Annotated in this window: 95 protein-coding genes, 3 tRNA genes and 6 pseudogenes (2 of these 104 cut by a window edge); 22 read left to right on the top strand and 82 right to left on the bottom strand. The window is 53.7% G+C overall.

All coding sequences use genetic code 11. From position 1 onward, the window contains the following. Nucleotides 1-928, bottom strand: the beginning of a protein-coding gene (gene sltY / locus C7M51_RS21535) for a murein transglycosylase (protein WP_160623738.1). The gene continues 953 nt to the left of window position 1, outside the view; 928 of the gene's 1,881 nt are visible here — the first part of the coding sequence; its start codon is at nucleotides 926-928; its stop codon lies beyond the left edge, outside the window. 246 nt (nucleotides 929-1,174) lie between these two features. Here sltY and deoR point away from each other — a divergent pair, with 246 nt between their 5' ends. After that, on the top strand, nucleotides 1,175-1,939 hold the full coding sequence (deoR, locus tag C7M51_RS21530; RefSeq protein WP_160623489.1) for a DNA-binding transcriptional repressor DeoR: 765 nt from the start codon (nucleotides 1,175-1,177) through the stop codon (nucleotides 1,937-1,939). 142 nt (nucleotides 1,940-2,081) lie between these two features. Next, nucleotides 2,082-3,749 carry an energy-dependent translational throttle protein EttA gene (ettA, locus tag C7M51_RS21525; protein ID WP_160623488.1) on the top strand — a complete coding sequence of 556 codons (1,668 nt, stop codon included), beginning with the start codon at nucleotides 2,082-2,084 and terminating at the stop codon, nucleotides 3,747-3,749. 29 nt (nucleotides 3,750-3,778) lie between these two features. On the opposite strand, the gene C7M51_RS21520 is transcribed toward ettA, so the two are convergent. Further along, complete coding sequence (locus C7M51_RS21520; protein WP_160623487.1) at nucleotides 3,779-4,675, bottom strand: LysR family transcriptional regulator; 897 nt, start codon at nucleotides 4,673-4,675, stop codon at nucleotides 3,779-3,781. Nucleotides 4,676-4,770: 95 nt separating this feature from the next. On the opposite strand from C7M51_RS21520, the gene C7M51_RS21515 reads away from it, so the two are divergent. Then, entirely contained in the window at nucleotides 4,771-5,772 is a 1,002-nt protein-coding gene (locus C7M51_RS21515) for a zinc-binding alcohol dehydrogenase family protein (RefSeq protein WP_160623486.1), read from the top strand. A 286-nt stretch (nucleotides 5,773-6,058) separates the two neighbouring features. Here C7M51_RS21515 and C7M51_RS21510 read toward each other — a convergent pair whose 3' ends face one another. The 4 genes and pseudogenes from C7M51_RS21510 to serB all read right to left on the bottom strand — a co-directional run bounded on the left by C7M51_RS21510 (nucleotide 6,059) and on the right by serB (nucleotide 11,278). Then, nucleotides 6,059-6,967 carry a LysR family transcriptional regulator gene (locus tag C7M51_RS21510; RefSeq protein WP_160623485.1) on the bottom strand — a complete coding sequence of 303 codons (909 nt, stop codon included), beginning with the start codon at nucleotides 6,965-6,967 and terminating at the stop codon, nucleotides 6,059-6,061. Nucleotides 6,968-7,602: 635 nt separating this feature from the next. Next, nucleotides 7,603-8,836 (bottom strand): annotated as a pseudogene (gene nadR / locus C7M51_RS21505) (multifunctional transcriptional regulator/nicotinamide-nucleotide adenylyltransferase/ribosylnicotinamide kinase NadR). Between the two features lie 68 nt (nucleotides 8,837-8,904). Then, nucleotides 8,905-10,287 (bottom strand): DNA repair protein RadA, encoded by a 1,383-nt coding sequence (radA, locus tag C7M51_RS21500; RefSeq protein WP_160623484.1) that lies wholly within the window; start codon nucleotides 10,285-10,287, stop codon nucleotides 8,905-8,907. Nucleotides 10,288-10,303: 16 nt separating this feature from the next. After that, complete coding sequence (gene serB, locus C7M51_RS21495) at nucleotides 10,304-11,278, bottom strand: phosphoserine phosphatase (protein ID WP_160623483.1); 975 nt, start codon at nucleotides 11,276-11,278, stop codon at nucleotides 10,304-10,306. 180 nt (nucleotides 11,279-11,458) lie between these two features. On the opposite strand from serB, the gene C7M51_RS21490 reads away from it, so the two are divergent. Beyond that, complete coding sequence (locus C7M51_RS21490; RefSeq protein ID WP_160623482.1) at nucleotides 11,459-12,124, top strand: YtjB family periplasmic protein; 666 nt, start codon at nucleotides 11,459-11,461, stop codon at nucleotides 12,122-12,124. 70 nt (nucleotides 12,125-12,194) lie between these two features. On the opposite strand, the gene deoD is transcribed toward C7M51_RS21490, so the two are convergent. From deoD to C7M51_RS21240, 52 genes and pseudogenes are all read right to left on the bottom strand, one after another. Next, nucleotides 12,195-12,914 carry a purine-nucleoside phosphorylase gene (deoD, locus tag C7M51_RS21485; protein WP_160623481.1) on the bottom strand — a complete coding sequence of 240 codons (720 nt, stop codon included), beginning with the start codon at nucleotides 12,912-12,914 and terminating at the stop codon, nucleotides 12,195-12,197. A gap of 66 nt (nucleotides 12,915-12,980) precedes the next feature. After that, entirely contained in the window at nucleotides 12,981-14,204 is a 1,224-nt protein-coding gene (deoB, locus tag C7M51_RS21480) for a phosphopentomutase (RefSeq protein WP_160623480.1), read from the bottom strand. A 114-nt stretch (nucleotides 14,205-14,318) separates the two neighbouring features. Then, a complete protein-coding gene (deoA, locus tag C7M51_RS21475; protein WP_160623479.1) occupies nucleotides 14,319-15,641 on the bottom strand; it encodes a thymidine phosphorylase in 1,323 nt (440 codons plus the stop codon). 108 nt (nucleotides 15,642-15,749) lie between these two features. Beyond that, the gene (gene deoC, locus C7M51_RS21470) at nucleotides 15,750-16,529 is read right to left on the bottom strand and encodes a deoxyribose-phosphate aldolase (protein WP_160623478.1); all 780 of its coding nucleotides are present in this window, start codon (nucleotides 16,527-16,529) and stop codon (nucleotides 15,750-15,752) included. 356 nt (nucleotides 16,530-16,885) lie between these two features. Then, nucleotides 16,886-17,659 carry a TatD family hydrolase gene (locus C7M51_RS21465; protein WP_160623477.1) on the bottom strand — a complete coding sequence of 258 codons (774 nt, stop codon included), beginning with the start codon at nucleotides 17,657-17,659 and terminating at the stop codon, nucleotides 16,886-16,888. After that, nucleotides 17,656-18,711, bottom strand: a complete 1,056-nt coding sequence (locus C7M51_RS21460; RefSeq protein WP_160623476.1) for a patatin-like phospholipase family protein — start codon at nucleotides 18,709-18,711, stop codon at nucleotides 17,656-17,658. Before C7M51_RS21460 ends, C7M51_RS21465 begins: the two co-directional genes overlap by 4 nt. Nucleotides 18,712-18,719: 8 nt before the next feature. Then, nucleotides 18,720-18,905: a CsbD family protein gene (locus C7M51_RS21455; RefSeq protein WP_160623475.1), complete on the bottom strand. Its 186-nt coding sequence runs from the start codon at nucleotides 18,903-18,905 to the stop codon at nucleotides 18,720-18,722. Between the two features lie 55 nt (nucleotides 18,906-18,960). After that, nucleotides 18,961-19,122, bottom strand: a complete 162-nt coding sequence (locus C7M51_RS21450) for a DUF1328 domain-containing protein (protein WP_003856556.1) — start codon at nucleotides 19,120-19,122, stop codon at nucleotides 18,961-18,963. A 129-nt stretch (nucleotides 19,123-19,251) separates the two neighbouring features. Then, nucleotides 19,252-19,866 carry a molecular chaperone OsmY gene (gene osmY / locus C7M51_RS21445; RefSeq protein ID WP_160623737.1) on the bottom strand — a complete coding sequence of 205 codons (615 nt, stop codon included), beginning with the start codon at nucleotides 19,864-19,866 and terminating at the stop codon, nucleotides 19,252-19,254. A 315-nt stretch (nucleotides 19,867-20,181) separates the two neighbouring features. Beyond that, a complete protein-coding gene (gene prfC, locus C7M51_RS21440) occupies nucleotides 20,182-21,771 on the bottom strand; it encodes a peptide chain release factor 3 (protein WP_160623474.1) in 1,590 nt (529 codons plus the stop codon). Nucleotides 21,772-22,098: 327 nt separating this feature from the next. Further along, nucleotides 22,099-23,247, bottom strand: coding sequence for a hypothetical protein (locus C7M51_RS21435; protein WP_160623473.1), 1,149 nt, complete (start codon nucleotides 23,245-23,247; stop codon nucleotides 22,099-22,101). A 102-nt stretch (nucleotides 23,248-23,349) separates the two neighbouring features. Further along, the gene (locus tag C7M51_RS22625; protein WP_280116105.1) at nucleotides 23,350-23,481 is read right to left on the bottom strand and encodes a hypothetical protein; all 132 of its coding nucleotides are present in this window, start codon (nucleotides 23,479-23,481) and stop codon (nucleotides 23,350-23,352) included. Nucleotides 23,482-23,601: 120 nt separating this feature from the next. Beyond that, nucleotides 23,602-23,997: an Imm8 family immunity protein gene (locus tag C7M51_RS21430; protein ID WP_244323780.1), complete on the bottom strand. Its 396-nt coding sequence runs from the start codon at nucleotides 23,995-23,997 to the stop codon at nucleotides 23,602-23,604. A gap of 251 nt (nucleotides 23,998-24,248) precedes the next feature. Continuing rightward, nucleotides 24,249-24,389: pseudogene (locus C7M51_RS22830) on the bottom strand (RHS repeat-associated core domain-containing protein); the annotation flags it as partial. Nucleotides 24,390-24,422: 33 nt separating this feature from the next. Beyond that, entirely contained in the window at nucleotides 24,423-24,875 is a 453-nt protein-coding gene (locus tag C7M51_RS21420) for a hypothetical protein (RefSeq protein WP_160623471.1), read from the bottom strand. 792 nt (nucleotides 24,876-25,667) lie between these two features. Then, nucleotides 25,668-25,775 (bottom strand): annotated as a pseudogene (locus C7M51_RS22825) (RHS repeat-associated core domain-containing protein); the annotation flags it as partial. A 399-nt stretch (nucleotides 25,776-26,174) separates the two neighbouring features. Beyond that, nucleotides 26,175-26,546, bottom strand: a complete 372-nt coding sequence (locus C7M51_RS21410; RefSeq protein ID WP_160623470.1) for a hypothetical protein — start codon at nucleotides 26,544-26,546, stop codon at nucleotides 26,175-26,177. Then, the gene (locus tag C7M51_RS22345) at nucleotides 26,543-26,824 is read right to left on the bottom strand and encodes a hypothetical protein (protein WP_208852111.1); all 282 of its coding nucleotides are present in this window, start codon (nucleotides 26,822-26,824) and stop codon (nucleotides 26,543-26,545) included. The genes C7M51_RS21410 and C7M51_RS22345 overlap by 4 nt, the downstream gene beginning before the upstream one ends. Before the next feature lie 93 nt (nucleotides 26,825-26,917). After that, nucleotides 26,918-27,072, bottom strand: a pseudogene (locus C7M51_RS22820) (RHS repeat-associated core domain-containing protein); the annotation flags it as partial. Between the two features lie 106 nt (nucleotides 27,073-27,178). After that, nucleotides 27,179-27,745, bottom strand: a complete 567-nt coding sequence (locus C7M51_RS21400; protein ID WP_160623469.1) for a hypothetical protein — start codon at nucleotides 27,743-27,745, stop codon at nucleotides 27,179-27,181. After that, nucleotides 27,742-32,043, bottom strand: a pseudogene (locus tag C7M51_RS21395) (RHS repeat-associated core domain-containing protein). Before C7M51_RS21395 ends, C7M51_RS21400 begins: the two are co-directional and overlap by 4 nt. A 3-nt stretch (nucleotides 32,044-32,046) precedes the next feature. Further along, complete coding sequence (locus C7M51_RS21390) at nucleotides 32,047-32,487, bottom strand: DcrB-related protein (RefSeq protein WP_160623468.1); 441 nt, start codon at nucleotides 32,485-32,487, stop codon at nucleotides 32,047-32,049. Nucleotides 32,488-32,642: 155 nt separating this feature from the next. Continuing rightward, entirely contained in the window at nucleotides 32,643-33,071 is a 429-nt protein-coding gene (locus tag C7M51_RS21385) for a hypothetical protein (RefSeq protein ID WP_160623467.1), read from the bottom strand. A 163-nt stretch (nucleotides 33,072-33,234) separates the two neighbouring features. Beyond that, on the bottom strand, nucleotides 33,235-33,981 hold the full coding sequence (locus C7M51_RS21380) for a hypothetical protein (protein WP_160623466.1): 747 nt from the start codon (nucleotides 33,979-33,981) through the stop codon (nucleotides 33,235-33,237). Nucleotides 33,982-33,986: 5 nt separating this feature from the next. Then, nucleotides 33,987-36,584 (bottom strand): type VI secretion system Vgr family protein, encoded by a 2,598-nt coding sequence (locus tag C7M51_RS21375; protein WP_160623465.1) that lies wholly within the window; start codon nucleotides 36,582-36,584, stop codon nucleotides 33,987-33,989. Nucleotides 36,585-36,910: 326 nt separating this feature from the next. After that, complete coding sequence (locus tag C7M51_RS21370) at nucleotides 36,911-38,347, bottom strand: serine/threonine protein kinase (protein ID WP_160623464.1); 1,437 nt, start codon at nucleotides 38,345-38,347, stop codon at nucleotides 36,911-36,913. Nucleotides 38,348-38,374: 27 nt separating this feature from the next. Continuing rightward, nucleotides 38,375-40,987, bottom strand: coding sequence for a type VI secretion system ATPase TssH (tssH, locus tag C7M51_RS21365; RefSeq protein WP_160623463.1), 2,613 nt, complete (start codon nucleotides 40,985-40,987; stop codon nucleotides 38,375-38,377). 435 nt (nucleotides 40,988-41,422) lie between these two features. Further along, a complete protein-coding gene (gene tssG, locus C7M51_RS21360) occupies nucleotides 41,423-42,457 on the bottom strand; it encodes a type VI secretion system baseplate subunit TssG (RefSeq protein WP_160623462.1) in 1,035 nt (344 codons plus the stop codon). Next, the gene (gene tssF, locus C7M51_RS21355) at nucleotides 42,454-44,331 is read right to left on the bottom strand and encodes a type VI secretion system baseplate subunit TssF (RefSeq protein ID WP_160623461.1); all 1,878 of its coding nucleotides are present in this window, start codon (nucleotides 44,329-44,331) and stop codon (nucleotides 42,454-42,456) included. Before tssF ends, tssG begins: the two co-directional genes overlap by 4 nt. Nucleotides 44,332-44,333: 2 nt before the next feature. Further along, nucleotides 44,334-44,912, bottom strand: coding sequence for a type VI secretion system baseplate subunit TssE (gene tssE, locus C7M51_RS21350; RefSeq protein WP_160623460.1), 579 nt, complete (start codon nucleotides 44,910-44,912; stop codon nucleotides 44,334-44,336). Then, nucleotides 44,905-45,735, bottom strand: coding sequence for a type VI secretion system accessory protein TagJ (locus C7M51_RS21345; RefSeq protein ID WP_160623735.1), 831 nt, complete (start codon nucleotides 45,733-45,735; stop codon nucleotides 44,905-44,907). The genes tssE and C7M51_RS21345 overlap by 8 nt, the downstream gene beginning before the upstream one ends. A 19-nt stretch (nucleotides 45,736-45,754) precedes the next feature. After that, complete coding sequence (locus tag C7M51_RS21340) at nucleotides 45,755-46,696, bottom strand: hypothetical protein (protein WP_160623459.1); 942 nt, start codon at nucleotides 46,694-46,696, stop codon at nucleotides 45,755-45,757. Nucleotides 46,697-46,716: 20 nt separating this feature from the next. Further along, nucleotides 46,717-47,511, bottom strand: coding sequence for a PP2C family protein-serine/threonine phosphatase (locus C7M51_RS21335; protein ID WP_160623734.1), 795 nt, complete (start codon nucleotides 47,509-47,511; stop codon nucleotides 46,717-46,719). Next, nucleotides 47,511-49,649, bottom strand: a complete 2,139-nt coding sequence (gene tagH, locus C7M51_RS21330) for a type VI secretion system-associated FHA domain protein TagH (RefSeq protein ID WP_160623458.1) — start codon at nucleotides 49,647-49,649, stop codon at nucleotides 47,511-47,513. The genes C7M51_RS21335 and tagH overlap by 1 nt, the downstream gene beginning before the upstream one ends. 220 nt (nucleotides 49,650-49,869) lie before the next feature. After that, on the bottom strand, nucleotides 49,870-50,157 hold the full coding sequence (locus C7M51_RS21325; protein WP_160623457.1) for a hypothetical protein: 288 nt from the start codon (nucleotides 50,155-50,157) through the stop codon (nucleotides 49,870-49,872). 148 nt (nucleotides 50,158-50,305) lie between these two features. Next, a complete protein-coding gene (locus tag C7M51_RS21320; RefSeq protein ID WP_160623456.1) occupies nucleotides 50,306-51,121 on the bottom strand; it encodes a lysozyme inhibitor LprI family protein in 816 nt (271 codons plus the stop codon). Nucleotides 51,122-51,555: 434 nt separating this feature from the next. Next, entirely contained in the window at nucleotides 51,556-52,113 is a 558-nt protein-coding gene (locus tag C7M51_RS21315) for a hypothetical protein (protein WP_160623455.1), read from the bottom strand. A gap of 9 nt (nucleotides 52,114-52,122) precedes the next feature. Next, entirely contained in the window at nucleotides 52,123-52,974 is an 852-nt protein-coding gene (locus C7M51_RS21310) for an N-acetylmuramidase domain-containing protein (protein WP_160623454.1), read from the bottom strand. 66 nt (nucleotides 52,975-53,040) lie between these two features. Continuing rightward, complete coding sequence (locus tag C7M51_RS21305; protein ID WP_160623453.1) at nucleotides 53,041-53,523, bottom strand: Hcp family type VI secretion system effector; 483 nt, start codon at nucleotides 53,521-53,523, stop codon at nucleotides 53,041-53,043. Between the two features lie 566 nt (nucleotides 53,524-54,089). Beyond that, the gene (locus C7M51_RS21300; protein WP_160623452.1) at nucleotides 54,090-54,485 is read right to left on the bottom strand and encodes a lysozyme inhibitor LprI family protein; all 396 of its coding nucleotides are present in this window, start codon (nucleotides 54,483-54,485) and stop codon (nucleotides 54,090-54,092) included. Nucleotides 54,486-54,636: 151 nt separating this feature from the next. Beyond that, a complete protein-coding gene (tssC, locus tag C7M51_RS21295; RefSeq protein WP_160623451.1) occupies nucleotides 54,637-56,157 on the bottom strand; it encodes a type VI secretion system contractile sheath large subunit in 1,521 nt (506 codons plus the stop codon). Between the two features lie 2 nt (nucleotides 56,158-56,159). Then, nucleotides 56,160-56,687 (bottom strand): type VI secretion system contractile sheath small subunit, encoded by a 528-nt coding sequence (gene tssB / locus C7M51_RS21290; protein ID WP_160623450.1) that lies wholly within the window; start codon nucleotides 56,685-56,687, stop codon nucleotides 56,160-56,162. Nucleotides 56,688-56,769: 82 nt separating this feature from the next. Next, a complete protein-coding gene (gene tssA, locus C7M51_RS21285) occupies nucleotides 56,770-57,795 on the bottom strand; it encodes a type VI secretion system protein TssA (protein WP_160623449.1) in 1,026 nt (341 codons plus the stop codon). 17 nt (nucleotides 57,796-57,812) lie between these two features. Further along, nucleotides 57,813-58,523 carry a type VI secretion system-associated protein TagF gene (gene tagF, locus C7M51_RS21280; protein ID WP_160623448.1) on the bottom strand — a complete coding sequence of 237 codons (711 nt, stop codon included), beginning with the start codon at nucleotides 58,521-58,523 and terminating at the stop codon, nucleotides 57,813-57,815. Between the two features lie 17 nt (nucleotides 58,524-58,540). Further along, on the bottom strand, nucleotides 58,541-62,185 hold the full coding sequence (gene tssM, locus C7M51_RS21275; RefSeq protein WP_160623447.1) for a type VI secretion system membrane subunit TssM: 3,645 nt from the start codon (nucleotides 62,183-62,185) through the stop codon (nucleotides 58,541-58,543). A gap of 3 nt (nucleotides 62,186-62,188) precedes the next feature. After that, nucleotides 62,189-63,427, bottom strand: a complete 1,239-nt coding sequence (locus C7M51_RS21270; RefSeq protein WP_160623446.1) for a DotU family type VI secretion system protein — start codon at nucleotides 63,425-63,427, stop codon at nucleotides 62,189-62,191. Between the two features lie 23 nt (nucleotides 63,428-63,450). Next, nucleotides 63,451-64,794 (bottom strand): type VI secretion system baseplate subunit TssK, encoded by a 1,344-nt coding sequence (gene tssK / locus C7M51_RS21265; RefSeq protein ID WP_160623445.1) that lies wholly within the window; start codon nucleotides 64,792-64,794, stop codon nucleotides 63,451-63,453. 12 nt (nucleotides 64,795-64,806) lie between these two features. Beyond that, a complete protein-coding gene (tssJ, locus tag C7M51_RS21260; protein WP_160623444.1) occupies nucleotides 64,807-65,331 on the bottom strand; it encodes a type VI secretion system lipoprotein TssJ in 525 nt (174 codons plus the stop codon). 26 nt (nucleotides 65,332-65,357) lie between these two features. Next, nucleotides 65,358-65,861 (bottom strand): SH3 domain-containing protein, encoded by a 504-nt coding sequence (locus C7M51_RS21255; protein WP_167522397.1) that lies wholly within the window; start codon nucleotides 65,859-65,861, stop codon nucleotides 65,358-65,360. A 918-nt stretch (nucleotides 65,862-66,779) separates the two neighbouring features. Then, the gene (gene yjjG, locus C7M51_RS21250) at nucleotides 66,780-67,460 is read right to left on the bottom strand and encodes a pyrimidine 5'-nucleotidase (protein ID WP_160623442.1); all 681 of its coding nucleotides are present in this window, start codon (nucleotides 67,458-67,460) and stop codon (nucleotides 66,780-66,782) included. A gap of 45 nt (nucleotides 67,461-67,505) precedes the next feature. Further along, nucleotides 67,506-67,946, bottom strand: coding sequence for a ribosomal protein S18-alanine N-acetyltransferase (gene rimI, locus C7M51_RS21245; protein ID WP_160623441.1), 441 nt, complete (start codon nucleotides 67,944-67,946; stop codon nucleotides 67,506-67,508). Beyond that, nucleotides 67,906-68,328, bottom strand: coding sequence for a DNA polymerase III subunit psi (locus C7M51_RS21240; protein WP_160623440.1), 423 nt, complete (start codon nucleotides 68,326-68,328; stop codon nucleotides 67,906-67,908). Before C7M51_RS21240 ends, rimI begins: the two co-directional genes overlap by 41 nt. A 216-nt stretch (nucleotides 68,329-68,544) precedes the next feature. Between C7M51_RS21240 and rsmC the strand changes: the two genes are divergently transcribed. The 4 genes from rsmC (at nucleotide 68,545) to C7M51_RS21220 (ending at nucleotide 70,049) form a co-directional block, all read left to right on the top strand. Further along, nucleotides 68,545-69,576: a 16S rRNA (guanine(1207)-N(2))-methyltransferase RsmC gene (gene rsmC, locus C7M51_RS21235; protein ID WP_160623439.1), complete on the top strand. Its 1,032-nt coding sequence runs from the start codon at nucleotides 68,545-68,547 to the stop codon at nucleotides 69,574-69,576. A 152-nt stretch (nucleotides 69,577-69,728) separates the two neighbouring features. Then, a tRNA-Leu gene (locus tag C7M51_RS21230) sits at nucleotides 69,729-69,815 on the top strand. A gap of 34 nt (nucleotides 69,816-69,849) precedes the next feature. After that, nucleotides 69,850-69,936: transfer RNA gene (locus C7M51_RS21225), tRNA-Leu, on the top strand. Between the two features lie 26 nt (nucleotides 69,937-69,962). After that, a tRNA-Leu gene (locus C7M51_RS21220) sits at nucleotides 69,963-70,049 on the top strand. Between the two features lie 141 nt (nucleotides 70,050-70,190). Here the strand turns inward: C7M51_RS21220 and C7M51_RS21215 are convergent. Continuing rightward, nucleotides 70,191-70,475 (bottom strand): DUF1435 domain-containing protein, encoded by a 285-nt coding sequence (locus C7M51_RS21215; RefSeq protein ID WP_160623438.1) that lies wholly within the window; start codon nucleotides 70,473-70,475, stop codon nucleotides 70,191-70,193. 236 nt (nucleotides 70,476-70,711) lie between these two features. On the opposite strand from C7M51_RS21215, the pseudogene C7M51_RS21210 reads away from it, so the two are divergent. The 5 genes and pseudogenes from C7M51_RS21210 to C7M51_RS21190 all read left to right on the top strand — a co-directional run bounded on the left by C7M51_RS21210 (nucleotide 70,712) and on the right by C7M51_RS21190 (nucleotide 75,525). Then, nucleotides 70,712-71,811 (top strand): annotated as a pseudogene (locus C7M51_RS21210) (diguanylate cyclase). Between the two features lie 365 nt (nucleotides 71,812-72,176). Further along, complete coding sequence (gene fhuF / locus C7M51_RS21205) at nucleotides 72,177-72,971, top strand: siderophore-iron reductase FhuF (RefSeq protein WP_160623437.1); 795 nt, start codon at nucleotides 72,177-72,179, stop codon at nucleotides 72,969-72,971. 100 nt (nucleotides 72,972-73,071) lie between these two features. Continuing rightward, entirely contained in the window at nucleotides 73,072-73,530 is a 459-nt protein-coding gene (locus C7M51_RS21200) for a YbaK/EbsC family protein (protein ID WP_160623436.1), read from the top strand. A gap of 101 nt (nucleotides 73,531-73,631) precedes the next feature. After that, complete coding sequence (locus C7M51_RS21195; protein WP_244323778.1) at nucleotides 73,632-74,075, top strand: DUF2946 domain-containing protein; 444 nt, start codon at nucleotides 73,632-73,634, stop codon at nucleotides 74,073-74,075. Between the two features lie 43 nt (nucleotides 74,076-74,118). Further along, nucleotides 74,119-75,525: a PepSY-associated TM helix domain-containing protein gene (locus tag C7M51_RS21190; RefSeq protein WP_160623435.1), complete on the top strand. Its 1,407-nt coding sequence runs from the start codon at nucleotides 74,119-74,121 to the stop codon at nucleotides 75,523-75,525. Between the two features lie 107 nt (nucleotides 75,526-75,632). Here C7M51_RS21190 and C7M51_RS21185 read toward each other — a convergent pair whose 3' ends face one another. Further along, a complete protein-coding gene (locus tag C7M51_RS21185; protein ID WP_160623434.1) occupies nucleotides 75,633-77,177 on the bottom strand; it encodes a methyl-accepting chemotaxis protein in 1,545 nt (514 codons plus the stop codon). 132 nt (nucleotides 77,178-77,309) lie between these two features. Next, nucleotides 77,310-78,245, bottom strand: a complete 936-nt coding sequence (locus C7M51_RS21180) for a LysR family transcriptional regulator (protein WP_160623732.1) — start codon at nucleotides 78,243-78,245, stop codon at nucleotides 77,310-77,312. 112 nt (nucleotides 78,246-78,357) lie between these two features. Here C7M51_RS21180 and C7M51_RS21175 point away from each other — a divergent pair, with 112 nt between their 5' ends. The 6 genes from C7M51_RS21175 (at nucleotide 78,358) to C7M51_RS21150 (ending at nucleotide 87,867) form a co-directional block, all read left to right on the top strand. After that, nucleotides 78,358-78,747: a tautomerase family protein gene (locus C7M51_RS21175; RefSeq protein ID WP_160623433.1), complete on the top strand. Its 390-nt coding sequence runs from the start codon at nucleotides 78,358-78,360 to the stop codon at nucleotides 78,745-78,747. A 156-nt stretch (nucleotides 78,748-78,903) separates the two neighbouring features. Then, entirely contained in the window at nucleotides 78,904-80,682 is a 1,779-nt protein-coding gene (locus C7M51_RS21170; protein ID WP_244323777.1) for a glycerol-3-phosphate dehydrogenase/oxidase, read from the top strand. After that, nucleotides 80,666-81,505: a class I fructose-bisphosphate aldolase gene (locus tag C7M51_RS21165; protein WP_160623432.1), complete on the top strand. Its 840-nt coding sequence runs from the start codon at nucleotides 80,666-80,668 to the stop codon at nucleotides 81,503-81,505. The genes C7M51_RS21170 and C7M51_RS21165 overlap by 17 nt, the downstream gene beginning before the upstream one ends. A 55-nt stretch (nucleotides 81,506-81,560) precedes the next feature. Next, nucleotides 81,561-83,060, top strand: coding sequence for an FGGY-family carbohydrate kinase (locus tag C7M51_RS21160; protein WP_160623431.1), 1,500 nt, complete (start codon nucleotides 81,561-81,563; stop codon nucleotides 83,058-83,060). A 146-nt stretch (nucleotides 83,061-83,206) separates the two neighbouring features. Then, a complete protein-coding gene (gene opgB / locus C7M51_RS21155) occupies nucleotides 83,207-85,498 on the top strand; it encodes a phosphatidylglycerol--membrane-oligosaccharide glycerophosphotransferase (RefSeq protein ID WP_160623430.1) in 2,292 nt (763 codons plus the stop codon). 611 nt (nucleotides 85,499-86,109) lie between these two features. Next, nucleotides 86,110-87,867, top strand: a complete 1,758-nt coding sequence (locus C7M51_RS21150; RefSeq protein WP_160623429.1) for an FAD-binding protein — start codon at nucleotides 86,110-86,112, stop codon at nucleotides 87,865-87,867. Between the two features lie 75 nt (nucleotides 87,868-87,942). Here C7M51_RS21150 and C7M51_RS21145 read toward each other — a convergent pair whose 3' ends face one another. Beyond that, complete coding sequence (locus C7M51_RS21145; protein ID WP_244323776.1) at nucleotides 87,943-88,383, bottom strand: RcnB family protein; 441 nt, start codon at nucleotides 88,381-88,383, stop codon at nucleotides 87,943-87,945. A 250-nt stretch (nucleotides 88,384-88,633) separates the two neighbouring features. Here C7M51_RS21145 and C7M51_RS21140 point away from each other — a divergent pair, with 250 nt between their 5' ends. Next, nucleotides 88,634-89,068, top strand: a complete 435-nt coding sequence (locus C7M51_RS21140; RefSeq protein ID WP_160623428.1) for a DcrB-related protein — start codon at nucleotides 88,634-88,636, stop codon at nucleotides 89,066-89,068. 101 nt (nucleotides 89,069-89,169) lie between these two features. On the opposite strand, the gene C7M51_RS21135 is transcribed toward C7M51_RS21140, so the two are convergent. From C7M51_RS21135 to ascF, 14 genes are all read right to left on the bottom strand, one after another. Beyond that, nucleotides 89,170-89,937 carry a class I SAM-dependent methyltransferase gene (locus C7M51_RS21135; protein ID WP_160623427.1) on the bottom strand — a complete coding sequence of 256 codons (768 nt, stop codon included), beginning with the start codon at nucleotides 89,935-89,937 and terminating at the stop codon, nucleotides 89,170-89,172. A 103-nt stretch (nucleotides 89,938-90,040) separates the two neighbouring features. Continuing rightward, entirely contained in the window at nucleotides 90,041-91,051 is a 1,011-nt protein-coding gene (locus tag C7M51_RS21130) for an SIS domain-containing protein (protein WP_160623426.1), read from the bottom strand. An 18-nt stretch (nucleotides 91,052-91,069) separates the two neighbouring features. Beyond that, nucleotides 91,070-92,131 (bottom strand): SIS domain-containing protein, encoded by a 1,062-nt coding sequence (locus tag C7M51_RS21125; protein WP_160623425.1) that lies wholly within the window; start codon nucleotides 92,129-92,131, stop codon nucleotides 91,070-91,072. Nucleotides 92,132-92,141: 10 nt separating this feature from the next. Beyond that, a complete protein-coding gene (locus tag C7M51_RS21120; RefSeq protein WP_425280987.1) occupies nucleotides 92,142-92,978 on the bottom strand; it encodes a PTS system mannose/fructose/sorbose family transporter subunit IID in 837 nt (278 codons plus the stop codon). Continuing rightward, nucleotides 92,959-93,735: a PTS mannose/fructose/sorbose/N-acetylgalactosamine transporter subunit IIC gene (locus C7M51_RS21115; RefSeq protein WP_160623424.1), complete on the bottom strand. Its 777-nt coding sequence runs from the start codon at nucleotides 93,733-93,735 to the stop codon at nucleotides 92,959-92,961. The genes C7M51_RS21120 and C7M51_RS21115 overlap by 20 nt, the downstream gene beginning before the upstream one ends. A 16-nt stretch (nucleotides 93,736-93,751) precedes the next feature. Next, nucleotides 93,752-94,222 (bottom strand): PTS sugar transporter subunit IIB, encoded by a 471-nt coding sequence (locus C7M51_RS21110; RefSeq protein WP_160623423.1) that lies wholly within the window; start codon nucleotides 94,220-94,222, stop codon nucleotides 93,752-93,754. Nucleotides 94,223-94,237: 15 nt separating this feature from the next. Beyond that, nucleotides 94,238-94,660, bottom strand: a complete 423-nt coding sequence (locus C7M51_RS21105) for a PTS sugar transporter subunit IIA (RefSeq protein WP_160623422.1) — start codon at nucleotides 94,658-94,660, stop codon at nucleotides 94,238-94,240. Between the two features lie 90 nt (nucleotides 94,661-94,750). Then, nucleotides 94,751-97,516 (bottom strand): sigma-54-dependent transcriptional regulator, encoded by a 2,766-nt coding sequence (locus C7M51_RS21100; RefSeq protein ID WP_160623421.1) that lies wholly within the window; start codon nucleotides 97,514-97,516, stop codon nucleotides 94,751-94,753. Between the two features lie 74 nt (nucleotides 97,517-97,590). Beyond that, entirely contained in the window at nucleotides 97,591-97,986 is a 396-nt protein-coding gene (locus tag C7M51_RS21095; protein WP_160623420.1) for a hypothetical protein, read from the bottom strand. A 56-nt stretch (nucleotides 97,987-98,042) separates the two neighbouring features. Continuing rightward, a complete protein-coding gene (locus C7M51_RS21090) occupies nucleotides 98,043-98,750 on the bottom strand; it encodes a hypothetical protein (RefSeq protein WP_160623419.1) in 708 nt (235 codons plus the stop codon). A gap of 440 nt (nucleotides 98,751-99,190) precedes the next feature. Next, nucleotides 99,191-99,859, bottom strand: coding sequence for a hypothetical protein (locus C7M51_RS21085; RefSeq protein ID WP_160623418.1), 669 nt, complete (start codon nucleotides 99,857-99,859; stop codon nucleotides 99,191-99,193). Between the two features lie 199 nt (nucleotides 99,860-100,058). Continuing rightward, nucleotides 100,059-103,097, bottom strand: a complete 3,039-nt coding sequence (locus tag C7M51_RS21080; RefSeq protein WP_244323857.1) for an autotransporter outer membrane beta-barrel domain-containing protein — start codon at nucleotides 103,095-103,097, stop codon at nucleotides 100,059-100,061. Between the two features lie 533 nt (nucleotides 103,098-103,630). Beyond that, nucleotides 103,631-105,058: a 6-phospho-beta-glucosidase gene (locus tag C7M51_RS21075; RefSeq protein WP_160623416.1), complete on the bottom strand. Its 1,428-nt coding sequence runs from the start codon at nucleotides 105,056-105,058 to the stop codon at nucleotides 103,631-103,633. A 12-nt stretch (nucleotides 105,059-105,070) separates the two neighbouring features. Then, nucleotides 105,071-106,522, bottom strand: coding sequence for a PTS cellobiose/arbutin/salicin transporter subunit IIBC (gene ascF, locus C7M51_RS21070; RefSeq protein ID WP_160623415.1), 1,452 nt, complete (start codon nucleotides 106,520-106,522; stop codon nucleotides 105,071-105,073). A 720-nt stretch (nucleotides 106,523-107,242) separates the two neighbouring features. On the opposite strand from ascF, the gene C7M51_RS21065 reads away from it, so the two are divergent. Both C7M51_RS21065 and C7M51_RS21060 read left to right on the top strand, forming a co-directional pair. Beyond that, nucleotides 107,243-108,262, top strand: a complete 1,020-nt coding sequence (locus C7M51_RS21065) for a LacI family DNA-binding transcriptional regulator (RefSeq protein WP_160623414.1) — start codon at nucleotides 107,243-107,245, stop codon at nucleotides 108,260-108,262. A 176-nt stretch (nucleotides 108,263-108,438) separates the two neighbouring features. Further along, nucleotides 108,439-109,011: a sterol desaturase family protein gene (locus C7M51_RS21060; RefSeq protein WP_160623413.1), complete on the top strand. Its 573-nt coding sequence runs from the start codon at nucleotides 108,439-108,441 to the stop codon at nucleotides 109,009-109,011. On the opposite strand, the gene crtB is transcribed toward C7M51_RS21060, so the two are convergent. The 6 genes in view from crtB to C7M51_RS21030 are tightly spaced (each overlapping or abutting the next) and all read right to left on the bottom strand, a layout consistent with a single transcriptional unit that may run on beyond the window. Further along, nucleotides 108,920-109,876: a 15-cis-phytoene synthase CrtB gene (gene crtB / locus C7M51_RS21055; protein WP_160623412.1), complete on the bottom strand. Its 957-nt coding sequence runs from the start codon at nucleotides 109,874-109,876 to the stop codon at nucleotides 108,920-108,922. The two genes, C7M51_RS21060 and crtB, sit on opposite strands and share 92 nt — an antisense overlap. After that, nucleotides 109,873-111,354: a phytoene desaturase gene (locus C7M51_RS21050; RefSeq protein ID WP_160623411.1), complete on the bottom strand. Its 1,482-nt coding sequence runs from the start codon at nucleotides 111,352-111,354 to the stop codon at nucleotides 109,873-109,875. The genes crtB and C7M51_RS21050 overlap by 4 nt, the downstream gene beginning before the upstream one ends. Next, complete coding sequence (crtY, locus tag C7M51_RS21045; RefSeq protein WP_160623728.1) at nucleotides 111,347-112,525, bottom strand: lycopene beta-cyclase CrtY; 1,179 nt, start codon at nucleotides 112,523-112,525, stop codon at nucleotides 111,347-111,349. The genes C7M51_RS21050 and crtY overlap by 8 nt, the downstream gene beginning before the upstream one ends. Next, nucleotides 112,525-113,793 (bottom strand): glycosyltransferase, encoded by a 1,269-nt coding sequence (locus tag C7M51_RS21040; protein ID WP_160623410.1) that lies wholly within the window; start codon nucleotides 113,791-113,793, stop codon nucleotides 112,525-112,527. The genes crtY and C7M51_RS21040 overlap by 1 nt, the downstream gene beginning before the upstream one ends. Further along, nucleotides 113,790-114,827, bottom strand: a complete 1,038-nt coding sequence (fni, locus tag C7M51_RS21035) for a type 2 isopentenyl-diphosphate Delta-isomerase (RefSeq protein ID WP_160623409.1) — start codon at nucleotides 114,825-114,827, stop codon at nucleotides 113,790-113,792. The genes C7M51_RS21040 and fni overlap by 4 nt, the downstream gene beginning before the upstream one ends. Next, nucleotides 114,828-115,343, bottom strand: the 3' portion of a protein-coding gene (locus C7M51_RS21030; protein ID WP_160623727.1) for a polyprenyl synthetase family protein. The gene runs 432 nt beyond the window's last position; only the last 516 of its 948 coding nucleotides appear in the window; its start codon lies beyond the right edge, outside the window — the gene reads right to left on this strand; it ends in the stop codon at nucleotides 114,828-114,830.

Here is a 115,343-nt window from a genome sequence, read left to right as displayed (position 1 = left end):
GGTCGTGATTACTGAGCGCCAGACGCACACGGCGTTCAATCAGTGAGGTCGAGCCGCTTTTCATTACCACGCTATCACGCCAGCGCGCCTGTTCGCTGGTCACCTCGTTCCCCATCAGTCGCCAGGCAACCGCTTCACGCAGCTCCTGTGCTTCCTGCTCACTCATCTGTTGCAGGCGCACCAGCGTTGGGATCATGGCGCGGGCGCTTTCTGCATCGCCTCGTGCAACGCGGGCAAAGGCCAGCGAGGTAGCCTGGCGAGTAAAGTCGGTTGGCCCCACGCTACGGGCAAAAGCTTCCACCGTTCCCGGATCGTTTTGCAGCGCCGTAACCGCATCCGCCATGGTTTTATAATCAGAGGGCAGCTGTTTAGCGAGGAAATTCACCAGGCTGCCGTTACCGGCCACCATTGCAAGACGAATACGCTCCAGCGTGGTAATCGGTGACTGTTCTCCCGCCGCCTGCCACACGGCAAACAGCTTGTCACAGCTGGCTGGCAACGAACTGCCGCGCAGCCAGATTTTTTTCGCCCCTTCCCAGGCTACCTGCTGCTGCCCGGTAGCCCATTTGGCGTAGTACCAGTTACAGCGCGCGGCAACCGGCTGCGGTTCTTCAGGGCTGAACACCAGCAGACCGCGCCAGTCTTCACGTCGCGCCAGCTCATTAACAAAGCGCGAGGCGAGCGAATGCACCGGCGGCAGCGTGGGGTAGCGCTGTATAAAATTATTAATGGCCAGGCCGGTTTCCTGATCGAGATGCTCAGAAAGCTCGCGGTATTCCAGATAGGGGTAAAGCGGATAATCTTTCAGCGTCGGCATCAGCTGCGCCACCACATCCATCTGCTTATTATCCCAGGCCTGTTTAATTTGCTGGTAGCGATTGCGCTGCTCGTCCAGCGAATCGGCCATTACGCTGCCGCTAACGGCCATCAGGCAGATGCTGGCCAGCCAGTAACGCCATCTCTCCTTCCTGTGAGTCACTCCTCGCTCTCCTCTCTGTTAACCGGTTTGGCGATATGCCAGATTTCTTTCATGCTAACCAGGCCACAGACGTCGTGCCATGTTCTTCACAAAATTTACTTTTTGATGCAGAAGATTGCACCGTGGTTTGTGACGGCTGACGCTCTGGATTTTTAGGGTTAACATAAAAGAAACAGACAAACAGGGAATGCGATAATGGAAACCCGGCGCGAAGAGCGGATTAATAAACTGGCGCAGGCGCTCAGGCGCATCGATAAAATTCATCTGAAAGAAGCGGCCCGTCTGTTGGGCGTTTCAGAGATGACCATCCGGCGCGACCTTAACGAACAGGTCTCCTGTCTGGTACTGCTGGGTGGCTATATTGTCAGCGATCCCAAAAGCGCGCAGGCGCACTACTTTGTGTCCGATCAGCAATCGCATAACGTTAACAAGAAGCAGCGGCTGGCGAAGCTGGCGGCCAGCCTGATAAACGCTAACGATACCGTTTTCTTTGACTGCGGCACCACCACACCCTGGGTGATCGATGCGATAGATGATGAGCTGCCCTTTACCGCAGTCTGTTACGCCATCAACACTTTCCTGGCACTGAAGGAAAAAAAGCGCTGCCGCGTTATTCTTAGCGGCGGTGAATTTCATCCCGATAATGCAGTCTTTTCCCCGCACGGCAACCTCTCTCTTCTTGATGAGATCTGCCCTACGCTGGCTTTTATTTCAGCGGCGGGACTCGACGCTGAGCAAGGCGCTACCTGTTACAACTTCAATGAGCTGCCGATGAAGCAGCAGGCGATGGCGCGGGCGCAGCGTACCCTGCTGCTGGCAGACAGCAGCAAATATCATAAGGTATTACCGGCCCGGATTGGCGATTTAACCCGTTTTGATACCATCATCAGCGACGGTGCGCCGCCAGAGCCACTGGCGGCTTACCTGCAACGTCATAATATCCCGCTGATGCTACCGTAAAAATCTTCCGCGGTGCGGTAGCGAAAAGCAAACAATCAGCGGTGTGACGGCTGTGATTAAGCAGGGAAAACCGCTAAACTTGCCGTTCTGAACGGGCGATGATGCCCCGATTACAACACAGACCATAAGAGGCTCATTTCACGTGGCTCAATTCGTCTACAGTATGCATCGCGTCGGCAAAGTCGTTCCGCCGAAGCGTCACATTCTTAAGAACATCTCTCTTAGCTTCTTCCCCGGTGCCAAAATCGGCGTGCTGGGTTTGAACGGTGCAGGTAAATCCACTCTGTTGCGCATTATGGCGGGCATTGATAAAGATATCGAAGGCGAAGCGCGTCCGCAGCCGGGTATTAAAATCGGCTATCTGCCGCAGGAACCGCAGCTGAATCCAGAGCACACCGTGCGCGAATCGGTGGAAGAAGCCGTTGCTGAAGTGGTTGGCGCGTTGAAGCGTCTGGATGAAGTTTATGCGCTGTATGCCGAGCCGGATGCCGATTTTGACAAGCTGGCTGCTGAACAGGGCAAGCTGGAAGAAATTATCCAGGCGCACGACGGGCACAACCTGAATGTCCAGCTGGAACGCGCCGCTGACGCCCTGCGTCTGCCGGACTGGGAGGCAAAAGTCGCCAACCTCTCCGGTGGTGAACGCCGTCGCGTTGCGCTGTGCCGTCTGCTGCTGGAAAAACCAGACATGCTGCTGCTGGATGAACCAACCAACCACCTGGATGCAGAATCCGTGGCCTGGCTGGAACGCTTCCTGCACGACTTTGAAGGCACCGTTGTGGCAATTACCCACGACCGTTACTTCCTCGATAACGTTGCCGGCTGGATTCTGGAGCTGGATCGCGGTGAAGGCATTCCGTGGGAAGGCAACTACTCCTCCTGGCTGGAGCAGAAAGATCAGCGTCTGGCACAGGAAGCCTCTCAGGAAGCGGCTCGTCGTAAATCTATTGAGAAAGAACTGGAATGGGTGCGTCAGGGCACTAAAGGGCGTCAGTCTAAAGGTAAAGCTCGTCTGGCACGCTTTGAAGAGCTGAACAACACCGAATACCAGAAACGTAACGAAACCAATGAACTCTTTATTCCACCTGGACCGCGCTTGGGCGATAAAGTGGTGGAAGTCAGCAACCTGCGTAAATCTTACGGCGATCGCGTACTGATTGATGATCTTTCGTTCTCAGTACCAAAAGGTGCAATCGTCGGTATCATCGGCCCGAACGGCGCAGGTAAATCGACGCTGTTCCGCATGATGTCAGGCCAGGAGCAGCCGGACAGCGGCACCATTACGCTGGGTGAAACCGTGAAGCTGGCATCGGTCGATCAGTTCCGTGACAGCATGGATAATTCCAAAACCGTCTGGGAAGAAGTTTCCGGCGGCCTGGATATCATGAAAATCGGCAACACCGAAATGCCCAGCCGCGCCTACGTTGGTCGCTTCAACTTTAAAGGCGTCGATCAGGGCAAACGCGTTGGCGAACTCTCCGGTGGTGAGCGTGGGCGTCTGCATCTGGCGAAACTGTTGCAGGTTGGCGGCAACATGCTGCTGCTCGATGAACCCACCAACGACCTGGATATCGAAACCCTGCGTGCGTTAGAAAACGCCCTGCTGGAGTTCCCAGGCTGTGCGATGGTTATTTCGCATGACCGCTGGTTCCTTGACCGTATCGCTACCCATATCCTCGACTATCAGGACGAGGGCAAGGTGGAGTTCTTTGAAGGTAACTTTACCGAATACGAAGAGTATAAGAAGCGTACCCTCGGCGCAGAGGCGCTGGAGCCGAAACGCATCAAATACAAACGTATCGCCAAATAACAGCAAAAGCGGCCTGCGGGCCGCTTTTTTTACCGGTAAAACTGGCGAAACACCGGGCTTTGCAAAGCGAAGTCGATAAAACGCGCCAGCGCAGGCGAGTTCAGTTTGCGTCCCGGATAAACCAGCCACAGCTCATTTCCTTCCGTCTCCCACTCAGGCAGTACCGGTATCAGTTCACCACGCGCCACCGGTTCCTCAGTAAGAAAGCGCGGCAGCAGCGTGATACCAGCATGATTAAGCGCACACTCGCGCGCATAAATAAGATTATCGGTTAAGTGCGCTGATGGCAGCAGCCAGCGGTAATGCTCCTCGCCGCGTCGCAGCAGCCATTCCGCCCAGGCGCGATGAGCGATACAGCGCTGCGCGGCCAGCTGCTGAGGGTGATTGATTAACGTATTGCTCGCCAGATAGTTAGCGCTTGCTACCAGCAAACGCTGACAGATGCCAACGCGCCGTCCAATCAGCGATGAATCCTGCGGTTTACCGGTACGCAACGCAACATCAAAACCCTCCTGTACCAGATCGCGGATATCATCTGAAACCGATACCTCCAGCGTCACATCCGGGTAGCGCTGCTGGAACTCAACGTTGCAGCGCGCCAGCAACGTAGCGCCAATACCAGCAGGGCTGGTGATACGTAATCGCCCACTCGGATTATCGCGCAGGCGTTTAATTGCCAGATCCGCACGCTCGCTGGCCTGCATCATCTCCTGGCAGTGAATCAAATAGCGTTCACCGGCAAACGTCAGGTTAAGCTGGCGCGTCGTACGATTCAGCAGGCGCAGCCCCAGCGCCTGTTCAAGCTGACTAATGCGCTGACTTACGCTCGATTTTGGTAAACCAGCGCGCTGCGCGGCGGCAGTAAAGCTCCCGCTCTCGGCAACCAGCGCAAACAGCGCCATATCGTGTAACCGTTTCAATTCCATTGTTCACCTGAGACGAACACTCTGTGAGTTATTGTCCATCTTATCATCGTTTCCTCCGCCTTCTACACTTATCCCATTCACTAAGGAGAAATGAGATGACCATGAGAGCCGTAGCCGTTAATCCGCAGCATCCAGAGCAGTTTATTGAGATTGAGCAAGAGAAACCCACGCCTGGCGAATACGACCTGCTGGTGGAAGTGAAAGCCGTATCGGTGAACCCGGTCGATACCAAAGTTCATAAAGGCGTACAGAAAAGTGGGCTGCAACAGCCGCGTATTTTAGGTTGGGACGCCAGCGGCGTGGTGGTAGAAACCGGCAGCAAGGTAACCGATTTTAAAGTGGGTGATGAGGTTTACTACGCAGGCGATATCACCCGTCCCGGCAGCAACAGCACATTGCAACGGGTAGATGCGCGCATCGTTGGTCACAAGCCTAAAAGCCTCGATTTTGGTGCAGCGGCAGCGATTCCGCTCACCGCCTTAACCGCATGGGAAGGCCTGTTCGAGCGACTGAGAATAGCAGACGCCAGCGAAACGCAAACCTTACTGATTATCGGTGGCGCAGGCGGCGTTGGCTCACTGGCGATCCCCTTCACCAAACTGCACAGCAAGGTAAAGGTTATCGCCACCGCTTCTCGTCCCGACTCGGTACAATGGTGTAAAGATCGCGGTGCAGATCTGGTTATCAACTACAAGAATATGCCGGAGGAGCTGGCACAGCATGGCATTCAGCAGGTAGATTATATCTTCTGCCTGAACGACACCGACGGTCACTGGGATACCATCGGTAAGCTGATTGCGCCGCAGGGACAGATTTGTACCATCGTTGAAAATGCTCATCCGCTGGATATGGAGCAGTTAAAGCTGAAGAGCGCGGCGCTGCACTGGGAGTTTATGTTTACCCGCAGCATGTATTCCACGCCGGATATGGCGCGCCAGGGAGAAATTCTGGACGAAGTGGCCCGGTTGCTGGATGCAGGTAAGCTAACCACTACCTTAAATGAAACGCTGCAAGGGCTGAGCGTGGATAGCCTCAGACAAGCGCATGAGAAGGTGCTGGAAGGCCATATGCGTGGCAAAGCCGTCATCGTTTATTAAGTTACCTACAGCAAAACGCCCCGAAATCGGGGCGTTAATAACAATTGGACCGTTGCTTTTATTTTAAGCGGCTTTTTTATTTATTGAGGCAATTTTTATAATTTTATCATCGCCGCCTTCTCCCCTCTCGCTCAGGCAAAATGGCAGAACATTTTTTAAACAGCAAACCGCAACAACAGAGCATCAATGGCTAATAATAAGCGATAGCGAAAATGAAGCTCACAAAAGGGCGCATCAAACCGTCTCAATACACCTTCCCTGTTCCTTAATAGTTTGCTACTGGCCCTTAAAACTCTAACAAATCTTTTGAGATATCACGTAACCACTTATGCGAGGAGCAGTTGTGGTAGCGTGGGTGCCAGGCCTGAATAATGCGCACCTTCGGCAGTTCAAACTGAGGCTTAAAGAATTCCACTTCAAGGTTCATTCTTTGCAGGCCATCAACCACATACATAGGCACGATACCCAGGCTGTTGGTCTGGATCACGTTCTCGATCATCGGCAGATATCCGGCGCTGACACCGTGGATTTTTCTTTTGTAGCCACGTTCGCGATACAGGCTTTCCATCTCTTCTTTGAGCTTATTTTTTGAGACGATCAGCATGTACTCTTTCAGCACCTTAAGCGACTTTTCCATCTGTAGTACCGGGTGATCTTTCTTGGCAATGAAGACGCAGTCGCTATGGCCGATAGTACGAATTTTCACTTCCGGGCTTAATGTCTTATCTTCGCCGATATAGAGATCGATATCTTCACTACGCAGCATGCAGGTAGACGCGTTGTCATAGTTGAAGTTAAACACGTGGTTGGTGTTTTCCTGGATGCTTTTCTTCATCAGCTTATAGCTGAGTTTCGACATCAGAATATCGTTAGTGACAATATTGAAAGAGCGCGGCAGCTCGCTGCCATTCATTTCAATGTTTTGGTGCAGCACGTTTTGTATATTATCCAGCAGCTCTCTGAGCTGTGGTTTCAGACGCACGGCCAGCGGGGTAAGCTCAAGGCTCATACCAGAACGGACTAAAAGCTGATCCTGAAAAGTATCTCTGATTTTATTCAACGATTTACTAATAGCAGGCGGCGTAACATTTAACCTGTCCGCTGTTTTGCTGACGCTTTTTTCATTCAGCAGCGTATCGAGTATAGGCAGCAGGTTTAAGTCCATTCTTACCAAATGATTAATATCTTTATACATAATTATTACACTCCCTTGATTCTTTCCGGTTATAGCCTCTCTACGCACCATCAGATGAGTAGGATGATATTGCCTGGAATAATGTATAGATGCCGTTTTGCGCGTATAGCTTCAAAGCCCCTGAAGCAATAGATGCATTAACTCTTTTTGCCTGGGTTAGAGTAAAATCCGTTTACTTTTATAATAGTCAGCTAATTAATCGAAAGTTAACTATATATTTACCACAGTTTAAGTAGTCAAAGGCAGAATAAAAATACACGCCAAAGATAGTTAATATAGTCCTGACAATATATAAGCTATGTCTCAAGTTAACGTTACTCCGTAATTCTCCCCGCTTAAAGAAAAAAGTTAATCCCGTCGATCATAAAATTCAACTTATAAATTAAAGCCGCTACGATAGCAAAAAGAATAGCATTTTAACGCTTTGATTTATAGTGCTAAGCCTTATAAATCAATAAGTAACAACTTTAAGCACAGCGAGCAATAACCTAAAGCCGTAAAGCGATAGTTGGGGTGGATCTGTTTTAATTAGTGAAACATTAGGCTGATTCAGTTAGGATGGATTATCAATGAGAACATTCCGAATCAAAAAAGCAAACTGACAGTATCGGAGCACGGACAGCTTGCTTGATCTATTACTTACCGTTTTCCAGCATATTCCTGACCAGCTCTACGCAACGCAAAAAGCGCTCATCGTAACTTTCTTCGCTTTATATATTCATATTTAATCTGATTTTCATTCAACTTTGTTATCAATAAGTCCTGGAACTCTTTTCGATCGTTCGCACTGCCCAGGCTACGTAAGCCGTCGGCCACCCAGGGCACATTATTTTCAAGCAGGATAACCAGATCAAAACGATACTCATCGATCAGCGCCTGTACGAAGGGATGTTCACGACCCTCATATTTTTTGCAAAAAGCTTGAGTCGTGACGAAGTCGGTATCAATGAAGGTAACCTTATTAGCGTACTTAACGGCAAAATCGATATATTGCGCATGACCCAATGCAATCTTGTCATAATCGGAGTACTGCAGCGCCATTTCATCGCCACCAAGATGCGAAAAGACGTAGTCACGCCCATATTCCCATGCGCTGGAGGTATTAAAAATATTGGCGAGCTTGTTGACCAGGATCGACTTGCCGCTGGATTCTCCCCCCAGGATAGCGACGGTGCGCACGAAGAACGGCTTCACTTCGGTAGGTATATACTCCCAGTAGCGAAAAGGATTCTGGCGTATCTGCGCACCGCTGATATTCATAAAGGAGCGTTGAGGATCGATTACCACGGTTTCAATGCCCAGGTGCTGACGATATTGCGGTGCATCCAGCTCCTCACTGGTATAAACGCAGCCCGGCTCAATCCCCTTTTCCGCCATAAACGCGCTAATCCCCCGGCTCCAGACATCCCAGCCGTGCGGATAAGGCTCCATCCCCTCTTCGTTGAAGGCGTGAATACGAATATTCTTCTGATATTTAAACGTCTGCAAAAGCCAGCGTAGCCGATCGCTCACGGTCGGCTGCTGAGACATGGCGCTGTTTTCAAACAGCTGCCGATCGCGTGGCTCATCGTGTCCCATAATAATGTGCAGCTCATCAACCTGGCTACAGGCACGCTGAATAAGATAAATATGACCGGTATGCAGAGGATAGAACTTGCCAAACACTACGCCGACGGTTTTCTCCCGGCGAGGAAAGGCCAGTCCCAGAAAGCGATGCAGCGCTTCCAGCTTTTGCGCGCTGGGGCTTTTGATTTTGGCGTTTAGCAGCTGGCTGAGATAACCTTTGGTCATGCCGCTGGCGTCGGCAACCTGCTGTAAGGTATGTCCTTGCTGGCGAATGGCGGTTTTCAGATATTCAAATGTTGACATAATGCCTCCTGCAAAAAGGGGTGAGCACAGGCTCACCCCAACGACAGGTTAATTCCCGCGATGAGAAATTATAACTCATCCAGAATCGCCAGCGCGTCAGCCAGCTTCTTCACCGGGTAAACCTTCATATTTTCCGGTACTTTTTTCGGCGCGTTCGCTGCCGGTACGATGGCGCGGCGGAAGCCATGCTTGGACGCTTCAGAAATACGCTCCTGCCCGCTCGGCACCGGACGAATTTCACCCGCCAGCCCCACTTCGCCAAAGATCACCAGATCCTGCGGCAACGGGCGATCGCGCAAACTGGAAACCATTGCCAGCATCAGCGCCAGATCCGCACTGGTTTCGGTAACCTTTACCCCGCCGACCACATTGACGAACACATCCTGATCGGCCATCTGTAATCCACCGTGACGATGCAACACCGCCAGTAAAATCGCCAGGCGGTTCTGTTCCAGCCCGACCGCAACACGTCGTGGATTAGCCATCATGGAGTGATCCACCAGAGCCTGAATCTCCACCAGTAGCGGACGAGTCCCTTCCCAGACCACCATCACCGAGCTACCGGCGGTCACCTCATCACCGCGCGAGAGGAAAATCGCTGACGGGTTGCTGACTTCGCGCATCCCCTGCTCGGTCATGGCAAACACGCCCAGTTCATTCACCGCACCGAAGCGGTTTTTATGGCTGCGCAGTGTGCGGAAGCGCGAATCGGCATCGCCATCCAGCAGAACAGAGCAGTCGATGCAGTGCTCCAGCACTTTCGGCCCCGCCAGCGAGCCATCTTTGGTTACGTGACCAACCATAACGATCGCCACGCCGCGCGTCTTGGCGAAGCGCGTTAAATAGGCGGCGGTTTCACGTACCTGCGCCACGCTGCCCGGTGAAGATTGGATCTCCGCCATATGCATCACCTGGATGGAGTCGATAACCATCAGCTTCGGCTGTTCCTGCTCGGCAATCAGACAGATCTGCTCGATGCTGGTTTCCGACAGCATATTAAGATTTTCCGTCGGCAATCCCAAACGGTGCGCGCGCATCGCCACCTGCTGTAGCGATTCTTCGCCGGTGACATACAGCGTTTTCATTTCCACCGACAGTTTGCACAGCGTTTGCAGCAGTAAGGTACTCTTCCCTGCACCGGGGTTACCGCCAATCAGGATAGCACTGCCCGGCACCACGCCGCCGCCGAGCACGCGATCAAACTCTTTGAAACCGGTAGAAAAACGCGGCAGCGCTTCCAGACTGATTTCAGATAGCTTCTGCACGCGGCTGGCTCCGGCTGTACCCGCATAGCCGGAAAGCCGCTCGTTGCGCGCCGCCGCAGGCGAGGCCGCCAGCCTCACTTCGGTGATAGTGTTCCAGGCATGGCAGGCGCTACATTGCCCCTGCCAGCGCGGGTAGTCTGCGCCACATTCATTGCAGACGAAGGCACGTTTTACCGCTTTGGCCAATTCAGTTCCTCAATTATTAAGACTCATGATTCAGGCTGCCGCTGAGGATACAAAATACGCCCATCAGATCGGCATGACGAATCGTCACTTCAGTTTGTTCGTTAACTTTCGGCTTGGCGTGATAAGCGATGCCTAAGCCAGAGGCTTTAATCATCAGCAGATCGTTCGCGCCATCGCCAATCGCTACCGTTTGCTCTACAGGGATTTCATAACGCTGCGCCAGTTTAGCCAGCATTTCAGCTTTATATTGCGCATCCACTATCGGGCCGATGACGTCGCCAGTGAAAGTTCCGTCGCGAATTTCCAACTCGTTGGCGGCAATCGCATCCAGATGGAGCCGATCGCGCAGGTACTCTGCGAAAAAGGTAAAGCCGCCGGAGGCGATTGCCACGCGCCAGCCCAGCGCCTGTAGCTTCTGCACCAGCGTGCAAAGCCCCGGCGTCAGCGGCAGCGCATCGCGCACCTGCTGCAAAATATTGGCATCGGCCCCTTTTAGCGTCGCCACGCGCTGTCGCAGGCTGGCGGTAAAATCAAGCTCGCCACGCATCGCCCGTTCGGTCACTTCAGCCACCTGCTCGCCGCATCCGGCGAGGCGGGCTATTTCATCAATACATTCGATCTGAATCGCTGTGGAATCCATATCCATTACCAGCAGCCCCGGCGTTTTCAGATGCGGAATCTTGCCCAGCGGCGCTACGTCCAGCCCGGCTTCGTGGGCCAGACGTGTCGCGCGCGGCGTTAATGAACCGGCCAGACGAATCACCTGATAATCATCAATGCACCAGGCACTAACGATCACCATCGCCGCACCCAACTGACGTTGATATGCCGTCAGGCGCTCCTTATCAAGCTGGTGCCCATAGAGCAGCCAGCCGGTACGCCCGGCGCGATAATCCAGCGGCATCACTTCATCGCCGCTCAGTGAAAGCGGCAAGCCAGGCCAAAAAGAAACATCGGAAGGCAGGTCGCACCAGGTCAAACGATTAGGCATTACAACTCCTGTGGGGAAGATGATCGGCTGTCGCCATCAAAGGACGTTCTGTTTGACATCCGGGCCGGGCCACAGCCTGTAGAGAAAACCTCGCAAGAGGCTACCCTGACAGCCGCGCTTCTGGCAACATAAAGTCGCAAAAACAGACTCCCCGCTGTTGATTATGATTTAAGGTTGGAAATGGCTAAAACCCGGCTCAAATTTCGTCTGCACCGCACGGTCATTGTGCTGATTTCTCTTACGCTGCTGGTCGTGCTGATGCAGGGCGCGTCATGGTTCAGTCTGGGCCACCAGATGGCGCGCTCCGAGCAGGTTGAGGATCTGGCGCGCGCATTGACGCGTCAGGTAGCCTTTACCCTGACGCCGCTGATGGATAACCCGGATGAAAACCGCGCGCAAATCACCGCCATTTTACAACAAATGACGGAAAACAGCCGCATCCTTGACGCTTCCGTTTATGACAGTGAAGGTTCGCTGGTGGCGCGTAGCGGCGAAAGTATCAGCGTTCGCGATCGGCTGGCGCTGGATGGCAAGCGTGCGGGCAGCTATTTTAACCATCAGCTGGTGCAGCCGATGGATAACAGCGACGGGCCACAAGGATTTCTGCGCGTTACCCTGGATACGCATGTGCTGGTTACCGAGGCCAAACAGGTGGATAACACCACCAACATTCTACGGCTGATGATGCTGCTGGCGCTGGCGATCGGTATTATTCTGACTCGTACCCTGCTGCGCGATCGTCGCACCCGCTGGCAGCAGTCACCGTTCCTGCTGACCGCCAGCACGCCGGTAAAAGAAGACAATGACGAGCAGGACGGGAAGGTAACCGACGCGGAGAAACATTAAGCGGTTGCGGATAGCGTAAAAGCGGCAGGAACAAAAACCGGACGAGGCGCAATGCCCGCCCGGTCAGATTTTAAGCTTTGTCGCCCAGCAACACGGACTCCAGCGCAATTTTAATCATATCGCTGAAGGTGGTCTGGCGTTCAGCCGCGGTGGTCTCTTCGCGGGTGCGGAGATGGTCAGAAACGGTACAGATGGCCAGCGCTTTCGCCCCGAACTCCGCCGCCACGCCATAAATGCCTGCCGCCTCCATCTCAATACCGAGAATGCCATATTTTTCCATTACGTCGAACATTTGCGGGTCCGGCGTATAGAAAAGATCGGCAGAGAACAGGTTACCTACTCGCGCTTCAATACCCAGCGCTTTTGCCGCGTCTGCCGCATTACGCACCATATCGAAATCGGCAATGGCAGCGAAATCGTGATCTTTAAAGCGCATACGGTTCACTTTAGAGTCGGTGCACGCGCCCATGCCGATAACCACATCACGCAGTTTCACATCAGGACGCACCGCGCCGCAGGAACCGACGCGAATGATTTTTTTCACACCAAACTCAGTGATTAGCTCTTTGGTATAGATGGAGCAGGAAGGGATACCCATGCCGTGGCCCATCACCGAAATGCGACGACCTTTATAGGTCCCGGTATAGCCCAGCATGCCGCGCACGTTGTTCACTTCCACCGCATCTTCCAGGAAAGTTTCTGCGATATGTTTAGCGCGTAGCGGATCGCCCGGCATCAGTACCACGTCCGCGAAATCACCCATTTCTGCATTAATATGAGGTGTTGCCATTGTCTGTATTCCTTTAAAAAATAAATGACGCCAGCGCACAGGCTGGCGCTAAAAGAAAGCCGCGTATTACAGCATGCTTTTGCCATAGTCCATGTCGGAAAGGCCGAAGTATTTCGCTACCGTCTGACCGATATCCGCGAAGGTTTCACGATGGCCGAGGAAGCCCGGTTTGATGCCCGGTCCATACATCAGTACCGGAATATGCTCGCGGGTATGCTCGGTGCCGCGCCAGGTAGGATCGCAACCGTGGTCGGCGGTGAGGATCAGGATATCGCCCTCTTTCACCAGCGCCATCAGTTCCGGCAGACGACGGTCAAACAGCTCCAGGCCGCCCGCGTAGCCCGCCACGTCGCGACGGTGACCCCAGGTAGAATCGAAATCCACGAAGTTGGTAAAGACAATAGAATTGTCCGGCGCTTCGGCCATCTCTTTTATCGTGGCGTCGAACAGCGCATCCAGCCCGGTCGCCTTCACTTTTTTCGTGATGCCGACGTGCGCATAGATATCCGCGATTTTCCCGACGGAAACCACTTCGCCCTGTTTCTCTTCCACCAGCTTTTTCAGAATGGTGGGAGATGGCGGCTCAACGGCCAGATCGTGGCGGTTACCGGTACGCTGGAAATTCCCCGCCTTATCACCGACAAACGGACGCGCAATTACGCGGCCAATGTTGTAATTCCCTTTGTCCAGCTCTTCGCGGGCGATCTCGCACAGGTCATACAGGCGTTGCAGGCCAAACGTCTCTTCGTGGCAGGCGATCTGGAACACCGAGTCAGCAGAGGTATAGAAAATCGGCTTGCCGGTTTTCATATGCTCTTCGCCCAGCTTATCGAGAATCACCGTACCGGAGGCATGGCAGTTACCGAGATAGCCCGGTAGCCCGGCGCGCTCTACCAGCTTATCCAGCAGCTCCGGCGGGAAGCTGTTTTCAGTATCGCTAAAGTAGCCCCAGTCAAACAGCACCGGCACACCGGCAATTTCCCAGTGGCCTGACGGCGTATCTTTACCAGAAGAGAGTTCGCTGGCGTAGGCGTAAGCGCCAATGATGTCTGCATTCGGGTCCAGCCCCAGCGGGAAGGTGCCGGTTGAGGCTTCCGCCGCTTTTCCCAGCCCTAACGCGGTCAGGTTTGGCAGATGCAGCGGCCCTTTGCGCCCCACGTCCGCTTCGCCGTTAAAGCAGGCCTGCGCGATATGGCCCAACGTATCAGAACCGGTATCACCGAATTTATCAGCGTCTTTACTGGCACCGATCCCGAAGGAATCCAGCACCATGATAAATACACGTTTCATGTGACTCTCCTGCGCCTTAGCGCGATGAGAAAAAATAAAAAAGCGATCAGAACAGTATGACCGTTAACCCGGCCACACTTCAAGTCGCAGGTGCGCTGACCGCATCTTCAGGCATTACGCGCTGATTCGACGATAGACAACCGGCGTTTCCGCTGGCTTATCTGCGCCCAGCGTAATAGCCGCTTTTACCGCCTGCGCCGCTTCCTGCCAGCGCGCTTCGCTGTCGGCGTGGATAATTGCCAGCGGACGCTGGTTATCCACCTGCTCGCCCAGCTGCACCATGTCGCTGAAGCCTACGCTGTAATCAATAGTATCGCTGGCACGTCGGCGTCCGCCGCCCAGCGCCACCACCGCCATACCGAGCGCGCGCGTATCCATTGCGTTAACGATGCCGGGCGCATCGGCATAAACCGCTTTGCTCAGCATCGGCGCGGGCAGATAGCGATCCATCTTGTCAATAAAGTCAGCCGGGCCTTTTTGTGCCGCGACCATACGCGCAAAGACTTCCGCGGCGCTGCCGTTATCCAGCACCTTTTGTAGCTGTGCACGAGCGGCTGTCTCATCTGCCGCCAGTCCACCGGAAATCAACATTTCACTGCACAGCGCCAGCGTCACCTCGAGCAGACGTGGATTGCGATAGCTGCCGGTCAGGAACTGCACCGCTTCGCGCACTTCCAGCGCATTACCGGCGCTGGAGGCCAGCACCTGATTCATATCGGTCAGCAGCGCAGTCGTTTTACACCCTGCGCCATTTGCCACGCCGACAATCGCCTGCGCCAGCTGTGCGGAAAGCTCGAAGGTCGGCATAAAGGCACCGGAACCGACTTTGACATCCATCACCAGCGCATCCAGCCCTTCCGCCAGCTTTTTCGCCAGAATCGAAGCGGTAATCAGCGGGATGGAATCTACGGTGGCGGTGATATCGCGCGTGGCGTAGAAACGTTTATCCGCCGGGGCCAGGGAGTTGGTCTGGCCGATGATCGCCACCCCGTTCTGCTTAATCATCTCGCGAAAACGCGCATCATCAGGGAAGATATCGAAACCGGGAATCGCCTCCAGCTTATCGAGGGTGCCGCCGGTATGTCCCAGCCCGCGCCCGGAGATCATCGGTACATAGCCGCCGCAGGCTGCTACCATCGGCCCCAGCATCAGTGACGTCACATCGCCGACGCCGCCGGTGGAATGCTTATCCACGACCGGGCCGTTCAGATTCAATGCGCGCCAGTCCAGTACGGTGCCTGAATCACGCATCGCCATCGTCAGCGCGACGCGCTCCGGCAATGTCATATCATGGAAGAAAATGGTCATCGCCAGCGCGGCGATCTGCCCTTCCGAAACGGAGTTATCGCGCACGCCGTTAATAAAGAAGCGGATTTCTTCTTCACTCAGCGCGTGTCCATCACGTTTTTTTCGAATAATTTCTTGAGTCAGAAACAAGGTAACCCCCCTGTTTAGCGGATCGGTCATTCAGGCCTGGTGCGTCCCCAACCGTACGGAAGGGTAAGGTTTAGCGGGCGCTTATCGCCCGCCGTTTTGAAAGGAAAATTAATAGCTGCTGGTGCTGCGCGCACTCTGGTAGCCCGCTGCATTTAACAGGCTGGCCAGCAGGCTGGAAGCGCCAAAACGGAAATGACGCGCATCGGCCCAGTCGCTGCCGAGGATCTCATCGGCCATTTGCAGATAGAGCGCAGCGTCTTCCGCAGTGCGTACGCCACCGGCAGGCTTGAAGCCTACGCGATCTTTAACGCCTTTATCGCGGATCACTTCCATCATGATCTTCGCCACTTCCGGCGTAGCGTTGACCGGAACTTTACCGGTTGAGGTTTTAATGAAATCGGCACCGGCATCAATAGCGATTTCAGAAGCCTGACGGATCAGCGCCTCTTCTTTCAGCTCACCGGTTTCAATAATCACCTTCAGCAGCACGTTAGCAGCTGCACAGGCATCTTTACAGGCTTTCACCAGCTTAAAGCCGGTTTCCGTGTCGCCTGCAATCAGGGTGCGGTAAGGGAATACAACATCGACTTCGTCCGCACCGTAAGCAATCGCCGCACGAGTTTCCGCCAGCGCGATCTCGATGTCGTCGTTGCCGTGTGGGAAGTTGGTCACGGTAGCGATACGAATATCGGGCGTACCCTGCTCGCGCAGCGCTTTACGCGCCACCGGGATAAAACGGGGATAGATACAGATAGCTGCGGTATTGCCCGCCGGAGATTTCGCCTGCTGGCACAGCGCGATCACTTTCGCATCTGTGTCATCATCGTTAAGGGTCGTCAGATCCATCAGTTTCAGCGCACGCAGCGCGGCAGCGGTTACATCAGTCATAATGCTCTCCAGACAAATTGAGTGAGCTTCCGCAAGTGGAAGGCTCAACACGAGGTCTTGGTTCCTTGAAGAGGGGTGAGATCCATCTCGCCTTGCCAGCGATGCTGTTTCGCTTTGATGTTACGATTTTAACACCGCAGGCAGATTCATTGTTGTGCTTAAGCTCACAGTTAATTAAGAAACGTCACCATTCATTTTACATTTAAAGTGACTAATCTCATATAAAAAGCGCAACAGGCCGCAACCGGAACCGCTTCCCTTCGCCATAATAGCGCAGAAGGGCAAATGTGAAAATTATCACATCCACCCTTTTTTTACCGGCTTAACAGCCAGAAATGCGGTTTGAACTGCGATCTTTAGCGTAGCTGAAATAGTCGCATGCTGTTATCAGCAATGGTGGCGGCAATTTCTTCTGGCGGCTCTTTACGTAACTCGCACAGGGTTTGCCATATGTTAACCACGCGCTCTGGCCGATTCGGTTCACCCTGAAAGCCGTTAAGCGGCATATCAGGCGCATCGGTTTCCAACAGCAGCGAGGAAAGCGGAAGCTGCGCAATCGTCTGACGCGTTTTACTGGCGCGCGGATAGGTGATGGTGCCGCCAACGCCGATAGCGTAACCAGCGGCAATAAAAGCCTGCGCCTGTTGCAGACTACCGGCGAAACCGTGCACCACGCCACGCCGCGGCACCTCGATACGACGCAGATGCATGGCCAGTTTGTCATGGGTGCGGCGTGAATGCAGAATCACCGGCAGATCGTAATCGCGTGCCAGCCGCAGCTGGGCATCAAGAAAATATTGCTGACGATCGAAACGGGGATCGTCCATATAAAGATCGAGTCCGATCTCGCCGATCGCTACCAGCTTTGCTGGTCGCTGCCGTACATACTGTTCCAGCGCGGCGAGTGCGGCATCACTGTGCTGCTGAATAACAACAGGATGCAGGCCTAACGCGGCATAAAGTGCCGGGTAACGCTGCGTCAGCGCCAGAATATTATCGAAGCGTGTGGCATCAATCGCCGGGACGATAATCTGTCCAACGCCCGACTCTGCCGCCAGTGCCAGGCTCTCCTGTTGACAATCGCTAAAAGGAGGGAAATCGAAATGGCAGTGAGTATCAATAAACCTCACGCCAGCGATCCTTTGTCATAGTCAGCATCGTTTTCTGCATTTTTCTTTACTACCTCATTGAGGTTTACTGAGATCATTGCCGGTTCATTGGCTACCGGCGCTGGCGGTGTAATCACCACCGGCGTCTCCAGCGACACCTTCTGATTAAGCCAGCGTCCCAGCGTAGCAAGAAAATAACGTCCACAGCGACGTCCTAAATGATAATCCTGATTAAGAGCACTAAGACGGCTACCCAGCGCGTTACTGGCCAGCGGACGCGATGGATAAATCTCAATAATATTCAAATCACCGGGCGGATGTTCAATAAACTGTTGGATCTCATAATAGCTTTTTTCATGCTGCTGTAGCAGCGTCACCCAGGGGCTACCGGCAAACCAACGCTCCATACGTTTCAACCAGTGGGGCGTATAAAACATCTGTGAGGGGACGGTACGGATAACGATAATGGTTTTGGCTCCACGCCGCGCCGCCTCGCGTACCGGTATCGCATCGGTAATGCCGCCATCAAGATAGTGGATATCGTCGAGTAAAATACCGCTGCGGTAAAAGCCAGGAATGGCGCTGGACGCTTTAATAAGATCGAGCCAGTTGGCGCTGGTCGGCGCAAAATAGCGGGCGGAATAGTCATCGCTGCGGCAGGCGCACATATAAAATTCCCTGCCTTCGGCAAGCAGTTTTTCCGCTTGCGCCATTGCCAGCGGCAACTCCTGGCTGGTGATACTTGTCAGCCAGTCAAGATCGATAAGATGCCCACCGCGCGCAAAGCGCAAAGGATCAAAAAAGAGTTTATTGGTCGTATAGCGTGTGATCACCCGGCGGGCATAGCCCCGTTGACCACAGACAAAAGCGGAAAGGTTTTGTGCTCCGGCGGAAGTGCCGAGATAGAGCTGAAAAGGATTAAAATTTGCACGTTGAAACTCGTCCAGCACGCCCGCAGTAAAAATACCGCGTTGCCCTCCCCCTTCACAAACCAGCGCCATTTTTCCGGAGGTAAAAGGGCGTTGTGCTAACGCCGCTATATGGCCTGGCGTTATCGGAATATGTATTCCCACAATGCTATTTAACGTGTCCGCTTATCGGAATTATTTTGGTTTTGCTCCCTGCCATAATCTTCCTGCAAAATTCCGGAGAGCCAGTCATTGTTTCCTGACATCCAGGCGTCGTCGCTATCAAACCACTCCGCCCATATTAGCGCCATTTGACCTTTCCATTGTTTCCATTTGCCTACAACAATGTCGCTATTCATGACTGGCCTCCGCTAATTTCACTGAATCTCTTTGTTCAGCGTTGAGACTGCCTACCTATGGACGTCTGCGACCGGTAAACAGGCTGACGAGGAACAGGATAATACCAACAACGAAAACGATTTTAGCGGCCCATGCTGCCGTACCGGCCAAACCACCAAAGCCCAACGCTGCTGCAATCAAAGCGATTACCAGAAATATAATACCCCAACGAAACATAAGCCTCTCCTTTACCATAGTGAAAATCGAACTGCTTACTCAGCTAATTCAGGGGAATACACCCCATGAACGTTCTTTTTTTACGGGTCCACACATCGGCGCGACAGTTTCAGCCGCGCCGCTAAAGCGTTAAGGTTTTACCGTCAGGTCATTTTTAACGCTTTTCACGCCTTCAATAGCTTTGGCGATACTTTCAGCACGATCTGACTGTGCTTTATTCTCTACCGCGCCAGAGAGCTGAACGACACCGTTGGTGGTTTCAACTTTTACTTTCCGGGACGGTACAATGTCATCCGCTAACAATTTAGCTTTGATTTCGCTGGTGGTAGCGGCATCGCCGGCATAGCCACTTACTGATTGTTTTTCGCTGTCTTTAACGTGTAGTTTGTCACTGACGGATTTCACACCCTCAACCTTCTTCACCAGCGCCACGGCTTTTTCAGCCTGATCCTGAGAAGAAACAAAACCGCTTAGCGTCACCACGCCTTTATCGGTTTCTACTGAGATATCCGTACTTTTAATGGTTTCATCATCTACCAGTGCGGCTTTTGCTTTGGCAGTGATGGCGCTGTCATCCATAAAGCCATCAACTTTTTTCATAGAGCTATCGATTTTTGACCCTGCGCTATCCGCTGCATTCTCTGTTTTCTGCGAGACGGATTCATCTGCCAGCACGGAACCGCTCAGCAGAGCAGAACCCACCATCACAGCCATCAGAGTCTTGGTAATCTTAGTCTTGCTCATCGATATCTTCCTTCTATCCGTTATTCCACTCACAATCGTAAGCGTGGCGACAACAAACCGCGATGCCGCCGAAAAGGACGCCGGGGCTGCTACGCCACCGCTTTTTGCGTCCGACAAGGTAAGCATAGACAAGGATCGGCATTCGTCTCGTTTTTCTGGTTAAAAAACAGGTAAGAAGGCGATTTGTGGGCTTTTTTAAGAGGAGTCTGTAAGCTGGAAGGAATAATCTGCGGTGGTACTAAAAAGGGACATCGCGAAGCGCAGTGCTGGCTCCGCGATGTTTGCAGAACGCGCCGCAAAAGGGCGCGTTACCGATTAATGTTCGCGCGTTTTGCGGAACGTTACCTCAGGATAGCGTTCCTGCGTCAGGTTGAGGTTAACCATGGTCGGTGCGATATAAGTCAGATTATCGCCGCCGTCCAGCGCCAGGTTAATTTCATTCTTACGCTGAAACTCATCAAATTTCTTCGCGTCGCTGCATTCTACCCAGCGAGCGGTCGACACGTTAACCGATTCATAGATCGCTTCCACGTTGTACTCGCTTTTCAGGCGCGCCACGACCACATCAAACTGCAGGACACCGACGGCACCAACGATCAGATCGTTATTAGCGATGGGGCGGAACACCTGTACCGCGCCCTCTTCTGACAGCTGCACCAGCCCCTTCAGCAATTGTTTCTGCTTCAGCGGATCGCGCAGGCGAATACGGCGGAACAGCTCTGGCGCAAAGTTCGGGATACCGGTGAACTTCATGTTTTCGCCCTGGGTAAAAGTATCGCCAATCTGGATAGTACCGTGATTGTGCAGGCCGATAATATCGCCCGGATAGGCTTCTTCAACGTGCGCGCGATCGCCCGCCATAAAGGTTAACGCATCGGAGATCACCACATCTTTACCGATACGTACCTGACGCAGTTTCATACCTTTTTCATATTTACCCGATACTACGCGCATAAAGGCCACGCGGTCACGGTGTTTTGGATCCATATTTGCCTGAATCTTAAAGACGAAACCGGAAAATTTCTCTTCGCTGGCCTCGACGATGCGCGTATCGCTCTGGCGCGGCATCGGCGCGGGCGCCCAGGAAACCAGACCATCAAGCATATGATCGACACCAAAGTTACCCAGCGCCGTACCGAAGAAGACCGGCGTCAGTTCACCTTCCAGGAACGCTTCTTGCTCAAACTCGTGAGATGCGCCTTTCACCAGCTCCAGCTCATCGCGCAGCTGCGCCGCCAGATCTTCGCCCACCGCTTTATCCAGCTCAGGGTTATCCAGCCCTTTAACGATGCGCACTTCCTGGATGGTATGGCCCTTGCCGCTTTGATAGAGGTAGGTTTCATCCTTATAAAGATGATAAACACCTTTGAACAGCTTGCCGCAGCCGATTGGCCAGGTAACAGGCGCACAGGCGATCTTCAGCTCGTTCTCAACCTCATCCAGCAGTTCCATCGGATCGCGGATATCACGGTCCAGCTTGTTCATAAAGGTCAGGATCGGCGTATCGCGCAGACGGGTAACTTCCATCAGCTTGCGGGTACGATCCTCAACGCCTTTCGCCGCATCGATCACCATCAGGCAGCAGTCAACGGCGGTCAGAGTACGATAGGTATCTTCAGAGAAGTCCTCGTGCCCTGGGGTATCCAGCAGGTTCACCAGGCTATCGCGATAGGGGAACTGCATTACCGAGGTAGTAATGGAGATCCCACGCTGTTTTTCCATCTCCATCCAGTCCGATTTAGCGTGCTGGCTGGAGCCACGGCCTTTTACCGTACCGGCGGTCTGAATCGCCTGTCCGAACAGCAGGACTTTTTCGGTAATGGTCGTTTTACCGGCGTCGGGGTGAGAGATTATGGCAAAGGTGCGCCGACGCGACACTTCTTGCAAAAATGCAGCATTAGACATCGATAAGTTCTTCTGTTGATGCTGTGACGCGGCGACAAAGGGGCGACACAGCCGTTAATTCATAGGGGCCTGCGATATTGCCGGGCCCGAAGCCGGAACCATGCAGTTTACCTGACGAGCCTGTTGCACGAAGATAAAAGCTGCCGAAAAGCATCGCGGTCTACATGGGTGCCAGCCTCGTGTAACAATGTTGAAAAGTCAGGTAATGAGGCCGCATAGCTTACCCTAAGTACATAAAAAAAGCAGGCTGAAATCGCTTCGTCCCGCCTATTTCCTTCAGTGCAAAGCGTCGTCTGAGAAGGGCTTTTTCAGTCAACTGGCAGGATGTTAATGGTGAGCTTCCGGGCGCTGCTGAAGCTGACTCAGAACAATTTGACTAACCAGGCCATCACTGAGACGAACAGAAAGCGTTTTCTCCCCCAGATGCCAGCTAAGCCACTGTTCTCCATCACGCTCCGTGGGCTCGCCCGGCCCGTAGCTGCGCACGATCTCCGCTGCTGAAGCGCCAATATGGATACCGCGATGCGTCGTCAACGAACCATCAACCAGGGTAATTTGCATAATGTAGCGATCGTCGGCGCTACGCTGTAGCCGCTCCCAGTTTTCATTGGAAGCGATCAGCAGCAGCGCGTCATAGCGATGCTGAAAATAACGGTACGAGGTTTCTGCATTTTGCTCACTCGCTAACGCCTGGCGTGCCCGCTCCGGCGGCAGGCTCATCATGACATCCTCATTCCATGGTTGCCCCAGCGTTAGCGTGACGCCATTTACCTGAACGGCAAAATCTTCCATTGTCAGAGCGGCGGCTGGTTGTTCTTCCAGCGGATAAAAATCTTCAGGCTCAACGCCCGCGTCGGTTTGCAATACGCCGTCTGTTTTATGTGCCCTGAAGAAAAACAGATGCGGAGTGGTTTCCGGATCGCCGCCGCATGCGGGATGATTACGATTTTCCCGCACATCGATCAGATACCAGGCCGGATCGTCATTATCATCAACAATGCTCATACTCAGGCATTCGCTGGGCAGCGGAGTAAGCTGACGCTGACGAACCGTTGTCCAGACCCTGGCGATAATTTCGTTCTGCCTGCTATCTTCATCTTCCAACTGTTGCGATGACGGCTGCGCAGCGGCATGGTTCTCCAACGGCGGCACGACGGTATCGTTTGTTTCCGTTGAGATACCGATCATATTGGGGCGGGATTCTGCGGGCGCGACGTTAATATCTGCGGTATCAGCGTCTGCTGAGGTTACATTCACTGAGGGGACAACCTCTTTCGCCGACTCAGCCTCTTTATCCGCTAACGTGCCGTCAGCTTCTTCATCCAAAGGATTATTAACCGGTGATAAAACCGTAAATTCTTCTGCGGGAGGCGTTAAAGGCGCACGATAAATATCGGGCAGTTCGACAGCTTTCGCGTAGCTGCAACCTGCCAATGCCGTGATGAACAGCAGACGCGTTAAAAGTGAGAAAAACATAGCTGAGCTCGTCAAAATAGTAGCGCACAGGCGCAAAAGCTAAAGTTATCGTTGTTATGGCGGCAAACCAGCGAGGATTTAACACCGAGTCGCAGGAAGGAGTCAAAGGGGATTCGTCTCAAGAGGCAGCGTACCGTCCTGCTCCAGCAGGCGAACGACGCCATCGTAGCGCCAGCTGTGGCTGCTGAAGGGATTGTCGTTATGTTCCGTCCGGCTGGTCAACGCCCTTTGCAAAATTCATTGCCGTCTAAAGTCGGCTAAGTGGACTTAACGAGGGGAGATAATAAAAATCCGGGAAGAGTTAATTTCTTTCCCGGCTTTTTATTACTATTTACCTTTAAAAAAATTAACCATCTATTTTTCATACTCATAATCTTCATATTCCCATGAAAAATAGCGTTGTAATACAAAACAAGATTCATCCCAATTTTCTCTTGTACATTTTTTTAGAATATTTTCAATTACCTTTCTAAGCAAATAATAATCAAAGTAATCAATTACAATAACCCTGTTTTCAGATATGAGAAAATCCTTTGAACGCTTTCTCAATGCTTCTGGGGTGGCAATTTTTACATAGAAATAGTTGCTTCCTTTTTCACCATCATTCATCCCAATGCATAAATCAACAGCTACATAAGTATCTTCAAGAGAAGCAGGCTCCCACCCACTAAGCGGATCGAACTTTGTTGAAGACATATCGTATAAAATAAGTTGTGGTTTGTTTTTTTCATGGCCGAAAATTGTCCACATCTAAATGAACATTGGCAATAACATCACCATCCACATTTTTGGTTTCAAAATTGACTTGTTTTCCAGTCTTCGACCATGGACGACCGTTAACACGACCGAATCCCCTTTTATCAGCAGGGAATCTGAATGTTCTCAAACCATCTTCTGACACAAGCCCTTATTTATCCATCCTCTAATCCATGATGGTTATTTAGGGTCATTTGCTAATTATCTAAGCCTTGCTTGCCAAAACGCCCGCAGTTCAGACCCTACGGATCGCCCCACCCCAGCGCATTCGGCGCATATTGATAAAGGTTTATTCCACCCGCCAACCCTATCGGATTGGGGTACGTAAATCGCCCGCTGTCCGGATCATAATACCTGAACAGGTTTCCCATTTCACGGTCAAGATACTACTTCTACAACCGCACTTTTTTATTATAAAATCATTGAATTATATCAGCATAAAAGAATTCGTCCTCATAGGAATAAATCATCTTTTTCGTGTTTGCGATTAAAATAATACTTGTTTCATCACCAGGATAAAAAAAGTCACTCCATGATTTTACAAAAATCTCCACAGGCACGATAGCACTTGATTTTCTCCCCCAAAAGAAAAAAATCAATGAGACGTCTTTTAATTTGTTTTTAAAAAACGAAGATGATTGTTCAGGGCAGTCGAATTCAAGTGCATTTTTTTCTATTACAGAACAAAACGCCCTCCCCATCCTCATTAAATGATTAAAAGGAAAAGATATATCCCAAAGAATTTCTGATTCCTTTTCATCAAGGAGAACAATTTTTCGTTTTTCATCAAAGGTCAAACCACAATCTTTAGAATTAAACCTCCATGAAATAGGATATTTCTTCTCATCTAAAATAAACATGTTTTCACTCATAGAATATATGTCCTGCACCACCATCTTTTTTATCTAAGCTCCAATCCTTCCATTTGATACGTGGAATATTGTTCTCTGGAGCATTCATTGTATTTAACTCACTTGGATGATACTCATAACCTTTTTGTACGGCATTTAAAAATAAGTAGGATAGTTATCTATCTATTCCTTAAGCCTCAACGATACAATAAATCTCCTATCATAAGTAGTTCCAATGTCAGTTCTGTTTCCTACCTTAAGACTCTTTGGCAAATAATCATCATCAATACAACAGCCACATTTATTGCAAAATATACTATCAGGTGCATTTTCAAAGAAATAGGCATGATTTCCGATAGCTCTCAAATCAATAACCAATAATTAATTTTTTACTCATCATTTAGTCCCGGATGCTTTAAAAAATACTTAACCGCATTTTTATGCTTTGCACCCACCCTTTATAGAACTCAGCTAAATATTCTAACCTTTCTTGCCTCGTAAAGTTGGCTTGTATCTTAGCACCACTATTTCTACGCTAAGCACACATGTGAACCTTTTCTCCTTTTGTATTAACACTTGTTTTATTTACCAAGAAAGCGTTTAAATCCTTATGAAGCTGGCGATAATCAACTGCATAAAGGATTGTTAATTTCTTATTTCTTTTTCCGCTCATGAAGTTAGGATCGTGAGGGTGTCCATGGCATTTAAGGCCTAACGGTTTGATTTAACTGAGACAATATGACCAATATAATATACTTTTTTAGCTCTGATGCCATAAAGCCCTTTTTTCTTTAAAGGTGTAACAGCCCGTCTTAACGGGTCAATCCACCCCAGCGCATTCGGCGCATACTGATAAAGATTCAGTCCACCTGCCAGCCCGATCGGGTCCGGCTGCATGAACCAGCCTACCTCTGGGTCATACTACCTATTTGGATTGTAATGGGTCAGTGATTTTGCATCGTAGTTCATACACTACCTCCATACCGTGATAGTTTTATTCGCACAAAATTATTGTAAATCAATTGGTAATGAAAATATAAGCTGATTAGCTTGCGAGGTGTTCATGCGATGAAGATGTGGAGTGATCACGATAACCCCAGCGGGTCTATCCATGAGAGAGAATTCGGCGCATACTAATGTTCGCCGCACAGTGAAGCCAATAGATCTCCGGCTCCGTCACCCGGTCGATGCGCGCCAGCGGCTCGTGGCTCTTCTGATCACTAAAACTCAGGTCAAGTAGATAAAAATCAGGGCTAATTGAGATAGCCTCTCTGATTAGTCTAAATTGCCATACTTTCTACATATTATGAGATTTATTTTTTATGCCGAGAACTTCTTGCCCCCAACGTAATTCTTCCTCGTTTTTTTTCTTAACTTAATAATTATATAACCTAAGTTCTTTTTTAGTAAAAGATCAAAATAAAATTTAAAAAAATAATTATCATTTCTTACATTGATTAAATATACATTACTTTCATGAAAATCAGTAAGCTCTGCAATTAAACTATTTATACCAATGACTTGCAGCCCTGACTGTTTTACATTTTCATAGTGAATTTTCATTATGCGTAGTTCATTATCTTTATCACTTTTAAAACCTGCAATTTTATTAACACCGTTTAAGTTTAAATAACCCTCATAATCTTTCGAAATGTATTTACTTACCAGCTCGTATAATTCTTGATTCGTCATGGCAAAAATACCTCAACATCTCCAAATCGGATTCCTTTAAGTAATATTTCTCTCTCCATCCACTCGTCAAACGAATATTCCCATGACCATGCATCTCCAGCTTTAGGAGCCCCAGTTTTAACCCTAAGTATAACACCATCAGGACCCGCAAACCGGCTAGCAACCACAGGATCATCTGTCCACGAAGTAAAGGGGCTATTTGCAGATACACCACCAAAGTTATGATCATCAGCCGAAATTTTAGAATTCACATTGCCCGGAACAACCTTTCCCTTCAAAGCGTTGTTCCATTCCGGATGTCCTTTATGTATACCTCTAAAATTATATTTCCCAGGTTCAGAGTTGGGTAATCGTTTTGTTGGTTTACAAGGAGTTAACCCCCACGGATCGATCCACCCCAGCGCATTCGACGCATACTGGTAAAGATTCAGCCCGCCCGCCCTATCGGATCTGGCTGCGTAAAACGCCCGCTGTCCGGGTCATAGTACCTGAACAGGTTATAATGCAGCCCCGTCTCACGGTCAAGGTCAGGCTAAGCAGATGGTTAAGGGGCAAAAATGTGCTTGCTTAGTAGATTGAACAGATATCAATGATAAAATCCAAGAATATGTAATCTACTTTCCAACTTTTACTCAGTCAACATTAATAGTTATTTTACTGATATCAGCACCTCTGAACTTATAAGTTTTTACTGCATTATTAATAATTTTTGCAGTTTCTACTCCCAATATAATTGAAGGCGATTTTTCTTTACCGCTACCAAAAGAAGTTGATGTAAAAAATATTCCTTTTTCTAGTACCCTACCGGTTTCATCATAAAAAGTAGGATCAGGCATAACCTGGTCAAAATATTGATGACACTCGTCGCAATAGTTTCCTTTTTTGTATGCGGCATAGCTAATTATATTTTTAGGTCTCATTAAAAATAAAATTTTATTCTTATCCACTGGTAAAAAATCAACATTTAGCCCAAGTCCATCTATATATTCCTTAAACCTCAACGATACAATAAATCTTCTATCATAAGTAGTTCCAATGTCAGTTCTGTTTCCTACCTTAAGATCCTTTGGCAAATAATCATCATCAATACAACAGCCACATTTATTGCAAAATATACTATCAGGTGCATTTTCAAAGAAATAAGCATGATTTCCGACAGCACTCAAATCATAACCAATAATTAATTTTTTACTCATCATTTTAGCCCCGGATGTTGTTTAAAGAAATCCTCAACCGCATTTTTATACTTTGCACCCGCCCCTTTATAGAACTCAGCTAAAGCCTTTAACCTTTCTTGCCTTGTAAAGTTGGCTTGTATTTTAGCCCCACTATTTCCACGCTGAGGACGCATGTGAACCTTTTCTCCTTTTGCATTGACGCCTGTTTTATTTACCAAGAATGCGCTTAAATCCTTATGAAGCTGGCGATGATCAACCTCATCAAGGATTGTTAATTTCTGGTTTTTCTTTCCGCCCATAAATTTAGGATCGGAATGGTGACCATGACATTTAAGACCTAACGGATCAATCCAAGTGAGAGGGTTCGGTGCGTATTGATATAAATTCAATCCGCCCGCCAGCCCTATCGGGTCCGGCTGCGTGAACCGCCCGCTGTCCGGGTCATAGTACCTGAACAGGTTATAATGCAGCCCCGTCTCACGGTCAAGGTACTGCCCCTGCATCCGCAGGTTCTGCGCAAAACCCGTCCCCCTCAGCGGCGTTTCATACTCCAGCCTGCCCCACGCGCTGTTTCGCCCTTCCCAGCGCAGCTCTCCTTCCGCATCCGTCAGTCGCTCCGGCGTGCCGTTCGCCGCGCAGTGAAACCAGTAAACCTCCGGCGCGATGATGCCGTCGATGCGCGCCAGAGGCTCATAGCTCTCCGCGTCGCTGTAAACATAGGTCAGCGGCACCTCATCATGAATTTCCTGTAACAGCCGCAGGCCATCCCACACGAAACGCGTTGTCACCGTGCCACCGTACGGTTTCCCGCCCAGCGTCTGCCGCCGCGTTTTGCTGACGCGCCGCCCCAGCGGGTCGTAGCGGAAGCTCACCTCCGTCTGCGGCCTGTTACGGTTCTTCGGCTGGCTGATAACCTCCGTCAGGCGATGCTCCCCGTCCCAGCGGTAAAGCTAGCGCGTCCCGGCGCTCTCCTTTTCCGTGGTACGACCGTGCACGTCATATTTCCAGCGGATGCCGTTCAGCTCCGTCACCCGGTTATGCCGCTGCGGCTGATGCTGACCGCCATCCAGCGGATTGCCCGCCGCATCCCAGCGCCACTGCTCCCGCCCCGGCAGCGTACCGTCCTGCTCCAGCAGGCGACCGACGCCATCGTAGCGCCAGCTGTGGTTGCTGAAAGGATTGTCGTTATGCTCCTCGCGTATCAGGTTATCACACAGATCATAACTCCGGCGGCAGGACCAGCGGCGCGGGGCCGGACGCTGCGCATGGCCGCTGAAAACGTCACGTTGCCGGATACGCCCTAAACGATCCCATGCCGTCCGGCTGGTCAGCGCTCCCTGAGTACGGCTCACCTCCCGGTGCAGTTCATCACGGGTAAATTCACTGATCGTCAGGCCGTCAAGCGCGATACCCAGCAGATGTCCGCTGCCGTAATAATGCTGCTTCAGCCAGCGCCCGTCCGGAAGATGTACGGCAGTACAGTTACCCGTCGCATCGTAACGCCAGCCCAGCGTGCCGTTCTCGCCCCGTTCCGCAACGGGACGCCCCAGCGCATCATAGTCAAACGCCAGCGTCTGCTCCGCCTCCCGGCTCCGGTGCCCTTCCCCCTGCGCCACGTGCTGCGTGACACGCACCGGTAACCCGGATGGCCCGTAATGCCAGCGCGTTTGTCCCTCCGGCGTGGTGCGCGTCAGTAGCTGCCCGCCGGCGCTCCAGGTAAACGTATGGGTTATCGCTTCCGCCCGCCCGGCGGCGAAGGTTCGTGAGATGATGCGCCCGCAGGCGTCATAGTCACAGGCGGTAACCACGCCATCCAGACCGGTTTCCTCCAGCAGCAGCGAATCTGCGCCCCAGAGAAAGCGATAAGCCTCGCCGTTTTCATTATGCAGTGCCGTCAGCCTGCCACGGCTGTCCCGGCTGCGGCGGATTTCGCCCCCTGCCGCATCGCGCATGCCCACCACAAAACCCGTGTCGTCATAGCTGAACTCGCTGCGTCTGCCGTCAGCCGCTTCGTAAACCTGCAACAGGCCACGATGGTTCCAGCTCAGTGATTCCTGCCAGCCTTCCGCACGTTCAGCCTGTAGCAGACGCCCGGCGGCATCATAACGCCAGCGCGTCTCTTCGCCGTCAGGCGTTATCATCACTTCAGGCCAGCCAAGCGGATGGTAGCGCCAGCGCGTGGTGCGTCCGGAACAGTCGGTCTCGCGAATCACCTGCCCCGCATCGTTATATTCATAACGACGCACGTTACCCGCTTCATCAACTTCTTCCGTCACCAGCCCGCAGGCATCGCGGCGGTAAAGCCTGCTCTGCCCCAGCGCATCAACAACCCGTGCCAGGCCGTGGTGCTCATCATAATAAAAATGGGTGGCCGCACCGTCCGGCCCGGTTACCGCTGCCGGCAGCGCACGGTGCTCCAGCCAGCGGGTTGTCTGCCTGTTGCCGTCCGCGTCCGTTTCCGCTATCCGGTTGCCCGCTTCGTCATAAATAAAGCTGACGGAATTGCCGAGTGGATCGGTACGCCGCGTCAGTTGTTCATTCTCATCCCACTCGTAGCGCCAGCTTCCACCACGTTCGTCCACGAAACGGGTAATCAGCCCCTGCGCGTTCCAGTAATGCTGGCGCACCTGACCATCATACTGCGTGACGGTGGTCAGGCCCGCCGGAATGTCATAGGCAATATGGCAGCCGTCGCCGCTGCTGGTACGGTTTTCCACCACGCGCCAGTGGTCAAATTTTTGCCAGCGATATTCGCTTTCCAGCCCACCAGGCAGACGATGCCAGACCATCAGGCCATCATCGTTATAGCGATATTCACGGGTGGTGATGCCAGCAGCGTCGGTGGCAGAAGCCAGCTGACCGCGCTCATCGTAGCGCCAGTTCATCAGCGTCCAGTGCTGGCTACCATCAAAATGAGTGGCAGCGGTAACGCGATCGGGAAAACGCGCATCGTCGTACGAAAGGTTAATATCAATAGCCTGCGGCTCGTCATGGATGCGCACCAGTCGCCCAAGCTCATCCCAGCCGGTTTGCAGGCCGTTGCCGTACTCATCGCTCAGCGAGGCCAGCCGCAGAACCGCAGGATTAGCGCGTGTAGGCTTAAACAGCCGCCACGTTGCGCCTTCCTCATCAGCAATAGCTACGTCACCGTTTTCATTGCGGCGCACAATAACGCCTTCGCTGATATTGAAAAAAACTTGATTGATTGGCGGCAGCGTAAAACGGAGCTCGCGGCCCGTGTCATCGAACCACGTCGCGTCGTCTCCGTCCAGCGCCAGCCAACTGTCGAAAACGGTGGCCCATCCCTTACCAAACAGGCCGACACGCGTAGTCAGGCTGTTATAGCTACGCTGCCAGCGCAGCGGAAAACAGCCGGGCAGGGAGAAATCCAGCTCGTCATCATCGTTTAACACCTTAACGCCAGTGGCGGCATGAACCGGACGGAAAGCGGCAAAAACAGCGTTTATCGCCATATCGGCCAGCATACCGCCGCCTGCCGCCGCCAGCGCACAGGGCATATTCTTCAGGATCTTACCGGGGCGTCCACGCACCAGTGATAACGCAATCATTGCCACCGCAAGACCTGCCAGCTTGCCGCTTTTAATATCCCGAACGGTTAGCGTCTTTCCACCAATAATCACGTCAGGTGAGACAGAGTCCGAAATAGTCGCGCCGCAGGTAGTACGATCTTTTGCCCGCGCCGCTGGCTGCCCGTTAATAAATACACTGTCCGAGCCTTCCGCCAGGTATTGCGGCGGACCATGCTTACGGCAGGCGACAACATCCTCTTCCAGCGGCGAAGTGCCTTCCGCCGCCGTGGCGATGGTGGGTTGCCACATCTCGCTGCCAAACTGCTTTGCCATTGAAAGTAATATGCCGCCATAGTCCGCAAAGCTGCCGGGAGGCTGCTTTACCGGTGGTGGCGTATCGGCTGGCGTCAACATGCCCGCAGCACGCGCCGCAGGTAACAGATTAATCAGCACATCGCTGGCACCGGTAGCGATAATACCGGCTGGTGAAGGCGGAAAAAGGAAATTACCAATACCTTCAGCAACAGCCGAGATATCATCGGTAATACCGGCAGCGTTAGCTAACACGCCACCAACGATACCGCTCAGGACGCAGCTTGAGCCTATCGCTGCCACTCCCGCAGCGGCCATACCTGCACCGAGAAAAGGTGCCGCAGCCGTAGCGGCCACGCCAACAGCCGCCCCGATTACCGCATAGGCTGCCCCTTCTGCAACAATGCTGACAATATCAGCGAAAACGCTGGTGTGGATGATCTCATCCGTCTTGCGGGCTGCGTTACTGTCGCTCATATTTCACCCATTTCGCTGGTTATTTAGCGTCAGGCTCTGCTTAATACTTTCCCAGCGCCGATCGTCTTCTTCCCTGAAAGGGCGCATAGCCGAGAACGTAATAACCATCAGCACGGGTTGATACGGTATCTGCACCGCCAGCTGCTTTTGCCACAGCGCCTGTCCGTTGCGGTTAAAGTTGGTTTCCACTTCTACCCCTCGTATTGCGCGCTCCGGCCCAACGCTGACGCGAGTAAAGCTGCTTTGATTAATTTCTCCTGTTTGCGTACGCAACGTTTCCCATTGGCGATGAAATTCTTCTTCGAAATCGCTCTCTTCAGGAACAGGGCCACGGCTAATAACCAGTGAAAGGCCGCTCTCCTCATCGCGCAGAATATTCATACTGGCATCCTGCCATTCCGCAGGAAATAAAGTTAAAGAGCCTTCAGGAAGAAGATATTTCATGAAAAATCCTTTTTAATAACCTATGGGCGAATACAGCAGCGGTGGAAAGTAATTCATTGCCACTGTCGTTTAATCCAATATTAGGTTTATAGCTGACCGGACAGATAGTGAAAGAGGGCATTCTTACGCGCAGCGCTAATAGATGATAAAGCCGGTCACCTTCCGCGAATAACCACCCGGCTCAGGCAATCAGGCTTGCCTGCTTTAAAACTAAACGTGATAGTTTGTCTGTCTTTATCCGCTGGCGTGGTATAGCTGGTCATCTCGTTTTCAGAGCGCCCACGCGGCACGCCGGTTAAGGTAAGCTGCGGATAATGTTGTTTAATGTCGCCAAGAGAAACGCACTTTCCCTGCCATGAAAAACTCAGAAAGGGTTTCGTTCCTTCAGGTTCCTTGCTTAAACGCAGATCGAAACTCTCGATTTTTTCTCTGTCGTTCAGGTTAAGCGCGTTAGCCTGATAAAAATTAACAGAAGGGTTCTCTTTTACCAGCTTAAATTCCAGGGGGCTTTGCATGACATTATTAACGGTCATCTGTTTAACCGATGCGCTGATATCGTTAATAAAGTTCCATAGCGTTGGCACTTTCGTATCCGCTTCACATTCTATTGCCAGAAATAAAAAAACAGCACTAAAATAAGAAAATTTATTACTTACATACATAATTCCCCCAATGCTCTACTGCTGTGATTAAAAGCAATAGAAACTTAAAAAACAGAAAAAAATAACTTTGATAGATAAACTTTTATCAATTAGACCAAATCCCTTTCTCATTCACTATTACTTTGGTATCGTCTATCACCATCAGGCTATCATCTATTTTACTAATCATATAACGGACCTTTCCATTATTGAAAGTAAATGCAATTACAGGGCATTCACTTTTATCACAGGATGTACGTATAACCTTACCTTTTAACGTTAATGCAGCGCCATCATTTTTACGCTTTCCGATATAAGTTGCGTTATTACATTCTTTATCATCACATTCCGTAATCAGTTTGATGCTAAACTTATCCGTATCAAAAAATTCCACTCTGGTTTTATTCCCTGCACCCTGCGATATATTAAACTTCATATTAGCAAATTTTTTACTCCAGTTTAAAATATCAGACTGAATGTTTTTTTCACCCTGTACATTAGTTTTGTAGTGAATGACATCAGATTCAGGAACAACCCATGCTGCATAAAGCCTTCCATCTGGATAAATAACAAATGCAGAAGAGTTTTCCAGCTGCAAATCCCTTAGCCACCCCTCAATTAATATCCCGCCATCTGATATTTTTTGGCGCTCACCAATCACATCAAAGTTCCCAACGAATGTATCATAATCGCTTCCGGTGACCTGCTTAAGCGCAGAAGTAATTGATACATCATCAAAAACCTGAGAGACACCATGTGGATCATCATAACGACTGAGATCGAGGTCCTTTGCCAATAGTGTGCATGGGAGCAATGCAAGTACGGTTATAAAAGCAAATAATTTCTTTTTCATATCAATTACTCTTGTGATAGTTTTAAAAATTCACTAGCTTCACGCACATATCTTTTCTGCAAGCCGTTACCATACCTTCCCCACCAATTATACCGTTTACCTCCCTGAGTAGTTATAGTATTTCCGTATATTTTCTTATCGTATGCGACTCTGGCTTTAACTAAATTTTTTTGAAATTCTTCAGGAGACATCGTCTCCAGCTTTTCTATCACCGATAATTTTAGTGTATCAGATTTAATAATATCGCCGGTAACCATTGAATTTAATACCGCCTGAGCACCACCACTTCCCCTCATGTGTGCTAACGATGTGATAGCAGCTTGCTTACCCGGATCGGTGAAATTAAGCGCCCCGGCATTTTTTGCCGACTGTGACAGAGCATCGGATACTGCATTAAACTCTTGCTGGCTACCAATACCGTATTTATTTCTTGCCGCAAGTATATTGTCATAATTTTTACCATTCCCTTTCCTGAAACCATATAATTCAGGACGTCCTCCCTGCTCACCCGTGGCGCCTTCGGAAGCCATAACGGAACGTACCACGCGGTCGTCAATTCTTTCCGATTTTGACGCTGTTTTTTCAGCTTTTGTTGAAGGTGAAGGTGAAGGTGAAGGTGAAGGTGAAGGTGCATCAGAAGAAGATGCTTTCTTTAAAGCAACGTCTTTATCCTTCTTTTCCGGCGCAAACTGTGCCTTCACCGCCTGTTGAATATCATTTTTATGACTTGATCCCGGCGCGGTGGTGCCAGCGCTGCTGCCTGCGCTATTTAGATTCAGCTTGCCGCCGCTGGTAGTGATATGACCATCGCCTTCGACAAACAGATTAAAACCTTTACCGACGATATTAATCTGTCCGTTGGCATTCAGCTCAAGAGCGCTCTCCCCGCATATCAGCCGCAGCTGCGTGCCGGAAGCCAGAACGTAAGGTTCGACTACCGCATCTGATTTTCCTTTACCCGTCAGGATCTCATAACCGCCTTTTACCGCCTGAAGCCGTCCGGCTTCTACCCGATGCAGTTCGTTTTTACGCACATAGTGGCTGTGATGGCTGCCGATGCTGCATGAAGCATCGTTCTTCACATTCACATCCATGTTGCGTTCCGCCTGTAACCACACCTGCTCCGCACCCGCCTTGTCCTCAAAGCGCAGCGCGTTGGCATTGGCCGGCGTGCCATCTTTCGACCGGCTCAGAAAGCCCATCTGCGTCGCCGCGCCCGGCAGCGACCACGGCGGCATGCTGCCCTCGTTGTATACCCGCCCTGTGACTATCGGGCGATCCGGATCGCCGTTGATGAAATCGATCACCACCTCATCGTTCACGCGTGGTATCTGTACCCCGCCGTAGCCCTGGCCTGCCCACGCGCTCGATACCCGCACCCAGCACGAACTGGTTTCGTCACCCTTCGCCAGCCGGTCCCAGTGGAACTTTACCTTGATGCGCCCGTAGCGGTCGGTATGGATGGATTCGCCTTTCGGCCCCACCACCCGCGCCGTCTGCGGCCCGTGCGTTTTCGGCCACTCCGTTACCGGTTCCGGGCGGAACACCACCTCTGCCGGCAACACCCGAAACGTTATTTCATGCACCGTGTTGCCTTCTCCACCGCTGGCGTAGCGGTTCTCCTCCAGCCGGTAGTCCGCGCTCAGCGTCAGATATTGTCCGTTGTCGCCGATATGCGGGGCGTTGCGCAGCGTGAAGGTGTACCCCGGCGCGATACCCAGCGCCGTGCCCTTTCCGCTTATCTGCCGGTGCGCCGCCTGCCATTCCTCCTGGCGCACCCGCACGTACTTCTCACCCTGCGCGTGCTCCACGAAGCGCCCCGGCCACTCAAACACCTCGGTCTGCCCCGGCTGCGGTGCCGCCGGGTTCTGCCGCGCCTGTAGCAGCCACGCATGCGGCTTGCGGAAATCATAGTCATCGATGCTGTACAGCCCCGGCGTCACCCGGTCCTCCAGCGCCCAGTGGCTGACGCCCTGTTCGCCGGTGACCCCGCCGCTACCGGTCAGGTGATAAGCAATGCTTTCATAGCCGGGGAAAGGTTCATGTGCCTCCGGCGCGTCCGACAGCACCATGATGTGCCGATCCGCCTCGTGACGGAACCAGTAATAAATCCCCTCCAGCTCCATCAGGCGGCTGATAAAGTCGAAGCTGCTCTCCTGATACTGCACGCAGTATTCCCATACGCGGTAGCTGCCGGTAAGCCGGTCTTCCACCTGTACGTTATATTCCGCCAGCAGTTGTTGGATAATCTGTACCGCCGTCTGCTCCTGGAAGATGCGCGAGTTTTTATCACGTTTCATTGGCCACAGGTCCGGCTCGATGGACAGTTCATAGACGGCATAACGCGTACCGCCCAGCTCCTCACTGTGCACCGCCACGCGGGTAATTTTGCCGTTAAGGTAGCGCACGCCGCCGGAAAGCAGCAGGCCGGTGGGGATGGCAAGCGCCAGCGGCTGGCCCAGCAGCGCGTGGCGCTCAACGCGTGCATCGCTGCCAAGCAGGGTGACGTTCAGGGAGAAGGGCTGCGATAAGGCTTCGCTGCCTTTCAGCTTCCAGAAAAGTAGTCCTTCCACAGGCAGCGTGGCGGTAATACGATTAAACATAAGCGGATTCCATTGGCAGCAGAGCCTTGCCGGAAGTATCGAAAAGGCTCGCAGGAGACAGAATGATCTTTTACAAGATTAAGCAGGCCCAGAGTGATCGGGGCCTGAGCAGGAAAAAAATGAAGATGTATTAATTTAACAAGCGCTTACCATCACAGAGAATGTAAGCCAGCACTGCGAAAGCCGCCGTAGCGTATTCATATGCGGCGATAATAGTGCAGACCGATCCGTAGCAATTAACTCTTTGAGTGCCTGACGCGAAAGATGAATAACGCCGGTCATACCTATAACGCACCGCTGTGTCGCTGCGGCCCTCGTTATATTTTTTAGCCCTGAGGATTAATCAGCCATACTCCTTTCCGCTCAATCCTGATTTTTTGCTGGCGAATCTGTCCATTATTGCTGATAGCAAAATCATATTCTCCCGGCGGCAGCTGAAGTGATGCAAAGCCATTTGGCGCGGGTTCCAGCACCTGCGGGCTGCCATTGAGCGCGACATCCTCTCCGTGCTGAAGCTTGATATAGATCTGCGCAACAGGTTCCGGTGCCGGTGCGGTTCTTTGTGGTGCCGGGGGTTTCGGTGGCGTTACATTGATCTCCGCCGCCTGTACTGGCGGAACGACGGTCGCCAGCGTCTGATCGGTGATCGGTGGTCCGGACGTCGTAGCAACGGGCGGCGCATCGCTGCCGCTGCCGAGCAATACGCCGACAATGATGCCCAGCACCACGCCAGCGGCAGCCAGCCCCGGCCACATATAGCGCTTCAGCAGCGCGGTAACCGTCGTTGCGCTCTCCTCCGGCTCAACCGCCACCAGCATGGTGCCCGGTTTTTCGCTCTCGGCGTTCAGGATATCGTTCAGCTCAGCAGCCGACAGCTCCATCAGCGCGGCGAATGCATCTATCGACTGCGGACGATCGACCGGATTCAGCGCCAGCGCCTTGTCGATAGCGTGCAATAGCGGCAACGAGAATCCCGCCGGACGCAGCTCCGACAGCGGCCTGTAATTGTCCTCAATACTGCGCACTACGCTCACCGGCGGCGGCGAGCCAACGATCAGCGTATGCAGCACCGCGCCCAGCGCATAGATATCGGTCCAGGGCCCCTGCTCGCTTTCGTTATTGTCGCTGTACTGCTCGATCGGCGCAAAACCGGGGCGCAGCATGGTTTCCGACTCATCAGAGAGGTTACCAATCGTCTGACGCGCCGAACCAAAATCAAGCAGCACCGGCACCCAGTTATCCTGAAGCTGGATATTATCCAGCGAGATATCACGATGCAGATATCCTTCCCGGTGGATGGTATTAATCGCGCCAAACAGCGGCGGCAGCAGGCGACGAATCCAGGCCTCATTAATCAGGTCAGGACGCGCGGCGGCAAGGCGTGACAGCGTGGTGCCGCTGTAAAACACCGTTCCCATGTAGGCGGTATCGTTTTGCACCCAGAAACGCAGGACGTGCAGCAAATTTGGATGATTAAAACGCGCCAGCAGGCGCGCCTCCTGAATAAAGCTATTAAGTCCGGCATGAAACGTCTTGCTAAAGCGCTCGCTGCGCAGCACCAGATTCAGATCGGCACCGCGTACTGCCAGTGACGCAGGCATAAACTCTTTAATGGCGATGGTGCGTTCAAGCTGATGATCCCAGGCGCGATAAACGATGCCAAAACCACCGCCGCCAATAACATCTTTAATTTCAAATTCATTAAAACGGTATCCAGGCGGCAATGCGTTGGGCACCGTCCGGTTGTTATCGTGTTCCGACATAATAGACAACTCTCTGATTGCTAAAGCTTACGCCTCGAACTGACACTGAAACTCACCCTGGTCAAAGCTGACACGCAGGTGACGATAACGCTGATCGCGAGCGCTGGCCGTAAGCAGCATCTGACTCATTTGCGGCAGCAGGGTATTGGTCAGGATGGCATCAACCATACGTCCGCCCGATTCGACTTCGGTACAACGCTGCACAACCTGGCTAATCACGCTGTCATCGATTTGCGACACGATACCGTGATTTTCTTCAAGCCGACGCTGGATGCGCTTGAGCTGCAGGCGAACAATTTCAGCCAGCATCGCATCGCTTAACGGGTAATACGGCACCACCAGCAGACGCCCAAGCAGGGCAGGCGGGAACACTTCCAGCAGCGGCCCGCGCAGCGCGGTAGCCAGCGCGTCCGGTTCCGGCAGCAGCTCAGGATCGGCGCACATTGCGCTAATTAACTGTGTCCCAACGTTTGAGGTCAGGATAATAATGGTATTGCGGAAATCGATACGGCGTCCTTCGCCATCCTCCATCCAGCCTTTATCAAACACCTGGAAGAAAATCTCATGCACGTCCGGATGCGCTTTCTCAATTTCATCCAGCAGCACCACGCTGTAGGGACGACGGCGTACCGCTTCGGTCAATACCCCTCCTTCGCCGTAGCCGACATAGCCTGGAGGTGCGCCTTTCAGCGTGGAAACAGTATGTGCCTCCTGGAACTCACTCATATTGATGGTGATAATATTCTGCTCGCCGCCGTAGAGCGACTCGGCCAGCGCCAGCGCGGTTTCGGTTTTACCGATCCCGGAAGGACCGCACAGCATAAAGACACCGACCGGCTTATTGGGATCGTCGAGCCGCGCACGTGAGGTCCGTACCCGCTTCGCAATCAGATCCAGGCCGTGCCGCTGGCCGATAACGCGCTCGTTTAACGTATCAGCCAGCTTCAGCACCGCATCAATCTCATTTTTCACCATGCGGCCCAGCGGAATGCCGGTCCAGTCTGAAACTACCGCCGCCACCACATTGCTGTCCACGGCGGCAAACAGCAGCGGCATATCGCCCTGTAGCTCGTGCAGCATCTGTTGCTTTTCTGCCAGCGCCTGCTGCAACGCCGCCAGATCCGCCTCCTCTCCGGCATACAGCTGAGCGCGCAGGTCGATAATGGCATCAACCAGTTCGCGTTCCTGCACCCAGCGCGCCTCCAGCGCCTCACGCTCGACGGCAAGCTGCGCCAATTGTGCATCCAGCTGAGCAAGGCGTTCACTCTCGCCAGCGGTCAGCTTCGCCTCACGACCGGCAATTTCGCGCTCAATTTCCAGCGCGGCAATGCGATGAAGACAATCCTCCAGCTGCGGCGGCTGCGCGCCCTGGCTGACGGCTACGCGGGCGCAGGCGGTATCCAGCAGCGCCACCGCCTTATCGGGCAGCTGGCGTGCCGGAATATAACGATGGGAGAGTTTAACCGCCGCGCTAACCGCCTCATCCAGCAGCAGCACGCGGTGATGACTTTCCAGCGTGCTGACGGTGCTGCGCAGCATCAGCAATGCTTTTTCTTCATCCGGCTCGTGCACCTGTACCGTCTGGAAACGACGGGTCAGCGCCGGATCTTTCTCGATATACTTTTTATACTCCGCCCAGGTGGTGGCCCCAATGGTACGCAGCTGACCACGCGCCAGCGCCGGTTTCAGCAGGTTGGCGGCGTCGCCGGTGCCTTGCTGACCGCCCGCGCCAACCAGCGTATGAATTTCATCAATAAACAGCACGATGGGCGTCGGGCTCGACTGCACTTCGTTGATCAGCGCCTGCAAACGCGCCTCAAATTCGCCTTTCATGCCGGCTCCCGCCTGCAACATGCCGATATCAAGCAGCCAGAGCTGAACATCCTGCAACGGTGGCGGCACCTCGCCTGCGGCAATGCGCAGCGCCAGCCCCTCCACCACTGCGGTTTTACCCACGCCCGCCTCGCCGGTTAACAGCGGATTGTTCTGACGGCGGCGCATCAATATATCCACCATTTGCCGGATTTCTTCATCACGTCCGGCAACGGGATCGATTTTTCCTTCACGCGCACGCGCCGTCAGATCCTGCGCATACTGCGCCAGCGTGCTCTTTTGCTGCGGCGCAGCGTTCAGATTTTCCGTCTGAGCGGCGGCCTGCTGCGCCTCTTTACTGTTGGCGAAAATCGTTTCGAACTCTTCAACCAGCAGATCGGCGCTCAGACGGCTAAACTGCGACGAAATACTTTTCAGCACGTTAGCGAGGTTGAACGTTTTCAGGATGCCGATCAGTAGATGACCGCCGCGAATCTGCGTTACGCCAAACTTCAGCGATCCATAAACCCAGGCGCGTTCTACCGCGTTATCGATATGTTCGGAAAGATCGGAAACCGCGCTGGCACCACGCGGCAGACGATCGAGCGCGGCAACAATATCGCGCGTCAGCGTATCTTCATCCAGTGAATAGTGACGAATCAGCTGCTGTAAATCACCGTCCTGATGCTGCATAAGCTGATGCAGCCAGTGAACCAGTTCCACATAAGGGTTACCACGCAGCTTACAAAAAGCCGTCGCGCTCTCCAGCGAAGCAAAAAGTAATGGGTTTAGTTTGCCGAATAATACGGCGCGGCTTATTTCTGACATAATGTCCTCTGAGAAAATTAATTGTATGGAATTCCTTAAATAAGCGAAATGCTGCGTAGTTAAAGTTTCTGTCTTTAACTTTATTTAATTTTTAAAAGGCAAACAGTAACAGCATAAACATCAACATATAAACGCGAACTGTCCGGCGGCCCTGAATTTAAAAACCACCGTCGATCTACGCCCGGTTGAAAATAAATCAACAGATTGCATCCGGCATAAAAATAAAAAAACAATAACTTTACCGACAACATCAGGATGCAAATTATCTAATTTAATTATTATTAAAATGGTTATTATTAAAAATGAAAAAGTATAGTTCAAAGCGGTTATGAAATTAGAGGGCGTTACGCAATTGGCCGCTTATTTTCCCGGATAATATTTAACATCATTAATCTGGCGATATCATCCTTACGCGTATAAATAGTATTTTTTCTGCTAATTTTCGGGATTAAACACCAGATCGCCACGCGGCTGCGGCGTCGGCTGATAACCGATCCAGCTACTGTACCCCAGGCGCGCCTCTCCGCCCAGCGTAGCGCCGCTGACCTCCGCGCTTGCCAGCACCAAACGTGCTTCCCAGACATATTCCACGCCCAGATACTGACGCACCCAGTCACGCAGCGCTTTGGCATGTCGCTCGCCGGGCAGAAACGCGTTGTAACGTTCCAGCGACAGCGGGCCAATATTGATACGCAGCTTATGCTGCACGTCGCGTACCGCTATGCCAAGAAAGGTGGTTTCACCGAGGCGCGGCATCTGACGCCCGGTAGCCAGACGTGCACGCTCGCGCGCGTCGAGCGTCAGCCACTGCGCGACATTCTGCTCAATGCGCACCGGTACGCCAAAATAGTGCTGGAGCACCTTCTCCAGCCCTTCTGCGTCCCGTCCGTGTCGGCTGAGGTGGCCCGCCATCATCAGGCGGGCATGTTCACTCAGACAGCCTTTGGTTCGCTGGGCGGGCTGTCCCATCCCGATCAGACAAGCAAGGTAACGGTCGAAACGCTGCCCGTCGGCGCGGTCGAGCGATACCGTCGGCTGCGCATCGGCCCAGGCGCGATAAAACAGCAGCGTCAGCCGATGATGGAACAGATCGGCGAAGGCCGTCAGGCTGGAATCCTGATAGTGATACACCCGCTCGCGCGCGTACTCGGTCATATGGATCGGCAGCGGACCGTTCGGGCCAAACAGACCGAAACTCAGAATCGATACATCGTGCAGCGGGCTACCTTCCCGTGCGCTAACCGCCGAAAGCGTAGACGGCGCGAAGGCCAGAGAAGGCGTCTGGCCGATACGCAGCGGCTCATGGCGCGGCTGCGGTGCGCGTCCCAGCGGATATTTTTCGCCACCCTGAGCATCAATACGCCGCAGCAGCTGAAAGAGATCGTAGCGCCAGGGGGTCTGTATCAGCCCGTCCCAAAAGCCATCCGGCAGGCGCTGTAAAATTCGCACCCGTTCGTTAGCCTGACTCATATCAACGCCCTTTTACCCATGCGCGGCGGCCAGTATCCGACCTCGCCGCGTTGCTGGCTGGTCAGCGTCATTTCGGTAAAGCTGTTGATGGCAACCAGCCGCGAAAAGAGCCGCTCCAGTACGCTGCCGAACAGCCACGGGCTGCTGCCAGAAAAAGCCTGCTCGTCAACCTGTAGCTCGATGCCGATGCCACGCGCAAAAACAATCGGACCGGGTTCCGGCACGCGACGATGCACCGGACGGAGCTGGCAGTGCCGAATCCCGTCAATCTGTCGCGCAATAGAGGCTTCCGCCAGGTTGGCATACAGCCCCAGCATCTGACGCAGCGCGGCGGCCCCTTCGCCATCATCGCTGTCCATCAGGCTGAGGTAATTCATCTGTAGATGGCTGATTAAGCGCCAGGTCGTCAGCCCTTCCGCCAGCGCCGGACGCGGCGGCGTCGGCCCTTTACGCATCGTCAAGCCGGAGGCGGGCACCGAATCGGGCAGTTTAAAGCCATGACGATCCTGCTGAAGCAGCATCAGCGGTAGATCGCGGCTGGTACAGAGCACTTCCGCCGTGATATAGCGCAGCTCCTCATGCCAGGGCGAATGCAGTTCATCCACCAGCGACAGAAAAACCTCGGAGCCGATATAGCCGGTACGTGCGCCGTAGCGCTGCGCATGTTCCGACAGCGTGCGCTGCTCGCGCCGCAGAGAGAAGTAAGCGCCGTAATCGCCGCTGTCATGGCTGTAGGTGCTCCAGAACGGGCGGAAGACCTGCTCTTCGCGCTGCCCTTCGCCAGAACCATACAGTTTTTGCACCGAGTAAACTTCATAGTCGAGCGGACGAATATTATCGACCACCAGATGATATTCATGATTGCTTTCGCTGAGCTTCTGGCGCTCCGCCACGCGTGGAAACAGGTTGATCACCGGCGTGCAGTGCAGCGCCAGGTGGCTGCTGTCTACCACGCGCTCCAGCGCGGCATCGGCTTTATCCAGCAGCAGCACGATTTCAAACTCGCGATCGCCCTCTTCCACCAGACGCAGCAGCGGGCGCAGCTGACCAATGCTGATAAACTGGAAGCGCGCCGGGAAAGCGAAATACTCATGCAGCAGACGATAGCCGTCAAAGTTACGCAAATCGTTTGGCAGCAGCGCCTGCTCCGGCTCGAAGCCCTCCTGCCTCAGGGCATCATCATGCAACAGCTGGCGGCGCGGCGATTTGCCCACCGTCTGACAGAAAATGCCGACGGTATGCTGCATAATCAGCTCCAGCAGCTTAAGCGCCTCAATATCAGGGCCGCTGAGGAAAAAGACCAGCCGATCGAAATCAAGGTTATCGAGCGCGGTGGTACTTTCACAGCGCAGCCGTATGCGCAGCGCGCTAACCGCACCGCGCTGGCTCAGCCCCATCTGCCCCAGCGGAATATCCGCCGGTACACCGCCCAGCTCTACCTGGGCAATATTCAGCGGCAGCAGTGTGACCTCATGCGCCGTCGCGTAGCTACAAACCACGCCGTTTTTCTTCAGCAGCTGGCTATCCAGCATGGTGCCACGCGCCACGCGAAAACCGCGATTGATATCCCCTTTACTGCTGTCAGGATGCAGCTCAGCAATCGCCATCGATGGCGTAGGTGCCAGATAACCGGGTGCGATCATCTCCAGTAAACGCTGAGAAAAACGCGGAAACTCGGCATCCATTTTTAGCTGAACGCGTGAGGTAAGAAAGGCAAAGCCCTCCATCATACGTTCAACGTACGGATCGGTTACCTCAATGCCCTGCATGCCAAGACGCCCGGCCACTTTTGGGTAGCGCTCTGCAAATTCCGCTCCCAGCTCTCGCAGATACGCCAGTTCGCGGTTGTAGTATTCGAGCAGTTTACTTTCCATGCTTAACCTACATCTTTCAGCTCAAAATAGCCGTTTTCCAGATCCACATCGGTGCGGAACAGAAACTCCAGCGGATAAGGCACGCACCACAGACGGCCTTTAATTTCAATCGACAGAACGTTGTGCAGGTCGAGGGATTTGGTATCGGAGATACAGCGCACCTGTAAGCCCTGCGGTAAAATACGCGGCTCAAAATTAACGATCGCCTCGGTCAGCTTGCTCTGGACATCGTTCCATTCAATATCTGACATACGTTGTCCCGCCAGCGGCGAAACGCCGAAGTTCAGCACCGAGCGGCGTACTTCGGCAAACGCGTCCAGATCGTGCTGCGCTTCGTTGTTAATGGTGTTGAACAGCCATTGCAGATCGCGCAGCACATGACGCCGAAGCGTACTGTGCGAAATCAGCCGCTGGCTGGCGCTCTCCTGACGCTTAGCAGGCTCAAGATCCGTCAGACGATCCAGCAGCGACGGCTGTAGCTTATCGCGCACGTTGAGGCTGCTTTGATCCTTGCGATGACGATAGCCGCCACGCAGCAGCTCGCCACTGTCGCCGTGCTGGCGTTTGTCGTCGTTACGCATCGACCATATCGCTGGCAGCGAAAGTCAGCGTCTCCAGGCTTAACAGCGAAAACTCATCTTTATCATTGAGAAACACTTTTTGCCCCTGGCCAATATAGTGCTGCTGCCCATCGTCCAGCGGCTGCCATTCGGTCAGGCACGCCAGCCGCAGCGCATCTTTCGTCTCTGCGGTGAAGGGATAGCGCACCGGCACCTGACACACCTGCTCGTTTCCATCCACCAGCCGCACCAGCGTATGCCGCCACACCAGATCGGTTACGCTAACCGGTGCCTGAAAGCGCATCTCGACGATGGCGCTGAACGGCACCCAGAAATAATTGCCATTCACCACCATTTCGCAGATCGGGCCAAGACGGCTATCTCCATCCGCCAGCCAGCCGAAAGGCTGCGCCTGTTCCTCATCCCGCATCAACGCGCTGCCTGGGTTTAACGCCGCTTCCTCCAGCGCGGCGTTGCGCAACGCTTCAGCCCGCTCCCGTTCGCCGTGAAGATCGGCCTGCAACGCGGCGAGCAGCTGTTCCGCCCAGCGCCAGGCATCGCCCGGCATACGTGGCTGCGCCTGTCCGGCAAAAACCGCCGCGCGTTGTAGCTCACCGCAGATCGCCTGCTCCAGCAGCGTAACGGTTGGCTGTGCCTGCGGCTTCAGCGCCAGCCAGGGCTTAAGCTGCGTCTGCGCACGCGTCCAGTTCCCCGCCAGGCAGAGTAGCTGTACAAAAGCGGCTCGCAGATCGGCATCACCCGGCGCGGCCTTAATTTGCGCCTCGACATGCGTCAGCGTTTCATCCAGCGACCTTCCCGCCAGCAGTTGATTTAAAGAATTCATCACGCTCTCTCCCGGTAAGTTATTTGATAGTGCGCCAGGCTCCAGCAGCCGGATCTTTCAGCTGTGGATGCAGTTCATCCACCAGCAACAGCGTTAACGGCGCGTCGCTGAGATAGCCGATCCAGACCTTACGCACCTCGCTCAGGCGCGCCTTTAGCGCGCTTTCATCGTTTTCTTCTTCCGGGCTGATCTGCACCGCTACCGCACCGGTTGCCTGCCAGCTGTTAAGGCTGGAGGACCAGGGCAGAATCATCCAACTCTGCGGCGAACGCTCATCCGCCAGCACCATTCGCTCGTTGTTAACGGTGGTGATTTGCAACGCATGTTTGTCGCTGTTCGCCACCAGTCCAATAACCGGGAAGCCGTCAAGAAAGGTGACGGGCTGTTGCTTTTCCTCGCCGTGTTCGAGGCGCACCAGCTGGCTTTGCCCGCTCAGCCAACCATCTGCGTTACAGGTTAATTCTTCCGTTTCCGGGATAAACAGGGCGGCGGTACGATCCTCTTCGCGCCACCAGGTACGGAAATAGCAACCATCAAGCAGGCTGAACTGTAGCCAGGGCGTGGTATCCGCTAACGGCGAAAGCGCTTCCGGTCGAATCACAGGCGTTTCCGCAACGACCTTGACTCTCCAGCCACTGGCTTTTTCCGCTGTCCCTGTCGCCAGCTTTCTGCCCAGCGCATCTTCCGTTTGCCAGTTCAGTGTTTTTAGCTTGCTACAGTCACGCACCATCAGCGCGCCGACTTTCGGCAGAAAATCATTCAACACGGTAGGCGATTTATCGCCTTTTAATACGATGCGCAGCGGCACCTGACGCGCGCACCAGTCCTGCGCGTCCTGCCCTCTGACGTTATCGATCCACACATCGAGATTTTTGGTACGGGAAGAGGCAATGTTGTAGTTTTGCGCCCAGGTGCTGGAGGCCATCAGCAGTGTTAACACGCCGGTTAACCAATATTTCATAACGTTCCTTTGTCTAATTATTAATCGCGAAGAGGGATAAACTGCGCCGCTTCAGAGAGGGAATGCAGCAGCGTAGTGTCCTGTGGCGATCCGATCCAAACGGCCAGAGCACTGTAGTTGTCCTGCTCTCCTTCCTGCTGTTCTTCATTATTTTTTATCGCCTGATGCATCAGCGTCAGCCACTCTTCCGGGGTTTTGACCATATGCAGCGACTGCTGCATCTGCTGCTGTGAAACGCCGTGCCAGAAGCCATCAGTACAGAGCAAAAACGCATCGCCATCTTCAAGCGGTACGATATCGCTGTAGCTGGCATCGCGTTCCTCATCGCCCATGCCCAGCGCGAAATAGAGCAAATTGCTGTTAATTCCTTCGGTTTGATGCCCGGCATCCTTCATTTGCTGGATCAGGCTGTGATCGGTGGTGACGTAATAGAGATAGCCGCGTCGGAAGAGATAGAGGCGGCTGTCGCCCGCGTGCGCCCAGCAGGCCAGCTGATAATCGCGATCGATAAACAGGCTGACCAGCGTGGTGCCCATACGGCTGTAGTCGCGTTCTTTTTTCTGCTGCTGACGAATTGCCCGATTGGCATTGTTAACGTACAGCCGAATCTGCTGCGCATCGAGATGCTCCGCGCCGTCAAACTGCTCAATAATGGTGTTACGCGCCAGCTTCGCAGCCAGGTCGCCACCGGGAAAACCGGCAACGCCGTCGCAGACGACAAAACAGGCTGAGCGATCGCCCACGATATCGCCGGTCTGATCCTGGTTGCTCTCGCGCGATCCCTGATTCGACATTGAGGCAAGGGTGATATTCATCATTCGTCCGTGGAGGTCTGTGAATCTTTATACTGGTTAACTTCCATGTCGTAAGCGTGCAAAAAGGCTTCGCCGAACAGCGTGTGGAAGTCATCTTCAATTTCGCCAGCCGTTTCGTTATAGCGACGGGTAAAATATTCCCACAGCGCCGCCTTACGGCTGCCGCGCAGCGACAGGCGTGAGGTGACGCCTTCCTGACGGGCCTCCTCTTCCAGCTGCTGCGGATTAAACGATTGCAGCATCGCCGCAATAATCGCGCGGATACCGGCGATCATGCCCAGCTGGTGCGCCTGCAAGTCGACCAGCGCATCGCGCACCGCCTGCTTTGGCGGCATAAAGCCTGGCATACGGCTACCGAACATCTGCATCAGCACGGTTTTTCCCGATGGCAACAGCTTGAACGGGTTATTCGCATCATCAAGAATGACGGTCATATCTGCCTTAACGCCGCGCTTAAGGATCGATCGCGACGACAGCAGCGCTACCGTCCCCTGCGAGAACATGCCGAGCATCTGCCCCAGCTGTTGCATATTTTCCCCATCAAAATGCGGCGTGGGCTGCATATCGTTCAGCCCCATGCCATCCAGCAGCGCCTGTAACAGTTCGCCCTGGAGCGTTTCACCGCTGGCGGAAGTTGGCTGTGGCTGTTTGCTGGAGGTAGAAACCGGATCGATACGCAAGCGCCCTTTCGGCGGCGGCGCGGCACTGCGCTGTACCGCCTGCGGCGTCGGCAATGTAATACCGCTGTAGTCCGGGGCTTCAGGCGCTGGTGGCGCAGAGGGCTCGAAATCCGTTTCTGTCTGTGCCGCCACAGAAGGCGCATACGGCGACACGTCCGGCTGCGGTTTATTCATCGCACCAGCGTCTTTGGCTGCGGGCGGTGGCTCATCAAGAAACAGCGGCGAACCGCTGATATCACCCAGACCGCTGAACAAATCCGTTTCAGGCGCGGAAGTGACCGGCGCGGCGACCGGTGTTTCCTCCGGTGGCGGCATATAGATGACCGACGGTGCCGCGTTCATTTCCGGGGAGGCGGCTGACGGCTCGTCATCAGGATGTGACAGCGGCACCGCACCGCTCATCATCAGGCCAAGCGGATCGTCACTGTCTAGCTGAGACGAGGCGGCAGCGCCAGCACCAAACAGCGCCAGCGGATCGCTATCCTCCGTTTTGCTTTCCGGCTGCGGCATTTTTTCAGCCGGGGACTGCATTAAGGTGCTGGGCGTGCTGTCATTAAAAATGCTGTCTGATTGAAACAGCTCATCTTTTTCGAACAGTGAATCAGGCGTTTTATCACGACGATCGAGGCTAAGGGATTCCATGGCCTCAAACTGCGCCAGCGGATTTTCCGGATTACGATTTTCCGCCTGTGGTGCAGTCAGTGGATGCGCGCCATCCAATGCCGCGACTCCGTCAGCGGGACTGGCGGAGATGCTGTCAGATATAGAGAACTCTTTTGCCAGGCTATCCCAGATTTCGCTGGGCACTGCTGCCGTGTTGCCAACAGGCTCCGCTGGCGCAGCTTCAGGCTGAGGCATAACCGATGCCGTCGGTGCCGGATTCGGTTCTGGTGCGATCGCCTCGTCTGCCAGGTACGCTAACGGATCGGCAATTTGCGCTGCGGGAGCAACTGTCGGTTCAGTTGCCTGCGCTATTGGACGAGCCGTCTGAGCTGCCGGACGAGCTAAAGGATCGGCAACCTGTGCCGCTGGACGGGGTGCCTGTTCAGTGGCTTGCGCTATTGGACGAGCCTGCGGCGCTGCGGCCTGTGCCACAGGGCGGGCTATGGGTGCAGCGCCCTGAGCGGTAGGTTGCCTCGCAGCGGCAGGATCGCTAACCAGGAGACGATATTCATCAATGCCGAGAATATCGCCATCCTGTAATTCAACCTCACGACCGCGCTCCAGCGGAATATCATTCAGCTCAACGCGCGTCACGTTGCCACGGTTGGTAATTCGGCATTCGCCAGCGGCACTGACATGCACAATCGCCTGCAAACGCGATATTGTGCGGTCGTTATCGGGCAGCACCAGGTTGTTATCTACCCCACGGCCAATCGTGCCGCCGGGCGGTGAAAAATCACAGCTACTTTGCGGCGGCTGGTGCCCCGGTTTAATCGTTATAATCGTAAAGCGCATAACCGTTTCCTGCGTTTGAGATATTGGCGTTCAAACCGCGCGGGTCTTAATAAAACCAGCGAGGTTTGAATAGCGATATGAAAATCACGGTATTGTCGTTAGAAATGGCACAAAGAGTAATGTACAAAAAAGCAAAGTTTATTTAGTAAAGCAGCGCCAGTTTTTAGGCATAGTTTTTATCTAAAAAAACGCTGCCCGGCAGACATCTAAATTTAATACACTAAAAAAGTGCATAAACCATTATGGCTATAAAAACCAGTAAAAAAGAAACAGTTCGCCACTTACGTCTTTTCTCAAAAATAAAGAGTATTAACTGGGATAACATCAAGACTAAAAACAACAGAAAATTAATAACTTTGCTATTTTTTGAGTTATCTATTATTGAGCCAGAAACCACAGAAGGATCTATCTCACTCATCCATGAGTATTTATCTACAGATAACAAACAAAGAGCTACCAGGCCAATCACATAGAAAAGCAATAAAAATATCTTATAACGACCTTTCATCTTAGCCTTCTGGTATTCAAAATTAACTTTAGAAGAAAATATAAATAATTGTCAGTCTTCATAAAATTTTAAATCTTTAATTAAAGTTCTTTTACCAGCGTAAAACGTTGACAGGTAGCTCAACCTAAAAATAAAAAACCGTCATCTGCTAATTGGCTTGTGCCATTAAATTACTGACGCGAGCAACCATCTTCCCTTCAATACAGCGTCGATCATCTTTGCATTGATTTCTCTCAGCAAGCCACTCTCGCTGTTCTTTGTTAAGAGCTGATAATGATTCAGTAACGTCAACACCGATATTTTTTATCTGGAATTCCACTATCTCATAGGCAGCAGCAACGCTACGATCCCAGGCAGCTAAATCAAAGGATTTACAGATAGTTTTTGCAGTAATGTTTTCTGCATCCTGGCAGTTGAAAGAAGGCTCTACGGGTGTACCAGGCAATACTTTTTGTAATTTCAGTAATGAATTATCATCCCAGTTGATAAGCATTGTGTGTTTGTCCAGCATTGCCAGCCAATTGCCTGTATTTTCAACTGAAGGGCCAACGATACCGCTGGAGCAGTTAATCAAAAAAGGTATAACACTACTGTTTCCCTGCTCCTCTAATAAATAATCTTTTGCTAAATCTACCCGTCCTTCCTGTCCGGTAGTTAAAGCCAATAGTTTATTGAGCGAGGTTTCAGACTGTGGAATTAATACCGGGCGCTCGCAGCCAGGATCGCTTAGGTATTTACCCGCGATTTTTTCATGTGTAAAGGTTAGCGTTCGCCCAATCAGCATGGGATCTTCGACTGAAACAGATGAGCGACTTGTTCGTTGAGTATCAATGTGTACGCTTTGAACCTGCCACTTACCAACAAAATTATCAATGTATATTTCCGCTGCTTGTACTGAGGCAGTATAAATAAACGACATTAAAACTAAACATTTGGTATTAAAACAACTTAGCTTACTCGGCATAAATACTATTCCTGGTAAAAAAACAAATCATAGTAATCTGTTAGGTACTTTTTTTATTTTTTCCAAAGACAGGGCGACTGGTTAACAATGCGTGCATCTAATCTTCTTATCGCTCTATTAAATTATGTTGTTCTCAAAGAGGCCATATAAGCATAATAGGATTATATAAATTTCATAATAAATAGCAGCATTCAAAAAAATAACTTTATTATCATAGATTTATAAAATTTATTATAAGTACGATTACTTTAACAAATAAACATATTACATAGAAAAGGCGAAATCTATTTATTTAAGTGACACCATACCGCCAAAGCACAATTAAAATTCAGCTAAAATAGAAGCTTAATGATTATTTTAATTTTTTACAAATAGTAATTTAATAGCATCTAATTAATTAGATGTCGCCTCGGTTTATTTTAATCGATAGCTAGTTATTTATTTTCTACATATCCTTTTCCATTTATCAAATTTCTCAAATCTTTAATGGTTTTTATACCTTCCGATCCAAATCTATTTGTAAGTTCATCATCGACAATCAAATGCTCCTCATTGATTTTAAAGATGACTGTCTCATAGCCAGTAGCATTTGGGGAGCCGATTTTATATATAACAGCCAATATATTCCTGTTATCATAGGGGATCAAACTTACTGCTTCAGTATTTAAGCAAGTTTCAGCTTCCCAATTACCGTAACCAATTGTCGGTATCAGTTTTACAGTTTTTTCTTTGCCACTAACCCAACCAACAAAACAAACTGTATCATCATTCGCATTAAAGCCTTTTCCTGCAATAAAGACGCCTACCGTATTGTTATTATCTTTTATCTGAAAACTCTGCTTATCAATCGGCACGCCCCCTAAAATATTAGAGTTTTTTGCAGCAGCAAAAATTTCTTTTTCATAAACAGATGGATCAGTTGTATTAATTTTTATTTCTGAAAAAACCGTAAACGGAAGGAATAATGACAGCATAATTAGTATTTTTTTCATATGTTCACCTTAGTAAGAATTTAATTCCAAAGCCAATCTATAATTGCGAGCCATTTTAACATCATAGTTATTTTCTTTATACTTTGGACCATTATAAATAGCAGCAAAAGTGGCCCATTGCTTATTTTGCAAAGCATATTTCAAAGAGGGTGTGTTAAGAATAAAATTTATAAAAGCATCCAGTTGTCCTTCTATTGTATTCATTGCCTCTATAAATGACTCAATATTATGATGCCCTGCTTTTTTATAATTATTCCCCATTATTTGGAATGCTCCCCAAGAAGCTGATCTTAATGCGGCATTTTTATCAAGCTTAATAGCCTCGTATAATTTTATATATTGCTCACTATATTTACCATAGCCTCCCGCACTTTTATGAGAAATTTTAGGGTTAGAGTCATATTTCCCTTTTGTCAAACAATGAAAATAATGTCGCTCATACAAAATAATTGGACGCCCTTTTTCATCAAAAGCACCTCTCGGTGTTTCGGAAAGAACAACTGCCTTTATAGCAGCTACTTCGCAAGATAGAATTCGTGCAGCCTTTACGTATTGATCATGGCTGATACTGTTAGCCCGAGGACTATTATCCATGTTTGTATGAAAAGAAGAATGTAAAACCAAATTTCTCATTGTTATTCCGTTGGGAGAAATAACTCCATCAGGCTGAAGGAGTTTAACCACTTCCTTTTGAAACATGATTATTCTAGCGATAGTTTTTTGACCAATAGCTCCATCAACCACTAACTTAGTTCCCGGGGTTGTTATTTTGCTATTTTTATTCAGCAAAGTTTGTACTGTAATAACATCCCCATATAAATTACGCTGACCTTTCCCTACTGACTCATTAATTCTGGCCATATGTTTAACCTCTTATAAAGAAAATATTAGATGAAGCACCTTCTCCTATGAGAAGGTGCCGACAGATTACATCTCTTTATTTTCTTTAATATTCCAGCCTGCACTGCTTTCAGCACCTTTACCACCGGAAGCAGTTTGTTCCCAATATTGTTGTTTCACACGAGATGCCTGGAACGTGTAGTTAACACCGACCGTATCACCGTTATCTGCACCGGTATACTCGATATTTGTAACCAAGACATCTTCAAGTGTAATACGCGCGTATTCTACCTGTTGACCACCAGCTTTACATACTGATACTTCAACTTTAGTAAGGTGTTTTCCGCTAGAACAATGTTTTAAAATTGCAGTAGTTGATTTATCAATTAAAGCAGTAACTTGTAAATCCTTAAAGTTTACTTTCCCTGCACCACCTCCGCCGCCGACAGCCATATTACCTGGCTGAGCAGCGCCCCAGGAAAAAGAATTGATATCCGTCCATCCTTTATGATTTGAGTCCTGCGACTCACCGGTAACGCCATCAACTTTCATGAACATATCAATAGCCATAAAACTTCACTCCTTTTGTAAAGTATTTATTCAGTTAATATATAAACATGGCAATTAAAAATGCATTTAAAAAAAACACATTCGCATTTGCCTGGTTTCCGCACAGAAATAAATATCTATGCAAAATCTTTAATTAAACAATTTAGTTTTGTGTGTATTGTAATCAATAAGTGTGCATTTTTATAATTGTTGGTCATTATCAGATATGGTTAGGAAAAAACCATGAAAGAGCAATATCTTATTTTTTATCTCAGCCATACTTACGTAAATAGTATTAAAATGCATATTTAGCCACCTCATATAAATATGGGTAACTCTATGAAAATAACATTTATATACTCAATATTTTTATCTTTGTTATTATTTTTTATATGCAGCATCTAATTTTATTTTAGATATATATTTTTCTTTAACTATGGTGAGGTTAGTCCTCATGAACTCGGTTATATGGCAGACGAATTATTAATTATCACTATAATTACTATGGCGGCTAAATTCACATACAGAAAGATAAAATTTAAAAATTATTTTTAGATTTTATCTTCTCACTTACATAGTAAAAACCACTATTCATAAGGCATATTATTTAACTGGTAAATTCTGTCTTTATTTAATTTTTCTATGCAACCTTTTTTGATTACTTCATAAGCAACAGATTGTACCTCAGCGATGAATGCCTCTATTTTACATTGTCCATCACGATACTTTAACCATCCTGTTTGAGAATCGTGAAGTAATAACAAATGTTCTGCCAGTAAATTTTTATCTACCTCCAAAGAAGCGGTAATTCTTTCCCTTGCCTGGGTATAAGCCTGATGTAGTTCTGCCTCAGCCCCCTTTGCCGCCTGAATTTTGCAGCTTACGTCAGAATTGTTTTCCCCGGTCTGGTATTGATTAGCACTGAAAGCGCTTAAAGAAACGAATAAAAGAGAACTAAGTAGCACGGTTGATATTTTCTTCATGTTATTTATCTAATTTCATAGGTTATTATTTACTAACCTGCTGATAAAAAGCCGGATTACAGAAAACAGTCTGGTAGCATTATTTTCAGGTTTATACGAAAACCTGCAAATCACTAATTTTAGCGCCGGGCGTTGCCGCCCGGCTCTTTAGTTACGCATCGTTGGTTTTCAGTGAAGGCAGTTTAGAAACCAGGCGCAGCGAAACGGTTAACCCTTCCAGCTGATAGTGTGGACGCAGGAAGAATTTCGCAGCGTAGTAGCCAGGATTATCTTCGATTTCCGTAACCATCACTTCCGCCGAAGCCAGCGGCTTACGCGCTTTGCTTTCCTGCGAAGAGTTGGCCGGATCGCCATCCACATAATTCATCACCCAGTCGTTCAGCCAGCGCTCCATATCTTCGCGTTCGCGGAAAGAACCAATTTTGTCGCGCACGATACACTTCAGGTAGTGAGCGAAGCGGCAGCAGGCAAACAAATATGGCAGACGAGCGGCAAGACGCGCATTGGCGGTAGCATCGGCGTCGTGATACTCAGCCGGTTTCTGCAAAGACTGCGCGCCAATAAATGCAGCAAAGTCTGAGTTCTTGCGATGCACCAGCGGCATAAAGCCGTTTTTTGCCAGCTCGGCTTCACGGCGATCGCTGATGGCGATTTCCGTCGGGCACTTCATGTCCACGCCGCCATCATCGCTGGGGAAGGTGTGACACGGCAGGTTTTCCACCGCTCCCCCCGATTCCACACCGCGAATAGAGGTACACCAACCGTACTCTTTGAACGAGCGGTTGATGTTAGCCGCCATCGCGTAAGCGGCGTTGGTCCAGGTATAGTTACTGTGGTTCGCGCCCTCGGTTTCTTCTTCAAAATCGAAGCTGTCCACCGGATTGGTACGGATACCATACGGCAGACGCGACAGGAAGCGCGGCATCACCAGCCCCAGGTAACGCGCATCTTCCGACTCACGCAGGCTGCGCCAGGCAGCATATTCGGTGTTCTGGAAAATCTTGGTCAGATCGCGCGGGTTCGCCAGCTCCTGCCAGGTTTCCATCTGCATCACACTCGGTGCTGCACCGGTAATAAACGGACAGTGCGCCGCCGCGCCAATGCGCGCCATCTCGCTCAGCAGTTCCACATCCGGCGGGCTGTGATCAAAATAGTAATCACCAACCAGGCAGCCAAACGGCTCGCCGCCGAACTGCCCATATTCTTCTTCATAGATTTTTTTGAAGATCGGGCTTTGATCCCAGCCTACGCCTTTATAGCGTTTTAGCGTACGTCCCAGCTCCTGCTTAGAGATGCTCATAAAGCGGATTTTCAGCATCTCATCAGTTTCAGTATTATTAACCAGATAGCTCAGCCCGCGCCACGCGCCTTCCAGCTTCTGAAAATCTTCGTGATGAATGATCTGGTTAACCTGACGCGATAGCTTTTCATCGATCTCAGCGATCAGCGACTGAATGGTGCGGTAAGCGTCGTTAGAAACGGTGACGCTGTTTTCCAGCGCCTGCTGCGCCAGCGTTTTCACCGCGCTTTCTACCGCAGCGCGCGCCTGGTCGCTTTTCGGACGAAACTCTTTGTTCAGCAACGCGCTGAATTCATCCTGGCTCCAGGTTTGCTGCTGTGCCTGTTGCTGTTGCTGCTGTTGTTGATGTCGTTGCTGTGATGATTTGCTCATAATTATTCCTCATCACCTTTTGCTGCTTCATCCGATTTCGCCAGATGCCCCAGCGACTTCAGCAACGTGGGGTCCTGCAAAATTTTTGCGATCAGCTCCTCCGCGCCGTTTTTACCGTCCATATAGGTCAGCAGGTTCGAAAGCTGAGTACGGGCTTCCAGCATTTTATTTAACGGCTCGACTTTGCGTGCAACCGCATCCGGCGAGAAATCTTCCATGCTTTCGAATGTCAGATCGATATTCAGCCGCCCTTCATCAGTCAGGGTATTTTCTGCCTGGAAAGCGACACGCGGTTTCAGCGCCTTCATACGTTCATCAAAATTGTCGATATCAATTTCAAGGAATTTGCGTTCATCAACGCTCGGCTGCGGATCGACCGGTTTACCCACCAGGTCAGCCATTACGCCCATAATGAACGGCAGCTGGATCTTGCGCTCTGCGCCATAAATCTCCACGTCGTACTCAATCTGTACGCGCGGAGCGCGGTTGCGGGCGATAAATTTTTGCCCGCTGGATTTTGCTAATGCCATGATGCTCTCCATCGGATTTGCGCGGTAAAAAGTTAGCAGCAGGCGCGCTTGCCAGACTGCCGTAGAGGGGGCTGCGGCTTACTTATTCGCGGCGGCCAAACAGATTTTCCAGCTGCTGTACGCCATCGGGCGCAAGGTCGCGAATCATTTCCATAAAATCGAGTTCGATAACCCGCTGGACTCGTTCGATCATTAGCGGAGCCGGATGGCTGGGCTCGTAACGGGAAAAATAGTTTTTTACTTTTTCCAGCATTAGCTGCGCTTCAGATCGCGAATTAATTTCACAGCTACGCCAGTCGGTATGCGCCTGCGGCTGTGGCGCGGCTGGCACACTGGCTTTCGGTGCAGAAGGCGCTGCGGCTTCACCGCCGGTTACGGTTGCCAGCAGCGCACCTAAGTCTGTTGTTTGACACGCCTGAGCTACCAGACTGATGGTTTTCTGTAGCTGTCCCATCTCTGGCACGCCGCTTTCACCAAGGTGCTCAGTCAGGGTTTCGCGAATTGTTTGCAAACGCTCACTTATCTGCAATATCGCTTCAATACCGGGTTGTTCGCCCCGTGCCAGCTCATCGCTCAGCCTGGGGCGTCCGCCGGGATAGTCAGGAATTTCAACTTTGCTACCGTCCAGCAGCGAGCAGGCGTCGCGCAGGGAGATTTGATCGACCGCGGTGCGTAAAAGCGGGGCCTGACGTAGCGCAGAGGTCAGCGTCGATTTATCACCCAGCGCCGCCAGCGCGTTGATGCGATAGAAAGGATCGTGCTCACCGTCTTCCTCCAGCAACGGCCAGAGCGGTTCCCAGTAAAGCAGCAGCGACTGCTCGATCAGCTTCAGGCCGCTGGCATAGCCCGGCAGCCCTTTCATCTGCGTCCAGGCGTGAGTAAGCGCTAACATCACCCGCAGGTCTTTGGTGCGGGAAAGCAGATCGGTCGCCAGCCGTTCAACTTTGTTCCAGTCGGCAGGCTCGGCAGGGATAATTGTGTCGCCGAACTGCTGTTCCGCTTTACCTTCGCACGCCTGTAGCATCGCCATATAATCGGCATCATATTCCAGGTTTTCCCCGCACGGCTTGTCACTGCTTACCGGGGCTAATAGCGCATCGATATTCATCGCGTCCTCAATATCGGTTAATCAAACATAGGCGGATAGAGTCCGTGGCGGCCTGGCCTGGCCCCTCCAGCGGGATCGAACAACAACGAAAAAAGCTGGCTGGTGAAGTTGCCGCTGTGCAGATGGGTGTAGAGCGGATAGCCATCGGTCTGGTTGGTCCACCAGAAGCTGGTATAGCGCTGTGGATCGAAGCGTTCCGCCACCAGCGACCAGTTCAGGTTGGTGACATTGTCGCCATAGCCGATAACCTCCAGGATATCGGATCGCTGCTGTACGGCTGGCTCCGGCGGGGCCGGAATCGCCAGCAGCGCACCATCAAGTTCGGCGGCGGAGTAGCCGTCCTGCACCGCCAGAAGCAGCGTGCGCCCCAGCTGCTGATACCAGTCGCCCGCCTGTGTCAGACGTCCGTTGGTCCATTCGGCAGGCGTGAAACTGTGCAGCGCACAAACCGGATACTGACGCCCCACGCTGTCACGCGCTGGCAGCAGGCAGCCCATCTGCACCAGCTGGCTGCCCAGCATCGGCGGCACGACGAAATTCCATACCGGCGCTTTAGCGAAGCGCTGCGCCTCATCGGATCGCTGTTCTTCATTTTTCTGCCAGTTCATCAATCCCACCTGAAACCAGTGGGTCCACTGACGGGATAGCGCTTCAGGAAAACGGCGCTGTAAAAAGTCACCGGCGCTGGGCAATTTCCCATACCAGCCGATCGCAGGTGAGTGGCTCATGATCTATTTCCTTGCGTTCATGGACAGGAAAAGCCGGGAAGCTGAAACGGATTACGTATGCTGTTCGGCGTAAACTCCAGCGTGACAAGATGTCCATCGACGTTGAATGTCGCCTGACGGCTCAGGCTGTTGCTGCCCGCAGAGAGCGCGGCGCGGTCAAAAAAACGGTTGAGCGCCCAGGCGCCGTTGGTTACCAGCGTGGAGGTGGTGCCATCCACCAGCCCTAACTGCATCCGCACCTGCCGCGTACTGCCGCTGCCGGGCCAGCTCATCAGCTGTACCGCCTGCGGGCCATGGCTGTAACGCAGCACCTGCCCGTCTACATCCAGCGTCAGATTAAGGATATCGTTGTCCATACGAACGGTACGAATAGTGACGCGGAATGATGGCGTGTTCGCGCCGTTGGCAAAAAAGGCATCGCGGATACTCTGCGCCTGCTGAAAAGGCCGCAGCAGCGCTTCACCGCCGGGCAGACTTTTGCCGTCAATGCCGGGCATAAAACGCCAGCTCGAACGGGTGGTATCAACCTTCATTGCCAGGTTATCGCGAAAGAAGGCGTCCATCAGGCCGGTGCCCGGTGCAAACATGCGCGCCAGATCGTCCGGCGTCACCTCACTTCTTCCACGACGAGAGAGCGGATAGCGTCCGGCGATGGCCTGGCGGCAAAAGGTGCCAACCTCAACATTGATACGCTTACGAACATTTTCCATATCGCGCCGTTGAGCATCGCTGCTGGCACCCACCGCCATATGGGTGAACATATTTTGCAGCGAGCCTGGCAGCCGTCCGGCGCTGGCCTGCAAACGGCTGATCGCCTCGCCGGAAGGCGGCGGCATGCCGCTGTTGGCAGCATCCTGAACCGCCGTCAGATAGCGGTAAAGCTCATCAAGCTGCTTAATAAAATCATCAAAGGCGATAGTTTTACCGCCCTGTTCCAGCGGCTGCGCCAGCTCGATAATCGGCGCATAGTGCTCAGTCACGCGTTGTTCCGGCGTTTGCTCCTGAAGCGCGGCGGCATGCGTTGGCCGCTGCGTACGGAACAGCGCCTCCAGCGTGCGGGTTGCATTGTTAACCTGCTCGCTCGCTGAGGGCTTATCGTCATCTGTTGGTAGCGGCTCCAACACCAGATAACGGCTGAGGTTAATGACCAGCTTACGCAGCGGCGAACTGCTGCTGGAGAGCAGGCGAGCGCTGTTGATACGCTGCGACAGATCGGCGCTGCTGCTGAGTTCAATATCGCTCAACAGCGCGTCCCACTGACGCATAAAGTCGTTCATATAAAGCTGGCGCACCGCCTTATCCGTTTGCGGTTTATCCTCATCAACTGACGCCCGGCCCAATACCCAGATATCATCCTTGTGCAGCGCGGCGGTGACCGTATTGATGTTTTTATCAAAGCGCTCCCAGTAGCCTGCCGGGGTATAAAGCCCAGGGATACCTTCGCCGATCGGCTTGCCGCTTTTGCGAGTGAACACCAACTCACTTTGTGGACCGCCCATATCAGCAAGCGAGACCGGTTTCAGGCTTTCATCCTGTAGCAGCAGGCGTCTGAGGCGGCCATAAACGCGCCCGGAAAGCGGCATTTTATTGATCAGCGCCTGCTCGCGCTTTACCAGCGCGTCATCTTTGGCATAGGGCGAAGCCTGAATTTGCGTCTCCAGCAGCTGTGCCAGGTGGCGTTCCAGCTGACGCAGCTGAGAATGCGTGATGTTCTGCGGCAGGTTGCGCCGCACGTTAAGCATTACCCAGGCGTGGAGGAATTTGCCGTCATAGTGCTGCGGCTGATAGAGCATCTGATACGCCTTCAGCGCCTCGTAACTGTAATCCGCATCGCTGCCGTTATCATTGCGCAGCCAGTTGGTTATCAGCTGTGCTACCTGCGGCAGCAACAGCTGCTTCAGCGATTTCTGGTACAGCGATTCGGTCGCATCGCTGACTTCAACACCGCGATAAAGGCCCATACGACGCGTTATCGGCGGATGTTTCAGGTCAAAATCACTGCTTTCCGGCAGGCTCAATATGCTGTTAAGGAACGGCAGCAGCGAGAAGAGATCGCCTTCGCCACGCGACTGTAGCTGTTTGCTCTGCGCCACCACATCCGGCACCTTCGCCTGTACTTCGCGCAGGTAGCTTTTGTTGTTGCCGTAGCTGGTAAACCACAGCAGCGAAACGAATACCAGCAGTGCCAGCAGTAGCGCGTAACCAGACCAAAGCACCGCACGGTTGCGCAGTTCCCACCAGCGATTGCTGCCAGCCAGCCCCGCCTCCTGGAAAACCACATTGGTCAGCATATCTTTGAGGAAGAAGCTCTGGCCCTTCGCTGCCGGAATCGGCGCTTCTTTATCAATACTGTTCCAGGCACCGCTGGTGCCGTTGCCCGCTTCTTCTTTAGTGCGCCCCGCACCGTTACGCGGCAGATGCAGCGCACGACTCAGCTCACCCATTACGCGATCGAAAGGCAGCCCTTCCTGCGTACCGCTGGTGAAATAGATACCGCGTGGTGCGAACTGCGTTTCGAAATTGGAACGGGCAAAGACGGTACTGAGATAATCCGTCAGCAGCGGACGCAGCGCCGCGAACTCCTGGGGAAACAGGTAGCTTTCCGCTCGTGCCTGCGCATCGCTTTCCATAATCAGGGTATCCGCCATGCCAGCATCAAGACGCTGTTGCAACAGGGCATATTCCTGCGTAAAGGCACCGATCAGATCAAAATCGGCCAGCTTCGCCTGCTCCCACGGAAAGGTGAAGCCCCAAATCTGCTCACGCTGCACCTTATCCAGCCGGGAGAACCACGGGCGAAATCCCTTCAGCAAATCCGCCTTAGTTACCAGCACATAAACCGGAAAACGAATGCCAAGCTGTTCATGCAGTTCCATCAGGCGCTGGCGCAGGTTAAGCGCCTGTTGCTGCGCCTCCTGCGGCGTTTGCGTTAACAGATCGGAAATGCTGATGGTGATGATGACGCCATTAATCGGCTGACGTCCGCGATACTTGCGCAGTAGATTGACAAACTTTTGCCACTCGCTGGCATCATGCGCCTGCTGGCTTTCCTGGGTGGTATAGCGCCCCGCCGTATCCAGCAGCACCGCTTCATTGGTAAACCACCAGTCGCAGTTGCGCGTGCCGCCAATACCGCGTAGCGCGGTTTTACCAAAGCGATCCGCCAGCGGGAATTGCAGGCCGGAATTAGCCAGCGCGGTGGTTTTTCCCGCGCCCGGCGCGCCGATAATCACATACCACGGCAGCTGATAAAGATACTGGCGGCTGAAGCGCTGCGCCCAGAAAGGAGCGCGTCCTCCATCACGATTGAAGTGTGCCTTACGCAGCAAATGCGATGCTTCATCAAAACGTTCGGCCAGCACCTGCTCTTCGTCAGGCAGCCGTTTACGATCGCTCTCGCCCGCTTGCTCAGTGTTGCTCAGGCTGCCCATTAGCTTGCGGTTGATCCAGGCGTTATACAGGCGCGGCAGCAGATTGCTCAGGCCCCAGACCAGATAGATCACGATAATGCTAATCAGGCGATTCTGTTCTGATTCCAGCGGGCGCGAGTCACCAATAGCGATTAGCGGACCAATCGCCCAGATAATAAAGCAGATGGCAGAGATGCCAACGAAGCCCCACATCAACCGGCTGGTGACAAAAGAAATCAGTAATTTCAGCATCGGTCAGTTCCCTTGCGGCAATCCATTTAGCTCCGCGCGCGTATTCGCTGGCGAAACTAACAGTGTGATCTCCACCCGACGATTGCGGGCGCGGTTCTCTGGCGTATTGTTAGGTGCCAGCGGATTGGTTTCGCCACGCCCCTCCGCCTTGACGCGTCCCGGCTGCGACAGATGTTTTTGCAGCATTAGCCGCACCGACTGCGCGCGCGCCAGCGACAACTCATAGTTAGAGGCAAAGCGGGCGCTGCGGATCGGTACATTATCGCTGTAACCGATCACCAGAATTCTGCCGCTGACGTTATCCATCGCCTGCGCGATGCGATCGATCACCGGCTCATAAGGCTCACTGATGGAGGTAGAACCGGAGGCGAACAGCCCGTCTCCCTTCAGCGTGACCACGCTTTGATCCGCCTCGTCGCGCACCGCCACCAGCCCTTCATCAATTTCTGGTTGCAGGAAGGCACGCAGGTTCAGCACCGCTGGCGCACGCGGTGCCGGATTGCGAATTTTCACTTCCGGCAGCGGCGTTTGATAAACCGAGGCCAGCACCGGGCTGGTATGATCGCCCAGCCGCCAGTTGAGCAGGATATAAAGCAGGCAGGCGAGGAATCCGGCCAGCGCCGCGCAGGCCCAGAGCGGCACCATCGGACGCCACATCTTGCGCATCACCGGCTGATCGACCGGATGAGGCGACAGAGGCGCTGGATAGTCGCCGCGTACGCCGCGAATCATTTGCAGCAGGCGCTGACGGATGGTTTCCAGCTGCGAGCGCCCGTTGTCCATGACCCGGTAGCGCCCTTCAAACCCCAGCAGCAGGCAGTAATTGATCAGCTCCAGCAGAAAGATATGCTCACGCGGGTTTTGTGACAGCTTCGCCAGCAGCTGAAAAAACTTTTCGCCGCCCCAGGTTTCATTATGAAAGGTCACCAGCAGGCCATTACCAGGCCAGACGCCGCGACTTCCCCAGGGCGTCAGCGCTGCCGCTTCATCCAGCGCGGTACAGAGACAGTAGCGCGCGCCGACAATCACCTCATACGCCAGTCCAGCGCGCTGACTGTTTTTTTCAAAATGCCGCACCTCATCGATCAGGCGCTGGCGCAGCGCGGCGGGATCGTCATGCGATACAGAGTGGCGAATTTGCGGTATCGCATTCAGCAAAGGGTTAGCAGCGGCAACCAGCGGGTTATTACTGCTGGCACCGGAAAAGACGGCATCGCTGCCGGTAGCATGTCGTTCCTGCATGGTGAGCGCTCATTCCTAACGTTTCAGACGGACTGGCTGCGAATAGCCCAGAATTCCATATCCAGGCCGGGGAACTCACCGGCCAGATGAAGCGCAAACGCGCCTGACCTTTCCATCTCTTTCCATAACTCCCCGCCTTTCTCCAGCTCGAAATAGTTGTAGCCGGCGTGCCAGGGGATCTGTGGCGGCGCGGTAGGCATGGCGCGCAGCACCATCCCCGGCAGCTGTAGCTGTACCAGATCGCGGATTTTGGTTACTGGCGCGACTTTCATCTGCGCCGGGAAGTGTGTTTGCAGCGCTTCACCCGGCACGTTGGCACGTACCGCCAGCACAAAGCCGAACTCACGTACCATTGATGCTTCAGGAACGGTAGCCACATTCAGACCGTGCGAGCGTTCCGTCAGCGGCAGCTGGATTGCGCTCTCTTCCATCACCAGCGACAGTCCCTGGCGCAGCATCAGCATCAGCTTGCTGAAACCAAGGGCTATATCGTCATGGTCATAGCGCGGCAGTACCGCCTCCGGCGTACGCTGCGGCGTCCAGGTGAAAAGCTCCGTGGCAAACGCCAGCCAGTCGCTGAACAACCGTTCGGGATGCAGCAGTGGCGTATTTTTCAGGTGAGAAACCAGTCCGAGGTGATGATTGATTAACGCCAGCAGCATGAAATCAACCATTTCGGCGGTGTTAAAGCGCCCCGGCTGCTGCAAACGCTGGGCGATCTGCTGGCTGCGCTGTGCCAGCAGCCCATGGATGTCGTTCAGGTAGTCAAGCAGCTGGGGGTTATTGATGGCGTTAAGCATCGGCGGAATGTAATTGCTGTCGAGCCGAAGCTGTTTGTCGCTACGTTTTTCTATCACGCGAGCGACGCCAACGGCGGTCCATTCCGCGGTCAATTCGCTCTCCAGCATCAGCTTCAGGCGCATTTTGCCAAACTGCACCACCGCCGGGCCGATGGAAACGGCATTACAGTCATCCACTTCCTGCTCAAAGCTGAGATAGCGCGCCAGCGAATCCGCCGCCTCACTAAAGATCACCTCTTCACGCCCGCCGCGCCGCGCTGGTAGCGCCAGCACAACTTTTACGTTGGTCTGGTTATCGGCAATTTCCAGCGGCGCAGGTGCCTGGCGCGAATCATGGAAGGAGAAGTGGGTGCCATCCGGCAGCAGGCCGCTGGCGCTGTTGAGCGCAATTTTGCCCTGACGCAGCATCGCCTCGTCAAATTCCAGATCGATAAATCCCCACAGCCAGGCTCGCTGGGCAAAACCCCAGTCGCGCAGCGTGCTTTGCAGGTAGCTTTCCGACTGCTGAAAGTGATGAGGGCGCAGGAACATGCCTTCGCTCCAGACCACCTTTTCTGCTTTGTTCATAGTGACTTTCCGTTATTCAGGCAGTAATTCTTTCTTGCCTGCGACGCGCACGCCGTGTTGATCAGCGACAATGCGGGTCTGCAAGGTATCTGATTTTTGCTGCCAGCCTTCGCCAGGAGAGGTATCGCCCGGCGACGGCAACGCCAAAGAGAGACGCCACTTTTTACCATTAAGCGACTGATATTCAGCCATTACACCGATATAGCGCGCTTCTGGCAGAAGCTGTCCACTAAGCGTTTTTTTCAGCTGGCCGGGCATAAAGAAGAATTGCTCGTTACTGAGCAGGTTACTGCCCAGCACAGCAGCGGCGTTGTTTTGCAGCGAATAGAAGTCTGCTGACATGAAGTCAGCATCCGATTTCAGTACCATTACCTTAAGCTTCAGCGGCGCAGAATCATTAACCGGTGGAAGCGCCTGCACAAACAGCGCGTAACGGGAGGGCTCGCTGCCAAAAAAAAAGCTACAGCCGCCCAGCAGGGTAAGCGCAACAAGGCAAAACATCTGTTTAGCCAGACGCGGAAAATAGGTTATTTTCATAATGGATTACCGTTATCAACGTGCGGTTAGTCAATAATCCAGGTGCCGCTGCTGCTGTTCTGGCACGCCCTGCTGGTGCCATCAACCGCAATGCAGTTCTTTTTCTTAGCCGGCGTGGTGCTGCGCGTGCGCCTGCGGCGTTGATCCGCCTTAATCGTTTTTTCATACAGATCGCTTTTCACCACGGCGCGCAGCGGCACATAACCCAGCAGCTGCTCTTTATCCAGTTCCGCAATGGCTAACCAGTTGTTCTCTACCGCGCCCAGTACCTTATAACGCTCAGCATTCTCCAGATAGCGCACCAGCTTGCCGCCGAAGTCAGGACGGCTCATTACCGAGGCGTTATACAGCGCACGATACTCTTCATTAATTGGCGTAAAGGTTTTTGGCGGAGTAACCGCGTAACGGTGGGTAAGCTTAACGTCACCCACGGTGCTGGTAACGATGGTGTCATCAGTGATGGGCGGTGTCGTTTTACAACCGGTAATACTAAGAACCAAAAGCAGAGTTAATGCTATTTGTATTTTCACCATGATCCTCATGAACTTGTCTCAATTAATTAACAAAATCTAACTGAACGGACGAATAAAAATGGACGAGAGTGTGACGTAAGCTGACCGACGCTGAAAAAGTAACAGCCAATGCCAGCAGTTCCATTTTAAAAAATAGTAAAAAGCAAATTAGCCACGAAGACTAAACCAGAACTAAAAAGTATTTCTGTCCGATATGAAGGGATATACAACTTAGCAAACGGGCAATTTGCTCAATATATTTTAAGGAAGCGCCAGCAAGAACGTCGATTTCGTCTTACCAGCCCTGATGTATAATGAGTATTTCTCAATGATTAATTGAGATCTTTGACAAGATTCCCCATATTCACTGATGGAAATCGTTAATATTACTTTAGCAACAAGCAGTTACAGGTTATACCTTCACTCAAAATATAATTAGCAGCAAAATAAATAAATTTCCTTATAATTCAATCATTAAATATTATTCAATCAGAGCAATAGCTACCGCACGAGATTAACCTTTGCATCTCGTATTTCGTCTTTTTAGCTATTGACGTCTCTGTTTCGCGCAAGTTTACATAGTCTTTGCGAGAATTCAACGGGGCGCGTTTAGCGTAAATTACATTAGGAATTCTTTATTAAGACACAAGTCACAAAATGAGAATAATCTTAAAATTTTCAGAGGGAATAATCCTATAAAACATCAGAAAAGTTTTACTTATTTACCGATTGCTTTCACTTATGGCTAAATCAAGCGCAATTTTATAGGGAAAATTTTTTTATTATTGGATCGGAATAAAACGGAATGGAGGAAAAAAAACGTCGCTAAAAATAACTTTTAGCATTGGATGCTGTGATAAAAGAAATGAACAATAAAAAAGCGGCTATATAGCCGCCTGTTTAGTGAATAACCCTGAAATACGCTGTCACTAAAACTTAAGAAACAAGAATCAATTGTAGTTCGTGCAGTGAACCGATCTGCCAGTCAGGTATGATAGCGGCAGGCCGCTCGCGCCCATCGGCGTTAAGCCAGCAGGTTTTCAGTCCGGCATTGATGCCACCGAGGATATCTGAATCGGGGTTATCCCCCACCATTAGTACACGCTCACGCGGCGGGTTACCCATCTTCTCCAACGCATAGTCAAAAATCGCCGGATGGGGCTTGGCGTATCCCACCTGTTCCGAGATAACCAGCAGATCGAAATAGTCACGAAAGCCGGTGCGCTGTAAACGTACCTGCTGTAACGCCGTAAAACCGTTAGTGATGATGCCCATCTTGACCTTGCCTTTCAGCGCGTTCATCAGATTTACCGCGCCTTCCAGCGGTACACAAACCTCACCCATTGCGGAAAGAAAACCGCTGTTCAGCTCATCGGGCGATACCTTGAGTTTTTCCGCCCAGCCGGTAAAACGCTGGTGCTGTAGCTGCAAAGCGGTGATGGCACCGTTCTGATAATCCACCCACAAGGGCTTATTAACCGCCTGATACTCATCATAATCGTCGTTGCTAAACTCAACGTCGTAATCTTTAAACAGCCGCTGTAACCCGGCAAACGCATCGAAGTGAAACAGCGTGTCGTCAGCGTCAAAAAGGATCCAGTCCCAGTTTTGTAGCATAGCCCTCTCCTGTTACGGCACTTCAGGGCGCTCCTGCGCCAGCCTCTACAGGCTGAGCGCCATAATCAGAGCATCTTCCCTGCCGTGAGGTGCCGGGTAATAATTTCGGCGCACCGAGACTTCGTTAAAGCCGGTCTGTTCATAGAGCGCGATTGCCGCCTGGTTAGAAGCACGAACTTCCAGCCACAGAGTGAAAATATCGCGCTGCTGGAGCTGCTCAATCAAATGGTTCAGCAGGGCTTTACCCAGGCCACGACGCTGGCAGGCAGGATCGACGGCAATATTAAACAACGTCGCCTCATCCAGTACCCACTGGGTAATCGCAAATGCCGCCATGCGGCCATCCAGATCCAGACGGTAATTAAGATAGCGTTCGCCCTGGTTGCTGGCGAAGGTCGCCTCTGTCCACGGGTAAGCGTGGCTGCGCCGTTCAATGGCGAGCGCTTCAGGAAGATCGTTCGGCGTGAGTAAAGAAATCGACATCATATTCACAAATTTGCTGCCAGAGCGCGCGTTTCGCTCCGGCGTCAAAATAGAGCGCCTCAAGCGGCGGCGTGGAAAGGTGTGGACCCTGCTGCGCTACCGGCGCATCGGTGCCCAGACGCCAGCTGGCGCAGGCGCGATCTTCAGGCAGCATAGCCAACTGTTCCGGCGTTACGCTCAGCGTTTGCTGCGGCGCAATCGCCAGCGCGCGCAGCACATCGCTCACCAGGGGGTCCTCGGTGCCAGGAGGAATATCCGCCACGATAAGCAGACGGGTATCCGGCGGCAGCGTGATGGCAATTTCCCCTTTTAACGCGCGCGGACGCCGCAGCTTATATTGCGTAATGCCCATTTGCTGTAGTAGCCAGTCACGTCTGGATGACATAGAAATTCCCGTTACGCTCTTTTATGCCGCGCTGTAACCTAAATAACTGCGGTTGCAGAAGGCACCGCAACAGCTTACCCAAGCGGGCAGCCGAAGTGAACCTTTAACATTAACATTTCTGCAACCTACACGATGACGCGCATATGCTAGCAAACTCATCGAACAAGCGCTAACAAACCACTATACTCTGCGCTCTGATTTCTGAGGAGCTATCTGATGTCTGCTTTTACCCCGGCGAGTGAAGTGATCCTGCGCCACAGTGATGAATGGCAAACACGCCGTGTGCTGTTTGCCGGTGATTTGCAGGATGACCTGCCCGCCCAGCTGGAAACCGGGCTGAGCCGCGTTCACACACAATATTATCATCACTGGCAATCATTAAGCCGCAGCATGGGCGATCGCGCGCAGTTCGGTCTGGTCGCCACGCCGGAAGCGGTAGCAGAGTGCGATACCCTGATCTATTACTGGCCGAAGAGTAAACCGGAAGCACAGTTTCAGCTGCAAAACCTGCTGTCGCTGCTGCCGGTCGGCAGCGATATTTTTGTGATCGGCGAAAATCGTAGCGGCGTACGCAGCGCTGAGGGAATGCTGGAGGAATGGGCCAGGCTGGACAAAATTGACAGCGCGCGCCGCTGCGGTCTGTATCATGGACGACTGACACAGCAGCCTGCTTTCGATGCTGACGCCTTCTGGGACGAATACACCATCGAAGACTGCACCATCAAAACGCTGCCGGGCGTGTTCAGCCGCGATGGTCTTGATACCGGTAGCGCCCTGCTGCTTTCTACCTTTACGCCGCATACCAAAGGTAAAGTGCTGGATATCGGCTGTGGGGCAGGCGTACTGGCTACGCTGCTGGCTCGCCATTCACCAAAGGTTCGCCTGTGGCTGGCCGATGTGGACGCCGCCGCGCTGGCCGCCAGTCAGGCGACGCTGGCCGCAAACCAGCTGGAAGGTGAGGTGTTCGCCAGTAACGTCTATTCAGACGTCACCGGGCGCTACGATATGATCATCTCCAACCCGCCGTTCCATGAAGGGATGCAGACCAGCCTTGATGCGGCCCGCACTCTGATTCGCGGCGCAGCCCAGCACCTTAACAACGGCGGCGAGCTACGGCTGGTGGCAAACGCCTTCCTGCCCTACGCGCAGGCGCTGGATGAAACCTTCGGTCAGCATGAAGTGCTGGCGCAAACCGGACGTTTTAAAGTTTACCGAGCCGTCTGGGGACGCGCAGCCCGCACCCGCTAAGTCGGACTGCGGCGATTAATACGTCATTTTCCGGGGGATATGCTGTTTTTTACAGCAAACGCAACAGAGTGAAGAAATATCTGTTGACGTCCCCGGTAAAAATCTCCAAAATCCGCCTCCGTGGTTACAGTGCTGCAAAGCATTGTTGGAACGCGAAGGTGGCGGAATTGGTAGACGCGCTAGCTTCAGGTGTTAGTGTCTTAACGGACGTGAGGGTTCAAGTCCCTCTCTTCGCACCAAAGACCACGAAAATTCATATCGCACAGCATCTGCGCGAAGGTGGCGGAATTGGTAGACGCGCTAGCTTCAGGTGTTAGTGTCTTAACGGACGTGAGGGTTCAAGTCCCTCTCTTCGCACCAATGCGGTGATATGAAGACAATGTTATGCGAAGGTGGCGGAATTGGTAGACGCGCTAGCTTCAGGTGTTAGTGTCTTAACGGACGTGAGGGTTCAAGTCCCTCTCTTCGCACCAATATTGTCATCCCTTCGTTTTTCTCTCTTTTTATTATCCCTTCAGGTTTATATCTCGCGCCTTCCGGCACGACAGCCCTGTCTGCTTCTCCGTAAACGAGCCGCATCCACTCCCGTTAACTTGCCATCCCGTCACGGTTGCTTACAGTCCGCCGGTATTCACCGATATCACCGCCATGACGCCTGCCAGCACAATACAGGAAGGCAACAACAGATAACGACGCAGCCGATGATGAAACAGCATTGCCGCCGTTGAGAGCAGCGCCACAACCAGCAGCCAGCGCCACTGGCTAAAAGAAAGGTTGATTGAGGCCACAACCGGCATCAGCGCGCCGGGTAAAATAACGCTCCACGCCCCCTGTAACCGTTTTCCCATCGCCCAGCTTACACCCCACAGTCCGCAGGCTGCCATAATTGCCATCAACATATCCACCACCACAAATGATAATGATTACCAATATCATATGATAATTTTTATCATTTTGCACACATCTTGTGATGAAACTTTATACACGAAGATGACAGACCAGTTATAAAGTGGTAGATTGCCAGGATTATTCTTATTTAATAAGATAATAATAACCGCTCAAAATCATCACCAGGGTAACTTTTACTCTGGCAGTGGCGCTTTGAATTTTCGGGGCCGTTCCGAGTGCATAAAAAATGAAATTACAGACCTATGAAGAATTGCTTCACAGCAAATATCGCCTGTCTTTGATGCTGTTTCTTTTTTTAAACGTGGCGACCTCACTTTTTTTATGTTACCGATAAACAAAGGAGAAAACCTTTCGTTTTCTCTGCCAGCAACGCTTATCGTGGCATTAAGTTTATTATTGTTAGCGTTTATCCTGATACAGCCCGATACTAAAAGACCGTTATTATCCCTGACGGCATTTATTATGGGATCGCTGTGGGCATGGTTGATTGTGCATAAAAGCGCACTGGTTTTTTATTTTGATGGCGGCTTTCTGTTAATCAGCCTGATGACCGTTTTTTTTATCAGCGCCATCTCTCTGAGCGAACATCTGCTGGCGTTTTGCCTGCATATTGCCCCCCCTTCTCTGGCGGTGCTGACGCTCGATCGCGGTCAGCATTCACTGACGTTGCTGTTTACTATTACGCTACCGCTGATCGGCTTTACGCTGCAAAGCCTGATGCAGCGGCGTAGCGACCATTTCACGCGTCGGCTGCTGTTCCAGCTGTATGAAGAAAAGCAGACCTGGAGCGATCTGAGCATGCTCGATCCATTAACCGGCCTGTATAACCGACGTGGCCTGAAAAACCGGCTCGAAAGCCTGTTGAATAGTCACGCCGGTAGCCATTTTGTAATGCTGCTCGATATCGATAACTTCAAAGCCTACAACGATAACTATGGTCACGCGATGGGCGATCAGGCGCTGGCGCGGGTATCTGTAGCAATACGCGATGCGGTACGTTCGCGCGACGTCGTCACCCGCTACGGCGGCGAAGAATTTCTGGTATTAATAACCAACGTGAACGCAGCGATTGCCATGCGGCTGGCCGAACGTATACGCCAGCATGTGCTGGACCTGGGAATTCCCCACCATTTTAACCATCTGGTTTCTACGCACGTAACCATTAGCGCGGGTATTGCGCCAATAATTGAACAGGATGCCGAACAGGCAATCGCCAATGCCGACCGGGCATTATATGTAGCAAAAAACCGGGGCAGAAATACCATTCTTTCCTGGGATGAAATTTGTGAAGCGCCCCCAATTTCTCAGCCCGCTGATTTAATTTAAAACGTAGTGCATTAATTAAAAAATATTCAGGGGTGATAATTTATTTTACCTTAATACAAATTACCGTAATTCTTGCATCCTGCTTTCTCCCTGACGTAATAACAGAAAAGCTTAATTAGCGCATGATGAAATAATGACGGGCGGTTCAGGTTAATCATAACCTCGCCGCCGCGCTTTTTATCCACCGGCTACCGCTGGCTAGAAAGTTAACCCCGAAAATTTAGCGGGTTATTTGATTTTACGTGCCGCCGCCACATAGCTTTTGTGCGCCCGCTTGCCAGCGCATTGCTTCCTGGATACAATCAAGAACGATTATCATTTGTCTTCTTATCTACGTTCGGTAGTCGCTCACAACAGGAAGCCCTATGGCCATTGCTACGCGTCAGGCTTATCAAAACGGTTCACTCCCGGTCATCTTTATGCAGCGCGACAGCTCGCTTAGCAGCGCTTTGCATAATCTGTTCCGTGAGCATCGCGCCTGGTTTCTTGACTTTCTTACGCTGGACGAAGCCGCGCCTGCCGATACGTTAATCCAGGCCGAATGGGCGCAGAGTGCGCACTTTACGCGCCTGATGGCGAATTATGGCGATGATATCTATCGCAACCATGCCGATATGGCGCGTGAGGATAAGCCGCTGCAATCCCTGTGGGCGCAGTGGTATTTTGGCCTGATAGTGCCGCCGATGATGCTGGCCCTGATAATGGAGACGCGCGCGCTTGACTGCTCGCTGCAACATTTTCATGTGCAGTTTCATGAGAGCGGACGCCCGGCAAAATTCTGGCTCGACGTGCGGGAAGACGAAGAGGCGCACTATCTGAATGCGCCACAGCGTATCGATCGTCTGATCCAGCGCCACCTGATCCCTGCGGTAGAGGGTATTGCCCAGCACGGCGGCATTAACGCTAAGCTCATCTGGAATAACAACGGCTACCTGATGCATTGGTTCCTGGGCGAAATGAAAAGCTGGGTGGATGAAGCGACGCTGCTGGCGCTGGAACACGCGCTGTTTTTCTCGCGCCATCTGCTGGACGGCAGCGATAATCCTCTGTACCGCACCGTTATTCCGCGCGATGGCGGAATGCAGCGCCGCAGTTGCTGTCAGCGTTATCGTCTGCCTGATGTCGATCGTTGCGGCGACTGCACGCTGAAGTCAGTCTGAGCCTCTTTCCTTCCTTTCGGCGGGTTTTACCGCCGTCTGACATTTACAGATTCCGTTGATTATGGCAGCTTTGTCAGCTTCGTTTATTGTGGAGAGCAGCATGAGCCTGGAGTCTGTACGGCAGTTCTTTGCCGAGCGCGCCCCTGAAATCACCATTATCGAACTGGATAAGAGTACGGCAACCGTTGAGCTTGCCGCCAAAGCGCATGGAGTGGTACCGGGACAAATTGCCAAGACCCTGTCGCTGAAGGTAAAAGAGCAGGTTATCCTGATCGTGACCGGCGGCGATCTGCGCCTCGACAACCGTAAATTAAAAGAGACGTTGGGCGCGAAAGCTCGCATGTTAACTACCGATGAGGTGCTGAACTGGACCGGACATCCCCCCGGCGGCGTTTGTCCTTTTGGTCTTGAATACCCGCTGCCGGTATATTGCGATATCTCCCTGAAGCGCTTTAACGAAGTGCTGCCCGCAGCGGGTGCCATCCATAGCGCGGTGCGCATTTCGCCAGACCAGATGGCGGCGCTTACCGATGCGCAGTGGGTTGACGTCTGTCAGTAAAAACGCGGCGGCAGATAAATACCGTGCCTTAATGTAAAAAAATTATTTCTATTCCTGCGCATCGCGTACAATTGCGCAGTTATTTTTTTACAGGGCTTTCCGTGTCGCTGATCCATTTCGCTGTCGCCCGCAGCCGTCTGCCCGCCATGCTGGCGTTACTGGCTATGCTGCTGCTGTTTATCGCTCCGGTGATTTCTAAATCGCTGATGGCGCAGCGTGGCGGTATGTCAGCAATGATGCATGATGCCGCGCCAGCGATATCTGCTCACCATCACAGCACTATGTCAGCGATGACGGAGACATCCAGCGCTACGGAAAGCCACTCCTGGCATCATTCTGTGTCGCTCATGGATGACAGCGCCTGCGGCTACTGTCTGCTGCTGATTCATCTGCCGCTTGATTCCTTCAAACCGCCTGCGCTCTGGTCATTGCTACAGGCCGCTATACCCGCCGCTCCGCTCCAGCTACAGCCGTTTATCGCCCGCTGGATTCCCATCTGGTTCCGTCCGCGTGGGCCACCGGTTAACGCGCTCCCGCTCGTTTAACCCTGCCACTTTTTAATGCCCGTTCGCGGGTAAAGGAATCATTATGTCGGAAAAAACCGTGCCGACGGCGCTGGCACAGGCTGAGAAAACGCAAAGCAGTCAGGCTTTCCTGCAACTGATGCGCCGTTTGCATTTCACCATCGGCCTGTTTATCGGCCCTTTTATTTTTGTCGCCGCGCTGACCGGCACGCTCTATGTTATGACGCCGCAGCTGGAAAACTACCTTTATACCGAGGCGCTAACCAGCGAGAGCCGTGGCCCGGCTCAGCCACTTTCAGCTCAGATTGATTCTGCCCTGCGTTACGCAGGCAAGGAAACGCAGATTATCGCGGTGCGTCCCGCACCTGCCGTGGGCGACACCACGCGGGTGATGTTCCGCTTTGCGGATAGCGCACCATCAGAAAGCCGTGCGGTTTTCATCGATCCCGTTACGCTGGCGGTACGTGGCGATCTGACGGTATATGGCACCAGCGGTATTCTGCCGCTGCGCACCACGCTCGATTATCTGCATCGCAGCCTGCTACTGGGTGACATTGGCCGCAACTACAGCGAACTGGCTGCCAGCTGGTTATGGGTTGCGGCGCTGGGCGGCCTGCTGCTTTGGGCGGTTCAGCGCACGCCACGTCAGGCAAAAACCGGGCGCGCTTCACGTACCCGGCGTTTGTTGAAAATGCGCACGTTGCACGGCACGTTGGGCGTTGTGCTGCTGGCTGGGTTGCTGTTTTTCTCAACTACCGGCCTGACCTGGTCACGCTGGGTGGGCGACAATATCAACACGTTGCGCGCGCATTATGGCTGGCTGACGCCTGCTGTCGATCTCCGGCTCGATGCCAGCACTGCGCCAATGGTGATGGATGAGCATGCCGGGCATCACGGACAGACGATGCACCACGCGCCGGGCGCGCCGCTGAGTGCCGCACAGTTTGACGGTGTACTCGCCGCCGCTCGCGCCAGCGGCATTGATGCCGCAAAGGTGGAAATTCGCCCCGCAGCGGAAACCGATCGGGCCTGGCTTGTCAGCGAAATCGACCGCCACTGGCCAACGCAGGGTGATAGCGTGGCGGTGAATCCGCATACTTTTAGCGTTACGGATAAAGTTGAGTTTGCTCAGTTCGGACTGCTGGCGAAGCTGACGCGCTGGGGCGTTGATGCACACATGGGAATTCTGTTTGGTCTGGCAAACCAGCTGGTGTTGGCGCTGTTTGGTATCGCGCTATGTGTGCTGATCGCGCTGGGCTACCGCCTCTGGTGGCTGCGCCGTCCGGCTCAGCCGCGCCATCATCCGGCGGAAACGCTGATTTGGGCCTGGCGACGTATCAGCCTCAGCCTGCGCTTTTTACTTACCGTAATAGCGGTTGCGCTGGCTTTTAGCCTGCCGCTGATGGGCATCAGCCTGGTGGGATTTTTACTGCTGGATGCCTGGCGCTGGCATCAGGCGCAGCGGGCATAGCTCTGGCGGGCGGGCTGGCGGAAAAATACGCCAGCCGCCGTTACTGGAGTACGGCGGTTTATCACCGCTCGTTTCTGTAAGCAAACCTTCGGGCGAAGGCTTAACGATTAACGAAAGACCTCCAGCGCATCCACCAGCAGCCGCGCCTGGTTTTTCATGCGCGTGGATGCCTGCGATCCCTCCTCAACCAGCGAGGCGTTTTGGTGCGTGATGCGATCCAAATCTTCTACCGCCTTGCCAACTTCGTTCAGACCCGCCTCCTGTTCGCGCGTGGCGGTGCTGATCTGCTGTAGCATCTCCGTCACGTTCTGCACCTTCTCCACGATATCGCTAATCGTCTGGCCCGCCTGATGCACCTGACCGGCACCCGACTCCACCTTCAGCACGCTGGCCTCAATCAGCTGGCGAATATCGCTGGCGGCGCTGGCGCTACGCTTCGCCAGATTACGCACCTCACCCGCCACTACCGCAAATCCTTTGCCCTGGTCGCCGGCGCGGGCAGCTTCAACCGCCGCGTTCAGCGCCAGAATATTGGTCTGGAAAGCGATGCTGTCGATTAGCCCGGTTATAGAGGCAATCTGCTTCGAACTTTCAGCAATTTCATCCATGGTGACGACGACCTGCTGCATTACCTCACCGCCGCGCACCGCTGCGTTACTGGCAGTGATTGACCAGTCGTTAGCCTGTTCGGTGCTTTGTGCGTTGACGTTAACCGCGGCAGTCATCTGATGCATCGCCGCCGCCGTTTGCTGCACGCTGGCCGCCGTCTGCTCGGTGTGATCGGAAATTTTTTCATTGCCCATCGCCAGCTCGTCGCTGGCCTGATGCACATTCATAACCTGATCGCGCACGTCCTGCACCAGCCAGCGGAACATCAGCCCAAGCTGGTTAACCGCTCGTAGCGTCATGCCGACTTCATCTACCCGATCGAGATGCTCAGCCTTATGAGAAGCACCACTCGCCACGTCCAGCGCTTGCTTGTACACTTTTTCCATCGGGCGCGAAATCTGCTGCTCCAGCCAGCCGCAGGTAAGCAGCGCCACCAGTAGCGAAAGGCCACCGAACATAGCCAGCGACATGCCCTGAATCCCTGCCGTCAGCGCGCTGGCACCGATGCCCAGCCAGCAAAATATAACGCCGCTGCGAATACGCCAGCGCAGCGGCAGCGTTTTTGACCAGGAGAGCGGTCTGAGCCAGCCGCTACGCAACAGTAATCCCTGATGCAGCCGCCAGCCACGCAGCCTGCCCTCACGCATCTGCTGATAAAGCGTTTGCGCCGCGGCGATTTCTTCATCTTCCGGCTTAATGCGTACCGACATATAGCTGGTGATCTTGCCGTTGCGGATCATCGGCATTACGTTCGCCCGCACCCAGTAATGATCGCCATTTTTACGCCGATTTTTTACCAGCCCAGTCCAGGGCCGCCCCATTTTCAATGTCGCCCATAAATCAGCGAAAGCGGCTTTCGGCATATCGGGATGGCGCACAAGATTATGCGGCTGCCCGCTTAATTCAGCACGATCGTAGCCGCTGACTTCAACGAAGTCCTGGTTTGCGTAAGTGATATAGCTGTGTTCATCGGTGGTGCTCATCAGCGTAGTATCTTCATCGAACTGATAAGCCTGTTGGGTAACGTGCTGCTGGTTGCTCATTAGACGGCCTTGTCTTGGTTATTGAAAATTAGTTATTTTTGTAGGAGCTTAATAAAGCTAATCGGCAGCACCCCATTAAAACTTTAACGAAATTTTCGACAGATCGTTCAAAATGTGAGCCAGATGAAATTTTCAGCAATCATTATTTTCCAGCTGAAAACGCTGCCGTAACCAGCGGCTGAGCTCCGTTACCGCACGCGGAACGCGAGCAGCCCACGGGCGCACAAGCCACACGTGGCTGGCAAACGCCCCCATAATGTGCCACTGCGGTAACAGCTGACGCAGCCTTCCCTCTTCCAGCGCCTGGCGCGCGCTGAAATCGGGCAGCATCGCAATGCCCAAACCATCCAGCGCGGCATCACGAATGGATTCACTGTTGTTGGTAGCAAACGGGCCGCTAACGTTAACTACAATCTCCTGCTGCGGCTGCGCCGCATCGCTAAAACGCCAGCGCGGCGGCTCGGTGCCTCGCGGATAGTAAAGGCAATCATGGCGGCTCAGCTCGCTGGGATGCTGCGGTTCGCCGTGTGCCGCCAGCCAGCCGGGCGAAGCCACCAGTAGCGTCCGGGTATCGCACAGCAGCTGGGCGACGTGAGTTTCCGGCAGCGTCCGGCTGTGGCGAATCGCCAGATCGAATCCTTCGCTGGCCAGCGATACCAGGCGATCGGTCACCTCCAGTTGAATACGCACCTGTGGGTGGAGGCGCAAAAATTCGCGGATATGTGGCCGTAGCTGCTGACGCGCAAAAGCGACCGGTGCCGTTATCCGTACCAGCCCACGCAGCGGCCCGCTGCTATCGCGTACGGCAAAAAAGCTCTGCTCAATTTCGGCAAAGGGCGCTCGCAGCGCCTGCACCAGTTTCTCTCCCGCCTCGGTCAGCCGCACGCTGCGCGTGGTACGCTGCACCAGCGGCACACCGGCCAGCGTCTCCAGCTGTTTAATTTTTTGGCTCATCGCCGCTTTGCTGACTTCGAGGCGCTCCGCCGCGCGCGTAAAATTCCCCTGCTCCGCCAACACCGTCAGCCAATGCAGGTGCAGCCATAAGGCGTCCGTTTTTGCTTTCATGATGATTGTTCAAAATAGTAAACAATGCGTTTAACTATAGCGCTTTTTCTTCGGGTATTAAGCGTCCAGGATAGTAAGCAGAGATTGTTAACTGTCCATCAACCGGGAGAAAACCATGCCCTTACTGCAATTTGATCTGATTGAAGGCCGTTCGGAAAGTGAGATAAAAACCATGCTCGACGCTGCGCATCGCGCAGTGCTGAAAGCGTTTAAGGTTCCACAGCGCGATCGCTATCAGATCGTTCACGAGAATAAAAAATACCAGATGGTTTTCGAAGATACCGGATTGGGCCTGACGCGCAGCGATCGTCTGGTGCTGGTGCGCGTCTATACCAGCCCACGCAGCAGCGAGCAGAAGCAATACTTTATGGCCGAGCTGGCACGCGAGCTGGAGAGCAGCTGCGGTATCGGCGGTAGCGATCTGATGATCAGCTTTATCAACAACCAACAGGGCGACTGGAGCTTCGCTAACGGCTCGGCGCAATACCTGACCGGCGAGCTGTAACGGTAAGCCAAAGGCAGCGGATAATATCGATCCGGCTCACAGATACGTATTTTAGACGGCGCATTCTTTGCCCTCTTCTCCCACGGCGAAAATAATTGCAGGAGCAATTAGTTAACGCCAGGCCAGTCCACCCCGTGGCTGGCAGAGGAGAGAACCATGCGAAAACAGGAAGTGGTGGTAAAGCGCAGCCGCGAAGAAAAACTTGCCGTGCTGCGCCAGCGACATCATCTGCCGGTCCTGATTGTCGGCGGCGGTATTAATGGCATCAGTACCTTCCGTGAGTTGGCGTTACAGGGCATCCCGGTGGTGCTGATTGAAAAGGATGACTGGTGCCAGGCGGCAAGCGGCGCGCTGTCGCGCATGATCCACGGTGGATTACGTTATCTGGAAACCGGCGAATTCGATCTGGTCAAAGAGTCGGTGCAGGAGCGCGACCGGCTGCTGAAAAACGCCCCGCACTACGTTGCGCCGCTGCGTACCACGGTGCCTGTTGACAGCTGGGGCGGCGGGTTGGTTAACGCCAGCAAACGCTTTCTGAGACTGGGCGAAAAGCCCACCAGACGCGGTGCGCTATTGTTAAAAACCGGCCTGTCACTTTACGATCTCTACACTCGCCAGCACGGCAGCATGCCGCGCCACCGCCTGCATAACCGCGCCGAAACGCGCGCGCGCTGGCCCAGCTTCGCCGACTGGGTGAAATACAGCGCCACCTACTACGACGCCTGGATTAAAGCACCGGAGCGGCTGGGCGTCGAGCTGGTGCTGGACGCGGAGAACAGCAGTGCAAACGCGCTGGCGCTTAACTACCTCAGCCTGGAAGAGAGCAACGGCGAACGGGTCACGCTACGCGATCGCCTTACCGGGGAAAGCTTCACCCTGGAGCCGCATATTGTGGTTAACGCCGCCGGTGCGTGGATCGACAGGATCAATCATCAGCTGCTGCCCACGGAAGCGCCCAAACTGATCGGTGGCACCAAAGGATCGCACCTGATCGTTGACAGCCCGGCGCTGCTGGCCGAGCTGCGCGATGAAATGGTTTATTACGAAAACCAGGATGGACGCGTCTGCATTATGTTTCCCTGGTACGGCAAAGTGCTGGTGGGCTCCACCGATATTCGCGTGGATAACCCGGACGATATCGCCTGTACGCCGGAAGAACAGCGTTACATCCTCGATTCGCTACGCTTTGTTTTTCCGCATATCGACGTGCGCGACGACGATGTGCTTTACACTTTCGCAGGCGTGCGTCCCCTGCCCACCAGCGACACGGCGGTCAGCGGGCGCATTACGCGCAATCACTCGCTGGTCTACCTTCCCCCGGACGCCACACGCGATTTCTCGGTGCTGAACCTGGTTGGCGGCAAATGGACCACCTTCCGCCGCTTCGGCGAGCAGGCGGCGGATCGCGTGCTGAAATTGCTGGGCGAACAGCGCCAGCGATCGACAGAGGAGATGGCGATCGGCGGCGGGCGCAACTTTCCCTGCCGCGAACGTCGCGCCAGCTGGATCGCTGAGCTACATGAGAAATACCGGGTGTCAGAAACGCGTATCGATCGGCTGATCGAACGCTACGGCACCCGTGCCGTGCCGCTGCTGCGCCTGATCGCCGAACAGGATGAGCAGCCATTACAGCATCATGCCGACTACAGCGATACCGAGCTGCGCTGGCTGATCCAGCAGGAGCAGGTGGTAATGCTGGAAGATCTGCTGCTGCGGCGCACCGCGCTGGGTATCAGCGGCGAGCTTACCCCACCGCTGATGGCAGAAATTGCTCATCTGATGGCGCAGGAGATGAACTGGAGCGATGCCGGACGCCAGCAGCAGCTTGAGGTGACCCTGGCGCGTCTGGCACGTCTGCACGGCGTCTCCGGCCTGCGTTTAGCTTCGCCCTCCCCTTATTACTCCACAGGAGAATTGCATGTCGGCCAGCGATAAAGTACGCCTGAAGCGCCTGTTCAGTCAGGGAAAATGCCTTGATGTTGCTATCGATCACGGCATCGCTAACGAGCCTGATTTTCTGGTTGGGCTGGAGGATATTGAGGGCGTCATGCGCAATCTGATCGCCGCTCAGCCAGATGCCATTCAGGTCAATTACGGTCAGGCCAGTCTGTTACAGCAGGCGGAAACGCCTAAACCAGCGCTGGTGCTGCGTACCGACGTCGGCAACGCCTATAACGCCGTGCGCCATCGTGAAATGTGGGCGGTGCTGCATAACCCGGAAGCACCGATCCTGGCGGCACTGCAAATGGATGCCGCTGCGGTGGTGGTCAATCTCTACCAGATCCCCGACGAACCGGGCATCTTCCGCCAGTGCGTTGAGAATATCGGTCGCCTGCGCCACGCCTGCGATAAATATGCCATGCCGCTGATGATCGAGCCGCTGGTGATGGCGGCGGCGGGCCAGGGGCCAGCCTACGGATCGCTGGGTGACGTGCGCCAGATCGTGCCGCTGGTACGCCTGGCGCGTGAGCTGGGTGCCGATATCATCAAAGCCGATCCAACGGAAAACCCGGAAGACTTTCATCGCGTGGTGGAAGCGGCGCGCTGCCCGACGCTGGTACGCGGCGGTGGTAAAGGCGAGCTGGGGAAAGTGCTGGAAAAAAGCGCGGCGCTGATGGCGCAGGGCGCGGCGGGCATGGTTTATGGCCGCAACGTCTATCAGCATGATAACCCTTCACGCGTGGTCAAGGCGCTGATGGCGATTATTCACCAGGGCGCGAGCGGTGCGGAAGCGCTGGAAATTTACCATAGCGCCTGACGGTTATCACGGCGCGTAAGCGGTGCGCCAGCGGATCGCAACCCGGAGAGTGAAGATGAGCCATTGCTTACTCGGCATCGATGCTGGCAATACCATGATTAAAGCGGTGCTGTTCGACAGCGACGGCCAGGTGCTGTCGGTAGCGGGCTGTGCTGGTGAAACCCGTCAGCCACAGCCCGGCTACGCGGAGCGCCCGATTGAGGACGTATGGCAAGGCGTGCAGCTGGCGGTGCGTGCCTGTTTGCAGCAGGCGGGTCATCACGCGCAACGCGTGGCAGCGGTGGGTGCCGCCGGACACGGCAACGGGCTCTACGCGCTGGATAAGCGACAGCAGCCGCTGCTGGGCATTCAGTCGATTGATATGCGCGCCGCATCATTGGTAAGCGCCTTAGAGCAGCAGGGCAACGCCGAGCTTATCTGGCAGCGTTCGCTACAAAAACCCTGGCCTGCGGCAACGCCGGTGCTGCTTAGCTGGCTGAAACAGCATGATGCGGCGCGCTACGCCCGCATCGGTCATATTCTGTGCGCCAAAGATGTTATCAATCACTTTCTTTGCGGCGCAATCGCTACCGACTACTCCGATGCGGCGGGCGCGGGCCTGATCGATTACGCCAGGCGCGGCTACAGCGAAGTGCTGATGGCGCTGTACGGACTGGAAGCGGCGATGCCGCTGTTGCCGCCGCTGCATGAATCCTGTGCGGTGGTGGGCCAGGTGACGCCGCACGCCGCCAGCCTTACCGGGCTACCGGTGGGGATTCCGGTAGTAGCGGGCATCTTCGACGTGGTGGCGAGCGCGGTAGGCTCCGGCGTGGTCAACTGCGGTGACGCCTCAATTGTCGCGGGTACCTGGAGCATCAATCAGGTGGTGGTGGAGAAGCCGGAGTATCAGCGGCCGGTTTTTATGAATTCGATGATTGAACGCGATCGTTTTATGGCGATTGAGGCCAGCGCCACCTCCGCCGCCAACCTCGACTGGTTCGTGCGTGAGTTTGATGACGGGCGCGGCGGCGAAGGCGCGGTGCGCAGCAGCGATCTGGTGGCGCAGGTGAAACCCGATATGCAGCTACCGTTCTACCATCCCTATCTTTACTCAGGCCGCAAGGCGGGCCCGGCAAAGGCGGGATTTTACGGACTTGGCGGCTGGCATACCCGCGCCGATATGCTGTTTGGGCTATTTGAAGGCGTCACCTTTGCCCATCGCGCCCATATCGATCGACTGCACGCCGCCGGTATTCCGTTCAGCCAGGCGATCCTTTCCGGCGGCGCGGCGCGCAGCTGCGTCTGGCCGCAAATGTTTGCTGATGTACTGGGCATTCCGATTCGCGTCGCCACCTGTAGCGAAACCGGCGCGCTGGGTGCTGCCATCTGTGCGGGCGTTGGCGTCGGGCTGTGGCCGCACCTGGCGGCTGGCGTGGCGCAGGCGGTAAGGCTGAATCCTGGCGTGCTGCTGCCGGATGCATCACGCCATGCTTTCCACGCCACCCGCTATCAGATGTTTAAAAAACTGGAGCTGGCGATGGACGATCTCTGGCACGATGCCGCCATCAACGTCTGAATTTATCTGCCTTACGTAACAGTTGTGATATGGCATGTTGCAGCAATGTGACAGTCAGGATAGATTGAAAAAATTCCGTTCTCTCCCTGTCATGAAAGCGATTCTGGCGCGCTTGCCGCAGCCAGCTTTCGCGTGAGGAATTTCCGTTGTCCGAATGGTTTTCAGTCATCCTGTTTGTCGCGTCGATCGTGATTTACGCCTGCAAGGCCGGGCGCAACCGCTTCTGGTATCTGGCGCAGCTGCTGGTGCTTGGGCTGTTTATCGTACTTAACGCCGCACTCTACGCCAGCAACTATTTCACCGGCGAGGGCATTAATGACGCGGTAATCTATACCCTGACCAACAGCCTGACCGGCGCAGGCGTCAGTAAATATGTCCTGCCCGGCATTGGCCTGCTGCTGGCGCTGTTTCTGGTGTTCTGCCTGCTGTCATGGCTGCTGCGTCGGCGCGGTCATCGCCCACACCACGTCGGCTACAGTCTGCTGGCGCTGCTGCTGGCGATCGCATCGATAAAAACCGCGCCCGCCTGGCAACAGGTTACCGATCTGGTGATCGCACCCGCGCCAGCAGAGGGCGGTGATTTTGCCCGCTGGTATCATGTGCCGCAAAAGCAGATAGCCAATCCCAGGCTAAACCTGGTTTATATCTATGGCGAAAGCCTGGAACGAACCTATTTTGATGAGCAGGCTTTTCCTGGCCTGGCGCCGGAGCTGAGCCATTTGAAGCAGCAGCAGGCGCTCGATTTCTCACAGACCGAGCAGCTACCCGGCACCGAATATACCATCGCCGGGATGGTGGCTTCGCAGTGCGGCATTCCGCTGTTCGCGCCTTTTGAAGGCAACGCCTCAGCCTCGCTTGCCAGCTTCTTTCCGCAAAATATTTGCCTCGGCGACGTGCTGAAAAATTCCGGCTACCAGACCTGGTTTATACAGGGTGCCGATCTGCGCTTCGCCGGTAAAGACACGTTCCTCCGCTCGCACGGCATCGACCACCTGTATGGTCTGGAGGAGCTGAAAAGCCGCGTAGCCGATCCTGATTACCGCAATAACTGGGGCTTCTATGACGATACGGTGATGGATGAGGTGTGGCAGCAGTTTGAGCAACTGTCGCAGCAGAAACAGCCCTTCGCCCTGTTTACCCTGACGGTGGATACGCACCACCCGGACGGCTTTATCTCACGCGGCTGCGATCGAAAAAGCTACCGTTACGAAGGCAAGCCCAACCAGTCATTCAGCGCCGTCGCCTGTAGCCAGCAGCATATTGCGCGCCTGATCGATCGTATTCTCTCCTCGCCGTGGGCGAAAAATACCCTGATTGTGGTGTCGTCCGATCATCTGGCGATGAACAACAGCGCGTGGAAATTCCTTAACGCCCACCAGCGCGATAACCTGTTTATGATTATCCGCGGCGATCGGGCGCAGCCGCAGCTGCTAACCATGAAGCGTAGCTCGCTGGACAATGGCGCAACCGTGCTGGATCTGCTCGGCGGCGATAAGGCTATCGGCCTGGGACGCAGTTCACTGTCAGATCGCTCGCTGTCGGAGCAGTTCGATATGAAGAAAAAGGTGCTGACGTGGAAGCCGGACGTGATTCAATTGTGGGGATTCCCCAGACATATCGACCGCTTTAGCGTCGACAGCACGAAAAACAGCATCAGCTTCTCCGGCGCGCATTTTAGCCTGCCGCTGCTGCTCAGAATCGGTAAGGATAAGGTGGAGCCGCTGCCGGAAGGCGAATACGCCGCGCCGCTGCGCTTCCAGCTCGCCGATTTTGCCGCCGATGACAAATTCGTTTGGGTTGACCGCTGCTTTAAAATGGCGCGCCTGTGGCAGCCTGCGCTGGCGCTCTCCACCGATCTTTGCGCCGCGCAGGGTCAGCTCGGCGCACAGCCGCTGGTGCAGCATATCGACAAACCGATATGGCAGGGAGAGGTACGGATACCCCAGCAGCCGCTGGATGAGGCACGCCGTCAGCAGAACATCGCCCTGCTGAAAATTGCCGACAACGACATTCGCTATCAGGCAGAGAGCTTCAGGTTCGATGTGCCGGGTGCGCCGCAGACGGTGATGCAGTTTAACGGCATCTCGCGTCCGGAAGCCTGGGGGCGCTGGTCGAATGCTAATCTGGCACCGGAAGTAACCATTGATTATCGCGATCCGCTGCCGCCGCGCTTCAGGCTGCTTATCCGGGCGAAAGCGTTCGGCCCCAACGCCCAGCGTCCGGTTCAGGTACGGGTTGGCGCATGGCAGCAGGCCATTACCTTAACGCACGAGGTCACAACGGTAACGCTACAGGGTAATAATACCGACGGCAGCCGCCAGCTGGTGATTACGCCGCCAGAACCACAGCTGTCAAACGAGGGAAATATTATCGGCCAGGCGCCACGCAAGCTGGGCATCGGGCTGGTAGAAATCAAGGTGGTAACGGTAACCGAATAATCGCGCGGTTTTTTACCGCTCAGTCACCTTCCGTGCATGGTGATGGCTGTTTTGCCATCGCCTGCGCTTTCTCTGCTCCCTGATGCTGATAACAAAAGCAAGGCGAAAAAACCGCAACCGGATCTTTTTCGCTAATCCATCGTTTTTACGCTATCACCCCGTTTCAAACCGGCAGAATAACTAACTGCCGTACAATTTCGTTCAACAATTGATATTTATTTAGCAAAATTATTGCGTCACAGCTTAAGAAGAGAGGCGTTTGAAAAATATAATTAAATGAAAGCGCCAAAATAAATCCTTTTTTTTCTGGCAACGCTGTAACCGAACCAGACTGTTTTTTAAATAAAAACTACGCTTTAATATTAAAAATTCACTTTAACCAAATACATAAAGAAATGCTCAACGGCAGCCCATCAATATTAAAAAACAACCCCAGCCCTGCTTAAATCTTTATTAAAACTTATTATCTAATCAACAGATAATGGTGCTTACCTGAGCGTTTATATCCGCGCCCGATCACAATTTAGCCGTTCACCGCTGTGCTAGTTTTATTTTCGCCGTAACACGGCAGAAAACTTAAATCTTTAAAAAAATCTGCAGGAGATATTCCTATGAGTACTTATGTAGCGCCAGAAAAAAACAATTACCCAGGACTTGACCGGGGCTTCAACCAGCGATTTAAACTCGACAACGACTTATCTCAATCCCAGGGTGAAGGCGTCTATCTTGTATCAGATGCCGACGATATTGTGAAAACGCTGCAAAATTTACATGAATTATCAGCGCAGTCCGGAGAAATAAAAGTTATTTCCGGCGGACACTGTTATGAAAACTTCACCTTTCAAAGCGCGACAGATACTCATTCAGGATCCAAAACGCGCTTTGTTATTGATCTGAGCAATATGCGGGGTATTAGTGAAGAGGAAAAAGCGGGTAAAAAATATATCGTCGTTGAGCCGGGTGCTTCCAACTGGCTTATACAGCAAACCCTGCATGCAAAATATGGCGCGGCCCTGCCGGGCGGTTCCTGCTATTCCGTATGCGCTGGTGGACATATCGCAGGCGGCGGCTATGGTTTATTATCCCGCCTGCATGGGCTAGTTGTCGATTATCTGGCTGGCGTTGAGATGGTCATTCCCGATACCACTGAGGGCAAATATAAAATCAGAGCCTTTACGCCAGGCAACGATGAAGATCGGCTGAACTGGGCCAGCCGCGGCGGCGGCTCCGGTCATTTTGGCATTATCACTAAATATTATTTTGAAAAACTGAGCGTTCCTGCCGCGCCTGAACATGCGCTGTTTATCAGTTTCCCGGTGCCCTGGGCACAGTTCAGCACCGACTCTCCGAAAACGGATGCGGCCAATTTCGCGGCGTTTTTACAATCCTATTATACTGCCTGTGCTCAACTACCTGAACAGGCCTTTACCCTGGGCAAATTCACCTTCCGGCAGAATAGCAGCGACTTTATGGCTATCAGTATGCAGGTAGTATATGGCGATCATTCCGGGCACGACAGCGCCATCCTTGGAGGCCAGGATGTCCCGGCCCTGACCAGGGATGAGGCAATCAAGGCAATTGATGATTTTATTGCCTGCATGGAAAATTGGATCCCTACGGCGAAAACAAAAAAATATTCCCGGCAGCCTTATTATCTGCCCGGCCATCCGGTCTCGGCAGCGGTTCAGCTAAATCAGCTATACGATCTTCCCTGGATTGATATGACGCAGATGCTGAATGGATCGGGTGAAAACCAGTGCGGTAAGTACAAAAGCAGTTGCATGGTAGAAAACTTTATTCAACCTGAAGGGGAGGAGATTTTTTATTTCCTTACCGGCACACAACAGGGTAATGAAGTGCCCGATACCGTAGATAAAGCGCAAACGCTTATTCAGATTGATAGTTACGGAAAACAGATCAATGCCATGGACAATATGGAACAATCCCGTACTGCCGTCGCTGCCCGTAATTCGGTGCTTAAACTTCAATATCAAACCTACTGGAAGAATTATGAGAACAGGGACGAGGAGCAGCGTAAAGCGGTTGAAAAAGCTATCGTCACCTGGTTTAACGAGGGCTATAACCGTATCCATTATAAGGGGACCAATAACGCCAGCGGCTTTCCTGTCTGGGGCGATAAATATCAGGGATGCTATTTTAACTATCCCGATCGGCAGCTGGGCGTTAATCCGGGTTATATATCCGATCCGGGCGAACAGTATGGCGATTTCCTGCTGCTCTACTTCGGCGAGCACGTGCGCAAAGAACTGCTGGCGATTAAAACCAGCATCGATCCCATGAATAAATTCGCCTTCTCGCAGTCGGTATTGAATCCCGGACTTGATCCTGACGGTGACCGAACGGCTTAATTGACGCCAGAAACAATAACGGCCAGACGCCGGAAGGCGCTGGCCGCTGAGACTTAACGGTGAACACGCCTACAGCTAGCGGAAAAAAATCTCGCCCGATTTTATCTGCATAATTTTCCCTTCCCCATCGGTAATCAGCACGTAATTGCCGCCCATATAGGTCCAGTGACTGCCGATTTCCGGCGCGGGCAGATGGCGTTTCTGCCATTCGACAATTTCATAGGGTTTGCTGCGATACTTATCCGGCACCACATCACCGACGGTATAGCGCTGCGCATCGCTAAAAAATTCGTTCACATCGTAATTTTTGGGCTGCTCCTGCTCCGCGTCGGGTGCGCCCTGCGCCTCCGGCTGGGTTGGGCTTTGTGTTGCATCCGGCTGGCCTGGCACCGGCGACACCGGCTGCACGACGCTTTCATCCGTCACGCTCGTGTCTTCTTCCGCCTGGGCTACGGTAGCGAATGCCAGCATGCTGATTAAGGCACCTGAAAATAGTATTTTGGTGGTATTACGCATAGGTTCTCCTGATATCCCTGTTCTGCCGTTGCTGGCGCTCATTTTAGTGACAACAAATTAACCCTGGTTACGCCAACAGTCTCAACTTTTATTGTGAACTTTGTTGTCACGCACTCGGCCTGGAGAAATAGTTGCCTGATAAGCAGCCAGCCACGCCGCCTTATTCCTGGATGATCGCCCACTCTGCATGTGGTCATTAGCGTTAACCTGTGAGAATATATTGTTTTTACAAGCAAAAGGAACTGCGATTATGTCAAACACCACTTCTCGTTGTCTGTTTACCGAAGGTAGCCTTGCTATCCCTGAAGGCTATATCGATCAGACCGTGAACGTATTCAGACCGATGAACGGCGCTAAAACGGCCTACTCTATTGCACGCGATCGCTTACCGGCAGGCGTGACGCTCGCTGACCATATTAGCAACCAGCTTGCGATGCTGGAAAAACATATGCCGGGCAACCAGATTACGGAACGCAGCAGCGTCTGGCTTGGCGATCGGGTAATTGAAGGCGAGCAAATTGTTATAGAGATGCAGCGTGAAGGTCAGCATATCACGCAGCACCAGGCGATTTTTTTGCTGGACGCAACGCTGTTGGTCTTCACCCAGACCAAGAACGGTCCGCTGGCAGAAGAAGATAACGCCCAGTTTACCGCGCTGCTTGCCAGCTTTAAGCCTGCGGCGTAAGCGGTAACCGCCCACCTGAGCAGGCCATTATTACGGCGGCAGACGCAAAACCAGGCGGGCAAAGAACAAACCCTGAGTGGACGTATTGCACGTCCACTTTTTTATGCCTTGCGTGAGCAGCAGGCAATATAGTTCATAGAGCGCCGCTGGGCGCGGAAATAGCGGAACATGCCGAGGAAGCGCTGGCGGTTCTCACGGTTTTTCAGGCCGTTAAATGCAATTTTCATTGCTCTTCCCAGACCTTCATCCTTAATCATGCCGTGTGGCGACATCAGCGACATCGGGCCGTTGTGCGTCTGCACCTGGGTAAAACCGACCTGATAAAACAGTGCCTGCCAGTTTTCCTGCGACATCGGGCTGACGTTGGATTTCACCACCTGTTGTAGCTGTACATCCGCATCAACTTCAAGTTGTCCCTGAGTCAGCATAATATCGTGCGTCAGCAAACAACCGCCGGGCTTCAGCACGCGATAATATTCCTGCACCAGCCGCCGCTTTGCCTTATCGGCATACATGGTGAGCATGGCTTCGTTAATGACCACGTCAAAGCTGTTATCGGGGAAAGGAAGATGGTGGGCATTCGCTTCGCTGATATGAATGCGATCAGACAGACCTGCGGCGGCAACGTTCTCCTGCGCCTTGCTGAGCGCCTGCTTATCCATATCCACAGCGTAAACCTGGCAGCCGAAGCGGGAAACCAGCTCAATCGAGGTGGTGCCCATGTTGCAGGCAATCTCCAGCACTTTGCTCTGCGGGTTCAATCCGGCCTGAGCGAACAGCCACTCTGTGGCTTCCGCGCCGCCTGGACGCAGCCGGGTTTTCCCCAGGCTGGCCAGAAAAGTATGTCCTGCTTTATTATTGTCAGACATCTCTATCTCCGCCAAAATTTAAAGTTGCATACAGTATGCAACTTTAAATCAACGAAGTTAAGCCACAGGCAGCCCCTTCCGGCGAGGAAGGGGGCAGACGGCATTAATAGTCAAACTGACGGTAGTAGCGACGAATATCCAGGCTGTGACCGGTATATTTTTCAAAGTGTGCCGCCAGCCGATCCACCATCAGCGTGGAAGCGACGCAGGGAGCCATAATCCAGCGGAAATCATCGTCGATGCCGTTCAGACGATAGTCGCGCGGATCGATAACCACCACCCGATCGCTAATCTTACGGGCAAACGCCTCCACGCGATCGTCCAGCGAACGGCACTTCCCTTCCCCTTTCACCAGGAACAGCGGTACTTCTTTCTCCAGCAGCTCCAGCGTGCCGTGGAAAAACTCCGCCGAACTGACCGCTTTGGTGCGCTTCCACTGCATCTCTTCCAGAATGCACATCGAGAACAGATAGACTTCACCCCACATCTCCGCGCCGCCAATCCACATCATATAGTCGCTGTCATGATACTGTTTAGCGATCTCATCGGCGCGATCGTTGAAGTCACGTTTGGCCTGTAACAGGTTTTCCGGCAGCCGCTCCAGCTGGCTGGCAAAACGCGTATAGTCGCTAAACTCGCCGTTCAGTGCCACCAGGCGGAAAAACAGCCAGTAAAGCAGCATATATTCAAACTCAACGCCGTTTTTATGGCGCATCGGGATATGCCAGCTGGCGTGACTGGCGAGCGGCGAATCCGCATTTTTGGTAATTGCCACCACGCGAATGCCCTGTGATTTACACCATTCGGCAATCGCCACCGATTCTTTGGTATCGCCCGATTTAGAGAGGGTAATCACCACCGAATCTTTGGTTAATTTCCTGTTGCCTTTGGTTATTAATTCCGCCGCCTGTTCAGTATAGACCGGCAGCGCGGTGCACTCTTTGGCGAACTCATTGATCGCCATCATCGGTGCCAGCGAGCCGCCTACCGAGGCGAAAAACAGGTTGCTGTAGCCCGCCTGATGAATCTCTTCTGCTACCTGTTCCGCAATTTTACGCGCAGCAACGATCTCACGAGTACTGGTCAGGTACTCGTCCTGATTAAATCCCAACATATTTTTTCTCCTGAGAGGTTAAATTTTGCTTTGTAATACTTTGTCGAAGTCGTCGAATATGCGTACGCCCAGGTCGATGCCTTTCAGGGTGGCGACGCGAAACGCCAGAATCTGTACCGGTACAATCAGCAGCAGCGGCGCAAGCAGCGGATCGAGGGGAAAATCGAGCGACAGCGTGCGATCGTCGCCGTCGCCGTCGGCACTGAAGGTCAGCGCCGCTTTAACGTGCGGGCGCATGTACTCACGCAACGCGGTGCTGCGGGCATCGGGCGCATCCTCAATAAACAGCAGCAGGTGCTCGGCGTTCGCCTCGAGATAAGGGCCATGCATATAGGCTTCCAGCTCAAAGCCGCTGGAGGGACGGCGCACCGTCTCGGTGAATTTGGTTTCGAACTCTTTTGCCACACCCACCAGCCCGCCGTAGCCGATGGCGACATAGCGCGGCGCGCTGCTCAGCAACGCCTGATGGCGCGTGATAAAAGCATCGGTACGGCGCATCACATCCGGCAGCCGCTGCGTCAGCGCACGCAGCGCATTCAGCGTTTTATCGCGCTCGGCGGCGGAGAGTTCGCCCTGCGCCTCTCCAACCATTAGCGCGATTAGCAGCAGATTAAGTACCGTGGCGCTGAAGCCGAGCGTGACGAAGCCGACTGGCTCAATGCCGCAGTTGATATCCAGAATCGCATCCGCCTCCTGCGCCAGCGGGCTGTTGCCGTTGGCGGTCATACAGTAAACCGCCCGCCCTGCCGCCTGCGCCTTGCGCTGCGCCTGAAGCGTGGAGTGGCTTTTGCCGCTCTGCGACAGCGCGATAACCCAGTCGGTCGCCTCATCGAAGCGTTCATAGTGGGTAAAGGGATAAGGCTCTTTAATTTCCACCTGAATCTGCGCCCATTCGCTGAAAGCGTAGGCGGCACACTGGGCTGCGTTCATTGACGAGCCGGTTGCCAGGATCAGCAGGCGACGCACCGGCCCCTGCGCCAGCCGCTCGCGTACCGGTGCCAGCATTTGCGGATACTCATCCAGGATACGCGCCAGGGTTTCTGGCTCGCGTTCGATACAGTCCATCATGGTTATTGACATGCTAATCTCCTCAGAACAGACCAATCCATGAACCCAGGATGCCGACTACCGCCATCCCGCCAATAATCGCCAGCGGCTGAACCTTTTTCCCCAGCAGCCAGTAGACAATGCCGAAGCTCAACAGCGGCAGCAGACAGGGCATGATGTCGTTGATGATCGACTGCACTTCGGTCTTCGCCTCGCCCGCACCGAAGGTGATGGGAATGGTGATATCAATCATCGAGGCGGTCATCGCCCCCACCACCATCAGGCCGATAATTGAAGCGCCGTAGGTGACACTCTCCATCATGCCGCTCTGCTGAATACGCTGTAGCACGCCGGTGCCGAGCACGTAGCCCCAGCGGGTAAACAGCCAGCGCACCAGGATGTGCGGAATATTGAAAATCAGCACAAACAGAATCGGCCCGAGGATATTGCCCTTCAGCGCCAGACTGGTGCCGATGCCGGTAGCGATCAGGCGCAGCGTGCCCCAGAAAAAGGAGTCGCCCAGCCCGGCCAGCGGCCCCATCAGCGATGCCTTTACGTTATCGATCGAGGCGCTGTCTATACCGCCGTCGCGACGATTTTTCTCTTCCATCGCGGCGGTGATGCCGAGGATCAGCGTGACGATATGCGGCGTGGTGTTAAAGAAAACCAGATGCCGTTTCAGCGCACTAACCAAATCCTCCTGACGCGTATAGAGCTTTTTCAGTATCGGCATCAGCGCATAGACAAAGGCGAGGTTCATCTGCCGTTCGTAGTTCCAGGAGAACTCCATCTGGAACGAGCGCCAGAACACGCGGCGCAGATCGCGCGGCGTAATGGCCGGTTCTGCCGGGGTTTTATCTTCAGAAATCATCTTCGTCATTCTCAACTCCCTGCGCCGCTGAGGCGCGTTGTACCGGCTGCTGCGTCATATTGACCATCACCACCGCGACGATCGCGCCAAGGATCGCGATACCGGTGACCGGAATTTTCAGGTAGGCCATCAGTACAAAGCCGAGGAAAAAGTAAGGTGCCACTTTCTTGTTGATCAGCAGCCGCGCCAGCATGGCGAAGCCGAGCGCCGGGATCATGCCGGTCGCCACGCTCAGGCCGTGCTTGATAAATTCGGGAATGGCGTCGAGCAGGCTTTTCACCGCGCCGCTGCCCACCATAAAGGAGACAGCTACGATGGTGGCGAGCATCAGCGACAGGCCGAACCCGGCCAGCAGGTGCATACGCTCAATGCCGCCGGTGTTACCCTGTTCGGCATAGCGATCCGCCTTATGGCTGAGGGTGGGAATAAACAGTCCCAGATAAACGTTTTTCAGCACCAGCGTCAGGGTGGCGATCGGCAAACCCAGCAGCAGTGCCGTTTCGGTGCCCGCACCGGAGGTAATGGCGAAGGCGACGCCAAGAATGCCGCCGGTCACCACGTCAGGCGGGATAGATGCGCCCACCGAGAAAGAGCCGATAAACGCCAGTTCCAGCGTTGCGCCCATGATCACCCCGGTTTCCACATCGCCCAGCACCAGGCCGGTCAGCAGGCCGGTAACAATCGGCCTGGAGAGCAGTGAAGTACCAAGCGCATATTCAGACTGGGCGATAAATGCCACCAGTCCCAGCAAAAGTGCCTCTGTCATGGTGTCTCCCCCTGCGCTACAGCGCCTCGGTAAACAGCTGTTTGCGATCGCCGGGCACCTGACGAATCTCCACTTCAGTGCCCGCCTGCGTCAGCTCCTGGAGCTGCGCAATCTCTTCCGGCAGTACGTTGATCGCCTTCGAAATATTGCGGCTGCCTTCACGCGCCTTGATGCCGCCCAGGTTGATGCTCTCAATCTGCGGCACCGCCTTCGCCAGACGCCAGGCGTCGTTAACCGACTCCACCACGATCAGCAGCTTATATTTGTCGGTGACGCCGCTTTTAATCGCCTCGATGGCGTCGTCGATATTTTTAATCACCAGCTTTACCGCTGGCGGCCTGGCGAGTTTGATGGTGGTTTTGCGCAGTTCGTCGTTGGGCACGCTGTCGTTGGCGATCAAAATGCAGTCAGCGCCGATATATTGCGTCCAGGAAAAAGCGACCTGGCCATGCAGCAGTCGATGATCGACCCGTAAGAGCTTTATCATGGTTATTTTCCTCGCTCAGAAATCTTTATCGGCGCAGTGGGCGCCGCTTATGGTTTGGTTGCAGTACTGCATTCCTTCTCTGGCGTTGCTCAGCGCCTCCTGAATTAGCTGAACCGCTGGCTCATCCGCTGGCGCGATCAACATCTCAATCACCAGCGGCAGGTTTAAACCGGCCAGCAGATGAAAATCGGGGCGATAGAGATAGCGAATAAATTCGTTATTGACGCTACCGGCAAAAATATCGGTGATGACGATCAGCTCATCCTGCGGCGTAAAGCTCTCCATCAGGCGATCGACCTGACGGGTTAAATCTTCGTTTTCATCCACGTAGGCGCACAGCGTATGCAGGTGCGGCTGAGCGCCCAGTATTAACTCTACGGATTGACGAATACCGGCGGCGAAGGTGCCGTGACTGGCAAAAATGTAGTGACGTTTCATCCTGACCTCATCAAGCGATTCCACATCTGGATAAGAGCAACCGGCGTGCCATAAATAGTGGCGCGCCGGTAATGAGGCGGGAGAGATGAACTAAAACTCTTGATCTGACGAGGTAAATTCTGTTTCGCGGTGCAGGATATCGTGGATATAACAAAGCTCAGCATCGGGGATTTTGACACTATAGCTGGCTTCAATGACACTAAACGCCTCACGCAGCGGATTTAACTGACGCAACGGACGCTCCGGCCCGGCGTAGCGCTGGATCGCCGTCTGCCGAATCAGACGTTCAATCAGGCAGCTGATATGAATATAAAGCGCCACCTTGCGATCGTTGGTGAGCTGCAACCCGGCCAGATGCTCATAGCGCAGCAGGAACTGCTCAACCTGGTTAATCACCTTGCCGGTATCGAGGATGGTTACCGATTCAATCACCCGCCGCAGCGAGAAGTTTTTCACAATCAGGTTATTGATCTCTTCCACCTGTTCGCTGCTCGCCAGCCCGCCGAACAGCCGGTTCAGCGCCGCGCTGCCCTGCCCGGAAATCAGCGACTCCAGCGAAATCCACGGCACCGGCAGATGGGGATCGAGCGTGCCTACCACCGCCAATACCTCATAGCGCGCCAGTAGTGCGGCGCGTTTCGGTTTATCGATCAGGCTGTCGTAATCACAGGCGACCATCTCAATCGCCAGCGCTTCCGGGATACTCGCCTTCAGCAGCGCACTCAGGTTGCTGGCGGCACCGAGGCCGGTAGCGCACAGGGTAATAATCGCCCGCGGCTTATTCTGCTGCGGCCAGATAAGCTGATGTTCAATCGGCAGATCGGCGGCGACTTCGCCGACGATGGCTTCCGGGTAGTCGCCGCGCAGAATGCGTTCGCCAACGTAGAGCGCCATACGCGTCGAGACGTTATTGATAATCGCCACCGGCGTGGTGATATGGCGATTAAAGTGCTGATGGATAGCGTTCAGCGATCCCATATCCACCAGAATCACCAGCCCGGTCGCCAGCGCGTTACGATCGATATAATCCATGACTTCGCTGGCAATCGCCTCCGGCGTGACGTCGAGCGGCATATCGAAAGATTCAAACAGATTGCTTTTCAGTAGCCGGTTCGCCACGTTGGCGATGCTGCTGGCAGTGGCGTAGCCGTGAGCGAGGATCACCGCCCGCGTGACCTGCGTCTGGCTCAGCGTGCCGGTTTTTTGCAGCCAGAGGATCAGCAGCAGCGCGTCGATCCGCTGCGGTTGCAGATCGAGCTTGTGGGTAACCGAGGAGAGCACTTCGTGACAGAAGCGGCAGAGCAGCGGATAGCGCTGCTCCAGGCTGTGGGAAAGCTGGCGAATCAGCTCGACGTTAAGGCGCGCGGGCGTTTCGCTGGCGCGATGCAGCAGATAGTGGCTCAGCGCGTAAACACAGTTGCCGTTGAACTGAAGGTTGAAGCGTTTTTCCAGACGGTAAAATTCCTCGCGTACCTGACTGCTGGTGAGTAGCAGCATGGAAGATTCCGCGCTGTCGCGATGATCGAAGATCAAACGATCGAACAGTAGTTCAATCTCACTGCCCATGCGCTTTTCCATCTCTTCCCAGGTCATCAGCCCGCCGCGCCAGCGGGCGAACAGCGCCAGCACGCTAAGCTGCGTATCCTGAATCAACAGGCGTGCGCCATCCTGCTGACGCAGCAGCCAGGCGGGCGAAGCGGCGGCATCGATCATCACCGGCTCGGTCGATTTTTGCGGCTCGGCAAGCGCCGGAAGCTGGGCCATCACCGCTTCCGGCAGATCGTGGATAGTCACTTCAATGGTTTTTTGTCCACGCTGCCGCGCCCAGGCGGAAGCAACGCTGTATTTCACCGCGTTTTTCATTTCGCCGACGTTACCGCGCCAGATATAGCGCCCCAGCGCCGCCGTCAGACGCGGGCTTAGCCGCAGGCTGCCGCCAACCCGCTGCGCCTCACGCCAGAAGAACTGCATCATCAGCGCCCGCTTCTCCTGCTGGCTGCGACTTTCCAGATCGGGCAGCGTGATTTGTATCGGAATACGGCGGATAAAGGTGGTTAAAAAGGTACTGTGAATCTCTTCGGTGGTGGCGAAGATCAGCCGGGCCTGTACCGTCTGTGCCTGCGCCGTTTCGCCCAGCCGGTAAATTTCTTTACGATCGAGCCAGGTAAACAGCTTCTCCTGTCCTTCGGCACTGAGGCGGTGTACCTCATCGAGAAACAGAATGCCGCCCTGTGCCGCCTCAAAGGCTCCCGGCTTATCGCTGACCGCCCCGGTAAACGCGCCTTTAACATAGCCAAACAGGTTGGCGGTCAGCAGTTCAGGGTTGCTGGCGTACTGTGCGCAGTTAAAGTTAATAAAGGGCGCGTCCGGCTCGATAACCTGTTGCGCAATGGCATACTCATGCAGCAGCTGGGCCATATAACTTTTGCCGGTGCCGCTTTCGCCGGTAATCAACAGCGGTAGCCCGCCATCGGGATAAAACAGCGCGGTTTTTAGCTGCTCGATTGGCTTTTTCAGGCTGCCATCGTGACCGATTAGCAGGGCAAAGTGATCGGCGGCCTGTTCCGCTTCAACCTCTTCCGCCAGCAGCTCCGCCACGCTGTTATATTCGCTGCGCGATAGCGGGAAAAACTGTTGTTCAAAGCTGTGCTTATGCAGAAAGCAGACCGGACGCGTATTAATTTTTACCAGCGCGCCTTCCGCCACCAGCTGATTGAGATAGTGACTGGCGGTGTTGCGCTGCATGGCAAAACGCTGTGCCAGCCAGCTCGCCGTAAAGACCTCGCTGATGTGGTGTGGATCGAAAAAGTCGGTCTGATTAAGCAGGAAATTAAGTAAGTTATCTTTGCGCGTCATCGTTTTCCCCGGTTTACAACACCCGGCTATGATGCCCTGAAGTGACGGGCAGCAAACGCCTGCGCGCAGAGGAATTACGGTTTTGTGGAATGCCGCACAGATCGCGGATCGCCCTCGTCGTAGATAATCAGGCTGACGCTGTTTTCGCTGTTAATATAAACCTGCGCAGAACGTTCGCCATCCGGCGAATACCAGATTTTGCCGCCTTCTGCTTCCGTTACCGGATAGTAGCCCAGAGAAATCAGATAGTGCTCCAGCTTTGCGCCATCCCGTGTGCCGTGAAAGGTAATGCTGGATAATCCCGCTGCGTTGCCATCCTGCGCTTTGACGCTAATTTCATAGCGATGAGTAAGCCGTGGTGCCTGTTTGATTTCATCCGAAGTAAATAAATGATATTTAAACCACTCTTTTTCAGTGTAGGTGATATCCAGCGTAACCAGCATGATAAAGGTGAAAAACAAGGCCGCCATTAATAGCAGAAGCCCCCCACCCACCGCACATCCGATATTTTTATATTTGTTATCCATTATTCAAACTCAGATTTTGGTTTGGTTAAAATGTTAGCATGAGCGCCATTATTTGTAATTACCTTAACGATATCTTTATGATAATCAGCAAATGGTTTGATAGACATCATAAATTTTGGTAACTCCCCATAAAAAGGTTTAGAATATTTATTTTTTATTGGATCAGGAAAAATTAGAGGTTTGAAGAGTTTATTTTTATAATCACCAACTGGTCCATAATAATCCCAGCGCTTTAGCGCCTCTTTCCGACTTATCAGCTTTAGAAAAGGGAAGTAATTCATTGGTCGTACTGCACGATAGAATCCCAGTAAATCAGAAACTAAATCTTCAGCGCTAAATCCACTGTCCGTAAACCAAATAAATGGCAGTGATGCCTGCATCCTTTCAAATTTGACAGCAGTAGACATCATCATCGCAAGAGCAATACTAAAGCGCTGATCTAACGGCCTACCTTTTTTAATTTGCCAACGAGCATGCATACCTACGCCAAAAATATTTTTTGAATATTTATACATTGTTTGTGAATAAGATATTGTATAGACTTCATTACTGCCACGTTCTCCCTGCTCCATGGCATAAAGTAATTTTTTTATATCTTTCCCTTGAGCATGACCTAAATCTATCCATCCCAGAATCTCCGAATAAACCAGTCCTGACCTGGCATAAAAAGCATCACTCCCATCAATAATATCTTTACGTTCGCTCACTAACCTTCCTTGTAAAAATACGCTTTCAATTTATTACGTTATAAAATTTTATAATAAAAAACATCCTGCCTTTAATAAAACAAAGATAATATTACCTTTACCATAAATAAAACGAAAACCAATCCATTTACGTTGCACTAATTAAAATTAGCAGTTCGATTTATTTACCATTGCTTATACTGGTTAAAAGATCGAATAAATTATAAAGCTAATTTAAGGCCTCAATTTTAGCTAAAAAATGCTCGCCGCCGCCGATAATTACTTATCAGTTAGCCGCTATTATCTCACCTGTTTAACGCTAAAAAAGATAAAGAAACGGAGCCGTTTTCGGCCCCGTTATTGGCTGGCAGACAACGGCGCGACAAGCCATTCTCTGCCTGAGCCTGAGCCTGAGCCTGAGCCTGAGGCTTCCGCGCAATATGCGGATAGCCAAAACCCTTTTACTGTGGCGTCAGTTTAATCGCCGAGGCGTTCATAATCCCTGCGCCACGTTTGCCCTGCGCATGGATCAGATCCCACTCTTTTACCGTGCCGTTATCGTTAAGCGTAATTAACAGGGTATAGACCGGGCCGGACTGTGTACCGATAAAACCGCCAACAATCGGAATCATGCGGCTGGCATCGTCGGTAATATCCTGCCACAGATAAAGCATGATTTTTTCGCCTTCGTCACTGAAAGTGTAGCTAATTGGCTGACCAAAGCGTGAAATCATACTGCTTTCGGTGGTCACGCCGGGCTTAATCACCGCGCCCAGACTCTCTTTCGTCGCATCCTTCAGGAAATTATTATTCAGCGTCAGAGGATAACGGGTAAAAATATGCCTGGTGACCACCTGCTTATCAACCAGCACGTTAAGCCGTGATACGTTGGCAGCGTGGAGAGGATTATCAGACCAGGTTCTTTTCCAGCCGACATTCACTTTTCCCGTTGCGGTCGGCGACATATTTTCCGGCTGGCCGTAGCGCTGTAGCAATTCATCCAGCGTTGTTTTGCCATCGACAACGCTGTTTTGCGTTTCAGTCACGCTGCGGGCGCTAAGCGCCGGGGTTTTCACACATCCAGTCAGCACCAGCGTCGCAGCCAGCAGCAACCATCCTCTTTTTATCATTTCGTTTCGTCCTTTTAGCCATCAAGAAAATTTCAGGCGGATACCCGATCTCTGGCATCCCTGACCTGAAACGTTGTCCCTGTCTCTATCGGCCATCAGAAGTGAAACTTTATCGCGATTACACGCCAATTCTGCGATAAAAAAACGGGGCTTTTCGGCCCCGTTCAGCGTGTTGATGTATTCCAAAGCATCGAAGGCGTCAGAAATTCCAGCTAAAGCCTGCGTTAACGCTGTTGTCCTGATAATTATCAGAAATCAGGCCACTATAGCCCAGCGACAGGCGGGAATCAGCGTTCAACGCCATCTCCGCGCTGGCCTTAATCACCGCACCATCACGCGAAGCAGAAACACTGTTCACCACAAACGGCGCATTGCTGCCGTTAAACTTCAGCCCCATGCCGCGATCCAGATCGCCATACTGATGCTGCCAGCCCAGCTCACCGCGCAGCGCCACCGATGTCGTGGTGTTAATGTCCCACTGGACATCGGAGCGCAGGCCCAAAGTAGAGAGCGTGGCGTCGGTATGCTGCTTGTCACCATGCAGCGCCGCCGCACCGCCCTGCTCCGCAATGCGGTTGTTCTGGAAGTTAACGTAAGAGAGGTTAGCAAACGGCTCAATGTTCACTAATCCAGCGGGAATCGCGTAGCCCGCTTCCGCGAAGAACTGTTCGGTGCGCGCATTATACTGCGCGCTGGCCCGATCGGACTGGCTGCCGTAACGCACAGAACGCGAGGTATCAAAGCGATGCCAGGTGTAACCCGCGCCTGCCCGCAGCGCCAGCGCGCCATACTCTTTGCCGCCGTAAACCGCCAGATGGTAGTTATCGCTGTCGGCATCGGCACCGTAACCACCATCCAGTGAGGTACGGGTATAACCGGTCGCCACGCCCATGCGCCAGTCATCCGCCCAGGCGGAATCCAGCCCCAGCAACACGCCGTAGGTGGAAGCCTGGTAGCCGGTGGCGCTGGCATCGCCGGAAGCATGATCCCACGCGCCCAGCAGCTTCGCCCATGCACCGCCTTCGTCAGCTTTAATATCGGTTGAGCCAGCCAGCCCTTCAGCCTGACGCAGACGATCGTTCAGCGTATCGCGCAGATAGCGGCTGTCGTTAACCTGAGCCGAGGCGATATCCGCATGAACCTGGCCGGAAAGCTGACGGAACGCCTGGCGCGCTTCTCCCACTGACCCGCTAAGCAGCAAACTTTCATAAACCGGGTTACCCGCGCCCAGCGCATTCGCCGCTGCTGCAACGGCCCGCTGGTTCTCGGTAGCGGCTACGCTGGTAAAGCTCACATCATTACGTCCAACCGCCAGCGAAACCTGATTGCCCTGGTAGCCCAGTGAGGTGCCGAGGAAAGCGTAGCTCGGCAGCGCGCTGGTAAACTGACCGTTGATGCCGTTTGCCGCCGACAGAATGGTGTACTGGCGTCCCGCCAGGCTCTGTACTTCGCTACGGCTGAGCAGGTTATCACCGTTTTCCAGCGATACCGCCACTTCGCCGCCTTTGATATTGATAGCGCCGCCGCTGGCGATACGATCGCTGCGTCCGTCCGGCGCAACCTCCACCGCATAGCGCGAGCCCGCTTCAAAATTAACGTCGCCATCAACGTTCAGGGTGCCGATAGAGTTGCCGGGGGCCACGGTGCCGCCGCGTGCGACGGTTAAAGCCCCTACGCTGCCCGATCCGCCCAGCACGCCCTGCTGCTGTACGCTGACCGCTGACGTCAGTGAGCCGTTAATTGCCAGCAGGCCATCGTTCACCAGCGTCGGGCCGCTATACGTATTATTGCCGGTAAGCAGCAGCGCACCCGCGCCCTCTTTCGTCAAACCGCCGTGACCGGAAATATCATTCGACCAGACATCAAAAGCGCACTGAACGCCTTCACACAGGCGCGCATAACGTTTGTCAGCGTCTACCGTTGCCCCGATGCCGGGGATATTGGCAACAAACTGCGTCGATCCGTAGGCGGTGCCGTCCGGATCCGGTATGCGAAACGCTTCAGGGATATCCTCTACGGTGTAGAACATACCCGGCCCGTGGATCGCTTTGCCTAAATCGATCATGCCCCAGCCGTACAGCGCGTCGATGCCCGCCTCGCCCATATCAACCGTGGTGGTTTTCAGCACCTGCGCCACCTGCGCGCCAGTCATATAGGGAAAACGCTCCATCAGCACCGCGATACTGCCCGCAACGTGCGGAGCCGCCATTGATGTCCCGCTGAATTTGGCGTAGCCGGTGGTTAAATCATCGGCATTGGTGCCTTCAATAATCGAGCTGTAGACGCGCGATCCCGGTGCCGATACGCAGAAGCTGGCGGTATAGCCGCAGCGCGAGGAGAAGGTGCTGATGGTGTAACCTTCCTCTTCCTGTTGCAGGCTGGCAACGGTCAGCCAGTTTGGCGCGATATCCGGCACAAAGTAAGCCAGTCCGCCCATTGCATCCGGGTTATTAAGGTTATAGTCGTTCCCGGCGGCAAAGATGGTAACGATGCCGCTGCGTGCCGCATCGATCGCGCCCTGGTAGGCACCGCCCGGCACCGTACCGAGGATCTGTTTGATCTGATCGAACTGCTTTTGTGCATCGCTGACGGTAAAGTTCGGATAAGCGGGATCGCGCCCGCCCTGTGAGAATTGGTCAGTGATGCCGATCCCCCAGCTGTTATTGATAATACGCACGCCGCTTTCGCGCAGCGCATCCCAACCCGCCTTATACACGGCACCATCATTACCGAGGACAATGCCATCTTCCGGGCCGGGATCGCCGTTCTCCGCGCTGACGATCTGCGCCCCCCAGGCCACGCCGTGCATTTCACCACCGTCGCGGCTGCCTGCGGCGATACCGCCAACGTGCGTGCCGTGCGTGCCCAGTTCGCCGTCAGAATCGGGGCTGGGCGTACCGTCATACCTAAAGGCATCGCCCGCTTTTACCGGAATATAGGGATCGGTGTAGGCGCGAACGCCTTCGGTAACCAGATTGATTACTTTATTCGCGCCAACAAATTCCGGGTGCTGCGCATAAACCGGCTGATCGAAGATTCCGAGCTTAATGCCTTTACCGCTGTAGCCAGCGGCATAGGCTTCGTCAGCATGAATTGCGCCCAGTCCCCACTCGGCATTGAATTCACTGCTGCGCCAGCTGGACGCATTGCCCGCTACACCCTGCTCAATGTAACTGGCTGCGATCGCCGGGCCGACTGCGCCAAGATAAACTGCCGCTGCCAGCGCGCTATAGCGCACCTGCCGCCCCGTTAACTCAGAACGTAATACGCGCTGAGGTACAGTCAACCTTCTGCCTTTCTTTATCATTGCAGATACCGTCCGTTCTTGGTTTCAGATGTTTTATTTTTGAGTTGCTTCAACGTGCAATAAAAATGAAACGCCGCACGAAACATATCGACGCAAATATCAGATAAAGCAGAAAAGTTTTATTTCTGCCAGTAACATTGAGAAATATATAGATGCAAAAGAGTGATTCTCATCATATTATTTTCATATGCTTATTTTTTTTAAAAACACCCGGAATAAAAAATAAATAAGCAAGGAATATCCAATTCCAAAACCCCAGGAAGATTCTTAAAACTAAAATTTTGTGCGATAAAAATGTGGTAATTTACTCAGGTTACTTATTGAAGAGTAATAGTTTGTTTTTTGATGATTATAATCCCACATTGAAACTGATTTAAAGGATATGACAGAGTCGTGGCAGCGAAGAGGAAGGAGGTAATATCGTGGTTTTTCAAGGGAAACGGGCCATCTCTGGCCCGTTTGAATTAATCCAGATCGGCCCCGTTACTGGCAATAACTTTTTTATACCACCAGAACGATTTTTTACGGCGGCGCGCTAACGTACCTTTTCCCTGGTCATCGCGATCGACATAAATAAAGCCGTAGCGTTTGCTCATTTCTCCCGTTGAAGCAGAAACCAGGTCAATACAGCCCCAACTGGTATAACCGATAACGGGAATACCATCATCAATCGCTTCCGCCAGCGCTCGAATATGTTCACGCAAATAGCTGATGCGATAATCATCGTGAATATTGCCGCTGGCATCCGGCTCATCTTTTGCGCCCAGCCCGTTTTCCACCAGAAATAAGGGTTTCTGGTAGCGGTCATACATCATATTCATGGTGATACGTAGCCCTAAGGGATCGATACCCCAGCCCCACTCGCTGGCTTCCACCCAGGGGTTTTTCAGCGATTTCACCACGTTGGCGGCGCTGGTATTGCCGTTGTTCATTTCTGCCGAAGCGCAACGTGAGGCGTAGTAGCTGAAGGAGACGAAATCGACGGTATGTTTCAGAATGTCATCATCGCCCGGCAGCGTTTCGATAGCGATCCCCTGCTCACGGAACATACGGCGGGTCCATGCGGGATAAGCACCGCGTGCCTGCACGTCGATAAAAAAGAGGTTTTCCCGATCTTTTTCCAGCGCTGCCCACACATCTTCTGGCTTGCAGGAGTAAGGATAGAAGTTGCCGCCCGCCAGCATGCAGCCCACCTGATTTTGTGGATTGATCTCATGGGCGATCTTGGTTGCCAGCGCGCTGGCGATCAGCTCATGATGCGCCGCCTGATATTTAACCTGCTGCGGGTCTTCATGCTCCTCAAATACCAGCCCCGCCCCGGAAAACGGGCTGTGCAGCAGAATATTGATTTCATTAAAGGTAAGCCAGTATTTTACCAGGCCGTCAAAGGCCTCGAAACAGGTGCGCGCGTAGCGGGTAAAGAAGTCGATGGTTTTACGGCTGCGCCAGGCACCATACTCTTTGACCAGATGCATCGGCATATCAAAATGGCAGAGGGTGACCAGCGGTTCGATATGATATTTTTTGCACTCTGAAAACAGCTCGCGATAAAACGCGATGCCCGCTTCGTTTGGCGTCAGCTCATCGCCCTGCGGATAGAGGCGGCTCCAGGCAATCGAGGTGCGAAAAACCGTAAAGCCCATTTCTGCCATCAGCGCGATATCTTCTTTATAGCGATGATAAAAGTCGATCGCCTCATGTGAAGGATAGAATTCATCGTCACGCCAGCTAAAGCGCTTTTGCTGTCCCAGCTTGACCGCCAGCCGATCTTTGCCATGCGGGATCATATCCACCGTTGCCGGGCCTTTTCCGCCCTCGCGCCAGGCACCTTCGGCCTGATTCGCCGCTATCGCGCCGCCCCATAAAAATCCAGCGGGAAATTTGGTTTCCATATATATCCTCTGTTAATGCGATTTAACGGCCTGAGAAGCGGTGGGCCAGTCGGCAGGCGTCACCGCCTTTTGCGGCGTCTCTACCGGGATATCCTCAAAGCCCAAAATTAAGGTGGTGATAAAAGAGATAACGATCGCCAGCGCCATCACCGCAAAGACCCAGACGATGCTCATTGGGTTAGCGGGATCGAAGAACTGGACGCTGGTGAACAGCCCCGGAGCCGCCATCGAATGACTTGCCAGCCCGGCCAGTCCGGCTACCGTGCCACAGAGGAAGCCGCTAATCAGGCTGGCGATAAGCGGGCGTTTGAGCCGTACCGCCACGCCATACAATGCCGGTTCAGAGATCCCGGCCACAATCGCGGAGGCAGCGGCAGCCAATGCGGTCTGACGCAGCTCCGGGTTTTTGGTGCGCCAGGCCACCGCCAGCGACGATCCGCCCAGCGAGAGGTTAGCGCCGATTTCCGAGGGCATAACCATGCCCTCTTTGCCGGTTTCCGCGATGGTCTGGATGATGGTGGGTGTAAAGACGCGGTGCATACCGGTCATTACCAGCAGCGGCCAGAGCGCGCCCATAATGGCCACCGATAGCCAGCCAAGATAGTGATGGATGGTGTAGACCACCGCTGAGATACCGCTGCCGATCCAGATACCGATCGGGCCGATCAGCATGATGGCGATCGGTGCAGCGATCAGGACGATCAGCATCGGTTTAAGGAAGTTTTTGGTGACGGCCGGAGTAATTTTATCCACCCATTTTTCGATCCATGAGAGGATCCAGGTCATGCAGAGCGCCGGTATAACGGTGTAGGTATATTTTACCGCCGTGACGGGCAGCCCAAAGAATTCTACCGGCTGCCCCTGCGCCGCTTTTGCCATCAGTTCGATAAAGCCAGGGTGTACCAGCACGCCAGCGATAGCGATTGCCAGCGACATGTTGGTTTTGAATTTTATCGCGGCGGAGGCGGCCACCATGATCGGCAGGAAGAAGAAAGCGCCGTCGCCAATGAAGTTGAGGATCGCCAGCGTAGAGGAATCTTTGGCAAACAGGCCGGTCATGCTGAGGATCATCGCCAGCAGTTTTACCATCGATCCGCCGATAATCGCCGGGATCAGCGGCGACATGGTGCCGATCAGTGCATCAAGGATGCCCGCACCGATGCGTTTTAGCGTGAGTTTGCCTTTCGGCGCTTCGGGCCGGGTTTGCGCGCTGGCAGGCAGCAGTTTAATGACTTCAGCATAGGCCTGGGAGACGGTGTTACCGATGATGACCTGGCACTGACCCTCGCTTTGTACCACGCCCATTACGCCGGGGATAGCTTTGAGTTCAGCGCCGTTGACGGCACGGCTGTCGTTAAGGACAAAACGCAGGCGTGTCATGCAGTGGGTGACTGCCACCACGTTGTTGTCGCCGCCTATCGCCGCAAGGATTGCTCGCGAGATTGCCGCATGATTTTTTGCCATGACTGTGAGACCTCTTGTTATGACGCACCGTAGCCGCAGGGTGGACGGCGTTGTTATGGTTTTTTCGGGTATGGGAAAGATAACGGCGGTTTTCGCCGCACCATTTCTCGTCTGCAACAACATAGGTAACCGGTTTCACATGAGATTGTTGATTAGGGATAAATAGATCAACTATTATTTTTTTGTTGATGAAAATTTGTGATAACGATCGCGTGCAGGGGCGAATAAGCGTGTTGTCTGTAGCTGATGGAATGTTGCGGCTCTGGCACAGAGTCGAACCAGCGACGGCAGATAAGCACCAGAGTTTAGGGAACAGCGGCTGGCTAAGATGTGCAGGTCACAAGTTGACATTGAACATGTTCCTGATATTTAGCTGAAGCTGCGCCGGTCACAAGGGGACGGACCTTTCGGCGGAACGGCATGAATCCGTCCTGGAGCCTCCGCCCGCGCCTTCCCTGGCGCGGGAGGTCCGCCTACAGGTTCCGTTCCCTCGTTCCCCGAAGCTCGCGCTACCGATACCTGACCAGAAACCGGCGCAACGTCTGGCGCGGGAGGTCCGCCTACAGGTTCCGTCCCCCTCGTTCCCCGAAGCTCGCGCTACCGATACCTGACCAGAAATCGTGCCTGCCGCTGGCTAGGCCCTTCCAACAACATAAACCACAACCCTGAAGCAAAAACTGTTTAGAATGGGCCGCAAGGGATCACAGCCGGGGAAACATCATGTCAACCATGCAGGACGTTGCGAAAAAAGCGGGCGTATCAAAAGCCACCGTCTCGCGCGTACTATCAGGCAAAGGCTACGTCAGCGAAGCTACCCGCCAACAGGTCTTCGCGGCTATCGAAGCGGCTGGCTATCGCCCTAACCTGCTGGCGCGCAACCTCGCCACCAGCAAATCCCAGTGCATCGGCATGGTTGTCACCAATACCCTCTACAGCGGCAGCTACTTCAGCGAAATCCTCTCCCAGGCAGCAAAAAAAGTAGAAGAAATCGGACGCCAGCTCATCCTTGTAGATGGAAAACACAGCGCCCAGCAGGAACGTGAAGCGATCGAATTCCTCCTTGACCTGCGCTGTGACGCCATCATCCTCTATCCGCGCTACCTCACCATCGATGAAATGGATGAAATCATCGAACAAACAACCCAGCCCATCGTGGTGGTCAACCGCAGACTGCGAAAACATCCCAGCCACGCCGTCTTCTGCGATCACAAAAAATCAGCCTACAACGCAACCCTGGCGCTGATTGAACGCGGGCACCGCCACATCGCTTTCATCACCGGATCGCTCGATTCTCCTACCGCGCTGGAACGCCTCAACGGTTACAAACAGGCGATCGGCCACGCTAACCTTCCTGTCGAACCGCAGCGCATCATTGAAGGTAAATGGACGCCCGCCTGCGGCGTCAACGCCATCACCTCGCTGCTGGAAAGACGCGTCCCCTTTAGCGCGGTCATCGCCAGCAACGACGACATGGCAATCGGTGCGCTAAAACAGCTTACTCGCGCCGGAATCAGCGTGCCGCAGCAGGTCTCGCTGCTGGGCTTTGATGACATTCCCGTCGCGCCCTTTCTGCTGCCCGCGCTCTCCAGCGTCAAAGATCCAGTCACCGACATGATCCACGAAGTCATTAATCGCCTAATCTCGATGCTGGACGGCGGCAACATGCTGCCACAAAAAGCGCTGATCTCCGGGCTGGTGCTGCGTGAATCGGTAGCCAACGCCCCGGATACAGAACGGTAAAACGCGCTCATCTCCAGCCATACTTCCGGCACGCAGCCTCCCGGCAGCCTGACCACTCTGTTGCTATACTCAGCACCAGGGCGGCGAAAGCACGCCCTGCGCCTGAGCTATCCGTTGCGTAACGCACTATGCCGCCGGTTGTTGGATGCGTAGCCTGTCTAAAACAAGGAGTAACAATGCTTGTGCTGTGGAATACCCTGATTGTGCTGGCGACCGTGGCGATAATGGAAGTGATAGCAACGCTGGCGCACAAGCACATCATGCATGGCTGGGGATGGGGATGGCACCTTTCACACCATGAACCGCGTACCGGCTGGTTCGAAGTCAACGACCTCTATGCTCTGCTCTTTGCCATGCTGGCGATCGCGCTGATCGCTATCGGCACCGCTGGCGTCTGGCCGCTACAGTGGATTGGCGCAGGCATGACGCTCTATGGCGCGCTCTACTTCATGGTGCATGATGGTCTGGTGCATCAGCGCTGGCCGTTTCGTTATATTCCCCGGCGCGGCTACCTGAGGAGGCTCTATATGGCGCACCGCCTGCATCATGCGGTACGCGGCAAAGCGGACTGCGTTTCGTTCGGCTTTCTTTATGCGCCGCCGCTGGAAAAATTACAGGCGACGCTGCGCGAATATAACCAGCGCAGAGCGCGAAAGATTAAGACGGAACCCCCGCATTACCCGATGTCCGATGCGGACGCTGCCAAAGATCGGGCAAACGCGGCGGCATCGACGCGACACGAGAACTGAGCGCCAGCCCCGCGCCCTTGATTAACAGAACAAGCTTCTCCGCACGGCTGGTGCCCTGGCGCTTATCCCAGGCACGCGGCCCGGCAGCGTTAACCTTGATCCCAATCTCCCGATATACGCCGTGCGCCGTGGCGATAGCCCAGGCGGAGCGCAGCGGCAAACCCGACAGCCCAAGCTGCGCCGAAGCGTAATAAGGCTCGGCGGCAGCCACCAGCCGCGCCGCCAGCCGCGCTAACGGCTCACGACAGGCGGGATCGGTTAGCTGCTGCGCCGTCAGCCCCTCCTCCGCCAGCCACTGCGCCGGTAAATAGCAGCGTCCTGCTTCAGCATCCTCGACAATATCGCGGGCGATATTGGTCAACTGAAACGCCAGCCCCAAATCGCAGGCGCGATCCAGCACCGCCTCATCGCGCACGCCCATCACTCGCGCCATCATCAACCCCACCACGCCCGCGACGTGATAGCAGTAGCGCAGCGTATCGGCGAACGTTTCATAATGCGTTTCGCGCACGTCCATTGCGAAGCCTTCCAGATGATCGAACGCCTGCTGCGGTGGAATAGCATGACGGGTCGCCACCTCCTGAAAAGCGGCGAAAGCCGGTTCCTGCATCTCCGCTCCGGCGAAAGCGCGCTGCGTCTCGGTTTTCAACATCGTCAGGCGCTGCGTTGCGCTGCCGCTCATCGCCGCCGCATTACGAAATCCCAGCGTCTGCCCATCGATCACATCATCGCAGTAGCGACACCAGGCGTAGAGCATCAGCGCGCTGCGCCGGGTGCGGGCGTCAAACAGCTTCGCGGCGGTGGCGAAACTCTTTGAGCCTGCCGCCATCGTCTCGGTTGCGTGATCCATCAGGGTGCTGTTCATTGGCTTAGCGTCTCCAGCATCAATCCTGCCGTCGCCTTTGCCGAACCAATGACGCCAGGAATTCCCGCTCCCGGATGGGTGCCCGCGCCAACCAGGTAAAGGTTAGGGATCTGGCTGTCGCGGTTATGCGGACGGAACCAGGCGCTCTGGCGCAGAATCGGCTCAATGGAAAACGCCGAACCGTGATGAGCGCTGAGCCGATCGCGAAAATCAAACGGCGTAAACATTCGCTGCGTTACCAGCTGGCTGCGCAGACCGGGCATATAGTGCTGTTCCAGATAGGCGAAAATACGGTCGCGCAGGCGCGGTCCCTCCACCGTCCAGTCAAGATTGGCAGTGCCGAGATGCGGCACCGGTGCCAGCACGTAATAGCTGCCACAGCCTGGCGGTGCCAGCGAGGGATCGGTTACGCAGGGCGCATGCAGGTAGAGGGAAAAATCCTCTGACAGCGTATCGCGATGAAAAATATCTTCAATCAGCGCTTTATAACGCGGGCCAAAGCAGACGGTATGATGCGCCAGCTGGCTGTGATGATGGTTCAGGCCAAAATAGAGGACGAACAGCGAGTTGCTCATCCGTTTCCGCTTCAGCGCCGTGGCACGCGCCGCGCCAGCTGGATGATGTCCCAGCAGTTTCTCATAGGTATGCACCACATCAGCGTTGGAGGCGACCGCCGCCGTTTCGATCAGGCGTCCGTCCGCCAGCCGCACGGCGCGAATCCGCGCGCCTTCCATCTCCAGCCGGTCAACCTGCGCATTCAGTTCCAGCATTCCGCCGAGATCCTGAAACAGCCGCACCAGCCCCTGCACCAGCGCACCGGTACCGCCGCGGGCAAACCAGACGCCCCACTCGCGTTCCAGCGCATGAATCAGCGTATAGATAGAGGAAGTGGCAAAGGGATTGCCGCCCACCAGCAGCGAGTGAAACGAAAATGCCTCACGCAGGCGCTCATCCTCAATAAATTTTGCCACCATGCTGTAAACGCTGCGCCATGCCTGCAAACGCGCCAGCTGCGGCCCGGCGCGCAACATATCGCGGAAAGAGAGAAAGGGCACCGTGCCCAGCTTCAGATAACCCTCTTTAAACACCGCCTGCGAGTAGGCGAGAAAGCGCCGGTAGCCTTCAACATCGCGTGGATTAAAGCGGCGGATCTGCTCTTCCAGCCGCGCCTGATCGTTGTCGTAATCGAATACCTGACCCGTCTCCCAGCAGAGGCGATAAAAAGGGGTGACCGGCAGCAGATCGACATAGTCAGACATGCGCTTACCCGCCAGCGTAAACAGCTCCTCGATGGCGCTGGGATCGGTAATCACCGTTGGGCCTGCGTCAAAAGTAAAGCCCCGATCCTGATAAACATAGGCGCGCCCGCCTGGCTTATCGCGCTGTTCCAGCAGCAAAACGGGAATGCCCGCCGCCTGTAAACGGATCGCTAAGGCCAGACCGCCGAAACCGGCACCAATTACTACGGTTTTATTCATCACTGAACGCTCGCAGCCGGGAAGATTGTTTCATTACGGCTCTGACGGCTTCACCCACCGGCACCGGCGGTTTGCCTGTCAGAATCCGCACCTTGTCAGCCAGCGTAAGCTGACCGGCGTAAAAGCGGGCAATTAACCCGTCATTTAATCCATAAAAACGCTGCATCACCTGCCAGCGCCTGTCGGCGCGCCCGGCCAGAAACAGCATGCGGTTAAGCACGCGAAAAAAGCGCTGATGCTGCCACTGCCCTATAGCGTAGTCGCGAATCATTGAAAACAGCGACTCTGCGGAGAAATCGTGCAGATCGGCAATCCGATCCGCCAGCGCGACGGCCTGCGGCAGCGAATATCCCGTAGTGGAGTGAAACAGCCCGGCCCGCAGTCCGCTGCACGGCTGGCCCGCCCGCTGTTGCCAGAAGGCGCGACAGTCGCCCGTCAGCGTAATCGGCAGATTGCCCTGCTCTTCCCGCAGCAGCTGCGCCAGCTGCCAGCCCTGCGCTGCCGCATACTCCGCGATCTGCTGTCGCGCCCGCGTGTGTTCCAGCGTGGCGCGATCGATATAGTGCGTATCTTCAATTAGCAGCTCAACGGGCGACAGCGGCAGCGTATAGACAAAACGATAGCCTGCCGACTGATCCACCGTGGCATCCATCAGCAGTGGGCGTGTCAGGCCGTGCGGCTCGCTCAGCCGCCACTGCTGGCCGAGAAACGCCTGTAGCCCGACCTGCAAGTGCGGGCTGGGTTGATAGCCACGTCCGTCAATCACCGCCGCCGCGTGCAGTTTTTCACCGTTTGCCAGCGTTACGTCGGTTGGGGTCAGGGCGCTGACCGCTGCGCCGCCGCGCAGGCTGTCGCCCAGCGCCTCGCCTAGCTGGCGGGCAAAATGCGCCGAGGTCATGCTCAGGTAGCCACCATCGAGCGTGCGTGTCAGCTCCGGAAAACACACGTCATAACCCGCCCAGCGGTGCGCCACCAGCGGTGCAAGCCAGTCATGCTGCGCGGGCGTAATATCGCCCTGATGAAATGACCAGGTGTGATTGCCGCCCGGCTGCGTTTCTGCTTCCAGCAACAGCACCCGCAGATGCGGCTGGCGCTGGCGTAGCCGCCAGGCGATAAGCCCGTTAGCCAGCCCGCCGCCGACAAGGATGACGTCCCATGATTGACGATGCATCATGATGCCGCCAGTACCGGATGCCGGGCGCACAGTGCCTGTTCGACAATATCCGCCGCCCGCCTGACGCCTCCGGCCTGATGTAGCTGCGTCTGCATCAGCACCAGCCGCTGGCGGTAGCTTTCGTCGCGAAGCAACGCATCCAGATGCGTAGCCAGCGTGCCGCTGCTGGCGAAACGGGAGGCACGCCGTCCAATGCCGCGATAAGCCACGCGAGCGGCAACGCCCGGCTGATCGAACGCCAATGGAATCGTCAGCATCGGCGTGGCGCTCGCTACCGCATCCATTACGGTATTTAACCCGCCGTGCGTAATCACCGCCTGCGCCTGGTGTAACATCGCGGGCTGATCGGCAAAATCGGTAACCTCAACGGTGCCGGGCACCGCCAGGCTGGTAGCCTGCGCAGCATTAAGCCCGCCGCAGTGCGCAATCACTAACCGCGTATCAAGGCGTTGGCAGGCGTGTGCAATAGTGCGAAACAGCGAATAGCGATGTCCCTGCAAGGTTCCCAGCGAGGCAAAAACCAGCGGCCTTTTCTGGGTTTCAGTACGCGGCGCAGAGCGCGTGGAGCTGGCGCGCAGCGGCCCAACGGCGTGAAAGTGCGGCGGGAGCTGACGGCGGGGGAAATCGAGTGCCGCCAGCGTCTGGCTGATTTGCGCCAGCGGCGAGAGGCATTCATGCAGCGCCCGCCGTTCACCAAGGCCAAAGGCGCGAGCGTGGCGCGCCAGCACCTCGCCGTGACACCGCATCAGCCAGTCATAGACTTTGCTGCTGGAGGCATAAAGTTTGCGGCTGCGCGCGCTACTGGCATAGCGAAAAGGCATCACCGGCAGCGGCAGATCCGGCTCGCGGTTTACCGGCAACGCGCAGGCTACCGAAACAAAAGGCAGGCCCAGCGCTTCCGCGACCAGGCCGCCCGCCGCCTCCATCTGATCGGCAATCACGCCATCGATGCCCGCCTGCTCCAGCGCCGCAGGCAGCTCGCGGCAGAGCATATCGGTGGTGTTTGCCAGATCGTTAATCAGCCGGAACAGCCCCGGCCCCGCAGGATGCGCGGTCAGGCGCAGCGTGCGCGCCAGGCTGCCCGGCGGATGGCTGCGTTCGCCCAGCGGATAAAAGGCGATACGCGTATCGCTCAGTAGCGCACCCGCCTCGGCCTGCTGCATAAAGGTGATGCGATGCCCACGCGCCATCAGCTGCTGCGCCAGCGCCTGTAGCGCCTGCACATGGCTGTAGAACGGCGGTGCGATAATCGCAAAGTGACTCATACCTCATCCCTGACGCGCAGCAATGTCGCCTGTCGCAGCGCACGCAGGCTGGCGCTGCCGGTACAGAAACAGGCGATCCTTAACTGTTCGATAATGACCTGAAAGTGAGCGATGACAGCCTCGCTGGAGGCGGTAGCGCTGCCAAGCACGCCTGCGGCCTGCCCAACCAGCGTCGCGCCGAGCCGCAGCGCTTTCGCCACGTCAATACCGTCCCGCACGCCGCCCGAAGCGATCAGCGGAATCTGCGGTAAATGTTGATGCAGAGAGAGCAGCGCCTCGGCGGTAGGAATCCCCCAGTCGGCAAAGGCCATCGCCACGGCGCGGGCGTGCGGCGTTGCGGCGCGCTCGCCCTCCACGGCTGCCCAGCTGGTGCCGCCAGCTCCCGCGACGTCCAGCATTGCCACGCCCACCTCCGCCAGCTGGCGCGCCGCCGGTACGGAAATACCGGCACCGACCTCTTTGACCACCACCGGCACCGGCAAGGCATCCACCGTCCGGGCAATCGCCGTCAGCACGCCGCGCCAGTCGCGATCGCCGCCGCTCTGTAGCGCTTCCTGTAACGGGTTAAGATGAATAATCAGCGCGTCCGCCTCGATCATGTCAACGGCGCGTCGTGCGTAGTCAATACCGTTACGCCCCGCAATCTGTGCGGCGCCGAGGTTAGCCAGCAGCAGGATATCGGGCGCGGTCTGGCGCAGCTCGCGGGTTAAGCCCCAGCTGTCATCGCTTTCCAGCGCTACCCGCTGCGAACCTACGCCCATCGCCAGCCCCAGCGTTTGCGCCGCCTCCGCCAGATGGCGATTAATCTCTCTGGCGCGGCTGGCTCCGCCGGTCATAGAACTGATCAGCAGCGGTGCCCGCAGCGCCTTGCCAAACAGCGCACTCCGCAAATCGATAGCATCCAGATCGAGCTCCGGCAGCGCGCAATGCTCAAAGCGCCACTGCTCGAAACCGGTACGCCGCGTATTCAGGGCGCTATTCAGTACGATATCCAGGTGATCGTTCTTACGTTGGGTCAGTTCCCGGTCCTTCATTCACGCTCCAGTAGAGATAGCATCCCGTGATAACCCGTTGTCCTGGCCAAACAGCGCCAGCTGCCTGTCAAACCATGCGTGCATAAAGCAGCGCGTGGCAACGCCCTGATGGCAGGCGCTGGCAAGATGTTCATCGGCGCTGCGTAGATGACTGCGCAGCCGCTGATGGACCGCCTCGGCTCCCAGCATCGCAACCAGCGTCGATTTGCCGTGATCTTTGTTGATATCTTTACCGGTGCCGCTCAGCCCATCGGTCAGATCGTCCAGCAGCTGGAACGCCTGCCCCAGATCCTGAGCGAAGTAGCGCAGCCGCTGTCGCGCCTGCGGCGGAGCGTCGGCAACGATGGCCGCCATTTGCAGCGTGGCATCAAACAGGCGGCTGGTTTTTAGTTCATTAGTGAGCAGAATGGCCTCTGGGCTACGCGCCTGACCACCCTCATTAAGATCGAGAAACTGGCCCTGCACCAGGCCCTGTAGCCCGACGGCACCGGAAAGCTCCGCCACCGCCTGAGTTTT

Source organism: Mixta intestinalis, assembly GCF_009914055.1.
GTDB lineage: Bacteria > Pseudomonadota > Gammaproteobacteria > Enterobacterales > Enterobacteriaceae > Mixta > Mixta intestinalis.
The sequence above is the reverse complement of the archived record's forward strand: the minus strand, read 5'-3'. Positions and strand labels throughout refer to the sequence as shown.

Excerpts from the sequence above, each read along its gene's own strand:
- C7M51_RS21190 (WP_160623435.1), top strand. The coding sequence starts at position 74,119 with ATGTCGGAAAAAACCGTGCCGACGGCGCTGGCACAGGCTGAGAAAACG.
- C7M51_RS21240 (WP_160623440.1), bottom strand. The coding sequence starts at position 68,328 with ATGTCATCCAGACGTGACTGGCTACTACAGCAAATGGGCATTACGCAA.
- C7M51_RS21430 (WP_244323780.1), bottom strand. The coding sequence starts at position 23,997 with ATGTGGACAATTTTCGGCCATGAAAAAAACAAACCACAACTTATTTTA.
- C7M51_RS21300 (WP_160623452.1), bottom strand. The coding sequence starts at position 54,485 with ATGAAGAAAATATCAACCGTGCTACTTAGTTCTCTTTTATTCGTTTCT.
- crtY (WP_160623728.1), bottom strand. The coding sequence starts at position 112,525 with ATGCATCGTCAATCATGGGACGTCATCCTTGTCGGCGGCGGGCTGGCT.
- C7M51_RS21340 (WP_160623459.1), bottom strand. The coding sequence starts at position 46,696 with ATGAAATATTGGTTAACCGGCGTGTTAACACTGCTGATGGCCTCCAGC.
- C7M51_RS21420 (WP_160623471.1), bottom strand. The coding sequence starts at position 24,875 with ATGAGTGAAAACATGTTTATTTTAGATGAGAAGAAATATCCTATTTCA.
- C7M51_RS21215 (WP_160623438.1), bottom strand. The coding sequence starts at position 70,475 with ATGTTGATGGCAATTATGGCAGCCTGCGGACTGTGGGGTGTAAGCTGG.
- C7M51_RS21410 (WP_160623470.1), bottom strand. The coding sequence starts at position 26,546 with ATGACGAATCAAGAATTATACGAGCTGGTAAGTAAATACATTTCGAAA.
- C7M51_RS21075 (WP_160623416.1), bottom strand. The coding sequence starts at position 105,058 with ATGGAAACCAAATTTCCCGCTGGATTTTTATGGGGCGGCGCGATAGCG.
- fhuF (WP_160623437.1), top strand. The coding sequence starts at position 72,177 with ATGGCCATTGCTACGCGTCAGGCTTATCAAAACGGTTCACTCCCGGTC.
- C7M51_RS21455 (WP_160623475.1), bottom strand. The coding sequence starts at position 18,905 with ATGAATAGCGACATTGTTGTAGGCAAATGGAAACAATGGAAAGGTCAA.
- C7M51_RS21325 (WP_160623457.1), bottom strand. The coding sequence starts at position 50,157 with ATGAAAGGTCGTTATAAGATATTTTTATTGCTTTTCTATGTGATTGGC.
- rsmC (WP_160623439.1), top strand. The coding sequence starts at position 68,545 with ATGTCTGCTTTTACCCCGGCGAGTGAAGTGATCCTGCGCCACAGTGAT.
- C7M51_RS21040 (WP_160623410.1), bottom strand. The coding sequence starts at position 113,793 with ATGAGTCACTTTGCGATTATCGCACCGCCGTTCTACAGCCATGTGCAG.
- C7M51_RS21160 (WP_160623431.1), top strand. The coding sequence starts at position 81,561 with ATGAGCCATTGCTTACTCGGCATCGATGCTGGCAATACCATGATTAAA.
- C7M51_RS21105 (WP_160623422.1), bottom strand. The coding sequence starts at position 94,660 with ATGAAACGTCACTACATTTTTGCCAGTCACGGCACCTTCGCCGCCGGT.
- C7M51_RS21400 (WP_160623469.1), bottom strand. The coding sequence starts at position 27,745 with ATGATGAGTAAAAAATTAATTATTGGTTATGATTTGAGTGCTGTCGGA.
- deoD (WP_160623481.1), bottom strand. The coding sequence starts at position 12,914 with ATGGCAACACCTCATATTAATGCAGAAATGGGTGATTTCGCGGACGTG.
- C7M51_RS21270 (WP_160623446.1), bottom strand. The coding sequence starts at position 63,427 with ATGCAGGAACGACATGCTACCGGCAGCGATGCCGTCTTTTCCGGTGCC.
- deoR (WP_160623489.1), top strand. The coding sequence starts at position 1,175 with ATGGAAACCCGGCGCGAAGAGCGGATTAATAAACTGGCGCAGGCGCTC.
- tssH (WP_160623463.1), bottom strand. The coding sequence starts at position 40,987 with ATGTCAGAAATAAGCCGCGCCGTATTATTCGGCAAACTAAACCCATTA.
- C7M51_RS21100 (WP_160623421.1), bottom strand. The coding sequence starts at position 97,516 with ATGACGCGCAAAGATAACTTACTTAATTTCCTGCTTAATCAGACCGAC.
- C7M51_RS21135 (WP_160623427.1), bottom strand. The coding sequence starts at position 89,937 with ATGTCTGACAATAATAAAGCAGGACATACTTTTCTGGCCAGCCTGGGG.
- C7M51_RS21150 (WP_160623429.1), top strand. The coding sequence starts at position 86,110 with ATGAGTACTTATGTAGCGCCAGAAAAAAACAATTACCCAGGACTTGAC.
- C7M51_RS21200 (WP_160623436.1), top strand. The coding sequence starts at position 73,072 with ATGAGCCTGGAGTCTGTACGGCAGTTCTTTGCCGAGCGCGCCCCTGAA.
- C7M51_RS21515 (WP_160623486.1), top strand. The coding sequence starts at position 4,771 with ATGACCATGAGAGCCGTAGCCGTTAATCCGCAGCATCCAGAGCAGTTT.
- deoC (WP_160623478.1), bottom strand. The coding sequence starts at position 16,529 with ATGACTGATGTAACCGCTGCCGCGCTGCGTGCGCTGAAACTGATGGAT.
- tagH (WP_160623458.1), bottom strand. The coding sequence starts at position 49,649 with ATGCGCTTTACGATTATAACGATTAAACCGGGGCACCAGCCGCCGCAA.
- C7M51_RS21185 (WP_160623434.1), bottom strand. The coding sequence starts at position 77,177 with ATGAGCAACCAGCAGCACGTTACCCAACAGGCTTATCAGTTCGATGAA.
- C7M51_RS21520 (WP_160623487.1), bottom strand. The coding sequence starts at position 4,675 with ATGGAATTGAAACGGTTACACGATATGGCGCTGTTTGCGCTGGTTGCC.
- tagF (WP_160623448.1), bottom strand. The coding sequence starts at position 58,523 with ATGAGCCACTCACCTGCGATCGGCTGGTATGGGAAATTGCCCAGCGCC.
- C7M51_RS21375 (WP_160623465.1), bottom strand. The coding sequence starts at position 36,584 with ATGTTTAATCGTATTACCGCCACGCTGCCTGTGGAAGGACTACTTTTC.
- tssB (WP_160623450.1), bottom strand. The coding sequence starts at position 56,687 with ATGGCATTAGCAAAATCCAGCGGGCAAAAATTTATCGCCCGCAACCGC.
- C7M51_RS21115 (WP_160623424.1), bottom strand. The coding sequence starts at position 93,735 with ATGACAGAGGCACTTTTGCTGGGACTGGTGGCATTTATCGCCCAGTCT.
- C7M51_RS21110 (WP_160623423.1), bottom strand. The coding sequence starts at position 94,222 with ATGATAAAGCTCTTACGGGTCGATCATCGACTGCTGCATGGCCAGGTC.
- fni (WP_160623409.1), bottom strand. The coding sequence starts at position 114,827 with ATGAAGGACCGGGAACTGACCCAACGTAAGAACGATCACCTGGATATC.
- prfC (WP_160623474.1), bottom strand. The coding sequence starts at position 21,771 with ATGTCTAATGCTGCATTTTTGCAAGAAGTGTCGCGTCGGCGCACCTTT.
- C7M51_RS21085 (WP_160623418.1), bottom strand. The coding sequence starts at position 99,859 with ATGATAAAAAGAGGATGGTTGCTGCTGGCTGCGACGCTGGTGCTGACT.
- C7M51_RS21065 (WP_160623414.1), top strand. The coding sequence starts at position 107,243 with ATGTCAACCATGCAGGACGTTGCGAAAAAAGCGGGCGTATCAAAAGCC.
- tssJ (WP_160623444.1), bottom strand. The coding sequence starts at position 65,331 with ATGAAAATAACCTATTTTCCGCGTCTGGCTAAACAGATGTTTTGCCTT.
- yjjG (WP_160623442.1), bottom strand. The coding sequence starts at position 67,460 with ATGCTACAAAACTGGGACTGGATCCTTTTTGACGCTGACGACACGCTG.
- C7M51_RS21060 (WP_160623413.1), top strand. The coding sequence starts at position 108,439 with ATGCTTGTGCTGTGGAATACCCTGATTGTGCTGGCGACCGTGGCGATA.
- rimI (WP_160623441.1), bottom strand. The coding sequence starts at position 67,946 with ATGATGTCGATTTCTTTACTCACGCCGAACGATCTTCCTGAAGCGCTC.
- ascF (WP_160623415.1), bottom strand. The coding sequence starts at position 106,522 with ATGGCAAAAAATCATGCGGCAATCTCGCGAGCAATCCTTGCGGCGATA.
- C7M51_RS21490 (WP_160623482.1), top strand. The coding sequence starts at position 11,459 with ATGGCTAAAACCCGGCTCAAATTTCGTCTGCACCGCACGGTCATTGTG.
- tssF (WP_160623461.1), bottom strand. The coding sequence starts at position 44,331 with ATGGAAAGTAAACTGCTCGAATACTACAACCGCGAACTGGCGTATCTG.
- C7M51_RS21125 (WP_160623425.1), bottom strand. The coding sequence starts at position 92,131 with ATGTCAATAACCATGATGGACTGTATCGAACGCGAGCCAGAAACCCTG.
- tssM (WP_160623447.1), bottom strand. The coding sequence starts at position 62,185 with ATGCTGAAATTACTGATTTCTTTTGTCACCAGCCGGTTGATGTGGGGC.
- tssC (WP_160623451.1), bottom strand. The coding sequence starts at position 56,157 with ATGAGCAAATCATCACAGCAACGACATCAACAACAGCAGCAACAGCAA.
- C7M51_RS21130 (WP_160623426.1), bottom strand. The coding sequence starts at position 91,051 with ATGTTGGGATTTAATCAGGACGAGTACCTGACCAGTACTCGTGAGATC.
- osmY (WP_160623737.1), bottom strand. The coding sequence starts at position 19,866 with ATGAGCAAGACTAAGATTACCAAGACTCTGATGGCTGTGATGGTGGGT.
- C7M51_RS21165 (WP_160623432.1), top strand. The coding sequence starts at position 80,666 with ATGTCGGCCAGCGATAAAGTACGCCTGAAGCGCCTGTTCAGTCAGGGA.
- C7M51_RS21335 (WP_160623734.1), bottom strand. The coding sequence starts at position 47,511 with ATGAATATCACCCTTGCCTCAATGTCGAATCAGGGATCGCGCGAGAGC.
- tssE (WP_160623460.1), bottom strand. The coding sequence starts at position 44,912 with ATGCGTAACGACGACAAACGCCAGCACGGCGACAGTGGCGAGCTGCTG.
- C7M51_RS21370 (WP_160623464.1), bottom strand. The coding sequence starts at position 38,347 with ATGTCGGAACACGATAACAACCGGACGGTGCCCAACGCATTGCCGCCT.
- C7M51_RS21145 (WP_244323776.1), bottom strand. The coding sequence starts at position 88,383 with ATGCGTAATACCACCAAAATACTATTTTCAGGTGCCTTAATCAGCATG.
- C7M51_RS21175 (WP_160623433.1), top strand. The coding sequence starts at position 78,358 with ATGCCCTTACTGCAATTTGATCTGATTGAAGGCCGTTCGGAAAGTGAG.
- crtB (WP_160623412.1), bottom strand. The coding sequence starts at position 109,876 with ATGAACAGCACCCTGATGGATCACGCAACCGAGACGATGGCGGCAGGC.
- serB (WP_160623483.1), bottom strand. The coding sequence starts at position 11,278 with ATGCCTAATCGTTTGACCTGGTGCGACCTGCCTTCCGATGTTTCTTTT.
- C7M51_RS21305 (WP_160623453.1), bottom strand. The coding sequence starts at position 53,523 with ATGGCTATTGATATGTTCATGAAAGTTGATGGCGTTACCGGTGAGTCG.
- C7M51_RS21140 (WP_160623428.1), top strand. The coding sequence starts at position 88,634 with ATGTCAAACACCACTTCTCGTTGTCTGTTTACCGAAGGTAGCCTTGCT.
- C7M51_RS21320 (WP_160623456.1), bottom strand. The coding sequence starts at position 51,121 with ATGCCGAGTAAGCTAAGTTGTTTTAATACCAAATGTTTAGTTTTAATG.
- C7M51_RS21435 (WP_160623473.1), bottom strand. The coding sequence starts at position 23,247 with ATGTTTTTCTCACTTTTAACGCGTCTGCTGTTCATCACGGCATTGGCA.
- C7M51_RS21510 (WP_160623485.1), bottom strand. The coding sequence starts at position 6,967 with ATGTATAAAGATATTAATCATTTGGTAAGAATGGACTTAAACCTGCTG.
- C7M51_RS21315 (WP_160623455.1), bottom strand. The coding sequence starts at position 52,113 with ATGAAAAAAATACTAATTATGCTGTCATTATTCCTTCCGTTTACGGTT.
- C7M51_RS21450 (WP_003856556.1), bottom strand. The coding sequence starts at position 19,122 with ATGTTTCGTTGGGGTATTATATTTCTGGTAATCGCTTTGATTGCAGCA.
- C7M51_RS21380 (WP_160623466.1), bottom strand. The coding sequence starts at position 33,981 with ATGAAAAAGAAATTATTTGCTTTTATAACCGTACTTGCATTGCTCCCA.
- deoB (WP_160623480.1), bottom strand. The coding sequence starts at position 14,204 with ATGAAACGTGTATTTATCATGGTGCTGGATTCCTTCGGGATCGGTGCC.
- C7M51_RS21345 (WP_160623735.1), bottom strand. The coding sequence starts at position 45,735 with ATGAATTCTTTAAATCAACTGCTGGCGGGAAGGTCGCTGGATGAAACG.
- C7M51_RS21050 (WP_160623411.1), bottom strand. The coding sequence starts at position 111,354 with ATGAATAAAACCGTAGTAATTGGTGCCGGTTTCGGCGGTCTGGCCTTA.
- tssK (WP_160623445.1), bottom strand. The coding sequence starts at position 64,794 with ATGAACAAAGCAGAAAAGGTGGTCTGGAGCGAAGGCATGTTCCTGCGC.
- C7M51_RS21390 (WP_160623468.1), bottom strand. The coding sequence starts at position 32,487 with ATGAAATATCTTCTTCCTGAAGGCTCTTTAACTTTATTTCCTGCGGAA.
- C7M51_RS21170 (WP_244323777.1), top strand. The coding sequence starts at position 78,904 with ATGCGAAAACAGGAAGTGGTGGTAAAGCGCAGCCGCGAAGAAAAACTT.
- C7M51_RS21120 (WP_425280987.1), bottom strand. The coding sequence starts at position 92,978 with ATGACGAAGATGATTTCTGAAGATAAAACCCCGGCAGAACCGGCCATT.
- C7M51_RS21095 (WP_160623420.1), bottom strand. The coding sequence starts at position 97,986 with ATGGCGGCCTTGTTTTTCACCTTTATCATGCTGGTTACGCTGGATATC.
- tssA (WP_160623449.1), bottom strand. The coding sequence starts at position 57,795 with ATGAATATCGATGCGCTATTAGCCCCGGTAAGCAGTGACAAGCCGTGC.
- C7M51_RS21310 (WP_160623454.1), bottom strand. The coding sequence starts at position 52,974 with ATGGCCAGAATTAATGAGTCAGTAGGGAAAGGTCAGCGTAATTTATAT.
- tssG (WP_160623462.1), bottom strand. The coding sequence starts at position 42,457 with ATGAGTCAGGCTAACGAACGGGTGCGAATTTTACAGCGCCTGCCGGAT.